A 113523-nucleotide genomic window follows, 5' to 3' on the forward strand; every position below is an offset into this window, starting at 1 on the left:
CGACCAGGCCGCACTCGTAGGCGAAGACCACGGCCTGGACCCGGTCGCGCAGGCCGAGCTTCAGCAGCACGCGGGAGACGTGGGTCTTCACCGTGGCCTCGCCGACGAACAGCTGGCCGGCGATCTCGGTGTTGGTCAAGCCGCGGGCAATCAGGCCGAGCACCTCCCGCTCGCGCTCGGTCAGGTCGGCGACCAGGTCCGGCCGGTACACCCGCTCGCCGCCACCGGCGAACCGCTTGATCACCCGCCGCGTCACCTCGGGAGCGAGCAGGGCGTGACCGGAGTGCACCACCTGGATCGCCTCGACCAGGTCCTCGGGCGCGGTGTTCTTCAGCAGGAAGCCGCTCGCACCGGCGCCGAGGGACTCGAACAGGTAGTCGTCGCGGTCGAAGGTGGTCAGGATGACGACCTTGCCGGCGTCGGCGGCGACGATCCGCTGGGTGGCGGCGATGCCGTCCAAACCGGGCATCTGGACGTCCATCAGGACGACGTCCGGGCGCAGCTCCAGGGCCAGCTCGACCGCCTTCTCCCCGTCGGCGGCCTCACCGACCACCGCGATGTCCGGCTCGACCGACAGGATCATCCGGAATCCCGCCCGGACCAGATCCTGGTCGTCGACCAGCAGCACGCGCATCGGCGACGACGGTTCCGGACTCTCACTCACTGACTGCTCCTTCGCGGTCCTGCACGGAACGGACAGTTTCCCCTGTCTCGGGTTCGGCCACCGGCGACGGCTCCAGCGGGATTCTCGCGCGGACCCGGAAGCCGCCGACCGGGCGGGGCCCGATCTCGGACTCGCCGCCGAGCAGCGCGACGCGTTCGCGGATGCCGACGTGGCCGAGCCGGCTGCCGACCGGGGCGTGCTTGGGCCTGCCGTCGTCGATCACCTCGACCTCGACCGCGTCGTCGAGGTAGCGCAGCGTCACGTGGGCCGTTCGGGCGGTCGAGTGCCTTCGGACGTTGGTCAGGGCCTCCTGCGCGATCCGGTAGACCGACACCGAGATCGTCTCCGGCAGCTTCACCGGCGGCCCGATCTGGTGGAACCCGACGTCCAGCCCGGTCCCGCTCGCCTCGACGACCAGCGCGGGCAGCCGGTCCGCGCCCGCCTGCGGGGCCTTGGCCGTGGCCGGCCCGGGCTCGTCGTCGAGCTCCGGATCGGCGGCCCGGAGCATGCCGAGCAGCTGGCGCATCTCGTTGACCGCCGTCCGGCTGGAGTTCTCGATCACGCTCAGCGCGTTCTTCGTGGCGTCCGGGTCCTGCTCCATCACCCGGCGTGCGCCGCCGGCCTGGATCCCGATGCTGCTGATGTGGTGCGCGACCACGTCGTGCAGCTCGCGGGAGATCCGCAGCCGCTCGTCGATCACCGCGCGCCGGGCGTTGGCCTGCTGCTGGGTGGCCAGCTCGGCGGCCTGCTGCTCCAGCTCGTGCCGCTGCCGGGCCACGCCCCACGCCGTACGGCCCCAGAAGTAGGCGCCGAAGAAGTAGAGCACGTTGATCGCCAGCGTGATGACCACGGCGGACACGTACGGCCCGAGCAGGGTGTCGTTGGCGCCCTTGAACTCGTCGTTGCGCAGCGCCCGGACGAACCCGATCGTGAGCCAGCCGAACATCGCCACGAACACGACCGCCACCGTCGCCTTCATCAGCCGCCGGTCCCGGGCCCACGCGACCGCCGCGTAGATCGCCATGAACTGGGTCGCCTGGGTGACGATGTTGCTGCTGAACGCGAACGTCGCCCGCTCGCCGGTGACGATGAACAGCACCGAGACGACCAGCAGGACGGCGATCGGCCGGCGGCGGCGGAAGCACAGCGCCAGGGCACCGGCCGCGCTCAGCACGTACGGCTCGACGCCGCCGAACCCCATCTGGGCCGGCATCGGCGTCGAACCGCGGGCCAGTTCGGTCCCGATCACGCCCGCGACGGCCATCCCGACGCCGAGCAGCACGTCGTAGCGCTGCTCCTGCGCGGTCGGTCCGGGCCGGATCCAGCCCCGGACGGTCGTGCCGGTCTTCGGCGGCGTCCCGGGCTCGGGCGGGGCCGGCTCGCGCACGGGCTGTGGACTTGACATGGCTCACCAGCCTACGGGTGGAAAGGCCCTGACCGGCCCGGCGTACTCTGGAGGGCGTGACGATCGCCCCAGAAGGACGAAAGATGCTCAGGCTCGAGGTGCGCAACGCGGAGACCCCGATCGAGCGCAAACCCGAGTGGATCAAGACGCGCGCGAAGATGGGCCCGGAGTACCAGAAGCTGCAGGCGCTGGTGAAGTCCGAAGAGCTCCACACGGTGTGCCAGGAAGCCGGCTGTCCCAACATCTTCGAGTGCTGGGAAGACCGCGAGGCCACCTTCCTGATCGGCGGGGACCAGTGCACCCGGCGCTGTGATTTCTGCCAGATCGACACCGGCAAGCCCCAGGCGCTGGACCGTGACGAGCCGCGCCGCGTGGCCGAGTCGGTCAGCAAGATGGGCCTGCGCTACGCGACCGTGACCGGTGTGGCCCGCGACGACCTGGACGACGGCGGCGCCTGGCTGTACGCCGAGACGATCCGCCAGATCCACGCGCTCAACCCGGGCACCGGCGTCGAGATGCTCGCGCCCGACTTCAACGCCGTACCGGAGCAGCTGGCCGAGGTGTTCTCGTCCCGGCCCGAGGTGTTCGCGCACAACGTCGAGACGGTGCCGCGGATCTTCCGCCGGATCCGGCCCGGCTTCCGCTACGAGCGGTCGCTGGACGTGATCACCCAGGCCCGCGACTACGGCCTGGTCACCAAGTCCAACCTGATCCTCGGCATGGGCGAGACCCGCGAGGAGGTCAGCCAGGCGCTGACCGACCTGCACGCCGCCGGCTGCGAGATCATCACGATCACCCAGTACCTGCGCCCGTCGGTGCGCCACCACCCGGTCGAGCGGTGGGTCCGGCCGGAGGAGTTCGTCGAGCTGCAGGCCGAGGCCGAGCAGATCGGGTTCGCCGGCGTGATGTCCGGCCCGCTCGTGCGTTCGTCGTACCGCGCCGGTCGGCTGTACCGTCAGGCGGTGGAGTCGCGGATGACCTCCGCTGTCCAGGATGCTTAGGACCCGATCCCGAGGATGACAAGGTAGAGATGGCCAAGAACGACGCCCCCGCCGAGAAGACCAGCCGGCTGAAGCAGATCAGGTCGGCGTACCAGCTGACCAAGAAGTCCGACCCCCGGATCGGGCTGCTGCTCGCCGCGATCTTCCTCGGCGTGGTCGCCGTGTTCGTCGCGCTGGGCATCCTGGTCGGCCCGCTGCTGATCTGGATCCCGCTCGGTGTCGCGCTCGGCTTCCTGGCCACCACGATCGTGTTCGGCCGCCGGGTCGAGAAGGCGGCCTACAGCCAGATCGAGGGCCAGGCCGGTGCGGCCGCTTCGGCGCTGCAGACGCTGCGCCGCGGCTGGAACGTGACGCCCGCCGTCGCGGTCACCAAGAACGCCGACATCGTGCACCGCGTGGTCGGCCGTCCGGGCATCGTCCTGGTCGGCGAGGGCCAGCCCAGCCGGGTGAAGAACCTGCTCGCCGCCGAGGGCAAGAAGCACACCCGGGTCGCGGGCGGCGCGCCGGTGATCCAGATCGTGGCCGGCAAGGGTGAGGGCGAGGTCGACATCCGCAAGCTCACCAAGCACGTGATGAAGCTGCCCCAGGCGCTGCAGCCGTCCGAGATCACCGACCTGCTGCAGCGGCTGAAGGCGCTGGACGCCGTCCGCCCGCAGGTGCCGATGCCGAAGGGGCCGGTTCCGACCAGCCTCAAGGGCGCCCGCCAGGCGATGAAGGGCCGCTGAGCCGGGCTCCGGCGGTCGATTCCAGGGCTTCCCGTTCGTCAGGTTGTCGTCCATCCTGCGGAACGAGGAGGTAACTCATGGCCGTCGACGACGTTTTCCCTATCGTGACGACTGCTGACCTGGACCGGCTGCTGCCGTTCTACACCGACGTGCTCGGTGGTGAGCAGGTGTACCAGTTCCCGCCCGAGGGAGCACCGGGGTACGTCAGTCTGCAGTTCGGCAAGGCTTCGCTGGGGCTCGGCCACGACCCGGACTTCCGGGTCACGCCGGGTGAGCCGCCGATCGCACTCTGGCTCTACACCGACGACCTCGACGGGATCGTGGACCGGATCCGGGCCGCCGGTGGGCGGATCACCCAGGAGCCGGCCGCGCAACCGTGGGGCGAGCGGCTGGCCCGTGCCGAGGACCCCGACGGCAACCACCTGTACCTGGGTCAGCGCACCGGCTGACACCACCGCGCCTTCCTGGTCCACCCGACGGCCGCCTTCCGGCCTTAGGGTGCGACCAGGACGGACGAAACCCGAGGTAGAACAGACATGACGGATCTCATCCCGGCGGTGCACCAGCCTTCGGCCACGACCTGGCCGAGCCTGGCCGCACCCCGCTCCAACCCGGTACGCCGGGCCGGCGCGCTGGCCGCGATCCGGATCATCGCCAAGGATTTGCCTGCCTCGATCGTGATCGACAACCGCCGCTACGGCCTCGGCGGTCCGGCAATGCGGGTGCACCGCACCGGACCGTTCCTGGACCGGCTCGGTCAGGACGCCGGCTCCGGGTTCGGCGAGGCCTACCTGGCCGGTGACTGGGATCCCGAGCCCGGCACCGACCTGGCCGATCTGCTGGTGCCGTTCGCCGAGCGGTTCAGCAACGAGGAGAACCGGCACCTGCTGCCGAAGTGGGCCCAGTCGCTGCGCTGGCTGGTCACCAAGTCCCAGCCGTCCGACCAGGAGAACGACCGGGCCGGCGCCCGGGAGAACATCAGCCGGCACTACGACCTGAGCAACGCGATGTTCTCGGAGTTCCTCGATCCGACCCTGACCTACTCGGCGGCGTACTTCGGCACCGCCGACCCGCTCGCCGATCTCGGCACCGCCTCGTACGACGAACTGACGCCGGCCCAGCTGCACAAACTGGACGCGATCCTCGACGCGGCCGGGGTCCGGTCGGGCTCCCGCGTGCTCGACATCGGCTGCGGCTGGGCCAGCCTGGCGATCCGCGCGGCCCAGCGCGGCGCCTGGGTGACCGCGATCACGATCGCCTCCCAGCAGGCCCTGCTCGCCCAGCGCAGGGTCGCCGACGCCGGCGTGAGCGACCGGGTCCAGATCGCGCTGCGTGACTACCGCGACCAGATCGGTGAGTTCGACGCGGTGCTGAGCGTCGAGATGATCGAGGCGGTCGGCGAGAAGTACTGGCCGGTCTACTTCGACGCGATCGAGCGGCGGCTGGCGCCGGACGGTGTGGCGGTGGTGCAGGCGATCGTGATGCCGCACGAGCGGATGCTGGCCACCCGCAACACCTTCACCTGGGTGCAGAAGTACATCTTCCCCGGCGGGCTGATCCCGTCGGTGAAGGTGATCAAGGACGTCACCAACCAGCACACCGGGCTGCACGCCCAGGTCCTGCGCAGCCTCGGCCCGGACTACGCCCGCACGCTGCGGATCTGGCGCAACCGCTTCATCCAGCAATGGCCGAACATCGCCGCCCTCGGCTTCGACGAGACGTTCTGCCGGATGTGGGAGTTCTACCTGGCCTACTCCGAGGCCGGCTTCCGCTCGGGCTACTTGGACGACGTCCAGCTGCTGCTCACCCGGCGTTAGGCGCGCCCGGTCACTCGACCAGGTGCACGTCGATGATCGCTCCCCCGTTCCCCACAGACGGCGCGCGCAAGGTGAGGCCGGGCGGGTCCTGCTCCCTGGGGACCGGCCCGGTGATCACGCTCAGGCTCGCGCCGAAGGTGACCGGTGACACTCCGAGCGTGCCGTTGCCGCTGCCGTAGGCACCGGTGAGCACGAAGTGGGCGAACTTGGCGTCCACCTTGGTGATCACGAGCTTGCCGCCACGGAACTTGATCGTCGTCCGGCCCGACGAGACCCGCACCTGGCAGTCACCGTCGCGGCAGGCGGCCAGGGTGGCCATGATCACCTTCATGGCGTTCAGCCTGCCGCGTCGCACAGCGCAGCGTGACGCAGTGGCAGCTTGCGGTCAGCGGCGGACGACGATCGTGCCCGCGGCGCGGTCGTGCAGGCCGCGGCGGTCGCGGTCGAAGACGACGGCGGGGAGCACCAGGCAGATCAGGAACGAGCGGATCACGCCGGCCAGCAGCCCGGGCTGAGCGGTGTAGCCGGGACCGGCGGAGGTGGCGCGGATCACCCGCAGGCCGCAGATCCGGTGCCCGAGGGTGAAGCCGGCCAGGCCGGACAGCACCGCCGACATGGCGAAGAACGTGACCAGCTGGGCGGTGTTGTAGTCGTTGCCTCCGGCCCATATCGGCGTTCCGGTGATCGCCGAGGCGATCAGGCCGGCGATCAGCCAGTCGATCAGCAGCGCGAGCAACCGGCGCCCCCAGCCGGTGACCGAGCCCGGGCCGTCCTCGGGCAGTCCGAGACGGTTGCCCGGATAACGGAACTCTTCGGCGGGTCCTGTCCCCGGCTGTGCGGATGATGCCATGATGGCTAGCCTACGGATGGGGTGCGCAGATCTCACCTGCCTCCCCCGCCTCGCCAGTGGGTCAGCGCGGACACGCTGGGCTTAACATCCGCGAAACATTGGGGTCACGACCGAGTAATCGGCAGGGCCTACGTTCAGAACAATCTCTGAGCCACCCCGAGGAGTACGTATGTTTTCCAGCGCTGAGGAGCTGCTCGCCTACGTCAAGGACGAGGGCGTCGCGTTCATCGACGTCCGGTTCTGTGACCTGCCGGGCATCATGCAGCACTTCACCGTCCCGGTGTCGTCGTTCGGTCCCGAGGTCTTCGAGGACGGCCTGCAGTTCGACGGTTCGTCGATCCGCGGCTTCCAGCAGATCCACGAGTCCGACATGTCGCTGCTGCCCGACCCGACGACCGCGTACCTGGACCCGTTCCGCAAGGACAAGACGCTGGTCATCAACTTCTTCGTGCACGACCCGCTGACCGGTGAGGCGTACTCGCGCGACCCGCGCAACATCGCCCGCAAGGCGCAGGAGTACCTGAAGTCGACCGGGATCGCCGACACCGCGTTCTTCGCGCCCGAGGCGGAGTTCTACGTCTTCGACGACGTCCGCTTCGAGACCAAGCAGAACGAGGGCTACTACCACATCGACTCCGTGGCCGGCGCCTGGAACACCGGCCGGGTCGAGGAGGGTGGCAACCGCGGCTACAAGGTCCGCTACAAGGGTGGCTACTTCCCCGCGCCCCCGGTCGACCACTTCGCCGACCTGCGCAACGACATCACCAAGCACCTGGAGAACTCCGGGCTGATCGTCGAGCGCGCCCACCACGAGGTCGGCACCGCGGGCCAGGCGGAGATCAACTACCGCTTCAGCGAGCTGCTCAGCGCCGCCGACGACGTGATGAAGTTCAAGTACATCGTCAAGAACACCGCTTGGGACGCCGGCAAGACCGCGACCTTCATGCCGAAGCCGATCTTCGGTGACAACGGCTCGGGCATGCACTGCCACCAGTCACTGTGGAGCAACGGCGACCCGCTGTTCTACGACGAGTCCGGGTACGGCGGCCTGTCCGACACCGCCCGCTGGTACATCGGCGGTCTGCTCAAGCACGCGCCGTCGCTGCTGGCCTTCACCAACCCGACGGTGAACTCCTACCACCGCCTGGTCCCCGGCTTCGAGGCCCCGGTCAACCTGGTCTACTCCCAGCGCAACCGCTCGGCCTGCATCCGGATCCCGATCACCGGCTCCAACCCGAAGGCCAAGCGGATCGAGTTCCGCTGCCCCGACCCGTCGGCCAACCCGTACCTGGCCTTCGCCGCCCAGCTGCTGGCCGGCATCGACGGCATCCGCAACAAGATCGAGCCGGCCGACCCGATCGACAAGGACCTGTACGAGCTCCCGCCGGAGGAGCACGCGTCGGTCAACCAGGTCCCGACCTCGCTGCCGGCCGTGATCGACGCCCTCGAGGCCGACCACGAGTTCCTGCTCGAGGGTGACGTGTTCACCTCCGACCTGATCGAGACCTGGATCGACTTCAAGCGCGAGAACGAGATCGCCCCGATCCAGCTGCGCCCGCACCCGCACGAGTTCGAGCTGTACTACGACGTCTGATCCGCAGCCGTCTACGCCCTCGGGCCCACCCGCACCGCGCGGGTGGGCCCGAGGGCTTTTCGCAGAGTTTTCTGTGGACCGCTCCCCGGTGCCGCGCGGTGAGCGACCGGTTCACAGAGTTCTCCCAGGAACTCTCAGCTGCCGGTCAGCCAGGCGGGTCAAGCTGCGGGCATGACGACGATCGAAGTACGTGAACTGACCAAGCGGTACGGGCCGGACGTCGTGGTGGACGGGCTGTCGTTCACCGTCGAACCCGGGCACGTGACCGGCTTCCTCGGGCCCAACGGCGCCGGGAAGTCCACGACGATGCGGATGATTCTGGGGCTGGCCCCGCCCACGGCGGGCTCGGTGCGGATCGGTGGGCGGGAGTACGCGCAGCTGCCGGTCCCGCTGACCGAGGTGGGCGCCTTGCTCGACGCCGGGGCGCTGCATCCCGCCCGGCGGGCCGACGACCATCTGCTGGCGATTGCCCAGAGCAACGGGATCGGGCGTCGGCGGGTGGCCGAGGTGCTGGCCATGGTCGGGCTGGAGAAGGTCGCTCACCGGCGGGCCGGAGGATTCTCGCTCGGCATGCGCCAGCGGCTCGGGATCGCGGCCGCGCTGCTCGGCGATCCGCAGATCCTGATCTTCGACGAGCCGGTCAACGGGCTGGACCCGGAGGGCATCCGGTGGATCCGTGACTTCATGCGTACGCTCGCCGCCGAGGGACGCTCGGTGCTGTGCTCGAGTCACCTGATGAGCGAGATGGCCGTCACCGCGGACCACCTGGTGGTGATCGGCCGCGGCCGGCTGATCGCGGACACCAGCATGAGCGAGTTCACCCGGTCGCACGGCGAGGGCACCGTCCTGGTCCGCGCCGAGTACGCCGACGAGCTCGCGCGGCACCTCACCGCCGCCGGCGGCGTCGTACGGCGTGGGCTGGAGCGTTCGCTGATCGTCACCGGGCTGGACTCCGCCGAGATCGGCCGGCTCGCCGCGTTCCACGGCGTCACGTTGTCCGAGCTGACTCCGCAGGCCCCCTCGCTCGAGGACGTGTTCATGGAACTGACTCAGGACAGCGTCGAGTACGCGGGAGCCACGGCATGAGCGCCGCGACGCGACCGGTCGAGACCGGACCAGCCGCCCGGACCCAGGTGCGGTTCGCCGACCTGCTGCGCTCGGAGTGGACGAAGTTCCGCAGTCTGCCCTCGGTCCGATGGACGCTCCTGGCGATGCTGGTGTTCACCACGGGCATCACCCTGCTCGTCTGCGGCGGTGACCAGGGCAGATACAGCGCGCTGAGTCCCGAGGACCAGCTGGCCTGGGACCCGACGGCTCTGTCGCTCAACAGCTTCTTCATGGCCCAGCTGTGCGTCAGCGTGCTCGGCATCCTGGTCGTCACCTCCGAGTACGCGACCGGAACCATCCGTACGTCGCTGTCGGCGATGCCGCGCCGGGGCCGGCTGCTGGCGGCAAAGACCTCGGTGTTCACGGTCGTCGCGTTGATCGCCGGACAGCTGACGTCGTTCGTCGCCTTCCTCGCCGGTCAGGCGATGATCGGCAGTCACGACGGATCGCCCACCGCGTCGCTGGGCGATCCAGGAGTGCTGACGGCCGTCTCCGGCACCGGTCTGTATCTGGCTGCGATCGGCCTGCTGGCGGTGGCCGTCGGCACGCTCACCCGGGCCACCGCGGGAGGTCTGGCCGTCCAGGTCGGGATCACGCTGCTGGTACCGGCCTTCGGCGGTGCGCTTCCGTCCGGGGTGCAGAAGGCGTTCGCGTACTGGCCGTCGCTCGGCGGGCCGGAGATCCGGAACCTGGTTCCGACGCCGGAGTACCCCGACGCGTGGACGAACTTGGCCGGGATGACCGCCGGGATCGCGGTCGTGCTGGTGGTGGCCTTCGCCGTCTTCCGGCGGCGCGAGGTCTGATGGGCGCCTGGGCCCACGGTGCGATGGACCGATTCCGTGGCGGCGGCTCCGTATTGTGGCTGCCATGGGCGACGGGGAAGCGACGGGCCCGGCCGTGACCCGACCGGCCGGCACCGAGCGTCTGCTGGTGGTGGACGACGAGGCGACGGTGCGCGAGCTGCTGTCGGCGACGCTGCGGTTCGCGGGGTTCTCGGTCGCCTCGGCGTCCACCGGCGCCGAGGCGATCGCCGCCGCCACCAAGGAACCGCCGGACCTGGTGCTGCTCGACGTGATGCTGCCCGACGTGGACGGCTTCGAGGTCGTCCGGGCGCTGCGGGAACGCAGCCCCGGGCGAGGCCGATCGGGCCCCGTGCCGGTGCTGTTCCTGACCGCCCGCGATCGGCAGGCCGACAAGGTGACGGGGTTGTCGCTGGGAGCCGACGACTACGTCACCAAGCCGTTCGACCTGGAGGAGCTGATCGCGCGGATCCGGGCGATCCTGCGGCGTACGTCCGGCGTACCCGCCGCCCTGCTCACCGTCGGCGACCTGGAGCTCGACGTGGAAGGGCACCAGGTCACTCGGCAAGGCCGGCCGGTTCGCCTGTCCGCGACGGAGTTCCGCCTGCTGCACTACCTGATGCAGAACGCCGGTCACGTCGTCTCCAAGGCGCAGATCCTGGACCGGGTGTGGGCCTACGACTTCGGCGGTGACGCGAGCATCGTCGACACCTACATCTCCTACCTGCGTCGCAAGGCCGACACCGGCGAGCCGAAACTCATCCAGACCGTGCACGGCATCGGCTACGTGATGCGCGAGCCGCGGCGGTGAGGCGGCTGTCGCTGCGGTCCCGGCTGGTGCTGATCACCCTTGTTCTGCTCGTGGTCGGCCTCGCCGCGGGCAGCACGATCGTCACCTCACGGCTACAGGACCACCTCGAGACCCGGCTGGATTCGGAACTCCGCTCGGTCGGGCGACTGCTGCAGTTGTCCGGCGCCCCGATCAACCCGGACCGCGCGGACGCCAACGCCCAGCAGCTGGCGCTGGGACTGGACCTGTTCGGCAGCCCGTACTTCGTGTTCCTCGACCCGGCCGGCACCGTCGTCAGCGAGGTCAGCTCTCCGCGGATCGGTCCTGACCAGCTGCCGCGGGTGGAGGACCTCCGCAAGGCGCCGCCGGGCGGTTCCGCCGTCGTCGTCACCTCGGCCGACGGCGCCAGCCGGTGGCGCGCGATCGCTTTGTCCCGGCAGTCCGGCTCGCTGATCGTGGCGGGTTCGTTCGCCGAGGCCGACTCCACGGTCGCCCGAGTACGGCGGAGCAGCCTGATCGCCGGTTCGCTGACCCTGGCCGCGCTCGCCGTCGCCGGCTGGTTCGCGGTGAACGGCGGTCTGCGGCCGCTGCGCCGGATCGAGCACACCGCGGCGGCCATCGCGGGCGGCGACCTGTCGCGCCGGGTGCCGGACCTCGCCGCGCCAGGCACCGAGATCGGCCGCCTGTCCGCCTCGCTGAACACGATGCTGGTCCAGCTGGAGCAGGCCTTCGCCGACCGGTCGGCCTCCGAAGCCCGGATGCGCGCTTTCGTCTCCGACGTCAGCCACGAGCTGCGCACCCCGCTGTTCGGGATCAAAGGCTTCACCGAGCTGTACCGGATGGGCGCCCTGTCCGAACCGGCGGACGTCGACGCGACCATGCGCCGGATCGAGCAGGAGGCCGGGAGGCTGGCCGGCCTGACCGAGGATCTGCTGCTGCTCGCGCAACTCGACGAGGCGCCGGAGTCCCTGCTCGAGCCGGCGCCGATGGACCTGCGGACACTGGCCAACGACGCCCGGCACGACCTGCGCGCGCTGGACCCGTCACGGCCGGTCGAGCTGACCGGCCCCGGCGGTGGCCCGCCCGGACCGGCGCCGGTGTTGGGTGACGAGGCGCGCCTCCGCCAGGTCGTCACCAACCTGGTCGGCAACGCCGTGGCCCACACCCCACCCGGTACGCCGGTACGGATCGGAGTCGGCACCACCGAGAACCGCGCGGTTCTGGAGATCTCCGACCAGGGTCCGGGACTGACCGCCGAGCAGGCCGGCCGCGTGTTCGACCGCTTCTACCGGGCCGACCGCTCGCGCAGCCGCTCCGGGGGTGCCAACGCGGGCCTGGGTCTGGCGATCGCTCGATCGCTGGCCCAGGCCCACGGTGGCGACGTGGAGCTGACGACCGCCGCGGGGAAAGGTGCCTGCTTCCGGATCACGCTTCCCCTGGCGGCTCGTCCCTGATCGACCGCTTACCCCGTGTAGGTCGCGCTCAGGTGGTAGAGCCGGCCACCCCAGCCCTCCTCGGGGAAGGAGTCCGAGACGCGCACGTACGCGACCTTGTCCGGACCGAGGTGCGGCGTCAGGTCGAACGTCCGGGCGGCCTTGTTCTCGCCGCTGTGGACGTGCTGGGTCTCCCGCGCCACGGTGGTCCACTGCCGGCCGTCCCCGCTCACCTCGACGACGTACTCGTTGTCGATCGTCAGCGTCGCGGACGCCGACGTGGTGCCGGACGGGAACGGGAAGCGGTAGACGAAGTACGCGTTGCCGTCGGCAAAGCGGTTCTGTACGCCGTTGCTCTGCGAGCCGCCCGCGTCCCACAGCCAGGGCAGCTCGGCCGCGGTGCCGGTGTCGAAGTCCACGCTGCGCGCCACCAGGATTTCGGCCTGCGTGGTGAACGCCAGGAGTGGGCCGGACGTCGCGGTCACGGTCACCGGGTAGCGGCCGTCCGCCGTACCGCCGGGGATCACCACGTCGAGCTGGACCTCAGCTTGCACCGGTACGGCGTTGCCCTTCGGGCGCAGGGTCACGGTCGCCTGGCGCGGCGTCACGGTCCAGCCCTCGGGAGCCGAGGCCCGTACGTCGGCGATGATCCGTTGTCCCGCTGGTGCCGTCGCCTGGACCCGAGCCACCAGCTTGACGTGGGTCGCACTCGCGCTCGCGGCCATCACCACGGGCTGCGCCGGAGTCATGGTCGCGGACAGGGACCGCACCGGCGGTCGCGCCGGTACGTCGGCGATCAGGGCGCTGAGCGCGCTGGCCTGGGTTCGCCAGTCGAAGACGTTCGGCGTACCGCCGGCCCAGTGCAGTCCGAGTCGTCCGGCCGCATCCCGGTCGTTGTCCCAGACACTGGCGGCCTGCCGGGCCTGGAAAGCGAGGTAGCGGTCGTGCGTGGTGTCGGTCAGGTCCATCCAGTAGCGCAGGAAGATGCCCTTGAACTGCTTCTGGTTGTCGTCGCACACCTTGCCCGGTACGTCGCAGGACTCGGTCAGGATTCCGTTGGAGACCAGGCCGCCAGCGCCGATCGCGGAGTCCGCCAGCCGTCGTACCGTCGTCAGCAGCTGGGGGTTCCGGGTCGCGCGCCACAGCTCGAGGCCGGCGCCGATCGCGAGGCCCTGGTTGTAGGTCCACACGGTCTCGTTGTTGCTCTTGCATGTGCTCGTGGTCAAGCCGTCGTTCACCAGGCCGTCGGCGTTGATCAGGCCGCTGCCGGTGAGCCAGTTCCAGCCCTGTTGCGCGCGGCCGAGCCAGTGCTTGTCACCGGGGATCCGGTTGTGCAGCTCGGCGGTGAGACGGATCCAGAGGCCGTTGGTGACGGCGTTCTTGTACGTGCGCTCGGCGTCCCACCAGACCCCGCCGCCGCAGGTGTCGTCCCAGTAGTCCTCGACGTACCGGGCGATCGTGACCGCCATGTCGAGGTACTTGGGGTTCTTGGTCAGGTCGTAGGTCTGGATCCAGGTCAGCGCCCACCATTCGGAGTCGTCGATGGCGCGGCTGGTGAAGTTGCCGAGCAGCGGATCGCCCGACAGGTAGCCGGCCGGGAAGACGCCCTTGGCCTTCTCGAACGTGTTGTCCAGCTGCGGGAGGTAGCGGCGGTCGCCGGTGCGTTCCGTGTAGTCGCCGATGGTCTGCAGGGCGACGGCGGAGTTCCACCAGCTGGAGGGGAACCAGGCCTTGACCGGCTCGTACGAACTCATCAGGACGTCGGCGGCGACCCGGGCGCGGGCCGTCGCGGTCGGGCCGTCGGCACCTCCGCCCGGATCGGCTCCGGCAGGCAGTGCCGATACCAGTCCGACGGCCAGCGACGCCACGCCGGCCGTCAGGGCACGCAGAACGCGTGAACGATTCAGGATCATGAGCGGATCTCCTCGAGGCTTCCGGGCGGGGCGACCGACCGAGGTTGGAAACGTTTCCTTCCGAGCTGACCGGAGTATCGTCGCCAGCCGGGACAACGATGTCAATGCCGAACGATGAGACGATCAAAGTGCAGTAGTTCAGGTGAATTACAGTCTTTTCCGTCCTGTCCTCCGCCGGAAAGGTCTCGCCGTGAGTCTCGAATTCCTCTGGTACATCCCCAATCAGGTGCAACCCGGACACCGGGGTGACGACGCCACCGCCGGGCACAACAGCCTCGACCGGTTGACCGAGCTCGCGCGGCTGACCGAGCAGCACGGCTGGGGCGGGGCGTTGATCGGGACGGGGTGGGGCCGGCCCGACACGCTCACCGTGGCGACGGCGCTCGCGGCGCGGACGACGACGTTCCAGCCGCTGGCGGCGATCCGGCCGGGCTACTGGCATCCCGCGCAGTTCGCCTCGGCGGCGAGCACGCTCGACGATCTGACCGGCGGGCGACTGCTGATCAACATCGTGTCGGGCCAGGACAGCCTCGCGGCGTACGGCGACAGCGAGGGCGACCAGGCCCAGCGGTACGCGCGGACCAAGGAGTTCCTGCAGCTCGTCCGCCGGTTGTGGACGGAGGAGGACGTCGCCTTCACCGGCGACTACTTCCAGGTCACCGGCTCGACCGTCGCCACCAAGCCGGTCGCGCGCGAGGGCCGTCCCCACCCCCGCCTGTACTTCGGTGGCGCCTCCCCCGCCGCCGAACGCGTCGCGGCGACCGACGCCGACGTCCAACTCTTCTGGGGCGAACCACTCGACGGCATCGCCGAACGCATCGCCCGGCTCGAGACCCTGCAGTCCGAACTCGGCCGCGAACACAAGCCCCTCGAATACGGCCTGCGCATCACCACGCTGATCCGCGACACCACCGATCAGGCCTGGTCCGACGCCGAGGCGAAGGTCGCGAAGATGGCCGAAGGCCGCGGCCTGCCCGACACCCACGGCACCGCCCACCCCGCGGGCAGGCGCTTCAAAGCCGTAGGCCAGCAACGCCTCCTGGAACTCGCCGACCGCGGCGAGGTCCTGGACGACAACCTCTACACGGCCCCCGGCAAGTACGGCGGCGGAGGTGCCGGCACCACCTGGCTCGTCGGCTCCCCCGAGGACGTCGCCAAGTCCCTGCGCAGGTACCAGGACCTCGGCATCACCCACTTCATCCTGTCGGACACCCCCTACCGCGAGGAGATCTCCCGCGTCGGCGACCAGCTCCTGCCTCTCCTCTCCGGCAGGTAGGTGCAGACCACACACAGCCACCTTCCACTTCACCGCTTACGGAACGCTTTCGGGCGTAGATCACCACCGGTACACTTTCGACCACGATCGGTGAACGCGTGAGGCGTAGTGAGGTGTTGTTTTGGCCAGACCGATGACGGCTGACCAGACGGTGGCGGCGTTGCGAAAGTGGGGGGTCAAGTTCCGGGAGTACCCGGGCTGGCGGACGCGGGGGCGACCTGGCGGGTTCGGTGACGTGCGCGGGGTGATGGTGCACCACACCGGCAGCAACTCGCAGAGCAACGACTACCTGAACTTCCTGTTCGTGCGCGGGCGGCCGGAGGACGGGATCCCGGGGCCGCTGTGCAACGTCGCGACCGACTCGGACGGCGATCTGCACCTGGGCGCGGTCGGCCGGGCGAACCACGCCGGCCGGGGATCGTCGACCACGCTCAACCGGGTGACCGCGCAGAACTACGCCGGCTACACCTCCGAACTGCGACCCGGCGTCGACAACGTCGACGGCAACGCGCACTACTACGGCAACGAGGTCCGGTACGACGGCGCTCGGCCGATGACCGCCGCGCAGTACCGGACCGCGCTGCTGCACGCCGCCGCGATCTGCGACTTCCACGGCTGGTCCGCGCTCTCGGTGATCGGGCACCGCGAGCACAGCCGCCGCAAGGTCGACCCAGGCCGCAACCCGATGAACAAATTCCGCACCGACCTGGCCGCCGTACTGCGGGCCGGACCCGATGGAGACGACATGGCAAACGCCGACGAGGTACTCGCCGAGCTGAGGAAGTTCCAGACCGCCGAAGCGCAGCGGTACGCCGACCTGGCGAACCGGGTGCAGAGCCTGATCGACCAGGAGGAAGGCCGGTACGCCGATCTGCAGCGCCGGGTCCAAGGTCTGGTCAACCAGGAGGCCGGCCGGTACGCCGACTACGTCCGCCGCTTCAACGCGATCCTGGCCGCGCTGCCCAACGGCGCTCAGCTCCCGCCGATGGATCCCCCGGCGGAACCGGAAGCGGTTCCGAAACCCGAGGAGACTTCTTCCACCTCTTGAATTAAGAAAGGAAGTTGGCTTTCCTGGTGAGTCACCCTCACCAAGGAGAGCCCCGCATGTCTGGAGTCGCCCCACTCCGTCCGCCCCCGCGTGCCCGCAACCGGCGGTTCGCCGCGATCGCCGCGGCGACCGTGGCCGCCGTCGCCGCCACCACCCTGACGGTGGTGAACTCGCCGGACGCCACCGCCGCCATCTCCCCCACCGGCTGGAACACCGTCGCCGCCAAGCACAGTGGCAAGTGCGTCGACGCCCGCGCGGCCGCGACCGCCAACGGCACCGCCGTACAGCAGTACACCTGCAACAGCAGCACCGCCCAGCAGTGGCAGTTCCAGCCCACCACTGACGGCTACGTGCGGATCAACGCGCGCAACGCCGCGAGCCAGGTACTGGACGTCACGAACGTCTCCACCGCTGACAGCGCCCTGATCCAGTTGTGGGCCTATGGCAACGGAAACAACCAGCAGTGGCGTCCGGTCGAGGAGGCCGACGGCGCCTACCACCTCGTCAACCGCCACAGCGGCAAGTGCCTCGACGTGCCGTCCGCCTCGAGCGCGGACAGCGTCCAGCTGCAGCAGTACACCTGCAACGGCAGCGCCGCCCAATCGTTCAGGATCAGCCCCGTGGACGGTACGCCCCCGACCAACCCACCCGGTACGCCGGACCTCGGCCCGAACGTCTCGGTCTTCGACCCGTCGATGCCGGCCAGCCAGATCCAGTCGCGGCTCGACCAGGTCTTCGCGCAGCAGGAGGAGAACCAGTACGGCGAACAGCGGTACGCGCTGCTGTTCAAGCCCGGCAGCTACAACGTCAGCGCCAACGTCGGCTTCTTCACCCAGGTGGCCGGCCTCGGCCTGACGCCGGGCAGCGTGAACATCAACGGCGCGGTGCACGTCGAGGCCGACTGGTTCCCGCCGCAGAACGCGACGCACAACTTTTGGCGCGGCGCCGAAGGACTCACCGTCACTCCGCCCGGCGGGCTCGACCGATGGGCGGTCAGCCAGGCGTCGGCGTACCGGCGGATGCATCTGAAGGGCAACCTCGCGCTCGACGACGGCGGCTGGGCCAGCGGCGGCTTCATGGCCGACACGCTCGTCGACGGCCAGGTCCGCTCCGGCAGCCAGCAGCAGTGGCTGTCCCGCAACACCAACTGGGGCAGCTGGACCGGGCAGAACTGGAACATGGTTTTTGTCGGCGCGCAGAACGCCCCGGCCGGCACGTTCCCCAACCCGCCGTACACGAAGGTCGCGCAGACCCCGATCATCCGCGAGAAGCCCTACCTGTACGTCGACAACGCCGGCGCGTACCAGGTGTTCGTCCCGGCGCTGAAGGCGAACACGGCGGGCCCCAGCTGGACCAGCGGAACCCCGGCCGGTCAGTCGCTGCCGATCAGCCAGTTCTACGTCGCCAAGCCGGGCGTGTCGGCCGCGACGCTGAACGCGGAACTTGCCTCAGGCAAGAATCTGCTGTTCACCCCGGGAATCTTCCGGCTGTCCGAGCCGCTGCGGATCACCCGGCCGGACACGGTCGTGCTCGGCCTCGGCCTGGCGACGCTGATGCCGACCAACGGCAACAGCGCGATCACCGTCGCGGACGTGGACGGCGTCAAGGTGGCCGGCGTACTGATCGACGCGGCGCCGACGAACTCGGCACTGCTGATGGAGGTCGGTCCGACCGGCTCGTCGGCGAGCCACAGCGCGAACCCGACGTCGCTGCACGACGTGTACTTCCGGATCGGCGGGTCGGCGGTCGGCAAGGCGACCGAGACGCTGCGGATCAACAGCGACAACGTGATCCTCGACCACGCGTGGCTGTGGCGCGGCGACCACTCCTTCGGCGTCGGCTGGAACACCAACACCGCCGACGTCGGTCTGGTGGTCAACGGCGACGATGTCACGGCGTACGGGCTGTTCGTCGAGCATTACCAGAAGTACCAGACGATCTGGAACGGCAACGGCGGGCGGACGTACTTCTACCAGAACGAGATGCCGTACGACCCGCCGAACCAGGCCGCCTGGATGAACGGCTCGACCCGTGGGTACGCCGCGTACAAGGTGGCCGACTCGGTCACCACGCACGAGGCCTGGGGGCTCGGCAGCTACTGCGTCTTCACCAGTGACGCGAGCATCGTCGCCGAGCGCGCCTTCGAGGTGCCGAACAAGGCGGGCGTGAAGTTCCACAACATGGTCACCGTCTCGCTCGGCGGCCGCGGCACGATCGCGCACGTCATCAACAACACCGGCGGGCCGTCCAACTCCAGCACCAACGTCGCCCAGTGGGTCAACTATCCCTAAGAGTTCACGCTGCGCTGTGGAATAGTTACAGTCATGGTCTCACCATAGGAACGAACTTTCCGCCCCGTTCCGAAGGTGAGACCATGACTCCGATCAGTCGTAGATCCTTTGTGCTCGGTGGGCTCGCAGCGGCCGGTGCCGCCGCTGTGCCCGCTTACTCCAGCGTCGTCAACGCCACCGCCGCCGTCCCGTACCCCTTCCAGCTCGGCGTCGCGTCCGGAGAACCCGACGCGAGCAGCGTCGTGCTCTGGACGCGCCTGGCCCCCTCCCCGCTGAACGCCGACGGCCAGGGCGGGATGGCCAACACCAACGTGGTGGTCGACTGGCAGGTCTCCACCGACGACCGCTTCACCACGCTGGTCGCCTCCGGATCCGTCACCGCGACGTACGCCGCGGCCCACTCCGTGCATGTCGTCGCCGGAGGGCTCAGCCCGGACGCCGACTACTACTACCGCTTCCGCGCCCAGGGTCACCTCTCCCCGGTCGGCCGGACCCGGACCGCGCCCGCGCCGGGCACCAACGGCCGCGACCTGGTGATGGCGTTCACCTCCTGCTCGCACTACGAGGAGGGCTACTTCACCGTCTACCGACGGATGGCCGAGGACAACCCGGGCGTCATCCTGCACCTGGGCGACTACATCTACGAGTACGGCGCGACGAGCGGCCGCCCGCGGCTGCACGCCGGGACGTCGGAGATCGTCTCGCTGGCTGACTACCGCCGCCGGTACGCGCAGTACAAGTCGGACCCCGATCTCCAGGCGGCGCACGCCGCGGCGCCGTGGATCGTCGTACCGGACGACCACGAGGTCGAGAACAATGTGGCCGGCAACGTCCGAGCCGACAGCACACCGGCCCTGACCGCGGCCCAGTGGACCGCGCGCCGGACCGCGGCGTACAAGGCGTACTACGAGAACATGCCGTTGCGGCCGGCGCAGGCTCCGGGCGGCGCGAGCATCCCGCTGTACCGCAGGCTGCCGTGGGGCAAGCTGGCCAGCTTCCACATGCTCGACACCCGGCAGTACCGCAACGACCAGGCGTGCGGCGACGGCTGGAAGGTCTGCTCGGACGCCGACCTGGCCAGCCGCAGTCTGCCGGGCAACGCCCAGGAGACCTGGTTGCTGAACAACCTCGCGCAGCGCACCGCGACCTGGGACGTGATCGGTCAGCAGGTGTTCTTCGCGCGACGGTTCAACTCGACCGGCGCGAGCATGGACTCGTGGGACGGCTACCGCGCCTCGCGGGCCCGGATCCAGCAGGGCTGGGTCGATCGCGGCGTGCGCAATCCGCTCGTGCTGACCGGTGACGTGCACCGCGCCTGGGCCAGCAACTTGGTTGCCGACTACAACAACCCGGCGTCCGCCGTGATCGGTCAGGAGCTCGTCACGAGCTCGGTCTCCTCCGGTGGCGACGGCGACGGCGCGACCACCATCCCGGATGTCGGCACGAACCCGTGGCTGAAGTTCTACAACAACCGGCGCGGGTACGTCCGGACCACGTTCAGCCCGACGCAGCTGCGCGCGGACTTCCGGGCAGTGGCCAAGGTCTCCGAACACGGCGCCGCGGCGACCACGGTGAAGTCGTTCGTTGTCGAAGAGGGCCGTCCCGGCCTGCAGACGGTCTGAGGGGGAACGGACATGCACAGGATTCTGGGGATCACCGTCGCGTCGGTGCTGCTCGGCGCGACCGGCGTACTGACTGCTCAGGCGGCACCGGCCGCCGTCGCGGCGCCCACGTGGGTGACCGCGAACAGCGACTCCACCGGCGACCAGGACGGCGCGGCGATCGCGACCAACCGGAACGGGTACGTCGCGGTGGTCTGGGAGGACGACCGCGACACCACGGCGCCGGAGGACAACGCGCACAGCGAGATCTATCTTCGGCTGTTCCGCAACGGGACGGCGGTCTACGAGAAGAAGCTGTCGGCCGCCGGCGGCAGTGGCGTCACCAACTGGCGGCACCTGACGCCGGACGTCGGTCTGGACGACAAGGGCAACGCGGTCGTGGTGTGGGCCGACGACCCGGACGGCAACGGCTACTACAACATCCCGTACCGGGTGGTGAACACCGCCGGGACCGTCACGGCGTCCGGCAGCGCGAACACCAGCTCGGACGGGCAGCAGATCAAGCCGCGCGTCGCGGTCGACCCGGACGGCGCTCCGTCGAGCGCGGCCGTCGCGTTCACCGTCGCCTGGGAAGACATTCAGACCGGTACGCCGGCCACGATCAAGGCGGCCGGGTTCACCGGCCCGACCACGCGCGCCTGGGAGGTGACCGCCTCGGCGACGACCGGGCAGCACCACAATCCCGATGTCGCGGTGTCGGCGTCCGGCGACGCGGTCGTGGTCTGGGACGACGACGGTGACGCCAACGCGTCGTACGACGTGGGCTTGGTCCGGCTGGCCCGGACGAACGGTGCGGTCAACCTCTCCCGCCGTACGGCGAACGCCACGCTCACCGGGGAGCAGACCCGCGCGAGCGTCGCGGCCAACTTCAACGGCGACTTCGCTGTCGCGTGGCAGTCGGGTACTTCGGGTGCGACGCGCTCCTTCACCTCCACCGGCGCGGCGCGCCACGCGGACGTGCAGGTGGCAACAGGCGTGAGGCTTCCGTCCATCGGCATCGACGACCAGGCCAACACCGTCGTCGGCTGGACTGCCCAGGCCACCGACCTCGACGTCTGGCTCCGAGGCTTCGGCCCGAACGGCACCGACACCGGCCGCCTCACCGCCCAACGCCTCAGCCAGGCCACCACCGGCCGCCAGGAACAACTGGCGGTTGCGGTGTCCCCGTGGTCGGAGGTCGCCATCGCCTACACCGACGACAACGACGGCAACACGTTCGACCAGGTCATCCTCGGCCACAGCTTCGCCAACAACGGCTGGTGATCCGCTGATCCGGGTGTCCTGGGGAGAGATCGACCCCAGGACATCCGGTTGCACCAGGCAACTAAACGCGGTCGACTCTGGAGCACACCGCCTCGACTCCACGGAAGACCGCCGCGATCTGCTCGCGGACCGAACGTTCAGACCCTCAACGCTGCTGACCCCTAGGATCTGGCTCGCACCGGGCGGCGCGCGTAGCGTCCTGACTCGTAATCGCTGTCAGGAGCCGGGCGGCCATCTCGCCCCGCGGATCACGCCACAGCTGGAGGGAGTCATCATGCACGGATCACCACTTGGCATGACAGGCGACTACGAGCAACGTACGGGCTGGCTCCTGGACGGCGCGGCCGTTGCCTTTCTGGTTGCGTACGCCGTGCCGATTCTGCACCCCGGTCTGTCGCCTGCCTGGGTTCGGGCTTGCGCGGTCGCCAGCTGGACTGTCTGGGGATTGTTTGCTGCCGACTACTTCATCAGACTGAGCCTGGCCGAGGATCGAAGGCGGTTCGTTCGAGGGAACCTGGTCGCTCTGGCGGTGATCGTGCTGCCGCTTCTGCGACCAATGCGTCTTGTCCGGCTGCTTCCGGTACTGGCGAGGATGCAGCATGCCGGGATGTCTCTGCGGGGTCGGGCGACGACGTACGTCGTCGCTGGCGCGGTTCTACTGGGGTTTGTGGCCTCACTGGCCGTGCTGGATGCGGAGCGCGGTAGCACCGAAGCCAACATCACCTCGTTCGGTGACGCGCTCTGGTGGGCCACCACGACGGTGACAACGGTCGGCTACGGCGACCACTTCCCCACTACCGGCGAAGGCCGGATCGTAGGCGTGGGTCTGATGCTCGGCGGCATCGCCCTCGTTGGCACGGTGACCGCCGCGCTCGCGAGCTGGTTTGTCGAGCAGCAAAGCAAAGAGGTCCCGAAGTAGACGGGCCCACGGCCGCTGTCACAGCCTTGGACGGCCAGTCAGGGACTGGGATTAGCCATCTCCGGGGGACGGTGGTCAGCGAACGAGAACCGTCGCGACCGATCGCGAGAATCGCCGGATCCCCTGTCCTGCAAGGGATACAGAAGAAACTGTCGGTGGCGTAGTACACAGTTATCGGTATGACGAACTGGGGCACGCGGCCGATCTGGTCGATGAGCGGCAGCGACATGCTCGCTGCCCTCGACGCGGTCCACGCTGACCTCGCGCGCCTGCAGACCTACCGACTCGAGCTCCTGGCCGCCCTCGACGCCAACGGCCACGCGGCCGAGCTCGGCGCCCGCGACACGGCCGAACTCATCGCGTTCCGCCACCGCCTGGACCCCCGTGAGGTCCGCCGGGATCTCCGCCTGGCAACGGCGCTCCCGAAATACCCCGATGTCCAGGCCGCACTGACCTCCCCCGACGGCAGTTCGGCCGATCAGCCGGACCTGCACCCCGCGCAAGCCGAAGCCATCGTCACGACCCTGGAGCGAATCCCGACCGCCGCAATGGTCCCCGTCGAGCACCTGCGAGTCGCCGAACAGCAGATGGTCAAGGCCGCCCAAGCCCTCAACCCTTCCGACCTCCGCACGTTGGGCAAGCGGATCCGCGACAGACTGGACACCGACGGCACAGAACCCGCCGAGGCCCGCGCCCTGGCCGCCGAAACACTGTGGCTCAAGCGCGGCGACCTCGGCGTCGAGTTCGGCGGCTACCTGGCCGGCGAAAATGCCGAGCTGTTCCAAACCCTGATCGTCGCCGGCGCCCGCCCCTACCTGACCGCCGACGGCGAACGCGACCCGCGAAGCCGAGGCAAGCGCCAGGCCGACGCACTCACCCAACTCCTCACCACCGCCGCCGCCACCGGCTCAGCAGCCCCCGCCCACGGCAGCATCAAGCCCCACCTGACCGTCACCATCGATCTAGAGAACCTCAAATCCGCAACCGGCACAGGCGTCCTCGGCTCCGGCACCACCCTGTCGGCCTCAGCAATACGCCGCATCGCCTGCGACGCCGGCATCATCCCGCTGGTCCTCGGCAGCACCTCCGAGCCCCTCGACGTCGGCACCGAACACCGCTTCGTCACCCAAGCCATCCGTCACGCCCTCAACACGAGAGACAGCGGCTGCGTCATCTGCAAGGCACCTCCGGCAATGTGCGACGCCCACCACATCGTCCACTGGGCAGACGGAGGCCGCACCGACATCACCAACCTCGCACTGCTGTGCAAGCCCCACCACATCGCAGTCCACCAAGGCCATTGGACCGTCCACTTCCAGAACGGCCGCCCCCACTACACCCGCCCCGCCTGGTCCACCACCCCCAACAAACCATCCAAGGACCCGCCGTCCACCGCCGCCTGATCCACGGGGCGGGCCGCGCTGCATTGGCAGTGCGCCGCGCCGCACCGTGGTGCGTTGCCAGTGCGCCGCGTTGCGTTGGCAATGCGCCGCGGCTGACCCGTGGTGCGCATCGCCGGTCCCCGCGACCGAGCCGCACTGCGTCGGCGGCGCGCCCGTCGCGCTGCGTCAGCGATGCACCCTGCCATGCTGCTTCGGCAGCGCGCCGCCGTGCTGCTTGGGCAGGGCGCCGCGCGCGTGCCGCGCTGCATCGGCGGTGCGCCGATCGTGCCGCGTCGGCAGTGCGCCGACCCGCTGCCTGCAGAGACGATGCTCGCCGTGAACGGCGGCCGGGCTGGCGTCGAGCTCGAGCGACAGCCGCGGGCCGCGCTGCATCGGCAGTGGCCGCGGCCGGGGCCGAGCCGTGCGGTACTGGGCAGTGCGCCGCGCGCACTACGTCGACAGTGCGCGGCGACCGAGGCGCGCTGCATTGGCGATGCCCCGCAGCCGAGCCCGTGATGTGTTAGCGGAGTGCGCCGCGGCCGAGTCGAGCTGCGTCGGCGGTACTCCCGACATGCTGCGTGCACTGCGCTGCGTGCCCGGCGACGATCTCGACCCCATGCGCGTGTGCTTCGGCAGTACGCCGCAAGTGTTGCTTAGGCAGGGTGCCGCGGCCGAACCGTGCCGCTGCGTCGGCGGTGCGGCGCGACGGAGCGCAGCCGCATCGCCAGTGCCCCGCAGCCGAGCCGTGCTGCCATTGCCGGTGCCCCGGCGGCCGAGCCCGGCCGCATCGCCGGTCCCCCGCGACCGAGCCCTGCCGCATCACCAGTCCCCTGCGGCAGTCTCACCGAGCAGCTGGCCGGGGAAATGCTTTGCGCGCTCGGCGCGGCTTGGGGTACGCCGGCGCGGCTCGGGGAACGTGGGTGCGGCTTGGGGTACGCGGGCGCGCCTTGAGGTACGTGAGCGCGCCTTGGGCTGCCTGGATGCGGCGTCGGGTGCGTGGATGCGACGTGGAGCGTGGGACATATGCGGCCCTCGCCGGCACAACGGTGAGACGCTGCCGGCTCCGGAGCACCTTCAGCAGCCCGAGCCCACAATCCTCAACCCGCCACCATGTCCACGCCATCTGATTGGCTGACCCCGTGGACATCACCGAGCTATCCGACCGCGCCGAACGCATCTCCGCCCGGTACGGCGACCATCTCGGCATCGAGCGGGACGGCGACTGGTTCTTGCTCAAGTTGCAGGAGGAGCTCGGTGAGCTCACCCAGTCTTACCTCCAGGTCACCGGCCGTGCCCGGACGAAGGGGCTGACCGCCGAGGAGATTCGCGAGGACTTCGAGGTGGAGTTTGCCGACGTGCTGTGTCAGTTGCTGCTGCTCGCCCGGCACCACAAGGTCGACGTACCGGCTGCGGTTGAGCGGAAGTGGCTCTTCCGCGAAGCCCAGTTGAGCGACCCGGGCGCGCGTTCCTGATCAGGAAGAACAGCATCACGAGCGGCGCCGCAGCCAGTGCGACCAGGACCGGCGCCAGGAACCACTCCGGATAGCTGTAGGCGCCGCAGCTCAGGATCACGCCCTCGCTGTCGGTTCGGCAGCCCGTGCCGGACAGGTTGCCCAGCATCGCCACCGGCAGGTACCCGAAGGGCAGCACGAGCGTGCCCAGGATCTTCTCCTCGCGGGTCCACCGGTCCGAGGTCCACAGCAACGCGACGCCGGCAAACCAACCGACCAGCGCCACGAACCCACCGAACGGCAGCAGCAACAGCGCCGCCACGTCCCGGCTCCGGTACCGCGGCTGGACCCGGTCGACCAGAACCAATCCCTCGGTCCTCGCCGCCACCAACGCGTCGGGATCGCCGATCCGGGCTAGCATCGCCTTGACCTGCTCCGAAGACTCGGCGCGCTCCGAGGCGATCCGCGACTCGACCTCGGCCAGCAGCGCGGCCCGTCGGTTCTCCGGCAGCCGCTCGGCGGCGCTGCGCAGGTACGTCAGATACGCGTCAACCAGCTCGTCGGCGCTGTGCTTCACAGGCATGCTGTTCCCCCGTCGCCGGTTGTGCTCCGGCCCACCCTAGCGACGGGGAGTTTCACCGAGATCTCACGCGGTCTTCGGCCGGACCGAGAACATGATCGCGAGCACAGCCCCTGGGATCGCATAGCGCCACAGCGGCCCCAGATCGAACAGGACCGGCAACAAACACAGCAACAGCAGATCGAACCCCCGAATCGGCTGCGAGAACAGCCCCGGCGGAATCGCCCCCATCGGCGACGCAACCAGCGGGCCCGCGTACGACGGTGGGCGGGCGGACGCCTGACGGACGACCCCGGACAAAATCCCGGCGGCCACCGCGAAGGCTGTCGGCGCATCACCCAGCGCCGGCGCGGCAGCCGTCGTCCACAGCAGCACGAACACCCCCGGCACGACGGCCATCGCGACCCGCAGATCACGCAGGTCCATGCCGAGCGCGCGCACCAACCCGGTCGACCGGCACACCGACCGAAGCCCGTCCATCAACGGCCGCGTCGCGACGAACCCGGCAAACGCCGCCGCCAGCGGCACCAGTACGTCGTACCCGGTGCCGGCCACGGCGTACGGAACAACCAGCAGCCCAGCGCCCACGATCAGCCGCCGCGGCCAGCGCAGCACCCGCCGGAACTCGCGATGAATGATCGCCTGCACGCGCTCCCCACGCCCGCGCCGCGACTTCAGCCGCCCGACCGTCCGCCAGTGCCGCCCGGCGACGACGTCGGCGAGCAGGCTGACGTCCATGGTGATCGCGGCTCCGGCCATTCCGGCCAGCAACTCACCACCGGCCACCACGGACGGCTTGGGCAGCCGTCGCAGCGAACGAGCCGTCATCAGCACCGCGGCCACAGCCACGGCCAAACCGAGCGTTCCGATGACGAGAGCACGCTGCTGATGGATCGGCAGGCCGGAGGACGAGCCCGGGATGCTGTAGGCCCTCCCGATCAACACCGCCTCCGGCTCCGGGGAGAACGCGTTCTCCCGCGATTCCACCGCCAGCGCAACCGCCGGAATCGCCGCGAGCACGAGGAGGCCGTCCGCGATCCGCAGCGCCCACCTGGTTGCCCTCGGCGACTGCTGGGCCCACACAGTCGCGCAGGCGACACAGACCAGCAGCGCGGTCGAGACAATCGTTGCCTCGATCACGAACCACAGCGATGCCCCGAACACCGCGAAGCCGACCACCGCGAACAACGCCCCGATCACCGCCGCGACAACGATCACCAGCCGGTACGCCGGCATCAGCACCGCGCCACGATCCAACGGCGTCGCCAGCAACCAGAAGCCGGTCGCGCGGGAGCCCGACACCGGGCCCACGCTGAGCAGAATCCGCAGCATGCCCGCCACCAGTAGCGGGAACAGGATCAGCGGCACGTAGTCGAGCACCAGCAGGCAGGACGTCGTCGTGCACGACGCCGAGTTCTCGTTCAGGTGCCGTACGACGTTCCCGCCTGTCGCGCCGACCATCGCCAGCGCGAAGACCACCAGGTACACGTCCTCGAACTGCTGCCAGAACGTGCGATCCGCCTTGCCCCGCCGGACCTTGCGCATCCACTTGCGCAGTTCCGCCGAGCGAGGGATCGGCCCGAAGTCGGCCGGGTCGAAGACCACCGGCCCGTCGGCGGCGCTCACGCGAGCGGGGTGAGTTCGACGGTGTCGTCCGCCACGGCCTCCACCAGGTCCGGATCGTGACTGGCGAAGATCACCGACGTGCCCGCCTTCTTCTCCTCCTGCAGACGTTCGGCCAGCCACGCGACACCAGCGGTGTCCAGCCGCTGCTCCGGCTCGTCGAGCACGAGCAGCTTGCGCGGGCGGACCAGCGTGGTTGCCAGCGCGAGCCGGCGGCGCTGGCCGGACGACAGCGAACCGGGGAGCTGATCGGCCGCCGCAAGCAGTCCGACGTCGTCCAGCAGCGTGTCGACGAGGTCCTCCGGCTCCGGGTTGCCGTGCGCGCGAGCGAGCAGGTCGAGGTGCTCGGCGGCGGTCAGGTCCGGGAAGAAGTCCAGGTCGTCGAGCAGCGCGGCGACGTCCCGGCGTACGGTCTCGGCGCGTTCGTCGATCGGTACGCCGTCCAGCAGGATCTCGCCGGCGGCGGGTTCGTGCGCGCCGACGATGCAGCGCAGCACGGTCGTTTTGCCCGCGCCGTTCGGGCCGACCAGCGCGACCGCGCGGCCGGCGGCGAGGCTGAACGTCAGGTCCTCGATCACCGGCCGGTCGGCGTACAGGTGCCGCAGGCCGGTCACCGCCAGCCGGGCAGCGGCCTTCTTCATCGCTTGCGGACCAGCGTGAGCCCGTCGCCGATGCCGAGCATGACCACGTCGACGCGCTCGTCGCGGGCGATGTGCGCGTTGAACTCCTTGCGATCGACCGGATCCTCGTCGTGCACCCCGACCACCCGGCCGCCGGCCAGCGTGTTGTCGAACAGCAGCAGCCCGTTGGCCCGGATCCGCGGCACCAGCTGCTCGAAGTACTCGATGTAGCCGGGCTTGTCCGCGTCGACGAAGGCCAGGTCGAACTCGCCGTCGAGCTCCGCGACGGACTGGTGCGCGTCGCCGATCCGCAGCTCGATCTTGTCCGCGACGCCGGCCCGCTCCCAGTACCGGCGGCCGATCGAGGTCCACTCGTCGCTGACGTCCAGGCAGATCAGCTGCCCGTCGTCGGGCAGGCCGCGGGCGATCGCCAGCGCGGAGAAGCCGGTGAACGTGCCGATCTCGACCGCGCGCCGGGCCGAGATCAGCCGGGTCAGCGTGGTCAGCAGCGCGGCCTGGTCGGCGGTGGTCAGCATCACCGCGGCCGAGCCCAGCTTCTGCGTCTCGGCGACCAGCTCGGTCGCGATCTCGTCCAGCGGCATCCCGTGCGCCACCATGTAGTCGTGCAGCTGGTCGGTCACCTGGACCTGGTTGCCCATTCGTTTCCCGCCGTTCTCCGTGGTCAGTGCGTCGCCTGTAGTCTCTACGGGTTGCCCGACCGCTCGACACCGACCCCTAGACACCGACCCCTCGTAGGAGACCCCAGCATGCAGATCGCCGTCGCCGGATCGATCGCGACCGACATCCTGATGACGTTCCCCGGCCGCTTCAAGGACCAGTTCCTCGAAGAGCAGATGCACAAGGTGTCGCTGTCGTTCCTGGTCGACGAGCTGGTCGTGCACCGCGGCGGCGTCGGCGCGAACATCTGCTACGGGATGGCCCAGCTCGGCCGCCCGTCGCTGCTGGTCGGCTCGGTCGGTGCCGACTTCGCCGAGTACGGCGCCGCGCTGGCCGAGGCCGGCGTCGACATCTCCCACGTCCGGGTCTGCGAGAACGTGCACACCGCCCGCTTCACCTGTACGACCGACCTGGACGCGAACCAGATCGCCTCGTTCTACACCGGCGCGATGGCCGAGTCCCGCGAGATCGACCTGGCCGACATCCACGCCAAGACCGGTGGCATCGACCTGGTGCTGATCGGCGCCGACGACCCGGACGGCATGCTCAAGCACACCCGGCTGGCCAAGGAGAACGGCATCGCCGTCGCGGCCGACCCGTCGCAGCAGCTGGCCCGGATGGACGGTGAGCAGATCCGCGAGCTGATCGACGGCGCGACGTACCTGTTCAGCAACGAGTACGAGTCCGGCCTGATGGTGCAGAAGACCGGCTGGAGCCACGACGAGATCCTCAGCCGGGTCGGTGTCCGGGTGACCACGCACGGCGGCGACGGCGTCGTGATCGAGAACGCCGACGGCGTGCTCGCCAAGATCCCCGCCGTACCGGCTCCTGGCCTGGTCGACCCGACCGGTGGCGGCGACGCCTTCCGCGCCGGATACCTGACCGGCCGCGCTGCCGGTCTCGAGCACGAGGCGGCCGCGCAGATCGGCTGCACGCTGGCCACCACGGTGCTGGAGACGGTCGGCACGCAGGAGTACACGCTGGACCGCCCGGCGTTCCTGAAGCGCCTCGCGTCGGCGTACGGCGAAGAGGCGGCGGCCACGGCTGCCGCCACGCTGAAGCTGGCCTGATCTTCCCCGGGCAGGCGGGCCGCCCCGCCTGCCCGCTGTGATCTGCCGGATCTGGAATGAAGTCGGCTGCTCACGGGTTGAGTTGAACTGTACGTTCAGTTCACTTGAGGAGATCTGTGATGACAGCACCAGTGGCGGCCGCGTCCGGCGAGTTCACGATTGGCGGCAACCTGACCGTCCGGCGGCTCGGTTACGGCACGATGCAGCTGACCGGCGAGGGCGTGTGGGGTGACCCGAAGGACCCCGACGAGGCGGTCCGCGTCCTGCGCCGCGCGATCGAGCTCGGGGTGAACTTCATCGACACCGCCGACGCGTACGGACCGTTCACCGCGGACCTGCTGCTGAACAAGGCCCTGCACCCGTACGCCGACGACCTGGTGATCGCGACCAAGGCCGGCTTCGCGCGCACCGGTCCGGGTCAGTGGGTGCCGATCGGCCGGCCGGAGTACCTGCGCCAGCAGGTCGAGCTCAGCCTGCGGCATCTCGGCCTGGAGCGGATCGACCTGCTCCAGCTGCACCGGATCGACGCCAAGGTCCCGGTCGCCGAGCAGCTCGGCGAACTCGCCGAGCTCCAGCAGGAGGGCAAGATCCGGCACATCGGTCTGTCCGAGGTCAGCGTCGAGCAGATCGAGGAGGCCGGCAAGACGGCCCGGATCGTCTCCGTGCAGAACCTCTACAACCTGGCCCAGCGCGACGCCGAGCCGGTGCTCGAGTACGCCGAGCAGAACGGCCTCGGCTTCATCCCGTGGTTCCCGCTCGCCACCGGCGGCCTGGCCAAGGCCGGCGGCCCGCTCGACCAGATCGCCAAGGAGCACGACGCGTCGCCGTCACAGCTGGCCCTGGCCTGGCTGCTCAAGCGCTCGCCGAACATGCTGCCGATCCCGGGCACGTCCTCGGTCGCCCACGTGGAGGACAACGTCGCCGCCGCGCAGGTCGAGCTGACCGACGAGGAGTTCGCGCGCCTCACCGAGGCCGTCGGCTGATGGGGCGCACCCAGGGGCTGATGCGCCGAGCCCTCGACCGGCCGGCGCGGCCCGGCCGTGGTCGGCCGGCGCCCCGCGCAGCCGGTGCCGCCGGATGAGCGTTTTCTTCGTCACCGGCGCGTCCCGCGGGTTCGGCGCCGAGATCGTCCGCGAAGCGCTGCGGCGCGGCCACCAGGTGGTCGCGACCGCGCGCCGGCCGGACGAGATCCCGTTCGGCGACGCGCTGAAGGTCGCGCTCGACGTGACCGACGAGGCCCAGGCCCGGACGGCGGTCGAGCAGGCGATCGCGGCGTACGGGCGGATCGACGTACTGGTCAACAACGCCGGGCGCGGCCTGCTCGGCACGGTCGAGGAAGCCAGTGACGAGGCGGCGCGGGCGGTCTTCGACACGAACGTGTTCGGCGTGCTCAACGTCCAGCGCGCGGTGCTGCCCGTACTGCGCGCGCAACGGTCCGGGCACGTGATCCAGCTCAGCTCGGTCGGCGGCTTCACCGGTACGCCGGGATGGGGCGTGTACGCCGCGACGAAGTTCGCCGTTGAGGGGTTCTCGGAGGCGCTCGCGGGCGAGCTGGCGCCGCTCGGCGTCAAGGTGACGATCGTCGAGCCGGGGTTCTTCCGGACCGACTTCCTGGACGGGTCGAGCCTGCACACCACCGAGACGACGATCGAGGACTACGCCCCGACCATCGGCCGGCTCCGGGAGCTCACGGCCGAGCGCAACCATGCCCAGCCGGGTGATCCGGTCAAGGCCGCGGCGGCAATCGTAGACCTGACCGAACTGCCCGAACCGCCGCTGCGGATCCAGCTCGGCAGCGACTCGGTCGAGCGGATCTCCGCCAAGCTGGACTTCATGCAGGCCGAGTTGGCGAAGTGGCGGACGGTGTCGACCTCGACGGATCACGACGATGCCTGACAAGGCCACGCATCCGCGCAGCCTGAAGGCACAGGACAAGGTGCTCTGCGCAACGAAGGAACTGCTCGCCGAAGGTGGGCTGTCGGCAACGACCGTCGACGCGATCGCCGCACGGTCCGGGGTGAGCAAGGCAACGATCTACAAGCACTGGCCGTCCCGGACCGCGATCGCGGCCGAGGCGTTCGGGCGCGAGATGGCGGCGGCGATTCCCTTGCCGGACACGGGTTCGGTCCGCGGCGACCTGACCGAGCAGGTCCGGCGGGTGAGCCGGTTCTACGCCGGCGAGCACGGCCGGGTGTTCGCGCAGTTGCTGGCGGCATCGGTCAGCGACCCGCAGGCGGCGCCGTACTTCCGGGAGTACTTCCTGGACGCTCGACGCGCGGCGCTGGCCGAGCTGTGGCAGCGCGGGGTCGACCGTGGCGAGGTGAGGCCTGGGATCAGCGCGGGCACGGCGACCGACATCCTGTTCGGCCCGCTGATCTTCCGGCTGCTCGCCGGCCACGCGCCACTGACCACCGAGGAGGCCGACGCGATCTCGACGGCCGCCCTCGACGGACTTCTGCGGTAGGCCCCTTGAACCGGCGGCAACCGGTTGGCCAACAGTGGGTTCGCCCCGTTGACAGCAGGTCGCGACGGCCGCAGGGTCGAGATTCGTGCTGACAAACTCCGCCCGCCCGTTGGATCCATCCGCTTCGACCTCCGCAGAGCCGGTCTCCGGCTCGCCCAGCCGGCGCCGCTTCCTCGGCCTGACCGGACTCGGCCTGACCGGACTGGGCCTGACCGGGGCGGGCCTGACCGGGCTCGGCCTCACCGGCGGCGCGCTGACCCCACCCGCCGCCGCCATGCCGACTCCGGAGGACGTGGATCGCTTCGACACCACGCCGCTGCGGTTCGCGGTCGTCACCGACACCCACGCGGACGTCGTACTGCCGGACCGGGCCAAGGAGCTGACCCGGCTGCTCGGCGTCGTCCAGGGGATGCGCCCGGACTTCGTCCTGCACTGCGGTGACATCACCGACTACGGAGCCGACGACGAGTTCGCGCTCTACCGCTCGGCGGTGCCAGCCGGCCTGTGGGACCGGATGCACCACGTCCCGGGCAACCACGAGTCCCGGTGGAACCCCGACGCGTTCGAGGCCTACCGGCGCTACTTCGGCCCCGAGTGGTCGTCGTTCGAGCTGCACGGCCTCCGGGTCGTCGGCCTGGCGCCGATGCAGCTCTTCCAGGAGCCTGGACTGTTCGGCGCGGAAGGGCTCGACCAGGTGAGCCAGGCGCTGCGCGGCGGCGGATCGCCGACCGCGATGTTCCTGCACTACCCGCTGGGTGCCGACAACTACTTCGTCAACGACACCGAGGACTTCCTGGACCGGATCGCCGGGCGCCGGGTCCGGGCCGTGTTCGCCGGCCACGTCCACCGTCAGCAGGTGACGGCGTTCAACGGGCTGACCCAGGTGGCGATGCGCAACACGTACGCCCTGCCCAGCTTCTACTGGGTCGAGCGGTCGGTGGACGGGAGCCGCCTCGACGTCAGCGAGATCGCCGTACCCGCCACCGGATCGCCCACGTCGACGGCCGTCACCACGATCCCGCTGGGCCGGACCGGTCCGGGTGCGGCGCTCGCGCCTCGCCACTCAGCCGTCCACGCGACCCGGGAGACGATCGCCGTGTCGGCCGCCTTCACGACGGCTCCCGCCCGCGTGCTCGCACAGGTGTACCCGCAGGGAGTGTTCAGCGGCACCAGCGCCGGCACCTGGGCACCGCTCGCCAAAGGCCCGCACGGAACGTGGCAAGGAGAGTTGAGCGCGGCAGGCCTGCCCGCGGGCGAACACCGGGTCCAACTGCGGGCCATAGGCAACGACGGCGCCGCGTTCGACCGAACCCTGCGCACCGAGCTCGTCACGAACGGCGCGGCGGTCACCTGGACAGCAGCGCTCCGCGGCGCAATCCAGGGCGCTCTGCTCCGGACGCCCGACGGGTTCGTCGCGGCGACCACCGCGGGACAGGTGCAGGCCTTTGCGGTGAGGACCCGTTCCTTCAGCCGTCGCTGGCAGCGCACCGTAGGCGCGGTTCACCGAGCGCCCGCGCTGATGGACCGCACGGTCCTGGTGCCCTCGGCGGATCACCGGCTCTACGCACTGGACGCGTCGAAGGGCTCGACCCGCTGGGCGACGGATCTGCACGCGCCGGTGGTCTCCAGCCCGCTGGTGACCACGGTCGACGGTGAGCGCCGGATCCTCGTATCGGCCGGGGGCCGCTTGTACTGCCTCGACGCCGACGGCCGGGTGCTCTGGTCCGCGGACCAGCACGGCCTGTTCGCGGGCCGGGTCGCCTGCGACGGTGACCGGGTCTTCGCCGGTGGCGGTGACGGCAACGCGCGCGCCTTCGACGCCCGCACCGGCGCCGAGGTCTGGACCGTCTCGACCACCACCAGGACCACGCCGTACCAGCGGATGATCTACGGCGCCTGGAACAACGAGCTACAGATCCTGCCGGACGGGTCCGTCCTGGTCTCCACGGTGTCCACCGCGCTGGCTCTCGACCCGGCGAGCGGTGCGGTCCGCTGGCAACGGCCTGGCAGCTACATCTACACGCCGGCCGTCGTGACGGCGTACGGGATTCTGCTGTTCGACGAGCGGGGCAACGCGGTGATGGCCGATCCCGCGACAGGCGGCACGCGGTGGTCCGTGCCGGTGGCTCCCCGTTCCTTCGAGGCGGGGCCGGTGCTCTCCGCCGACGGCGCGACCGCGTGGCACGTAGGCACCGCCGGGCTGCTCAGCCGGCTCGACCTCGCGTCGGGATCGGCGCAACCGCTGCTGCAGGTGAGCAAGGCCAACACGTTCTCCACTCCGCTACTCGTCGGCGCACGCTCGCGCCGGACCCTGGTGATCGGCTTCCAGGATGGCGTACTGCGTGGTGTGACCGGGTTGTGAGTCGCGGGAGGCCGGCGGGGTCTCGCCGGCCTCCCCTGCCGGCCTAGAGGCGCGGATCGACCGGCTCGGACTCCAGGGCGAGTACGGCGAAGACGCACTCGTGGATGCGCCAGAGCGGTTCGCCGCGGGCTGCGCGTTCGAGGGACTCGAGACCGAGGGCGTACTCGCGCAGCGCGAGCGAGCGTTTGTGGCCGAGGTTCCGGTTCCGCAGGCGCTCGAAGTTGGCCGGCTCGGTGTAGTCGGGGCCGTAGATGATGCGCAGGTACTCCTGCCCGCGCACCTTCAGCCCCGGCTGCGCCAGGCCTTTGCCGGTCCGGACCAGGTTCGCGGCCGGCTTCACCACCATGCCCTCACCACCGGCTCCGGTGAGTTCCTCCCACCACGCGATTCCTTCGGCCCACGACGTCTCGTCGACGAACAGCCGCCGCGTCGGCGTGAACAGCGAGGGGCCCTCGGCAACCAACCGGTCGGCGATCCCGAGGTGCCAGGCATGCGGCCGGTCGTGGTACGTCGCACCCTCCGACGCGAGCACCTGGAACGGCGCCACCCGTACGCCGTCCAGCCCGTCCGTCGGCCAGCAGTACCGGCGATAGGCGGCGCTGAACAGTTCCGCGTTCGCCGTACGGCGCTCGGTGCGCGCGAGCAGGTCGCCGACGTCGAGTCCGGCCGCCTGTGCCGACACCAGCGCGGAGGTTGCTGCAGGCAACGACGTACGGGCGGCGGCGCCGACCGCGGCGTACTGGTCGCGGAGCAGGTCGCCGGCCTTCGCGCTCCACGGCAGCAGCTCGGCGTCGAGCAGCAGCCAGGAGGTCTCCAGCTCGTCGAACAGTCCCGCGGCGTCGACGACCTCGCGCAGCCGGAGCAGGAGCTCGCCGGTCAGCTCCGGGCCGAAGAACGACCGTCCCGTCCGGGTGTGCACAGCGCCGCGACCGGCCAGACCGAACCGCTGCAGCGCGACGTCGTCGTCGCGCGTGACGAGCACGACCGCGCGCGACCCCATGTGCTTCTCCTCGCAGACGAGGTCGGTTACGCCCTGCGCCTGGTACGCCTCGAACGCCTGCCGCGGGTGCTCCAGCAGCCCGGGCTCCGGCGAGGTCCCGACCGGGCTCATCGTCGGCGGCAGGTACAGCAGGAACCGCGGATCGATCGCGAACCGGCTCATCACCTCCAGCGCCGCCCCGGCCTGCTCGGCCCGCACACTGAGCCGGCCGTGCGTCGCGGTCTCGATCACCCGCCGGCCGGTGACGTCGGTGATGTCGAGCCCGTCGGGCTCCCGCGCCGGAGCACTCGGGACGTGCAGGGGTTTGGCCGGCGCGTAGTACTCCTCAGCAGCCTGTACGGCGACCAGCTCGCGCTCGGGATAGCGCAGCGCCGTCAGCGCGCCGCCGAAGACGCAGCCGGTGTCGAGGCAGGTCGTGTTGTTGATCCACTCCGGCTCCGGCGTCGGGGTGTGTCCGTAGACCACCATCGCGCGTCCGCGGTAGTCCTGGGCCCACGGGTAGCGCACGGGCAGGCCGAACTCGTCGGTCTCGCCCGTCGTTTCGCCGTACAGGCAGAAGGCGCGCACCCGGCCGGAGGCGCGCCCGTGCATCCGCTCGACCAGTCCCGCGTGCGAGACCACCAGCTTGCCGCCGTCGAACACGTAATGCGAGACCAGCCCGTCGACGAACTGCTCCACCTGCCGCCGGAACTCCTCGGGCTCCTCCGCCAGCTGAGCCAACGACTCCTCGAGCCCGTGACTGACCTTGACGTTCTTGCCCCGCAGGGCCCGCAGCAGCTTGTCCTCGTGGTTGCCCGGCACGCAGTAGGCGTTGCCGGAAGCAACCATCCCCATCACCAGCCGGAGCACGCCGGGGGTGTCGGGCCCACGGTCCACGAGGTCGCCGACGAACACCACTCTTCTACCGTTGACCGACCTTGCATCCACAGCACGGCCTCGGTCGTCTCTGGAAATCGTGTAGTCCAACTCAGTGAGCAGCTGCTCCAACTCCGCCCGGCACCCGTGGATGTCCCCGATGATGTCGAACGGACCCGTCTGATCCGTCAGGTCGTTGAACAGCTTCGTCCGCTCGATCTCGACGGCGTCGATCTCCTCCACCGTCGTCAGCACGTGCACCCCACGGAAGCCCTCGCGCTTGAGACTCTTCAGCCCCCGCCGCAGCTGCGACCGCTGCCGCACCACCACCTTCGACCCGAACTGCCGATCCGGCCGCGCCGCGTTCCGCTCCACGCAGACCTTCTCCGGCGGATCGAGCACGATCGCCACCGGCAGTACGTCGTGCTCGCGCGCCAGCGCCACCAGCTCCCGCCGCGCCTCGGGCTGCACGTTGGTCGCGTCGATCACCGTCAGCCGCCCGGCCGCGAGCCGCTTGCCGGCGATGAAGTGCAGCACCTCGAACGCGTCCTTGGTCGCCGCCTGGTCGTTCTCGTCGTCGGACACCAGCCCACGGCACACGTCGCTGGAGATCACCTCGGTACCGAGAAAGTGCCGCCGCGCGAACGTCGACTTGCCGGACCCACTGGCGCCGACCAGTACGACGAGGCTCAGCGCGGGAATGCCGATCGTGCTCATGCCGCACCCTCCGTCCGCCGGAACACCGCGAGCTGCGTCGGCGGCCCGACCTCCGGGTCATCCGGTCCGACGGAGCGGTACTCCACGCCGTACCCGAACCTGGCCGCGACCCCGTCGGCCCACGCCCTGAACTCAGCCCGCGTCCACTCGAACCGGTGGTCCGGGTGCCGGAAGGCCCCGGCCGGGAGCTTCTCGAACCGCACGTTGTACTCCGAGTTCGGCGTCGTCACCACCACGGCGCCCGGCTGCGCAGCGCCGAACACCGCCTGAGCCAGCGCCGGCAGTCGCGGCTGATCCACGTGTTCGACCACCTCCATCAGCACGGCGACGTCGACCCCGGCCAGCCGCGCGTCGGCGTACGTCACCGACGACTGGAACACCCGGAGCCGCTCCCGCTGCCGATCCGACATCTCCCGCACGTGCAACCGCCGCTCCAGCCGATCCAGCGCCCGAGCCGAGACATCACACGCCAGTACCTGATCGATCTCCCCGACCTTCAGCAGCTCCCCCACCAACGCCCCTTCGCCACACCCGAGATCAGCCACCCGCCGCCCACGCAACTCCCGTACGACGCCGAGCACGGTTTGCCGCCGCTCAACCGCCAGCGCGACGCGCGCCTCGCCCGTCGCGGTGTCGTCTCCGGCCTCGACCTGGACCTCGTCGGGCAGCGTCTCGCCATCGGCCTCGGTCAGCCGTTCCAGCGCCGCATCCGACAGGTTCCGGCGGTGCGCCAGGTAGCGGCGGCTGATCAGGTCCTTCTCCGGGTGGGCGCCGAGCCAGCCCTCGCCAGCTCGGACGAGCTTGTCGACCTCGTCCGAGCCGACCCAGTAGTGCTTGGCGTCGTCCAGGACCGGCAGCAGCACGTACAGGTGGTTGAGCGCGTCAGCCAGCCGCAGAGTCCCGTGCAGCCGCAGGTCGACGTACCGGGAGTCGCCCCACTCGGGGATCTCCGGGTCGAGCGGCACCGGGCGCGCGTCGACGGACCAGCCGAGCGGACCGAAGAGCCGCTCGGCGAGCGCCGGTCCGCCGCTGCACGGCAGCGCCGGGACGTGCAGGTCGAGCTCGATCGCCCGCGCGGCCAGCTCGGGCCGCGCGTCGCACCGCCCGTTCATCGCCGTCCGGAACAGCTTGCCGAGCGCGACCGCGAGCAGGCTGGAGGCGGCGTACGGGCGATCGTTCACGTACTGCCCGAGCGTGAACCCCTCGGCAGCGCGCCCTTTTCCTGACCGGACCAGCGCGATCGGATCCACCTCAAGCAGCACCGCCGCCGTACAGGCCTGGTCTGTCGCCTCCGGGTAGATCACGTGCGCGACCCCGCCCGCGACCTCGAGGGACTGCGGTCGCGCGGGGTTCTTGTGCAGCAGGAAGCCGAGCTCGGCCGCCGGGGCGCCGAGACCGCTGGACGTGGTGGCGATGGTCAGGAACACCGGCTCATTCGACCACGCGAACCGTCCTCCGGGCCGCTGTATTTGTCCAGAGCAACTACCGCGCGGTTTGTCAGGAGCAGCCCGACTCTCCCGCCGGCGCCGCCCGAAACCCGCCGGCGGAGACTTTCCAGCTGCCGGGCAGGCCCGGATCGATTACTGAGACACGCGCGCGCACCTCTGGCGCGTTCGGCCGGTTTGGTTCTAGCTTGTTGAGCAGAAGATGCGTCGCTACAGACCGTCCTTCCCCGCTGACAGTCCGTACTTGTCCCCGGTTTGTGGCGAGTACCCACCCACGCCCGATCCGGGGAAAGGACCATGGTTACAGCTCCCTCAGGCCGCCCGGCCACCGCGACCGCAGAGGTCCGCCGGTGAAACCCCAGACCTTCGAACTCGTCCGTTTCACCGACGTCAGCGGCGTCTCCGGCACCGGAGTGGTGGCCGAAGGCTGCGTGTTCACCGACGGCTCGGTGGCGCTGCGCTGGCACGGCGCGAACCCGTCGACCGCGATCTGGCCGGACATCGACTCGATCCTCGCCGTGCACGGCCACTGCGGCGCCACCGTGGTCCGCTGGCTGGACGTCTCCGAGATGGAGACCGTGCCCGGCACCGACCTGCTGCCCGGCGAGGTCGCGCACATCCTGGCCACCGGCCGGCTCACCCACCACCCGCCGGCGGTCGCGACCGCCTGACGCACGGAGCTGCAGCCGCTCGACGAGAGGGTGCCGAGTAGCGTCGCCGCTCGGGCGCTACCGCTCGACGGGTCGACGCCCACCACCGACCAACCTCCCGGCGCTGCGCGGTCCCACGCTCAACTCGGGCCCGTACCGGCCGTCGGCAGGTGCTTGATCAGTGGTGGAGATCGGTGATCAAGCCGCGAGGCCGGTCAGCGCGAAGAACTCCTGGCGGGACGCCGGGTTGTCGCGCAGCGTGCCGTGCACGGCCGACGTCACCGTCGTCGAGCCGGTCGCGCGAACGCCGCGCAACGACATGCACTGGTGCTCGGCCTCGATCACCACGCCGACGCCCTTCGGCGCGAGATGGCCCTGCAGCCAGTCGGCGACCTGCTTGGTCAGCCGCTCCTGAACCTGCAGGTCGCGAGCGAACAGTTCCACCACGCGCGCCAGCTTGGACAAGCCGAGGATCCGGTCGCCCGGCAGGTAGCCGACGTGCGCGACGCCCTGGAACGGCAGCATGTGGTGCTCGCACAGCGACTGCACCGGGATGTCCCGGGCCAGCACCAGCTCGTCGTACCCCTCGTCGTTGGGGAACGTGGTCAGGTCGAACTCGCGCGGCGTCAGCATCTCGGCGTACGCGTGGGCGACCCGGCGGGGCGTGTCGGCCAGGTGGGCGCTGAGCGGGTCGCGACCCAGCGCGACCAGCAGGTCGGCCACCGCGCGTTCCGCGGCCGGCAGGTCGATCTCCGGGCGGCCGCCCACGACGTGCAGTTTGGCCGGTCCTGCCGTGGCCGGTTCGGCGAGCTCGGTCTGGATCGTCATGCGCCCCTCCTGGTGATCGAAGACGCTCAGCTTACTGTTTCGTCAACCAAAGTTGGAGATAGAATCATCCCGTGGACCGACAGGCCAACCTGCAAGCGGTCGCCGCGCTGGACGAACCGACCCGGCGGCGCCTGTACGAGTACGTCGTCGCAGCCGCCGAGCCGGTGAGCCGCGACGACGCGGCCGCGGCCCTGGCGATCCCGCGCAACACCGCCGCCTTCCACCTCGACAAGCTCGCGGCCGAGGGTCTGCTCGCCGTCGTCCATGCTCGCCGTACGGGCCGCACCGGTCCCGGCGCCGGCCGCCCCGCGAAGCTCTACCGCCGCTCCGACGCCGAGATCGAGATCTCCCTGCCCGAGCGCCAGTACGCCGTCGCGGGGCATCTCCTCGCCGGCGCCATCGAGGACGCCGATTCGTCCGGCGGGTCGGCCCGGCAGGCCCTCGCACGCCGGGCTCGCGCCTACGGCGAAGCCCTCCCCGGCCAGTCCGTCGATGAGGTGCTCGCGAGCCAGGGCTTCGAGCCTCACCCCGAAGGCGACACGATCGCCCTGTCCAACTGCCCGTTCCGCGCACTGGCCAAGGAATACCCCGCCCTGGTCTGCACGATGACGCTGCACCTGGTCGAGGGTGCGCTCGCCGCCCGCCCGGCCGCCGGCCTCCAGGCCGAACTCCACCCCACCCCGGACCACTGCTGCGTCCGCCTCCTCCCCCACCCGGCTGCCTGACACGCATCCACTCGCCCACCGGCGTCGCCTCACCGTCACGGCCAGCCGCTGACCCAGCAGCGCTGCCGCCGCACCCCCGGCCCCTTCCCCTCCGCTTTCCTTCCCTCACCTGCACCCCTCCACGCCCCGCGACAGCTAGGCTCGTCAGAGTGGCGAAGACCAAGCACACCGCAGCAGGCACCCCGGCGACCGTCGCGCTGACCAAAGCCGGGTTGCCGTTCACCACGCACGCCTACGAGCACGACCCGGCGGCGAAGTCCTACGGGCTGGAAGCCGCCGAAGCGCTCGGCCTCGACCCGGTCCAGGTGTTCAAGACGCTGCTCGTCGAAGTCGACGGCAAGCTCGCCGTCGGCGTCGTACCGGTGGATCGGCAGCTCGACCTCAAGGCCGTCGCCGCCGCCCTGAACGGCAAGAAGGCGGTGATGGCCGACCCGGCCGCCGCCGAGCGCACCACCGGGTACGTCGTGGGCGGGATCAGCCCGATCGGCCAGAAGCGCCGGCTGCCGACCGTCGTCGACACCTCCGCGACCGAACACGCCACCGTCTACGTCTCCGGCGGCCGCCGGGGTCTCGACCTCGGGCTGTCACCGGCGGACCTGATCACCGTCACCGCCGCCCGGACCGCGCCGATCGCCCGCTGACCTGACGAGGAGCCTGCCGGCATGGACGACCCCAACATCGAGACCACACCGTCGCTGCGCGGTTTCCTCGAGCTGTACGCCGCCGGCTTCGTCGACCGCGATGAGATGCTGTCGGCGGTCGCGTCCTGGCCGTTCGAGGACGAGAAGACCGATCCCGAACCGCGCGACCAGGACAACACCCTCGCGGTCGTCTCGGCGGCCCGGATCCTCGGTCAGCTCACCCGCGAGGACATCGAGGAGATCCAGCGCCGGCTCGAAGGCCCACCCAACTTCGCCTGAGATTGCCCGAACGCTTCGCCAGTCCGCTCCGGCGACACCCGGCACGGCGCCACTCCCGCGAGACCCGGCGCGGCTCCGTCACTCCGCCCCCGAGACATCCGGCGGCGCACCGTCCTCGCCGATCCGCAGCGCGCCGGTCATCAGCGACACCACCTGGCTCATCGACGCGTCGCCCGGCCGGACCACCGCGGCACGCCGGCCCAGCCGGTGGATGTGGATCCGGTCCGCCAGCTCGAACACCTGTGGCATGTCGTGGCTGATCAGCACCACCGGCAGCCCACGATCGCGGATCCGGCGGATCAGGTCGAGCACCAGCCGCGACTCCTTGACGCCGAGCGCGGCCGTCGGTTCGTCCATGATCACCATCCGGCTGCCGAACATCGCCGCCCGGGCCACCGCGACCGCCTGCCGCTGACCACCCGACAGGGTCTCCACGATCTGCCCGATGTGCTGCACGGTCTCGATGCCCAGGGCATCGAGCTGTTCCTGCGCCTGCCGCCGCATCGCCGGCTTGTCCAGCAGCCGCAGCACGCCGCCGAGCGGGCCCGGCCGGCGCAGCTCGCGCCCGAGGAACAGGTTCGCCGCGATGTCCATCGCCGGGGCGAGCGCCAGCGTCTGGTGCACGGTCTCGATCCCGGCCCGCCGCGCGTCCAGCGGCGAGTGGAACCGGGTCTCCGCACCGTCCAGGAGGATCGTGCCGTCGTCCGGGACCAGCGCCCCGGACAGCGCCTTGATCAGGCTCGACTTGCCGGCACCGTTGTCACCGACGACGGCCAGCACCTCCCCGGCGTACAGGTCGAAGTCGGCGCCGTCGAGCGCGGTCACGCGGCCGTAGCGTTTGACCAGGCCGCGGGCCTGGAGTGCGGGCGTGCTCATCGGGACCTCCGGCGGGCGAGCTGGTCGAAGGCGACGGCCGCGATCACCAGTACGCCGGTCGCGACGTCCTGGTAGAGGCTGTCGATCCCGGCCTGGGTGAGGCCGCTGCGCAACACCGCGACGATCAGCGCTCCGACCACCGTGCCGAGCACGCTGCCCCGGCCGCCGAACAGGCTGGTCCCGCCGATCACGACCGCGGTGATGCTGTCCAGGTTGCCGGTCTGGAAGGCGTTCGGGTCCGCGTTCGGGATCCGGCCGAGTGCCTGCCAGGCCGCGAACGCGTAGATCACGCCGGCGATCAGGTAGACGCTGAACCGGGTCCGCCCGACGTGGATCCCCGTCAGCCGGGCCGCCTCCGGGTCGTTGCCCAGGGCATACACGTGTTTGCCCCAGGAGGTCTGCGTCAGCGCGTACCAGACCAGCGCGAACATCACGACCGCCAGCGTCATCCCGTGCGTCACCCTGACCTGGCCGAACAGGTACCCGCCCTCGCCCAGCAGCCCGAGCACCGGATCGGTGACCGGCCACGAGTTGCCCTGCGAGTACAACCGCCCAGCCGCCAGTACGACGGTCAGCATGCCGAGCGTGACGATGAACGGCGGCAGGTTCAGCCAGGTCACCAGCCCGCCCGACACCCCGCCGAGCGCGGCGCAGACGACGAACCCGACCACCAGCGCGAGCACCGGGCTGCTCCCCTCGGTCACCAGCCGGGCGAACAACATCGTGCCGAGCACCATGATCGCGGCGTTCGCCAGATCGATCCCGCTGGTCAGCACGATCAGCGTCTGGCCGAGCGCCAGCGTGGCGACCACCAGCGACTGCTGGACGACCAGCGACAGGTTGTCGACGGTCAGGAACGTGCTGGTGGTCACCGAGAACACGACGATCGCGACCACCAATGCGCCCAGCGGACCGAGCGCGGGGTTGTGCAGGAACGCTTCAGCCGTGCGGTTACGCAGCGGACCGGCCGTCGCGGTGGAGTTGGCCATCTCCTAACCCCAGCAGTTCTGGGCACCCCACGCGGTGTCCTTGCTGTCGAGGCCGGGCAGCGGCTTGTCGGTGATCAGCTGCGCGCCGGTGTCCTGAAATCCGCTCGGCTTCGTCCCATCCTTGCTGAAGGCAACCACCGCGTCGACACCCTGCTCGGCCATCTTCTTCGGGAACTGCATCACCGTCGCCAGGTACTTGCCGGCCTTCACGTCGGCGACTCCCTGGCAACCACCGTCGATCGAGCCGACCGCGACCTTACCGGCCAGACCCTTCGCGGTGAGTGCCGCCACCGCTCCGCGTGCGGCCGGTTCGTTCAGCGTGTAGACGGCGTTCACGCTGGCGTCGCGCTGGAGCAGGTTCTCCATCGCGGCCTGCGCCTTGTTCTGGTCGCCGTTGGTCGGCGCCGCACCGAGGATCGCCGGGTCGCCGTCCTTGAGGCCCATGCCCTGGAGGAAACCGCGGTGACGTTGCTCGTCGACCGTGCCGCCCGGCGTACCGTCCATCAGCAGTAACCGCGGCGGGGTCTGGCCGAGCGTCGCCTTGATGTACTTGCCCTGCAGCTCGCCTGCCGTGACGTTGTTGGTCGCGTACGTCGCGTCGACGGCTTCCTTCGGGTCGGTCTCGGTGTCCAGGGCGATCACCAGTACGCCCTTGTCCTTGGCCTGCTTGAGCGCGCCGAGAATGCCGGTGGAGTTGCTCGGCGTGATCAGGATGCCCTTCACGCCCTGCTGGACCAGGTTCTCGATCGCGGCGACCTGGCCCTCGTTGTCGCCGTCGAACTTGCCGGCCACCGCGATCACCTCGGCGTCTTTCGTGGCCGCGTGCGCCTTGGCCGACTCGCGCAGTTTGACGAAGTACGGGTTGGTGTCGGTTTTGGTGACCAGGCCGATCTTGACCGGGCCGGAACTGTCGCCACCGGAGTCGCTGCCGGACTTGGTCGCCGTACAGCCGGCGGTGCCGAGCAGGGCGGTGGTGACCAGGCAGGCGGTCAGGGTGCTGGAGCGGGACATCGGCCCTCCAGGGGTTCGGAACGGGCGGGTTGAATCGCGAAGCTAGACCCCGCCCGAGGGCCGCCGCAGCCTTTGCGCAAAGCCTTGCGCAAAGCACACTCGGCGACGACGATTCGACGGATGGTCACGATGACCGAGGTCGCCCGCGCGGCCGGCGTATCGGTGAGCACGGTCTCGCACGTCGTCAACGGGACCCGGCTGGTCGCGCCGAAGACCCGGGAGCGCGTGCTGCACGCGATGCGCCTGCTCGGCTACCAGCACCACCCGATCGCACGCTCACTGGCGGCGGGCTCGAACCAGACGATCGGGCTGGCCCTGACCGCGGCATCCAATCCGTACTGGGTGGAACTCATCCAGGGCATCGACGGCGAGGCCACCCGGGCCGGCCTGAACCTGATCATCGTCGACACCCGCGACGACGCCCGGCACGAGTCGGCCGCGATCGCGAACCTGCTCGCGCACCACATCGAGGGCCTGGTCATCGCGCCCGCCGACGGTTGGCGCGACCTGACCCTGCCGCTGCTGCGCGACCGCCCGATCCCGTACGTCGTGGTCGACCGCATCGACCCCGACCTGCGCGCCGACCAGGTCGGCGTCGAGAACGAGGCGTCCACCGCGGCCGTCGTCGACCACCTGATCGCACTCGGCCACCGCCGCATCGGTCTCGTCGCCGGCATCCCCGGGCTGTCGACCAGCGCCGAACGCCTCCGCGGCTACCACCTCGCCCACCAGCGCGCCGAGCTCGCCGTCGACCCCACGCTGATCGTCGACGGCGCCTCCACCAGCGAAGGCGGCCGCAAAGCCACCCTCGCGCTGCTCGACCTGCCCGATCCACCGACCGCGGTCTTTGCCGCGAACAACAACATGACGATCGGCACCCTGGCCGCCTTGCGGGCCGCCGGCATCAAAGTCCCCCGCGACCTGGCCGTGGCCGCCTTCGACGACTTCGCCTGGGCCGACCTGTTCAGCCCCGGCCTCACCACCGTCGCCCAACCCTCCACCGCCATCGGAGCCCGCGCCGTGCAACTCCTGCTGCGCCGCATGCACGATCCCGACGCGCCCCCGCAGACCGTGCGCCTCCCCGCCGAAATCATGCACCGCGAGTCCTGCGGCTGCCCCGCGAAAACCTGACCTGGTCATCAACCACAGGCGGCGTACCCAGCCGCATTCTCGCCGCCTGTAGCTGATGCCAACTCTGTCTCTGGGGTCAGCCAGTCACACCGGGGCGGCCGGTCTCGACATGCCCAGTGAGCCGCCGCCGGTACGTCGAATCCTCCGCGGCAGTCACCTCGAGGTCGTACCACCCACGATCCGTTGACCAAGGCAACGACTTCGTCTGCTTGCCACGCAACTGCTGCGTAACCGTCCGCGAACCGTAGCCCGTCGCCTTGAGCTTGACGGTCAAAGGCTTCGTGCCATGGTTGACCAACTCCACATGCAACGTGCCACCGGCAACCTCCAGCCGAACGTCAAGCCCAGCGGCAAGCCCCTCGGTGGTGCCGGCCAGCTCGACCCAGAAGCGGTTCGGTCCCTGCACAGCGATCTCGAACGGCCCGGACACCTCGATCGGCAGCAGCTCGCTCGACCGCACGTCGAGGTGCTCCGGCGCGGCCAGCTCACCGGCGTAAGGATAGACAGCGAAATGCGCAGCCGCTTTGCCCTCGTTGCGCAGCCGAAGAGAGAGGATGCCGTCAGCAACCGCCCCGGAAACACCCGGCTGATACGGCAACGCCCGAGCGGGCCGGCGACCCGGCTCCTGGACCGGCACCGCCTGGTCGACCGGCGGCGTCGGCTTCCACCGCGCGATCGGCGCCGGCACCGCGCCCGGCTTGTCCACCGACGGCTGCCGGTACGCACGGTAGAAGTCGAACGCCGACGTCAAGTCGCCGCACGCCGTCCGCCGCCAGGCGCTGATGTTCGGCTCCCGCACCCCGGTCCACGTCTCCAGGAACCGGATCACCGACGTGTGGTCGAACACCTGCGAGTTCACGTGCCCGCCGATCGTCCACGGCGACACCACCGTCATCGACACCCGCGGGCCGAGCCCGATCGGCTTGCCGTTGAACCAGTCGTCGTCGTTGCCGGACGCCGGCCGCGGCGCGACCGGCGGCGGGACGTGGTCGAAGTACCCGTCGTTCTCGTCGAAGTTGATCAGCAGCACGGTCTTCGACCAGACCTCGGGGTCCTCGGCGATCGCGTCGAGGATGTCGTAGACCAGGTTCGCGCTGCCGACCGGCGTCGACGAGCCCGGGTGCTCGGAGTCGATCGCCGACGGCACCAGCCAGCTGACCTGCGGCAGCTTGCCGGACTTGATGTCGGCCCGCAGCCGCGGTACCAGCGACTCCGGCTCCGACCGGAACATCGCCTGCCGGAACAGCTTCTGGTCCTTCTTGGGCAGCTTCGCGACCGCCGCGTCCAGCTGCTGCAGCGCGAGCGCCCGGTCCTGCGGCGTCTTCGCGAACAGCTTGTCGTAGAACTCTTCGGTGGTCCGGTAGCCGCCCGGAACGGAGGCCAGGATCCGCCGCCCGATGTCCTTGAAGGTCTTGAAGTACTCGACCGCGTTGTCGGTGAAGTTGTCCCACTCCTGGTAGATCTGCCAGGACACGCCCGCCCGCTCCAGCCGCTCCGGGTACGACGTCCAGTCGTAGCCGGCGTGCGCGTAGTTGTACGCCGCGTTGGTGACCGCGCGGTTCGCCGTACCGGGCTCGTAGCCGGTCGTGCCGGACCACAGGTAGTTGCGGTTCGGGTTGGTCGAGCCGTTGACCGAGCAGTGGTAGGCGTCGCAGATCGTGAAGGTCTCGGCCAGCTCGTACTGCAGCGGGATGTCGCGGCGCTCGTAGTGGGTCATCGACGCGGCGGTCTTGGCCGCGACCCAGTCGTCGTTCCAGCCGTTGCCCCAGGCCTGGGTGGCGTCGGAGAACCCGTGCGGCAGGTCGCCGAGGTACTGGATGTCGCCGGCGTCGCGCCCCGCGGCCGCGGCGGCCTTCCGGATCGAGAACGGCAGCACCTCGCCCCCGGCCGCGGTCGGCTGGTGGAACACGGACTTGCCGTTGCGCAGCCGCAGCGGCCGGCGGTCACCGAAGCCGCGGACACCGCGCAGCGTGCCGAAGTAGTGGTCGAAGGAACGGTTCTCCTGCATCAGCACGATCACGTGCTCGACGGCCTGCAGACCACCCTTGCGGAGCGGTTGCGCCATGGCGGTGTGCAGCGACGGCGGCAACAGCGACAGCGCTGCGCCACCGGCCGCGGACCCCAGGACGAGACGGCGGGAAATCTCAGTCATGGCCGCAGATTAGAGCAGGGAAATCCGCCGGGGTGAACAGTTCGGCACCGCCCGGTGAAGAACGGCGGTACGCCGAAAGCCCCGGCCACCGCGCGCGGCCGGGGCTTTCAGCAGGTGCGAGTGATCAGCCGATGTTCGCGCAGACCACGGTCGGGCGCACGACCAGGTCGGTGGTCCCGTTGTTGAAGCCCTCGACCAGCCAGGCGTTCGGCTTGACCGAGCCGGCCTTGTCGCCGGCGATCGGCTTGTAGACCTCTTCGCCGTCCGCGATCTGCATGGCCGACGAGCTGACGATCTGGAGGTTCTTGATCGCTGCCACGCCCTCGTCGGCGCGCTGGTACCCGCCGCCGAGCGCCGTCTTGCCGGCCGCGCACTGGACCCAGGCGCGCTGCAGCGTGGCGCCGTTGTCGCCCTTGAACTTCACGGTCGAGTTCGCGCCCTGGCCGGCGTTGTCACCCAGTTGCGTGGCGCCGGGGTACGGGCTGTCCGACTCCAGGTCGGTGATGCCCGGCTTGCTGATCTTCGCCTTCAGGTCGGCGTCCAGGCCCTTCATGTGCACGCTGCCGTCGTACACGGTCGTGAACCACTGGACCATGCCCGGGCCGAGGTTGTCGCCGTACACGCTGCCCTTGCCGAGGTGCCAGTTGGTCACCGCGCCCTTGGTGTTCGGGATCGACGCCGCGGCGTCGCGCGCCGCCGGGGCCGGAGCCTCGGCCGCGTCGGCCGACGACATCATCAGAACACCGCCACCCCCGGCCAGCGCCAGCGCCGAAATGCCTGCTACTGCCTTCTTCGTGATACGCACAATATATCCCCTCGAAAGTCGCCCGGCACCGTCGCCGGGCAACCCCCGCAGTACAACACATATTCCTGGAGATAGTTAGTGCGAAAAAAGTTTTATATCACCGGAAATAACAGCTTCTGCATTCTGGCAATATTCACCATTTCTACGATGCACCGAACCGGGGGAAAGTTGTCCACAGGCCGCGTGCCGCCGTGGATCAGCTCGCGGTACGCCGGGTCAGCGCCGCATCGCGAAGGTCCTCGAGCACCCGCACGGTGGTGTCCCAGCCCAGGCACGCATCGGTGATCGACTGGCCGTAGGTGAGCTCGCCGCCCGGCGTCAGGTTCTGGCGGCCCTCGACCAGGAACGACTCCAGCATCACGCCGACCACGCCCCGGTTCCCGGCGGCGACCTGCGCGCCGATCTCTGCCGCGACCTGCGGCTGGCGGCGGTGGTCCTTGCGGGAGTTCCCGTGGCTCGCGTCGATGACGACCCGTTCGGGCAGACCGGCGTTGCGCAGCAGCTCCTGCGCTCCGGCGACGGACTCGGCGTCGTAGTTCGGTCCGGAGTCGGAGCCGCGCAGGACGAGGTGGCAGTCCGGGTTGCCGCGGGTGTGCAGGATCGCCGGCGTACCGTCGTGCGCGATACCGGTGAACACGTGCGGGACGGCGGCCGCCTTGATCGCGTCGACCGCGGTGGAGATGCTGCCGTCGGGGCGGTTCTTCATCCCGATCGGCATCGACAGGCCGGACGACAACTGCCGGTGCACCTGCGACTCGACGGTCCGGGCGCCGATCGCGCCCCAGCCGACGGTGTCGGAGATGTACTGCGGGGTGATCGGGTCGAGGAACTCACAGCCGACCGGCAGGCCCTGCGCGAGCACCTCCAGCAGCAGCTTGCGGGCGATCCGCAGGCCGGAGTTCACGTCACCCGATCCGTCCAGGCCGGGGTCGTTGATCAGGCCCTTCCAGCCCAGGGTGGAGCGCGGCTTCTCGAAGTACACGCGCATCACCACGAGCAGGCCGTCGGAGAGCCGCTCCGCGACCGGGCGCAGGCGCTCGGCGTACTCGAGCGCCGCGTCGGCGTCATGCACCGAGCACGGGCCGACGACGACCAGCAGGCGGTCGTCCACACCGTTCAGCACGTCGGCCACGGCGTCACGGCCGGAGACGACGACCTTGGCCAGGTCGTCGGTCAGCGGCAGCTCGTCGTGCAGCGCCTGCGGCGTGATCAGCGGGACCGTCTTCTCGATCCGGCGATCGACGACCGGGGACGGGCCTGCCTGGGTCTGGGTGTTCGTCACGGGGAACCTTTCCGCCGGCGACCGAACCCGAGGCCAGCGCCGGCTGACATGAGAAAAGGCAAGGACGAATGTCCTTGCCTCGAGCCGGCTCTGGGTGTCTGCGTTGGGGCGTCAGCGATCGGCTGAGTCACCCGGCACCAGGGCCGGCCACTCAAAAAACCGCCAATAGCAACGCTTCACGGGATCAGCGTAGCACCCGCTGTTCGGGGGGCCGGGGATGTCCAGGTCCTTGGGACGCCGCCGGGACGGCGGGGCGCAGTGTGCGGAGGCGCGCGTGGGGCGCCTGCAGCGGGGAATCCCGTGGCGGACCGTTCGGGTTCGTGGTTGTCTCCTCGGGTGCCCATCAGACTCGCTGTTCCCGGTGACCTTCCGGTCCTGCGTGCCATCGAGAAGGCCGCCGGAGACCTGTTTCGGCAGATCGGCATGGTCGACATCGCCGAGCACGATCCGCCCGCGCTGCATGTGCTCCGGTCCTATCAGCGCGCCGGGCGCGCGTGGGTTGCCGCCGACACCGACGATCAGCCCGTCGGGTTTGTGCTCGTCAAGGTGGTCGACGGTGCGGCGCACATCGAGCAGATCAGCGTGCACCCCGATCACCAGCGGCAGGGCCTCGGCCGGGCCCTGATCGACGCGGTGGACGCCTGGGCGGTCGATCAGGGCCTGCCGGCGCTGACCCTCAGTACCTTTCGGGACGTCGCCTGGAACGCGCCGTACTACGCGGGGCTGGGCTTCCGGCCGCTGGACGACGAAGACCTCACCCCCGGCCTCCTGGAGATCCGCGCGGAGGAGACCGCGATCGGTCTCGCGCCCGCCGACCGTCTCTTCATGCGCCGTCCCACCCGCTGAGGCCGAACGGTGCCGTCGGCAACCTGAGACGGAAGCGATCACGAGGTGAGATGCCGACGTTCCCACCAGTAACCGGGACCGGCGATGCGTCGTTGAGGGTCGCAACAAGACGTCGAGGCGCGTAAGGGGTCGAAGTACGGTGGCGAGTCCGCTCGGGGGTCTGGTTCGGCACGCCGGCGACGGTGCGCGGTGGTGAGTCCTCGCACGTTCGAGCTGGTTCGGCACCGCGACCTCAGCGGCGTGTCCGGGACCGGCGTGGTCGCCGAGGGTTGCGTGTTCACCGACGGGTCGGTCGCGTTGCGGTGGCGAGGCAACAATCCCGCGACGGCGGTCTGGCCCGATCTCGACTCGGTGCTCGCCGTGCACGGTCACCACGGCGCCACCGAGGTCCACTGGCTGGAGGACTGGACGGAGTCCCACCCACCGTTGGACCCGCCCGAATTGCACCCCCGGCGCCCACTCGGCCAACGCGGCGCGAGACCGCTCGAGGAGTTCCACAGCGCGTCATCACTCGGCGGGACGGCGCCGAGCGAGGCCGGCAGTGCGTCACCGGCCAGCCAAACGGACAGCTGGTCACCACCCGGCGCGGGCGACAGGTGGTCGCCGACCAGCCCAGGCGACAGCTGGACACCACCCAGCAAGACCGGCAGCTGGTCACCGCCGGTCGAGGACGAATCGGGCACGGAGGACGAGGACCGCGCGGCGCTTGATCAGCTGTTCGGCGTCCAGCACGCGATCCGGCCGCCGACGCCCGGGGCGGACCCCGGTGGGCACGCCCGCGGCTGGGCCGGCGCCCGGCACCTGCGATGACGGCGACACCACGGACCGGACGACGCGAAGCTGCCGAGTCAGGTAGAACAAGCTCGTGATCCAGATCTACCTGGTGCGGCACGGGGCACCCGACTACGCACCGGTGGAGGGCCGCGGCTGGCCGGGCATGGCCGCCGACTCGGCTCCGCTCAGCCCCGACGGCATCAAGCAGGCCGAGGCGGTCGCCGACCTGCTCAGCGGGATCGGCGCGACGTACCTGGTCAGCTCGCCGTTCACCCGGGCCCTGCAGAGCGCCGCGATCATCGGGCACCGGCTCGCGCTCGGCGTCAAGGTCGACTACGACCTGCGCGACTGGCTCCCGGACAGCACCGGCTCGTGGCGCGGCGTCGCCGACGTACGGGCGGCTCAGGCCGAGCTCGACGAGTACGGCGGCGAGTGGCCGGACGGCATTCCGCGCCGGTGGGAGCCGCTGTCCGGAGTCCGCGAACGCGCCCGCGCCGCCTTCGCCCGGCACACCGCGAGCACCGACGGGCCGGTGCTCGCGATCACCCACTCGATGGTGATCCGGGCCCTCACGGGCACCCCCGACGTGGCCCACGGCGCCCACGAGTACTACCGCTACGATCCCGCTGACGACGAGTGATTCCCGCCGTCCGGCGGCCGGAAGGAGTTCCGCGGTGAGCGGCGAGGCAGGGCTCGGCCGGCTGTTGCCGGCGATCGCGGCCGGAGGGGTCGTCGGCGCCCTGGCCCGGTACGGGCTCGCCGAGGCCTGGCCTCACCAGGCCGGCGGATTCCCGTGGGCGACGTTCGTGACCAACGTCGCCGGGTGTTTCCTGATCGGTGTGCTGCTCGCCCGGATCACGCCGCGGTCGCACCAGCTGCTGCGGCCGTTCCTCGGGACCGGCGTGCTCGGTGGGTTCACGACGTTCTCGACGTTTGCCGTCGACACCGACCGGTTGTTGCCCGGCCACGCGGTCGTTGCCCTGGTCTACTTCTTCGGAACGCTCGCCGCGGCGCTGGTCGCGGTCTGGGCCGGCGACCGGGTGGCCCGGTGAACATCCTGCTGGTCGCAGCCGGCGCGGCCGTCGGGGCGCCACTGCGGTTCCTCACCGACCGGTACGTCGTGGGCCGGATCCTGCGCGGCGCGACACCGTTCCCGTGGGGCACGTTGACGGTCAACGTGCTCGGCAGCTTCGTGCTCGGCGTGCTGACCGGGGTCGCCGACCACACGACCGCGCTCCTGGTCGGCGTCGGCTTCTGCGGCGCGTTCACGACATACAGCACCTTCGCGGCCGAGACGCTGCAGCTTGCCCGCGCCGGAAACCGGACCCTTGCCGGGCTCAACGTCGTACTCAACCTCGGCGTCGGTCTCGCCGCCGCGATCCTCGGCGCCACGATCAGCTAGCCGAGAGCAACCCGGCTCAGCCGGGCCGGACCGCCGCCACCAGGGCATCGACCGCTTCGCCGAGCGAGTTCACCCAGCCCGTGGGCGCGCCGAGCGTCTGCCAGCCGGGTCCCCCGATCACCAGCGAGTACGACGGCCGAGTGCGCACCAGCGTCTTCAGCGCGGTCAGATCCGCGGTCTCCGGCGCGCTCGACCACACGAACACCGCGGCCGGGCGCACCCGCCGTACGGCCATCGACAGCGAGCTGGCGGGGGTCGCCGCACCCAGCGTCCGGACCTTCACCGCACGCTCGGCGAGCGCGGCCGCCAGGGCCAGCAGCGGCAGCGCGTGGTCCTCCCGCTCCAGACAGGCCAGGACGACCGGCCGCTCGTCCTCGACCGGACGGAACCGCTCGACCGCCCGCCGCGTGTGGTAGCGCAGGCCGCCCGCGACCGCGTCGGACGCGAGGTGCTCGACCTCGACGCACGCGCCGGTGCGTTGCCACTGGTCGCCGACCTCGACCAGCAGGGGCATCAGGTGGTCGGTCCAGGCCTCGACGGCACCCGAGCGGTCGAGGCTGCGGGCAACTTCGTGGGTGAGCCGCTCGGAGTCCATCGCGTTCGCCAGCGAGAACAGGTCGATCGGCGGCCGTGACTTCTCGCGGCGGGCCCGCGCCGACGGGCGAAAAGCTGCCGTGGCAGCGTTCTCCGGGCCGGCGGCAACGGACGTGGCGGAAGTCACACCTGGTGCCGAGAGTGGGTAGTCCCGGTCGCGGACCTCGGCCGCCGCCTCGGCGGTGGGGACCCCTTGCTCGACCAGCCGCAGCATCGCGCGCAGCCGGGCCAGGTCGTGGGCGTCGTAGCGCCGGTGGCCGCCTGCACTGCGGGCGCTCGGCCTCAGTCCGTAGCGGCGTTCCCAGCTGCGCAGCGTCGGGGCGGCGATGCCCAGACGGCGTGCCGCGGCCCCGACGGTGAGGGTCTCCGAGGTCTCCTGCACGGCCTTCATCATGCCTGTTTCCGGCCCAGATCCGGGCCGAATCGCCACGGGCCGATAACGAATGGACCGAACTTCGAGACGACAAGGGTTGAACTACGCATGAGTTGAGCATAGTTTTCACCGAGCGCCCGTCCGCGCTCACGGTGAGTCAAGGAGGTTGCCATGTCGAGAGGGATGCCTCGCCTACCCCGCCCGCTCATGGATCTGTGGGACTGGCAGTCGCAAGCCGCTTGCCGCGACGTCAACCCGGAGTTGTTCTTCTCCCCCGAATCGGAGCGTGGCGTCCGCAAACGCGCGCGCGAGATGGTGGCGAAGTCACTCTGCGGTACCTGCCCGGTCCAGCCCGAGTGCCGTCAGCACGCACTCTCCGTCGGAGAGCCGTACGGCGTCTGGGGCGGCACCACGGAATCCGAGCGGGACAACAACGTCGTACTCGCCGAGCACAGGAAGTCCGCCTGACGGCCGCCGGGTGACGCACCACCCCGACCCTTCCGGGTCCGGCCGACCGCCGGCCCCGGACCCAACCCCGGTTGTTTCGTCCGGAGGTTGATCACACCACCAGCACCGGCCTCAGGCCTCGGCACCGCCGTGCCCTGAACCGGGAGCCGACGTGCACCACCGACCAACGTCGCCCCAACGCCACGCGCGAGCGGGATCAAGCGTGGGCCGACCTCGGAGCGGCAGCTTGATCGGTGGTGGGCGGCGAAGGCTGAGGACGTCCAGCACTCATCAACCCCGCCGCGAGGTCACCGCGCACGCGAGTTCGAGCGTGGACCGATCCCGCGGCGAGACGTTGGTGAGTGGTGGGCGTTCGCCGAACCAAGGCCCTGCTCCCGCAGGCGGATCGGCTTACGGCTTGCCGTCGTCGGACTCGGTGGGCGCTTCCTTGCCGGTGTCCTTCGGCTTGTCCGCCTCGGGCTTCTTCTTGGCCGGCTTGTCCTTGCCGGCCTTGTCCTTGCCCGACGTGCCCGACTTGTCCTCGGCCGCCGGGTCGGCCGGAGGCGGCGGCGCGGAGCCACCCATCCTCGGATCGCGGAAGCGGTCGAGCGTGGCGAGGAAGTCCGGATCGTCGTCGGGCGCGACCGGACGGCCCGCGGCGGGCGTCCGGCGGACCGGGCGTTCCGGGCGGCGGGCGTTGCGCGACATCAGCAGCCAGACGATCGGCCCGGCGAAGGGCACGAAAACGATCAGGACGAGCCACACCAGCTTCGGCAGGTAGGGCACGTCCTCGCTCCGCGTCTGGATGCAGGAGAACAACGCATACACGGTCAAGGCCAGGCTGATCAGGAACGGCAGATATCGCACGCTTCCACAGTACGGCGCCCGCCACAACGCGCGACCCCGGCGGCGCGGCCCGCTGCCTTTCGGCTCGGAAACGGTTGGGCCGATCACCCGCACAACGACAGCTCGCGCCGGCTCCCCACCCGGAAGCCGGCGCGATCAGCCCGTCAGCAGGCTCAGCCCGCGATCGTCTCCAGCTCCTTCTCCTCCGCCCGCTGGGCCGCGAACCGGCGGGCCCCGTAGGCGACGACTCCGGCCCACAGCGCCACGACCACGGCGTACACGACGAAGCGCGCGCCGGTGCCGACCTCGAGACCCTTCAACAGCGTGCGCGCGTTGGTGAGGATCAGCACCAGCCCGACACCGACGCCGAGCCAGCGGGTCGCCAGCCGGGACACCAGCCAGGCCGCGAGCGGGGCCGCCAGCACCCCACCGACGAGCAGCGCCGCGACGAGGCCGTACGGGATGTTCGCCTGGCCGAGGCCGAACAGGAAGCCGAGGCTGGCCGCGACCGACACGATGAACTCCGCGGCGTTGACCGAACCCACCGTCTTGCGCGGCGCGAGCTTGCCGCTGCCGAGCAGCGCCGAGGTCGCGACCGGACCCCAACCGCCACCGCCGGTGGCGTCGACGAAACCGGCGATCAGCCCGAGCGGACCGAGGAACCGGCCTCCGACCCGACCCTCGATCACCGCGCGCACCTTGCCGGTCGCGAACCGGCCGAGGATGTAGACCCCGAGCAGGATCAGCAGCGCGGCGATCCACAGCGACGCCGACTCGGTCGACAGACTGGACAGGAACGTCGCGCCGGCGAACGCGCCGACGCCACCGGGCACCCCGATCAGCGCGACCACCCGCCAGTCGATGTTGCCGAACCGCCAGTGCGACAGGCCGGACGCGAGCGTGGTGCCCACCTCACTGAGGTGTACGGCGGCCGAGGCGACGGCCGGGGTGATCCCGGTGATCAGCAGCGCCGTGGTGGCGGTGACTCCGTAGGCCATACCGAGGGTGCCGTCGACGAGCTGGGCGATGGATCCGAGCAGGGCGATCAGGAAAAGACGACGCACGGAACTGCTCCTTCGGGCGATGAAGGACGACGAGGACGGGTCGAGGTGGTGCGCCCGAGGTCAACAGCCGGCGGAGTTCACGCGGAGCAGGTCGACGTGCCGGCGACGCGTGAGAGCGTCTCCGGGCGCGTTCGAGATGACCTGCATGAACTCAGGAAAGCAGACAAAGTCAGCCAAAATGCCTGGGTTTCAGGATTCGAGACACCTTTCTCACTTCGTGACGGGCCTCATCGCACTCCCTGAGTCAGCCCGCGAGCGCGCAGCACCGAGTTCTCCAGCGGCCGGAAGACCAACAGTTCGATGCCGACCCCGACCACGAAGATCAGCAGGATCCCGGCGAAGACCATCGAGATGTCCGACAGCGACATCCCGTTGTGCAGGTACTGGCCGAGCCCTTCGCCGAGGTCGGGCGAGGTCGCGATCAGCTCGGCCGCCATCAGCGACCGCCACGAGAAAGCCCAGCCCTGCTTGAGTCCGCCGAGGAATCCGGGCAGCGCGGCCGGCAGCAGGATGTACCGGATCCCGCTCCACCGCCCGGCGCCGAGCGCCTGGCCGACCCGCGGCAGGATCGGCGGCACCTGGTCGAGCCCGGACACCAGCCCGTTCGCGATCGACGGGACCGCGCCGAGCAGCACCACCCAGTAGATCGCCCGGTCGTTGAGGCCGAACCACAGGATCGCCGCCGGCACCCAGGCCACCGAGGGAAGGCTCTGCAGCCCGGACACCAGCGGCCCGACCCCGCGCCGGACCACGGTGATGTTCGCGATCGCCAGTCCGAGCGGTACGGCGATCAGCAGCGAGATCGCGAACCCGATCACGGCCCGGTGCACCGAGGTCCAGAACAGTTCGAGGATCTCGCCGGAGACCACCAGCTGCCAGATCTGGTCCCACACGGCGACCGGCGCGGGCAGTTTGAACTCCGGCCAGAACGCCGCCGCCCAGAGCACCTGCCAGATCAGCACGAAGACGGCGATCGCACCGATCGGCGGCAAGGCGCGCGCGGCGATCCGGCGTACCGGGCTCTCCCGGTACGCCGTGACCGGGGTGTCGAGCGCGTCGAGGCCCGCCTCGACGGAGCCGGCGTCGCGGTCGTCGACCGGGTGGACCCGGGTGGCTTCAGGCGGCATGGCTGCTGATCACCGTGCGCAGAGCGGCGTTGACCTCGTCCACCGCGGCGGCTTCCGCACCGTCGGTGAGCCCGTCGACGTTCCACTCCCGGACCACGCGGCCCGGACGCGAGGACAGCAGGACGACCCGCTGACCGAGCCGGACCGCCTCGCGGACGTCATGGGTGACGAACAGGATCGCCGTACCGGTGGCTCGCCAGATCCGCAGCAGCTCGCCCTGCAGGACGTCGCGAGTGATCGCGTCGAGCGCCGAGAACGGCTCGTCCATCAGCAGCAACGACGGCTTGCCCGCTCCCGCGCCCGTGTGATCGGTCGTCGAGGCCAGCGCCCGGGCGAGCGCGACGCGTTGCCGCATACCGCCGGACAGTTCATGCGGGCGCTTGTCGCCGAGCCCGGCGAGGCGGACCAGCTCGAGCAGTTCGGCGGCGGTAGCCCGACGGGCCGCTTTGCCGACGCCGGCCATGCGCAGCGGCAGCTCGACGTTGCCCGCCGCCGTGAGCCATGGCATCAGTGCGGCTTCCTGGAAGACGACTGCCGGCCGGGACGAGTTCAGCTCGATCCGGCCGCTCGTCGGCTGGTCCAGCCCGGCCACCAGGTTGAGCAGCGTCGTCTTGCCGCAGCCCGACGCGCCCACCAGGCAGACGAACTCACCCGGCCCGACCGCGAGGTCGACCTGGTCGAGCGCGACCACTGCCTTGGTGGACTGGCCGAAGGTCTTGCCGACCTGATGGAAGCGAACGGTGGTCACCGGCGGTGCAACTGTCCTGGTCTCGATCGTCGCGGTCATCGTGCCAACCCCTTACTTGGTGTCCAGGCCGGCGGCGTCGACGGTCGGCCGTCCGGCCTTGGTCAGCACCTCGTTGAGCGGCGCCAGGTCGGCGAATCCGGCCACGCTCGGCGCCTGCTTGGCGATCGCGGCGGTGACCTGGTCCTTGGCCAGCTGCGGGAACTGGGCCGCGACCGGGTCGGCGGTGATCGTGATGTTGGCGAACGCCCGGTCGATCACGGCCGGCTTCAGCGCCTTGCCGGTCAGCTCGAGCAGTTGCTTGTTGACCACCGTCTTGGCGGCGGCCTCGTCCTTGGTGCTGAAGTCGATCGCCGCGACCAGACCGGTCAGCAACGCCTTCACGGTCTGCGGGTGCTCCTGCAGGAACTGGGTCCGGACGATCAGCACGGTGGTCGGGAACTTGCCGTCGGGCCACAAGGAAGCCTCGTCCAGCAGCACCTTCGCGCCGGCGTCGAGCACCAGCCGCGACGACCAGGGCTCGGGCAGCCAGGCCGCGTCGACGTCACCCTTCTTGAACGCGTCGAGCGTCTGGGCGTTCTCCAGGTTGGTGACCTTGACCTTGCCGGCCAGGTTCTTCTCGGCCAGCCACTTCTTCAGCGACACGTCCTGGGTGTTGCCCAGCTGCGGCGTGACGACGGTCTTGCCGGCCAGATCCTCGGGCTTGGTGATCGCCGGCTTCACCACCAGCTGCGCGCCGCCCGAGGTGGCGCCGGCGATCAGCCGGACCGCGGACCCGTTCGACTTGGCGTAGGCGTTGATCGCCGGGCCGGAGCCGATGAAGGACGCGTCGAGTGACCCGCCGAGCAGCGCGCCGACGGCCTCCGGGCCGGCGTTGAACTTGGTCGGCACCAGCTTGGTGTCGCCGAGCTCCTTGCCGAACAGGTTCTGGTCGAGCCCGACCAGCGCCGCGGCGTGGGTGACGTTCGGGAAGTAGCCGAGCCGCAGCTGCGCGGCCGGGCCCTTGTCGGTCGCGGCGACCGGCTGCTCGTCGCTGTCGGCGCGGCTGCAACCGGCGACGACCGCCAGCAGCGAGACGGCAGCGGCCAGCAGGCGGATACGGCGGAAGTTGTGGCTCACAGTGGTGACCTTCAGGTGCGGGCGATCGGGCGGATCGCGTGCTGTTGTTCGGACCTAACGCGGGGGGCACCGGGAGGCCTGTCTGCCGACCATGAAAGCAAAGAAAACCTATCAATTGGGTTTTCTTTCACTATGCGAGACGGCGAGTCCACTCCGTGAGCCAGCCAATCCGCGGGGTGAACGGATCCGGATCCTGTTCCACCGCTGCCAATGTTGTTCAAAACTTATGCATTTGAAAGACTCTTCCAGGAGCGGTCATCGCCTCGGCGATGACCGTGGTCGGGTCCGGCGTCGCCGGAATGACCGCGGCGTTCCTGCCGAGCCGAACGTGTCGGGTCACGCCCTCGCGGCGGACGTTCGGCCGGCAGGCACACGCGGCCTGACCGCAAGACCCGCGGTCAGAGCTGTCCGAATGCGGTCACCCCGCTTGCCGCGACCGGTCCGCGCTACGTACGGTCCTCCGGGATCTGCCGCCTTCCGTGAGGAGCTCTGCCCGTGGCCGCACCTGTTGTACCGGACGGCTGGACCCCCGGCGGACCCCTCGACGTGGCGAGGCTCATGGTCGAGTACGCCGAGCAGCCGCTCGGCCTCGACGAGCCGCGCCCTCGCCTCGCCTGGATCGCCACCGCCCCCGGCTTCGGCGCCACCCAGTCGGCCTACCAGGTCCTGGTCGCCACCTCCCCGGAGCTGCTCACCCCGGACCGCGCCGACGTCTGGGACACCGGCAAGACCACCGGCGACACCATCCAACTCGAGTACGACGGCCTCGCCCTCGCCCCGCGCACCCGGTACCACTGGACCGTCCGCCTCTGGGACGGCCTCGACCGGGACGGCAACTGGAGCCGGCCGAGCTGGTTCGAGACCGCCCTGCTCGACGAAGGCTGGCAAGACGCCCGCTGGATCGGAGCCTCCACCGAAGCCGCTCCCCTGCTCCGCCGCAGCTTCGAGCTGACCAGCCCGATCGTCAGGGCTCGCCTCTACGCCGCCGGTCTCTCGTACGCCGACCTGCGCGTCAACGGCCAACCCGTCAGCGACGCCGTACTCGACCCCGGCTTCACCGACTACGACCACACCGTCCTCTACGTCACCCACGACGTCACCGAGCTGCTCCACCCCGGCGAGAATGTCCTCGGCGCCGAGCTCGGCCGCGGCTTCTTCGGCCTGACCACCCCGAATGTCTGGCGCTGGCACCAGGCTCCGTGGACCGGGGACCCGCGTCTGCTTGCTCGCCTCGTCGTCGACCACGAGGACGGCACCACCACCGAGATCCACTCGGACACCACCTGGCAGGTCACCAGCGGCCCGACCCTCAGCGACTCGCTCTACTCCGGCGAGACCTACGACGCCCGCCAGGAACAGCCCGGCTGGGACTCCCCCGGCTTCGACGCGTCGGCCTGGACTCCCGCGCTCGAGCTGCCGCAACCCAAGGGCGAGCTGCGAGCCCAGCAGCACGAGCCGATCCGCGTCGTCGAGGAAGTCGCCCCGACCGGGATCACCCGCCCGCACGCCGGCACCCAGGTGGTCGACTTCGGCCGCACCACCGCCGGCTGGGTCCGCCTGAAGGTCGAGGCCCCGGCCGGCCAGAAGATCACCCTTCTGTACGGCGAAACGCTGGCCCCCGACGGCACGGTCGTCGCCGTCAACCGGCACGTCGAGGTCGACCGCTTCCAGCGCGACGAATACATTGCCTCAGGCAACGGAATCGAGACCTGGTCGCCACGCTTCTCGTACAAGGGTTTCCGCTACGTCCAGGTCACCGGCGCCGACCACGCCGAGCTCACCCTCCAAGTGGTGCACTCCGACGTCCGCCCGGCCTCGCGGTTCAGCTCCGACGTCGAGGTCTACGAGTGGCTCGAGGGCGCTATGCGCCGCACGGTGCTGAACAACCTGCACGGCATCCCCACCGACACCCCGATCTTCGAGAAGAACGGCTGGACCGGCGACGCCCAGGTCGGCGCGCCGTCGATGGCCTCGCTCGTCGACCTGTCCCGCTTCTTCACCAAGTGGCTCGGCGACCTCCGCGACAGCCAGACCGCCGGCGGCCAGTTGCCCGTCATCGTGCCGTCCGGCGGCTGGGGGTACGCCGAACTCGCGCCCGCCACCGAGTGGTCGACGGTCTACCCGTTCGTCCTGCGCGAGATGCACCGCTGGTACGGCGACACCCGCGTGTTGCGCGACCACTGGGAGGCGGTCAACCGCTACCTCGACTGGGAACTGGCCCGCGTCGAGAACGGCCTGTCGACAAGTGTCCTCGGCGACTGGCTTCCCCCGGGCTACCCCGACGGCCCGCCGCCCGAGGACTCCCGGCTGACCGCCACGGCGTACCTGCACCGGGCGATCACCGCGGTGATCGAGATCGGCGAGCTGATCGGCGCGCACGGCCTGGAACGGTTGCACAAGGCAACGGCTGAGCTGGCCGAGGGCCTCAACCGCGAGTTCCTCGACCGCGAGGCCGGGCTCTACCGGACCGCGAAGGACCCCGACTACCGCCAGACCTCCAACGCGGTTCCGCTCGCCTTCGGCCTGGTGCCCGAGGACCTGGTCGACCGAGTGGTGGCCAACCTGGTCGCCGACGTCGAGGCGCGGGACTTCCACCTGAACACCGGGTGCCTCGGCGTCGGTGTGCTGCTCCCCGTCCTGACGCGGTACGGGCACGCCGACGTCGCCGCGAAGGTGGCCCAGCAGCGGACGTACCCGAGCTGGGGCTACTGGCTCGAGCAGGGCGCCGACACGCTGTGGGAGATGTGGGAGGCGGACACCCGGTCGCGCAACCACTACTTCCACGGCACGGCGGTGCAGTGGCTGCTGGAGAACGTGACCGGCCTCCGCAACGCCGGCAACGGCTGGCAGCGAATCGTCGTCCGTCCGGACGCCCGCTCCGGCACGGCGCAGGCGTCGGTGCGCACCGACACCGTCCGCGGCCGGGTGTCCGCGAGCTGGCGACTGGTCGGCCGGGTGCTGCACCTGGAGGTGCAGGTCCCGGTCGGCAGCACTGCCGAGGTGCACGTGCCCGCCGAGGAGCAGACCGACGTCACCGTCGTACCAGCCCCGTACGCCGCGGAGCCGGTGCAGGAGGACGGCTACCTGATCTACACGGTGCCGTCAGGGCACTGGTCGTTCACCAGCCGGACGGCATGACCTTCGTGAACAGCAGGTCGCGGCAGATCCGGCCCTCGACCTGCGCCCTGGACTCGAACTTGGTCAGCGGACGCCACGTCGGACGCGGGGCCCAGCCCTCCGCCCGGTCGCCGTACTGGTTGACCAGCAACGGTTCGTCCGAGCAGATCGCGAGCATCTCGTCGGCGTAGTCGGCCCAGTCGGTCGCCAGGTGCAGCGTGCCGCCCGGCCGCAGCCGCGACGCGACGAGCGCCACGAACGGCGCCTTCACCAGGCGCCGCTTGTTGTGCCGCTTCTTCTGCCACGGGTCGGGGAAGTAGATCCGTACGCCGTCCAGCGTGTCCGGCGCGACGTGATCGCGCAGGAAGTCGAGCGCGTCGCCGTGCAGCAGCCGGACGTTGGTCAGCTCGTTCTTCTCGACCGCGAGCATCAGCTGCCCGAGCCCGGCCGGGTACACCTCGGCCGCGAGGTGGTTGACGTCGGGCGCCGCCGCCGCGAGCTGCGCGGTCGCCTCGCCCATGCCCGACCCGATCTCCAGCACCACCGGCGCGGACCGGCCGAACCAGGCGTCCAGATCCAGCGTCCCGGCCGGCAGATCCGCCAGCTTGCGGCCGAGCTCGGTCCAGTGCGTCTCCCACACCCGCTGCTGTCCGACTGTCATCCGCACGCTGCGCCGGACGTGACTGAACACGCCCGGCTGCCGCACCTGGTCCACCGTTTCCACCGGTACAAAGTACAGGGCCTCAAGCACTGTGCCGGTAGTCGAGCAGGACGGGATCACCGCGCAGCCGGGCCAGCGCGCGGCTGGTCTGGCTCTTGATCGTCCCGACCGCGCAGCCGACCTCCTCCGCGGTCTCGGCCTCGCTCAGATCGACCAGGTACCGCAGCACGACCACCACCCGCATCCGTCCGGGCAGCCGCTCCAGGGCGGCGACCAGGACCGAGTCGCGCTCGATCCGGTCGTAGTAGTCGATCACCACCGGAAGCACCGGCAGCTCCTCGGTCGGGAACTCCAGCTTGCCCTTTTTCACCCGCCAGTAGGCCCGGCAGGTGTTGACCAGCACCTGCCGCACATAGGCGTACGGGTCGTCGGCCCGGATGCTGTCCCAGGTCCGCCAGCACTTGGCCAGCGTCGTCTGGACCACGTCCTCGGCCAGCCCGTGATCCTTGGTCAGCGAGTACGCGGTACCCAGCAAGGCGCCGTACCGTCTCGCCACGAACTCGGTGAAGCTCGCGGCGCTGTCCCCCGACAGTTCCGTCATGTTCGATCACCCCCGGCGTCGCTCTGCGAGAACACAGAGTCGCGTAAGTGACTTTCACGACACTTTCATCAGCTCACACCGGCAATCTACTCTCCCCAGAACAGCTGATCGACCACGTTGCGTGCCCGCCGGGTCACCCGGAGGTAGTCGTCGGAGAACTTGCTGGTCTGGCCCGGCGGATAACCGCAGATCTGCGCCACCGCGGCGAGGTCGCGCGGATCCCGCGGCAGGGAGTCGCCCGGGCGGGCCCGGACCAGCATGATCGCGTTCCGGATCCGCGTCGCCCGCTCCCACGCGGCCCGCAGGACCTCGGCCTGCTGGTGCTCGAACAGGCCCTGCTCGACCGCCACCCGCAACGCCCCGAGGGTCCGCGTCGTCCGCAGACCCTCGATCCGATGCGCCTCGCGCAGCTGCAGCAGCTGAACCGTCCACTCGATATCGGCCAGACCACCCCGGCCGAGTTTGGTGTGCGTGGCCGGATCGGCACCCCGCGGCAACCGCTCGGCGTCCACCCGCGCCTTGATCCGCCGGATCTCGACCACGTCCCGCTCCGGTACGCCGTCCGCCGGATAGCGCAGCGGATCGATCAACTCGCGGAACGCCCGGCACAGCTCGGGATCGCCGCAGAGCGGATCGGCGCGCAGCAACGCCTGCGCCTCCCAGACCGCCGACCAACGCGCGTAATACGACGCGTACGACGCCAGGGTGCGGACGAGTGGTCCCTGCCGGCCCTCCGGGCGCAGGTCGGCGTCGATCGCGACAGCCGGGTCCGATCCCGGCAGCGCGAGCAGCCGGCGCAGCTCGGTCGCGGCCTGGGTGGCGAAGTCGGTCGCGGCCTTCTCCGACGCCCCCGGCAACGGGTCGTGCACGAACATCACGTCGGCGTCGCTGCCGTAGCCGAGCTCGTGCCCGCCGAACCGGCCCATCGCGACGATCGCCATCCGGGTCGGCTCCTCGCCACCCTTGGCGACCACCCGCCGCGCGACCTCCAGCGCACTGGTCAGCGTCGCGGCGGAGATCGTCGTCAGCGCCTCGCCGACCGCCTCGACGTCGAGCAGGTTCGACAGGTCTGCGGCCGCGACCCGGAACAGCTCGCGCCGCCGGACCGCGCGGATCGCGGCGACCGCGGCCTCGGGCTTGTCCTGCCGACGGGCAGCGGCCGACATCTCGGTCAGCAGGGCCTCGGCCCCGCGCGGGACCAGTTCGCGTTCGTCCGCGAGCATCGCCGTCGCCTCGGGAGCGCGTTGCAGCAGGTCGACGGCGTACCGGCCGCTGGCGAGCAGGTGGGCGAGGCGTTCGGCGGAGGCACCCTCGTCGCGGAGCTGCCGCAGGTACCAGGGCGTCGAGCCGAGGGCGTCGGAGATCGTCCGGAAGGCGAGCAGACCGGCGTCCGGGTCGGGCGACTCGGCGAACCAGCCGAGCATCGCCGGCAGCAGGGCCCGCTGGATCGACGACCGCCGGGACACGCCCTCGGACAGGGCCTCGATGTGGCGCAGCGCGGACGCCGGATCGGCGTACCCGAGGGCGGTGAGGCGTTGCTTGGCCGCCTCGGGGGTGAGGCGGACCTCCTCGCCGGGGATCCTCGCGACGGCGGCGAGCAGCGGGCGGTAGAACAGCTTCTCGTGCAGGCGACGGACCTCGAGCGCGTGCTTCTTCCAGACCTTGGTGAGGTCGTTGATCGGGTCCTTGGTGAACCCGAGCGAACGGCCGAGCCTGCGCAGGTCGTCCTCCTGCTCGGGGACCGAGTGGGTTCGCCGAAGCCGGTACAGCTGGATCCGGTGCTCCATGGAACGCAGGAACCGGTACGCGTCGGCGAGCACGGCGCCGTCCGTACGGCCGACGTACCCGGAGCTGGTGAGCTGTTCCAGGGCGATCAGCGTCGTCCCGCTGCGGACGGACTCGTCACTGCGGCCGTGCACGAGTTGCAGCAACTGAACGGCGAACTCGACGTCCCGCAGGCCGCCCGGCCCGAGCTTCAGCTGGCGATCGACGTCGGCGGCCGGGATGTGGTCGACGACCCGGCGGCGCATCGCCTGGACGTCGTCGACGAACCCGTCGCGGTCGGCGGCCGACCAGACCAGGTGCGCGGTCCGTTCGGCGTACGCCTGACCGAGCTCGACGTCGCCGGCGATCGGGCGGGCCTTCAGCAGGGCCTGGAACTCCCATGTCTTGGCCCAACGCTGGTAGTAGGCGAGATGGCTGTCGAGCGTGCGGACGAGCGGGCCGGACTTGCCTTCCGGGCGCAGCGCGGCGTCGACCGGCCAGAGCGTGCCCTCGGCGGTGTGCGCGGAACAGATCCGCATCGCTGCGGCGGCCAGTTGGGTGGCGGTCTTCAGCGCCGGCGCTTCGTCCTGCCCTTCGAGCGGCTCGGCGACGAACAGGACGTCGACGTCACTCACGTAGTTCAGCTCGCGGCCGCCACACTTGCCCATGGCAATGATCGCGAGCCGGCAGTCGGCGGCCTCAGGATGCTGGCGGAAGTAGTCGTTGCGGGCGATCCGGAGCGCGGTCTCCAAGGCGCCGCCGGCCAGGTCGGCGAGCACGGCGGCGGTCTCGTCGACCAGCAGACCTTCGGCCAGGTCGCGGGCGGCGAGGCGGAGCAGGAGCCTGCGGTATTCGATGCGGAGGGCATCGATCGGGTTGTCCGCGTCGACAGCGGTCGCCAGCCGGACGGCGACGTCGTCCGGGGTCGGGTTGCTCCCGGCGAGCGCCGGATCGGCCAGGTCGTACCAGTGCCGGGGGTGGACCGTCAGATGGCGGCCGAGGGCCTCGCTCGCCCCGAGCACACCGCACAGGCGGCGGCGGAAGTCGCCGTCCATGTCGAGCGTGCGGGCGAAGGCGGCGAGGTCGTAGTCGTGCTGGGCCAGCGCTTCGGCGAGGCCGAGCAGGTGGAGCAGCGCGAGGTCGGGATCGGCTGCCTCGGACAGCGAGGTGATCAGCTGGTCGGTCGCCATCGGGGTGTGCGGTTCCAGCAGGTCGAGCTGGTCGAGCTGTTTCGCGGCCCGCTGAGGGTCCGCGAACCCCCGGCGTACCAGCTGGCCCTCACTGGAAACCTTCCGCGACTCCGCCACCCCCGCAGGTTACCGGCGCAGATCGCGGTTCGGTTGCGGGGTGATCACACTCAACACACGGAGTGGTCTGGCAAAAGCGGTCCGTGACCGGCATGATGACTGGTCATGGTCATGATGACGGGGTCGCTCGCTGTTCGGGGCACGGTGGTCTGGTTGACGCCCCAGCAGGGTGGGCGAGTGTCCGGGCCGCCCGAGCCGGACTACGACTACGACTACACAGCCACCGCTTACCTGCCACCACGCACGCCCGAGGACGGCCAGGTCGGCATCGCCCTGCGCCGCTTCGCGCCCGGCGCCTGGCGCTCCTCGGCCGAAGGCATCCTGGTGCCGGCCCAGGACCACCGCGCCCAGCAGGTCGTCCCCGGCAGCATGCTCGTGGTCACGGAGGGGACGCGGCCGGTCGGGTTGCTCACCGTCGAGGAGGTCAGCATCCTCGCCCCCGACGGCACGACGGTCCCGGAGGTCCGCGCCACCACTCCGGCACCACCGGCCCTCACCGCGCCGTACCGCCACTCCACCGCGGCGGCCCGCTGGACCACCCCGGAAACCGCAAGCGCCGGCTGAAGGCGGAGAGAGTGGGGCACGCAGCCCCCGGCACTCCGCCTTCCCTTACGCCGACGGCCCGGCGACCGCAGGTCGCCGGGCCGTCGGTTCCTTACCTCAGTAAGCGAACTGGTCCAGCACCCCGAACTTGTCCGCGGCTCCCCCGTTGGACACCGCCACGATCCGCCGGCTGATGGTGTGCGCACCACCCACCGGCAGCTCCAGCTTGAACTTGCTCATCGTGAAGTTGCTCTGCGAGTACCCGGTGAAGGCACCGGAAGCCGCCGAGTACACCAACCCGTAGGTCTGGTTGTCCGGAGTCGTGCCCGACTGCCCGATCCAGCGCTTGGCGGTCGGGACCTGACTGAACGGTCCACCACTGGTGACCGGCGGGAAGCCGGCGACCGCCGAGCGGGACCCCGCGCCGTCGTGGTCCATCGCGTCACCCGCCCACACCGACAACGCGGCGCCCGACTCGTTGGTGAAGGTCGTCTCCGCCGTCACGAACGACTCGTCGGCCGTCGCCGTGTACGTCGTGACGATCTTCAGCCCCGGGTGCTCGGCCGACGTCCCGGTCACCCGGACGACGGCCTTCTCCCCCGAGTTCTCCACGATCCGTACGTCGGTCGACCGCGTCTGCAGTTGCGCCCACGCGTTGCCGCCGGTCGGCTCGGTCGTGCTCACGTACGGCAGGTTGATCCAGTCCAGCTGGTCCGGCTGCCCGGTGATCGCCAGGTCCAGCACCTTGCCCGTCGTCGACTGGTTCAGCTGCGGGTCGTTGTAGACCTTCGCCACCGCCAGCGCGAGCAACTTGTTCTCGATCACCACGTCGCCCGGTCCACCCTCGACCAGCCCGCTCGGCAGCCGCTTCCCGATGCTCGCGTCCACGTTCACCGGGCTGACCTGCAGGTCGATCCCGCTCGCCCCGCCGGTACCGACCGTCACCTCCCGCGCGGCCGTCGCGTAGCCGAGCTGCGCCACCTGGATGGTGTACGTCCCCGCGCCGCCCGGCAGCCCGACCCGATAGTTGCCAGCGGCATCTGTCGTCGTCCGGCCGACCGCCGTGCCGTCCTTGACCACGCTGACCGCCGTGTTGGCGACCGGCTTGCCGTCGGCCTTCAGCGTCACCGTGCCGGAGACGACCGGCCACGGCTGCGCCGACGTACCGCCCGGTGTGAAGGCGTACAGGTTGCCGTCGAAGGCTCCCGCGACCACCGTGTTACCGCTGACCGCCGGTCCCGCCGAGACCCAGGTGCCGATGTTCTGCGACCACAACGGCTGTCCCGTCCGCGCGTCCAGGGCGTAGAACCCGCCGCTGTTCGCCCCCACGAAGAGCGTGTTGCCGGCCAGCGCCGGTGAGGTGAACGACCCACCCCGGTACTGCGAACCCGGCAGCAACTGGTCCCAGATCACCGCGCCGGTGGTGGCGTTGAGCGCCGTCACCGCACCGCTCGGAAAGGACATGTAGACGGTGTTGCCGCTCAGCGCGGCCGCCGACGGCGTCGCGCCGCCGTTGACCAACGACGGGTGCGTGCTGGTGTAGCTCCAGAGCACGGCGCCGGTCGCACCGTCACGGGCCACGATCCCGTTGTTCGACCCGATGAACACCTTGCCGCCACCCGCGGTCGGTACGCCGTCCTGCCAGCCGCCGAGCGTGTCGGTCCCGGTCCACAGCTTCTGGCCGGTCTTCAGGTCGTAGGCGATCACGATGCTGCCGTCCTGATTGCCGACGTACACGCGACCATCGGCGACCGCCGGGGTCCCGTCGCTCATCGTGTTGCCCGCCATCGGCGAGCCCCAGATCCGCTGCCCGGTCTTGGCGTCCAGGGCCAGCAGGATGCCCGCCGCCGCCTCGCCGAAGCGGGTCTGGAACGGGAACAGCACCTTGCCGTCGGCAACCGTCACGCCGTAGTACCCGTAGGTGCGCTGGTTGTTGCCCTCCGGCGCGGGCTGCGGGTCGTTGCGCCACTTCAGCTGTCCGGTTTTCGCGTCGACCGCGAACAACGTGCCGCGCAGGGTCGGGACGTAGACCAGCCCGTCCGCGACCGCGATGCTGCCGTGCACCGACGACGGCACGTCGTAGCTCCACAGCTTCTTGCCGGTGGCAAGGTTCACCGCGTGGACCGCGCTGTTGCCCTCGCCGTTCTCGTCCCGGGTGCCGGCGTACACGACACCGTCGACGATCGCCGGTGAACCGGTCAGGAAGGTGCCCTTGGTCCGGTACGACCAGGCCAGCCGCTGCCCGGCCGCGATCGAGTCCTGGGCCACACCGCTGTGCGACGAGTCGCCGTGGTGCTGGTTCCAGTTCGCGCCGGCGACCGGCGTGACGGCCTTGTCGTTGGTCAGCGTGAACTTCGAGGTGCCCTTCCAGGTCGCGCCGGTCTTGTCGGCCGCCTCCACCTCCAGGGTGTGCTTGCCGATCTTCGCATTGCCCGGCAGGCCGGCGTACCAGGTGAACTCGCCGGTGGACCGCAGCTGCCGCCAGTTGCCGTTGTCGAGCCGGTACCGGACCTTCACCGGGGCGTCGGTGGTGTCGTAGGCGTTCACCTGGATGCCCGGGAACTTGTCCAGCGGCACCGAGGTCCCCGGCGCCGGGGACACGATCGTCAGGTCCTTCTCGGCGCCGTAGATCCGGAACGGGTTGTCGAAGGACTTGTTGTCCATGTTCACGAACCGGAACCCGCGCGGCGAGTTGTCGATCGTGTACGACGAGGAGACGGTCTGGATGTGCTTGGCGGTGCCCGCGAAGTCGCTGTTCGGCTCGACGTCGTTGGAGTGCTCGTGGCCGACCAGGATCAGCTCGGCGCCGTACTGCTCGAGCAGCTTGCCGTACGCGTCGTAGACCGACGGCGAGCCGAACGGCACGTTCATCGGCTGGTGCGCCAGCACGACCAGGCGCTTGCCCTCGGTCATGTGCAACGCGAGATCGGCCTTGGCCCACTCCAGCTGCTCGGCGAACGGCGCGGCGCCGTTGTTCTCCAGCACCAGGAAGTGCCGGTCGCTGTAGTCGAAGGAGTACCACTCCGGCCCGACGTGCTTGCGGTAGTTGTTGATCCGCGCCGCGTACGTCGAACCGGCGGCGTACTCGTGGTTGCCGACGGCCGGCCAGACCGGCACCTTCGAGTTCGCGGTCGAGGACTTGTAGAACTCGAACTCGGCGTCGGTCGCGTTGTTGGTCAGGTCGCCGCTGACCTGAATGAACGCGAGGTTCTGCCGGGTCGTGTTGATCTCGGTGATCTGCTCGGGCAGCTGCGCGTTCACGTGCGGGTCGGCGACGTTGCCGAAGGTGAAGCCGCCGCTCGCGGACCTCTTGTCCTTGCGCAGCCCGAAGTTCACCTCCCGGCTGTCCCCGGCCGCGAGCTGGCCGAGGTTGCGGTAGAACTTCGGCGTCATGTTGTCGTCGGTGCCGACCGAGTAGCCGGCCGGCTGGCTGACGAAGACCAGGTCGACGTCGCGACGCTCGACGTCGGTGCTGAAGCTGTAGCGCCCGGCGTTGTCGGTCACCACGAGCTGCTGGCCGTCGGACACGGTGACACCGGCCAGCGGGGTCTCGTTGGTGTCGAGCCGGTTGTCGTTGTCACGGTCCTCGAAGACCGTGCCGGTGATGGTGGCGGCGGGCGCGTCGGCCGCGTCGGCGATCACGCCGGTCAGCGGGACGCCGATCACCAAAGCGGCCAGGCCGCCGGTGACGCCGTACAGGATCTTGTGCCAGCGGGTGGCCGGTGGCCGATCGCTCGGGCGGGAGGAGCCGATCATGCGAGGAAGAACCTTTCTACGAACCAGTAGAGGCCGAAGGCGGCGACGACCCCTGTCGCCGAGCGGACCGCGGGAACCGAGATCCGGCTCCGGCGGACGAGCAGGAGCAGCGGGAAGACGGCCAGCAGCAGCAAGGCCTGGCCGGCCTCGATCCCGATGTTGAAGCTGAGCAGCGAGACCAGCAGTTCGGGGCTGATCTCATCGGTGATCCGCAGCGAACCGGCGAAGCCGAGTCCGTGCAGAAGGCCGAATCCGAAGACCACCGGCAGCCGGTGGCGGGTGGAACCGAGCAGGTTCTCGACCGCGACGAACGCGATCGAGAGCGCGATCAGCGGCTCCACGACGATCGCCGGCACGGTGAGCCCGCCGAGCAGCGTGGAGACCAGCGTGACGCTGTGCGCGACGGTGAACATCGACGTCACCTGGAGCAGGCTCTTCAGGCTGTGCGCGCCGAGCATGAGCGCGACCACGAACAGCACATGGTCGAGTCCGAGCAGGATGTGTTCGACGCCCATCGTGCCGAACTGCAGGCTGGACGCGGCGATCGAGCTGTCGCCGACGGTGAAGTCGTGGTGGCTCCGGTCGAAGACGGTCCGCCCGGAGTCGTCGCCGAAGTGGTACTCGACCAGGTTGGTGTGGTCGTCGGCAACGGCCTCGGCGTCGCCGAAGACGCTGTAGTGCAGCCGGAACACGCCTCGGTCGCCCGCGCAGGCGTAGGCCAGGCCGAGTTCGGCGTACGGCGTACCGGCGCGGGAGCCGACCGAGGTGCTGGCCAGCCGCGGCTCACAGGCGGCACCGTCGAGCGAGACGACGACCCGGTCGTGCAGGTAGGTCTCGAGCGCCGGCTTGGCGCGGTCGAGCGCCTGCGACCGCTGCCCGTCGTCCGTGGCCGGCGCGCCGAGATCGACCGCGCGCGCCAGTACGGCGTACTCGAGGCTGAGCTGGACGTTCACCTGACGGCCGTCCTGGGTGACGGTCGCGTAGCCGGTCGAGGCGATCACATGGGCGGAGGCGGCAGTGGTCCCCGCCAGCGCGAGGATCACGAGCAGGCCGAGAAGCGTGAACAGACGGCGCATGGAGTCCATCCCACGCGGCGCCGATGGCCGGTTGATGTCCGGTCAGGAAACTATCTACCGCCATCACAGGGATACCCGTAACCATCTGCGACCCTGTCGCGCGGGCAACACTCAGTGTTACCGTCGTGACTATGCGTCGCTGGCAGCGGGTTCTCGCAGTGGTCGTTGTCGCTACCGTCGTGTTCGTCCTGGAGGGCTGGCTGGCCAGCGCCCAGGCTGTGTCGCCGCCGTTGTTCAAGCAGTGCACGTACACCCGGACGGGGACGCCCGCGGCGGTCCGGCCGCCGTACTCGCTGACGCCGACGATCGGCGTGGTGAAGGTGACGGTGAAGACGACCCGCGGACCGGTCGAGCTACGGCTGGACCGGGCTAACGCGCCGTGCGCGGTGCACAGCCTGGGGCATCTGGCGCTCGGCGGCTTCTACCGGGACGCGTCGTGCGGGCGGCTCACGCCGGTGCTGCTGGAATGCGGACCGGCCGAGGCCGGGTTCCGCTTCCGCGCCGAGCTGTCCGGACGGGAGAAGTATCCGCGCGGCACCGTCGCGATGGTGCCGGCCGCCGGGCAGAACGCGGCGCGGTTCTTCGTCGTGTACCGGGACGCCGCGCTGCCGCCGCAGTACACGGTGATCGGGCGGGTGGTCGCCGGGCTCGGCGTGGTCGACAAGGTCGCGGCCGGCGGCACCGGCGACGGCGGCACACCGCGGACCCCGGTCACGATCACCGGGGTCCAGGTCGGCTGACGCGCTCCGGCTCAGAGAACCGGCAGCAGCTTGTTCAGCTCGAACGGCGTGACCTGCTTGCGGTAGTCCTGCCACTCGACCCGCTTGTTGCGCAGGAAGAAGTCGAAGACGTGCTCGCCGAGCGTCTCGGCGACCAGCTCGCTGTCCTCCATCGCGTGGATCGCCTCGGCCAGGCTGCTCGGCAACGGCTTGATGCCCAGCGCGCGGCGCTCGCGGTCGGTCAGCGACCAGATGTCGTCCTCGACCTCGCGCGGCAGCTCGTAGCCCTCCTCGATGCCCTTCAGCCCGGCGGCCAGCATCAGCGCGAACGCCAGGTACGGGTTCGCCGCGGAGTCCAGCGAGCGGAACTCGACCCGGCTGGACTGCCCCTTGTGCGGCTTGTACATCGGCACCCGGACCAGGGCCGAGCGGTTGTTGTGCCCCCAGGAGATGAACGACGGGGCCTCGTCGCCGACGGCGAGCCGCTTGTACGAGTTCACCCATTGGTTGGTCACCGCGGTGATCTCGGCCGCGTGCTGCAGCAGGCCGGCGATGAACGCGCGCCCGGTCTTGGACAGCTGGTACTGCGCGCCGCCCTCGAAGAACGCGTTCCGGTCGCCCTCGAACAGCGACATGTGGGTGTGCATGCCCGAGCCCGGCTGGTCGCTCAGCGGCTTGGGCATGAACGAGGCGTAGATGCCCTGGCTGAGCGCGACCTCCTTGACCACCACCCGGAACGTCATGATGTTGTCCGCGGTCGACAGCGCGTCGGCGTAGCGCAGGTCGATCTCCTGCTGACCCGGGCCGCCCTCGTGGTGGCTGAACTCGACCGAGATGCCCATCGACTCCAGCATGGTGATCGCCTCGCGGCGGAAGTCGTTGCCGATGCCCTGCGGGGTGTGGTCGAAGTAGCCCGAGGAGTCGACCGGCTCGGGATAGGTGCCCGGGGCGCCGGTCAGCGACTTGAAAAGGTAGAACTCGATCTCGGGGTGGGTGTAGAAGGTGAAGCCCAGATCGGCCGCCTTCGACAGCGTCCGCTTCAGCACGTGCCGCGGGTCGGCGAACGAGGCCGAGCCGTCCGGCATGTTGATGTCGCAGAACATCCGCGCGGTGCCCATCGTCTCGCCCCGCCAGGGCAGGATCTGGAACGTCGACGGGTCGGGCTTGGCCAGCATGTCCGCCTCGGTCACCCGGGCGAACCCCTCGATCGCGGAGCCGTCGAACCCGATGCCCTCGGCGAACGCACCCTCCAGCTCGGCCGGCGCCACCGCCACCGACTTGAGGAACCCGAGCACGTCGGTGAACCACAGCCGCACGAACCGTACGTCGCGCTCCTCGAGCGCGCGCAGCACGAACTCCTGCTGCTTGTCCATCGGCGGTTCCACCTCTCGACGCGACGTCATAGCACCGGACCTCACACAGTGTGCCCCGGCTCTGTTAAGCAGACGTTACGTGCCGAGTGGGACATCGCACGCTTCAGGGCCTAATGTGCTGCCGGTGCAGACTGTTTTCCACGCCGCCCTGATCGTGGCCTCGATCCTCTGCATCAGCGACCTGCTGCTCAGCACCGGCCGGTTCGTCCGGTCGATCCAGCGCAAGCGGCCGGCCGAGCTCGACGTACTGGGCCGCCGCTGGCTGCCGATCCCGGAGCTCGGCTTCGGCATGTTCGCGTTCTGCTGCCCCGGCCTGGTCACGCTCGGCCTGACCCACGAGGACGCCACCCTGCCGACCAAGCAGATCCTGCTCGCCGCGCTGGTCTTCGGGTACGCCGGTGCGGTGCTGTCCCGCGTCGTCCGGACCCCGGGCCCGGGCGGTCGCCGCTTCCGGCTACGCGCCGGCCTGCTGCTGGGTCTGCCGGCGGCTTTCGGTCTGGTCTTCGGTCTGTCCGGCGTCGCCGGCTGAGCTTCGCCGACGCCGGAACCAGGGAACGATCCGCTCCAGCGGCGCGAACGCCAGCCAGCAGACCACCGTCGGCAGGAAGTGGATCAGCAGGATCGCGGTGTTCGCGACGTGGAAGCCGATGAAGAACAGCGCGCCGAGCAGTTGCCAGCGGCCCTTCAGCCAGAGCACCACCGGCGACAGCACCTCGCCGATGAACCCGACCCACTGCATCACGTGCAGCATCCACGGGTGGTGCAGCAGCCACTCGCCGACCGGGTGCGGCCGCCGTACGATCGCCCAGGTCAGGATCGCGCTGCCCGGCCAGGTCAGCGCCCAGCCCGCGCTGCGCAGCTTGGCGACCGCGGACAGGAAGTACGTCGAGATCACGCTGATCTGCACGCAGCGGATCGCCCAGCCGGCCGCCTCCGAGGTGGTCTGGTCGGCGTAGACCGAGCCGGTGCGGGCCTTGTTCGGCGCGACCGTCGGCAGCACCCACAACGCCACCACCAGCGCGAGGTGGTCGTGGTCGACCTTGCCGTCGCTCATCCCGATCAGCACCCACCAGGTGAACGCCGGCGCGACGATCCAGCCGGCCAGCCGCGGCAGCCGGTTGGACGCACCGATCAGGCAGAACACGATCAGTACGACGTACAGGGTGGTCGTGTTCGCGACCGACGGCTTCGGCAGGTCGAAGAGCCGGGCCAGGAACAGCGGCTGGTAGAGGCCGGGGTGCTCGCCCTTGAGCCGGGTGTCGCGGACGAAGGCGTGCATGTCGAGGATGACGAACAGGTACAGCACGGTCCGCAGCCAGGCGATCCGCGCCAGCGCGATCTTCGGCGTGAACCAGTTCGCGATCGCGGTGCCCCGGCCGGTCCTCTGCTCGACGGTGGCGCTCATCGCCGTACCTGCCAGGTCGCCAGGACCTCGGCCTTCGGCGGCCCCTCCACGCGCCCCTCGACCAGTTGCGTGGTGTCGCGGATCAGCTCGAGCTTCACGTACTTCGGCTGGTCCGGATGCTTGCGCGCCCACCCGTCCGCCACCTGCTGCAGCAACGAGGGATCCTTCACGATCTCCCCCGTCCGCGCCTCGATCTCGGCCCGCGCCACGCCCGCGCCCTCGATGTTCAGCGGCACGTCCACCGACGTCCCGGCGTCGGTCTGCGCCTGGATCCGGGTGTAGGTGATCGACGCGTCGTCCGGCACGGTCATCGCGTACTGCGACATCGGCCCGAACGGCCAGACGTCGTCGGTCATCCGCACCGACCCGTTCACCAGCAACACGACCCCGACCACGGCGACCACGACCCGAAGCGCCTTCCCCACCCGCCCCAGCCGCAGCTCGCCACCCACGTCACCCGTCGTCACGCCCGCCATTACACACCAACTCCAGTTCGCCTCGGTCGCGAACGCCCCGACCGTCGCTGGCCCTTCGCTCGGTCAGAGTTGTCCCATGCGTTTCCCCGCCCTGCTCGTCGTCGCGGTTCTCCTCGTGACCGGCTGCGGCACCGAAGCCGCCGGCACGATGCCTGCGACGGAGCCCACCACCCCCGCCGCTCCGCCGTCTCCTCCGCCCACGCCCGCCGCTCCGCCATCTCCTCCGCCCACCCCCGAGCTGACCCGGCCGGTCTTTCCCACCAAGCTGCCGTCCCGCCGGCCGAACCCTGCCAGCGCCTACCAGCAGCTGACTGTGCACCGGCTGACGGAGCCGGACACGTCCCTGCGAGCGCCTGCGGCTGGGTTCGCACAGGTCGTGCTCGCCTGCGACTACGAGGAGTGGAGCCTGCAGGACGAACAGAACACCAGGGAGCGGATGCCTCCGAACAACCGCAGCGGCGACTATCTGTCGGCGCGGACCAGGACACGGACCCGCGAGGCCCTGGGCAGTCACGGCGATCCGATGGCCGCCGACTACTTCGCACGGTCCTTCACCAAGGACTCCTGGCCGACCCGCAAGCTGGTCACGACGTACGACGTCGCCCGCGCCAACCTGACCCGGGCGAACGTCGTCGCCGCACGGAACGCCTACGCCGAGGGCTGCTCGGCGCGCTACGTACCGCCCTTGCTCGACGCCGTTCGGGTCAGCGTCTACGCCCCCTGGGCCTGGAAGCTCTGAGAGGATTCTGCGATGGCGACGATTCAGGAAGTGGCGGAGGCGTTCTCCCAGCACCGCTTCTCGGTGGTCTACCCGTTCCTGCACCCCGACGTGACCTGGACGCTGGTCGGTGCGGCCAAGCTGGAAGGTCACCAGCAGGTGGTGCAGGCCTGCGAGAACGCCCTGGCCGAGTTGTCGCGGACCACGAAGCAGGTCCTGCGGTTCAAGACCATCGCGAACGCCGACGCGGTCGCGGTGCACGCGGTGACCCGGTACGTCGATACCCGGTGGAACTCCTCGATCGTCTCCTCCTGCGACCTGTACGACTTCACCCAGGGCCACCTGACATCGATCACGTCGTACACCGCGGAGGTCGGACCGGACTCGATCACCTGACGCTGCCGAAGGTGGAGGTGGCGGCTCCTGCCGAGCGGAGTCAGGCGTCCAGGCGCGTGAGGTGCAGCGCGACGGGACTCGTCGTACCGATCCAGACGAGCTGCGCGTGGGTGTCGGAGGTGACGACCGCACGCAACCCCGGGACTCCTTCGAGGGTGCCCTCGATCGACCGCGGTACGAGGTGCTCGAGCACCTCGGCGATCTCCGGACCGTCCTGCCATTCGACGCGGGCGGTCGACGGGTTCGTCTGCCACAGGTCCACCCACGTCGCCCCGTCCTCCTCGAACAGCCGCGTCCGCAGTACGCCGGCCACCAGGCCGAGCAGGGTCGCCGCCGGAGTGGCGACCAGGTTGAGCAGGTGCCGTTCGTCGTCGGACAGGTCCGGCAGAGTCGGCTGGTCGGCAAGGCTGAGGGTCACGTCGTACTCCGTGCGGGTGATCGCGGGTGGTCTGCGGATCGTCGGTCACTGTCGCACCGCGGGTCGACGCGACACGCCGGTGCGGTAGGTGAAGCGGCCGATCAGGATCTCGAACGGACCGCGGTGGTCGGCCCGCCGCATCCGGTCCGCGAGCAGCACCGTCACCGTCCAGGTCACCGTCGCCAGCACCGCCGTTGTTGCCACTGTCAACGTGTCCGAGAGGTCGAGCAGGTACGGCGTGAAGGCAACGGTCCAGACCACCGACTGCATCAGGTAGCAGCTAACCGAGCCAGCATCAGCGCCACCGGCTGTGCACCCAGTACGCCGATCGTGACGCCGGCGACGGCGGTGATCCGCAGCAGCCGCAGGTGTTCGGCCGGACGTTCGAGAATCTGCCGGCGTCCGGCCCACAGCCCGATCAGGAACGGCGTGGCGAACCCGATCGGCCCGAGCAACGCGATGAACGGGTGCACCAGGAGCCGGCGCGCGACCTGCGTACCGAGGTCCGGCGGCAGCATCGCGAGATCGGGCGGGTCGGCGCTGATCGACAGCGACGTGTCGCTCGGCACCGCGGTCAGCACCAGGAACAGCGTGGCGACGAACAGCCAGCGGTCCTTCCACCGGATCGCCCAGACGCCGAGGAACAGCAGTACGCCGTACGCGCCGAGGATGTCGCCGACGTACAGCAGCGTCGCGTGCAGCACCCCGAGCACGACGAGAACAAGGCTGCGCCGCCACAGCAGGAAACGGATCGCCCAGGGACTTGCGGTCTGCCGGCGGACGATCTGCGCGACGCCGTACCCGAAGAGCAGGCCGAACATCGGGAACGCGCGCCCGTCGACGAAAGTCGCGATCAGCCAGGTGACGGCGCGGTCGACCGCCGATCCGTCCTGCGGGAAGCCGCCGAGCACCGACGGTCCCCGCGGGAAATAGTGCGAGTTGGCCAGCGCGATGAACAGCAACATGAAGCCGCGGGCCAGATCCGGCCCCAGCGCGCGGTCGTGGATTCCGGTCGGTCCGAGCTCGGTGGTCGTCACGTATCTCAGTGAATCCGGCGGTGTGACGGCCTACGTCGGCGGAAAGTATCGCGACCCCGAACCTTGGTCTTCGGCAGCCTCGCACACCGGTGATCGTAAAGATCGGCCGAGTCGCTACGAGCCGCACCGGACAACCAGTAGGGTGCTCCCCGTGCCTCAGCTTCGGCTTGCTCTCGCCCAGCTCGACGTGACGGTCGGCGACCTCGACGGGAACGCGGACAAGGTCGTGTCCTGGACCCGTGACGCGGTCGAGCGCGGCGCCCACGTGGTCGCCTTTCCCGAGCTCGTGCTGACCGGCTATCCGGTCGAGGACCTGGCCCTGCGCGGCTCGTTCGTCGACGCGTCGCAGTCCAAGGTCGAGACGCTCGCGAAGCGCCTGGCCGACGAGGGTCTGGGCGACGCCGTCGTGGTCGTCGGCTACCTCGATCGCGCCGCCGGTACGGCGATGGGCGTCGACCGGCTCGGCCGCCCGAAGGGTTCGCCGACGAACTCGGCCGCGGTGATCCACCAGGGCCGCGTCGTCACCAGCGCGGTCAAGCACCACCTGCCGAACTACGGCGTCTTCGACGAGTTCCGGCACTTCGTTCCCGGCAACACGTTGCAGGTCGTGCGGATCCACGGCATCGACGTCGCACTGGTGATCTGCGAGGACCTGTGGCAGGACGGCGGCCCGGTCGCCGTCACCCGCGCGGCCGGCGCGAACCTGCTGCTGGTCGTCAACTCCTCGCCGTACGAGGCGAACAAGGACGACGTCCGCGGCGAGCTGGTCACCCGCCGGGCCCGCGAGGCCGGCTGCGCGCTCGCCTACGTGAACCTGGTCGGCGGTCAGGACGAGCTGGTCTTCGACGGCGACTCGCTGGTCGCCGACGCCGAGGGCACCGTGATCGCCCGCGCGCCGCAGTTCGAGCAGGGCTGCATGCTGGTCGACCTGGATCTGCCCGCCGCGACGGCGATCCCGGTCGCCGAGCACGAGGGCATCGAGATCGTGCACACCGTGCTGCACGAGGAGCCGCTGCCGGCGTACGAGCCGATCCCGGCCGCGCAGGCGCCGCGGCTGGCCGACGAGGCCGAGATGTACGGCGCGATCGTGACCGGGCTGCGCGACTACGTGCGCAAGAACGGCTTCAAGACCGTGCTGCTCGGACTGTCCGGCGGAATCGACTCCTCACTGGTCGCCGCGATCGCCTGCGACGCGATCGGTCCGGAGAACGTCTTCGGCGTCTCCAACCCGAGCATCTACTCCAGCGACCACTCCCGCGACGACGCGGCCGAACTGGCGGCGCGCACCGGGCTGAACTACCGCGTGATCCCGATCCAGCCGATGGTGCAGCCGTTCCTGGAGACGCTCGGGCTGACCGGACTGGCCGAGGAGAACCTGCAGGCGCGGGTGCGGGCCGTGATCTGGATGGGCCTGTCGAACGCCGACGGCCACCTGGTCCTTGCCTGCGGCAACAAATCCGAGCTGTCCGTCGGGTACTCCACCATCTACGGCGACGCGGTCGGCGGGTTCGCGCCGCTCAAGGACCTGCCGAAGACCGCGGTCTGGCGGCTGGCGAAGTGGCGCAACGCCGACGCGGTCGCGCGCGGTCAGCAGCCGCCGATCCCCGAGAACGCGATCGCGAAGCCGCCGTCGGCCGAGCTGCGGCCCGGCCAGGTCGACACCGACTCGCTGCCGCCGTACGAGCTGCTCGACGACATGCTGGACGACTACGTCGAGCAGGACCGCGGCAGCGCCGAGCTGGTGGCGGCCGGGTTCGACCCGGAGCTGGTCAGCAAGGTGGTCCAGCTGGTCGACAAGGCCGAGTACAAGCGCCGGCAGTATCCGCCGGGTCCCAAGCTCACCCACAAGGCGTTCGGCCGCGACCGGCGGCTGCCGATCACGAACGCGTGGCGTGAGAATGCCAGAAAGGCAGCCGACCACTGAGTGGATCCTGGCGGAACCGCCCTTCCTCCGAGACCCCCTGGGACAGCCCGTTCGACGAGCATCCCGGCCGGTCCGGCCTGCCCGGAGATGCTGTGAGCGATGCCTCACCCACAGCCGGTGGCGCTCACCCTCCGCAACGGTGGGACGATGGGGGGATGGTTGACAACTTCGTGTCGGCCGGTACCAACGGCGACGCCGACGACGAGCTGCCGGCGCCGTACGGGACCGGACCGAAGAACCGGACAACCGAGGAGCACCACCGCTCGGACTACGGCTACACCGACGACTCAGGCGACAGCTGGCGCGACCGCTCGACGCTGGAGGGCCTCGACCCGGCACCGTCGCTGCCGAACGCACCGCGGACCTACGAACGCGGGCCGGTACCGCAGCAGCCGTACGTTCCGAAGCCGCCGTTCCTGACCGAGGAACGCGGGTATCCCGAGCAGCCGCGCGCGTACGACGAGCCGCGGCCTGGGTACTACGACTCTTCCCGCGAGGGTGGTCGCAACTTCCCGCCGGAGCCGGGCCGGGATCCGGCCCGCGACGCGGGCCGGGATCTTGGGCGCGAGCCGGCGCGGGAGCTTGGGCGTGAGCCTGGGCGGGAGCTCGGACGCGAGCCTGGGCGGGAGCTTGGACGTGAGGCGGCGCGCGAGGCCGCCCGGTACGAGGACTCTCCGTTCGCGCCGTCGGCGTACCAGGAGCGGCCTCCGGCCCCGCCGCAGCCGGGCCGGCAGCAGAGCCCGTTCGCACCGCAGCAGGGTGAGCCGCCGCGGCGCGTTCCCGAGCCTCCGGCGAACCGCCAGGCGCCGCCGCCTCCCCCGCAGCGCCCGGCCGGGCCTCCTTCGGGCAACGGCTCGAACGGCTTGACCCAGCACAGCAACGGAATTCCGGGCAACGGCTGGAGCGGCAGTGCACCGACGCCGCCTCCGCCGCCCCCGTCGAACGGCCTGACCAACCGGCCGTCGACTCCGCCGCCCGCGCCCGGCAACGGCCAGCCCGCAAGCCCGCTCGGCGCCGGCAACGGCACCGCCCTCGGGACCAGCAATGGTCTGGGCTCCGGCACTGGTGGCAACGGTGCGCCGAGTAGCGGTCTCGGCGCCGGCTCGGCAGGCAACGGCCTCGGTTCGAGCTCGGCCGGCAGCAACGGCCTCGGCTCAGGCACCGGCGGCAACGGGCTCAGCGGCAACGGTCTGGGCAGTGGCGGTAACGGCCTGGGCAACGGACCTGGCAACGGCTACGCCAACCAGCAGTCGACCGGCCTCCAGCCGGCCCTCCCGCCCGCCGGCTCCACGCCTCCTCCCCCGCCGGGCGCCCAGCAGCGCCCGCCCGCCAATCGCCCGCCGGCTCCGCAGCCTCCGGCGAACCAGCACAACACGGCCGTCAACGGCTACCCCAGCGACCCGAGCGCGGAGTACGAGAGCAATACTCCGGAGAGCCGCACCGAAGCCGGCCCGGAGAACCGCCCCGGCAACCGCCCGGTCGGCGCCCGCCGCCGGGCCGACGTCCAGCAGGACGCCCCCAGCCAAGTGAAGGCCGAGGCCGTCGTCGCTCACCGAGCCCGCCGGGCCCAACCCGGCACGACACCTCCGGCACCCCCGAGCGCCGCGAACCAGCCAGGCACACCACCCGCACGCCCGGCCATCACGAACACGACGGCCTCGGATCCCGGCAATGCAGGCGTTCACGGCTCACCTGGCTCCACCGGGAGCACTCCCTCCGACGGCAGCAAGCGCCCGCGCAAGTACCGCATCCACCACCTGCGCGACATGAAGAGCCGCGGCGAGAAGTGGGCCATGCTCACGGCGTACGACCAGTACACCGCGGAGATCTTCGACGAGGCCGGCATCCCCGTGCTGCTGGTCGGTGACTCGGCCGCGAACAACGTGTTCGGCTACGAGTCCACCCTGCGCGTCACTGTCGACGAGCTGATCCCGCTCGCCCGCGCCGTCGCTTCGGCGGCCCAGCGCGCGCTGGTCGTCGCCGATCTCCCCTTCGGCTCGTACCAGGCCTCACCCGAGCAGGCGTTCCACACGGCCGTCCGCTTCATGAAGGAGGCCGGCGTCGCCGCGGTGAAGCTCGAAGGCGGCCGCACCGTCGTACCGGCGGTCGAGAAGCTCACCCAGTCCGGCATCCCCGTGATGGCACACATCGGCTTCACCCCGCAGAGCGAACACGCGATCGGTGGCTACCGCGTCCAGGGCCGCGGCGACCAGGCCGCGGGCCTGATCGACGACGCCGTGGCCCTCGCCGAAGCCGGCGCGTTCTCGATCGTGCTGGAGATGGTGCCCGGCGACGTCGCGGCCGAGATCACCAAGCGCGTCCCCGTCCCGACGATCGGCATCGGCGCCGGCCGCGACACCGACGCCCAGGTCCTCGTCTGGCAGGACATGGCCGGCCTGCGCTCCGGCCCGATGCCCCGCTTCGTCAAGCAGTACGCCGACCTGCGCGGCATCCTCACCACCGCCGCCATCACCTACGCCTCCGAGGTGGCCAACGGCATCTTCCCCGCCGACCAGCACACGTTCTAGATCCAGGGCAGCGCTGAGCGTTCCGTCCAGTACTCGGCGGGTGTCTGGGCGAACTCGGCGAGCGGTTCGACGGTGGTGGCGGCCAGGTTGCTCGTGAGTTGGCCGGTGGTGCTGGCGCCGCTGAGGACGACGTCGGCCCACGGGTTCGCGGCGGCGGCGCCGAGGGCGAGTGCGTCGGGGGCCACGTGGTGCTTCGCGGCGAACTCGGTGAACGGCGTGGAGCCGGCCTTCGCGGTGAGGCGGCCGTTGGCGACGGCTTCCTTGACGACCACGAACCAGCCCGCGTCGTGCGCCTCGGCGAGCGCCGGGCCAACGGAAGGCTCGAGCACGTTCCACGTCGACTGGACGGCGGTGAACGGGCCATCGAGTTCGAGGGCCGCACGCAACGTTTCGGCCTGGTGCGGCCCGCTGGTCGACAGCCCCACCCGTACGCCGGTGTCGGCGAGCTCGCCGAGACGGTCGAGCAGCTTGGCATCGCCGAGCGCGGGGCTGTCGTGCGTCAGGCTATGCACGAGGTAGAAGTCCGGCGCACCACCCAGCGCTTGCAGCGTCTCCGGCCACTGGCGTTCGAACGTCGCGAGCGAGTGATCCTTGATCTCGTGCTGGTCGGCGTCGAAGCGCCAGTCCGCGACGTACGTGTAGCCCCACTTCGAACCGATCGTCAGCTCGGCCCGGCGACTCGGCTGGGCCGCCAGCCACTCGCCGAGGAACACCTCCGCCAGCCCGTACGACCGCGCCGCGTCGAAGTACCGGACACCGGACCGCCACGCCTGGTCCAGCAGTTCGTGCGTACGGCGCCGCAGGTCCTCCACCGCGCGCCCCGGCGGCAGGTCCTCGTCGTGACCGAGATTGATGTAACCGGGCCGTCCGAGGGCCGCGAGCCCCAGACCGAAACGCGCTGTCATACGGCGATCGTCTCACCGCACTCCAACCACCGACGGCACGGTCCCCTGCGTGGTTCGCGTGCGCCGCGGCCGGACCAGGCCGGAATGGTTGCTGACGGCGACGCGCCGTGAAAGTGGTCGAAGGACGGGACAGGTCGTCTAGCGTTTTGAGATGTGACAGATTCCCGGCTGCCGCCCCCAGGCACCGTCGTCCGCCGGACGACGGCCCGCGTCCTGCCCGTCCGTCCGGACGGGAGGGTGCTGCTCCTGCACGGCTGGGACCCGCTGAAGCCCGGTACGCCGTACTGGTTCACGATCGGCGGCGGCGTCGAGGCGGGCGAAACCGTGGTCCAGGCCGGACTGCGGGAACTGCGCGAGGAGGTCGGCATTCTGCTGCCGTCAGACGCGCTCGGCGAGCCGGTGGCGACCAACACGATCGAGTTCGAGTGGGGCGGCTGCCCGATCATCCAGCACCAGACGTTTTTCGCGGTCGGCGTCGACACCGTCGAGGTGACGTTCGCCAACCAGGAAGAGCTGGAACTGCAGACGATCAGCGCGCACGGCTGGTGGCATCCCGACGAGCTCGAGGCGACCGGTCAGGCCGCGCACGTCACGATTCCCGGGCTGCTGCGGCTGGCGGTCGAGGCGATCAACCTGCGGCAGGCGTCCTGAACCTCAGCGCTCGCGCGCCTTCTTCAGCACCTTCTTCTTGAGCTTCTTCTTGTCCACCTCGTAGTGCCGCAGATCGATGCGCTCCGCGCAGCCGGCATCGGCCAGCCGCTTCAGGACCACCGGGCACTTCTTGCACCTCGGCTTGTCCTTGCAGCACTTCTTCTTCGCAGTCATCGACGGCACGCTTGGAGGATAGGTGAGCCTGACCTAAGCGTCTACCTGAGGGGGCAGTCACGTGGCACAGCTCACCCGGTCCGTCCGCTGAGCTGATCGGCCAGCACGGCCCGCGCCTGGACCAGCGACGGCCCGTACCAGGTCAGGTGCCGCCCGGAAACGCAGATCGCCGGCTGCGAGAAAGCCTCCGGCCCGTCGCCGGGGGAAAACGCGTACGGCTCGTCGGGAAGCACCACGACGTCGTACGCCGGTAACGCGTCCAGGTCGATCCTCGGATAACGCTGCGCCGATTGTGCGAACACGTTGTCGATACCGAGCCGGCGTAAGACGTCACCGGCGAACGTGTCCCGGCCGAGTGCCATCCACGGCCTTCGCCAGATCGGAATCACCGCCCGCCGGCGCGGACCGTCGTACGGCGTACTCCAGACTTCGCGGGCTTGTCCGAGCCATTGTGGAGTGCTGCCGGTGATCGCCGAGAGCATTCGTTCGAGTGATCCCAGTGACTCCTCGACAGTTGCCGGTGTGGTCACCCAGACCGCGATTCCGTGTGCGCGCAACGCGTCGAGATCGGCGGCGCGATTCTCTTCGGCGTTCGCGACGACGACATCGGGACGCAGCCGCACGATCTGTTCGACGTCGGGATTCTTGGTGCCCCGAACACGCGTCACGTCGAGGTCCCACGGATGCGTGCACCAGTCCGTCGCGCCCACCAGCAACGACCGATGGGTGAAGGCGATCGACTCCGTCAACGACGGCACGATGCTGACCACCCGGGTGATTTCAGCGGGCATCCGGACGGGGTTTCGCTGGTCGTCGTACAGGGTTCGCACGGCAGTTGATCCGATCGTTCGCAGAGACGTTGCCGAGGACAACACTGTCCGAAAGTGCGCCGAAGTGGCAGATCGGTGCGCGTGTCGCCAACATTTCTTCACCACCCTCGGGCATGCTCGGGGCACACCGAAAACCCTTCTGCACAAGGATTTTCGGCATTACCGTGCGAATTGCCGGCGCGGACGCCTTGACCTGTGGGCCATTCAGGTGCTTTACGTGGGCACCAAGTGTTGTCATCATCAGGACGACGAGGAATCCACCGTGGTTTTCCTCAGCCGCACCAAGGAGGCAGAGTGCCAGCCAAGAAGGCAGCCGCAGGGAAGGCGACAGCCAAAAAGGCTTCTCCCGCCAAGAAGACTGTCGCCAAGAAGGCCCCAGCCGCGAAGACGACCACCGCGCGCAAGGTCACCGCAGCGAAGAAGACAGTGACGAAGAAGGTGAGTGCGGCCAAGAAGGCGGTCTCCAAGGCACCCGCCAAGAAGACCGCAGCAAAGACCACCGCGGTGAAGAAGACGACGGCCACGAAGAAGGCGACGGCCAAGAAGGCGCCCGCCACGAAGACCGCCGCCAAGAAGACGACGGCCACCAAGACCGCCGCCAAAAAGGTGACCACGGCCAAGAAGGCACCGGCCAAGAAGACGACGGCGACCAAGACCGTGGCGAAGAAGTCGCCGGCCAAGAAGGCCACCGCGACGAAGACCGCCGCCAAGAAGGCGCCGGCCCGCAAGGTCGCCGCGAAGAAGGCGCCGGCGAAGAAGGTCGCGGCCAAGAAGGCCCCGGCGAAGAAGGTCGCCGCGAAGAAGGCTCCGGCCCGGGTCGCCGCGAAGAAGGCACCGACCCGCAAGGTCGCCGCCAAGAAGTCACCGGCTCGCAAGGCCCCGGCCCGCAAGGCTGCGGCCCGCTAGGCCTGATCGGCCAACGAGCGAGGGGCACCACCGGGATCCGGTGGTGCCCCTCGGCACGTTCAGTCCGTGGTGATCAGTCGTCGTTCCACTTCGGGTCGTTGTCCCAGGACTCGTTGCGTTCCTCGACCTTCTCCAACGCGCGCGCCGCTTCCTCCGGCGAGCTGTACGGCCCGAGCCGGTCGGCGGACTTCGCACCCTGGTACGGCTCGACCTGACCGGTTCTGGTGTTGTAGTACCACTCGTTGCTGTGATCGTCGTCGGCCATCGCAGCAGACCACCTTCCGGGTGAAGTTGTCGCAACTAACTAGAATGATCCCACCATGTCGATTCTCACTCCCGGCATCATCTCGCCGCGCCGCCCTGTTCCCGCCTCCATTCCGCGCCCGGAGTACGTCGACAAGCCCGCGCCGACGCCGTTCGACGGCTCCTACGTCACGTCCCCCGAACTGGTCGAGAAGATGCGCGTGGCGAGCAGACTCGCCGCTCAGGCGTTGCAGGCCGTCGGCGAGGCGGCCAAGCCCGGAGTGACCACCGACGAGCTGGACGCGATCGGTCACGAGTACCTGGTCGAGCGCAACGCGTACCCGTCGACGCTCGGCTACCGCGGCTACCCGAAGTCGTTGTGCACCTCGGTCAACGAGGTGATCTGCCACGGCATCCCCGACGACCGTCCACTCGAGGACGGCGACATCGTCAACGTCGACATCACCGCGTTCATCGACGGTGTGCACGGCGACACCAACGCGACGTTCCTGGTCGGTGACGTCGACGAGGAGAGCCGGCTGCTGGTCGAGCGCACCCGCGAGGCGCTGAACCGGGCGATCAAGGCGGTCAAGCCCGGCCGGCAGGTCAGCATCATCGGCCGCGTGATCGAGTCGTACGCCAAGCGTTTCGGCTACGGCGTCGTCCGCGACTTCACCGGGCACGGCATCTCGACGTCGTTCCACTCCGGGCTGATCATTCCGCACTACGACGACGAGCGCTTCGACGACGTGATCGAGCCCGGCATGACGTTCACGATCGAGCCGATGCTGACCCTCGGCAGCTACGACTACGACCTATGGGACGACGGCTGGACCGCCACCACCAAGGACAAGTCGCGCACCGCCCAGTTCGAGCACACGCTCGTCGTCACCGACACCGGCGCCGAAGTCCTCACGCTGCCGTGAGCGAACCCGACCGGCCGCAACCAGCCGCTCCTGCGCCTGCACGCGATCGGTCGCGTTCTTCCGGGGTGAACGTGCTGCGCTACGACCGGTCGCATCTGGACGGTGTCCTGGCGATCTGCGCGGCCGAGGACTGGCCGAGCTTTCCGTCCGATCCCGACCGCGCCCACGTCGTACTCACCGCGCCCGGCGTGACGAGTGTGGTCGCCGTCGAGCACGGTCAGGTGCTCGGCTTCGCGTACTTGCAGAGCGACGGCCACATCCAGGCGCACCTGTCGTTGATGGCCGTGCACACCGCCCATCGCCGCCGCGGCATCGGCCGTGCCCTGCTCGAGTACGCCGCTCCGCTGACCGGTGCCTTGCGCATCGATCTGGTCACCGACACCGCGAAAGACTTCTACGCCTCGTTCACGCACCGCACGTTCAACGGCTTCCGGATTTATCCCTGACCGCCACGACCACGTAGAGCGTCACCGTGGCGAGAAACGGCCCGGTGGACAGGTGATCGAGCCAGGCTTCGGCCGACTTCGCTGACAAATAGCCGGCTTCCACCGCGCGCTCGGTGTTGCGGTGCAGCCCGAGAATTTCGTCGGCGGACCGGACGTCGCGAAAGGCCGAAACGATCGGAAGCACGGTCGGTACGCCGAATCCCGCGTCGATCGCGAGCCGGGCCAATTGGCGGCCGATCACTGCGTTGCGCACGATCCGATCGGCGATGTGCCGGGTATAGGCGCGGGACGACTCCAGATCGGGATGATCGATCGCCAGCAGGTCCCAGTCGGGTTCGCCCATCACGAGCGTGCCGCCCGGACGCAGCACGCGATGAGCCTCCGCGAGCGCCTTCGCCGGATCGTCGACATGCTGCAGCACGCGATCCGTGCGGGCGCGATCGATGCTGCCGTCGTCGAACGGCAAGGCGTGCAGGTCGCCCAGCCGTACGTCGATCGTCGGAGAGTCCGCAGTGCGTTCGCGGGCTCGATCGACCATCTCCCGACTGACGTCGACGCCGATCACCGTCCCCGACGGCCCGACTGCGTCGGCGAGCGTGCCGAGGTCGGTACCAGGCCCGCAGCCGAGGTCGACAACGGTCTCTCCAGGCCGGGCGTCGAGCGCTTCGAGCATCGTCTGCTTGTACGCACGCCCCGACTCGGTCGCCGCCACCCGGTCGAGATAGCTGACCTGCCCAGGCACAGCGGTCTCGAACACCCGAGCCATCGAACGGGCCTCCCGCTCCAGCTGCTCACGCCCCGCCGCCGTCAACCGCACCGGCCGCTGCCGCCCGACACCCTCCAGTGGCTCGACCCACCCCTTCGCCTCCAGCCGAGCCAACGCGCCGTACAAGCTGCCCGCGCCGAGCCGCTGCCCGGTGAGCTTCTCGATCGCCGCGTTGACGGCGTACCCGTGCAGCGGCCCGTCGACGAGCACGGTGAGCACCTGCAGTTGAGCGTCGTTGGTCCGCATGCCGTTGATAGTACACAGTGCGTACTACGCGGCGCGTACTACGCCTGCCTGAAGTCGAGTTGCCGATAGCGCGCGAGGACGGCGAGATTGCCGTCCTGCACCCGCAGCGCGATGTCGGTCGACTCGACCGCCAGGCAGGTCGTCACCATCGAGCGAGCAGCCCCCGTCGGCGCCAGGCCGGCAGGGTGCTGTAGGGCGTGGCCCCCGGCGGCAGATTTCGACACGATCTCGCCGGTGCTCAGCAGCGCGTGCAGGCGCGGGATCCGAGCACGAACCACGGGACGATCCAGTCGGGTGTCACTCGTCGGCCAACGTCAGAAAGCGGGACGACGCCTCGGCCACCAGCTCAGGCAGCTCCGCGGCCGTCGGCGCCGGATCCGTCGCCCGCCGGGTCATCGGTTCGAAGCTCCCCGGACGAAAGCCGCGAGATCCTTGGACTGCCGCACCCGGGACTCCTCGTGCACGTACATCATGTGACCCGCCGGGTAGTAGTGGAGCTCGATGTTGTCGTGCAGTTCCGGCGGGATCTGCAGCCGGGCGACCGTGTGCTCGGTCGCGAAGTACGGCGTGGCGCAGTCGTAGTGGCCGGAGCGATGTGCACCTTCAGGTGCGGGTTGGCGCGCATCGCCTCGGCGAGTTTGTCGGCGACCGTGACGTGGTTGTTCTCGAACTCCTTGAACGACCAGTCCTTCGACGCGTCGCCGCTGATGATCTCGTACGGCAGGTCGTTGAGGTACTCCAGTTCGGCCCGCACGTAGTGGTTCAGCGCGGCCGTGTACGGCCCCATGATCGCGCGCATCGACGGGTCGTCGACCGAGACCTCGTGGGCCGCGTCGGACTCCCAGCCGGTGAAGCGGCTGTCCAGTCGCCCGATCACCTGACGGCGCGAGCGCAGCAGTTCGGCGAAGAACCGGGTGTGCTCGATCCGCAGGTCCACCCGGTCGATGTAGTCGGGCGACAGCCCGGTCAGGCCGGCCAGCCGCTCGACGATCTGCGCGCGCTCCTCGGCGGGCAGTCTGTTGCCCTGGGCAAGGGCATACGGGTACCGTCCGGCAGCGAAGTGCTCCGCGTCGGCGAGCACCGCGGACAGCTCCCGGTCCGGGATCAACCCGTGGTAGTGCGCGGCCGCGGCGTACGAGGGCAGGAACAGCGCGAACGGCAGGTCGTTGCCCGGGCTGAAGTCCAGCGTGCCGAACTCGAGCACCGCCGAGATCAGCATCACCCCGTTGAAGTACATCCCGTGCCGGTTCTGCAGGTGCGCGGCCAGCGCGGCCGCGCGGGTCGTCCCGTACGACTCGCCGGCCAGGAACTTCGGCGACATCCAGCGCCCGTTGCGTGACGCCCACAACCGGATCACCTCGCCGACCGACTCCAGGTCGGGCGTGAACCCGTGGTACTCCCCCGGCTTCTCGCCCTCGACGGCCCGCGAGTACCCGGTGGAGACCGGGTCGATGAACACCAGATCGCTGTGCTGCAGCAGGGTCTCCGCGTTGTCCACCAGCCCGTACGGCGGGGGCGCGAGCTCGCCCGCGTCGCCCGACACCACCCGCCGAGGCCCGAGCAGCCCCAGGTGCAGCCAGATGCTCGACGACCCCGGTCCCCCGTTGAACGCGAACGTCACCGGCCGCGACCCGACGTCGGCACCGTCCAGCGTGTACGCGGTCAGGAACACCTCCGCCTTCGGCCGGTGCCCGTCGAACTTGCCGTCGGTGACGACCTCGTGCCGCAGCACGATCCGGCCGGCGGTCGCCGTGTACTTCAGCTTCCGCCGGCCCACGGTCAGCACGTGCTGCGTCGTCGTCAGGTCGTCCACCGGGCCGTTCGCGCCGGGTGCCGCCGTCACCTTGTCCGCCGCCACGTCCTCGGGTCCCCGCTCAGCTGTCGCCATGCCCGGAACCCTAACAAAACAAGGCGGTCGGCCGTCGTCAGATTTCCACAGCCCCCGGCCGGCCGTCCTCCACCACGAACGACGCGTGGGTGTACTGCGGCGCGTCGGACCGACTCACCGTCGTCACCATCCGCAGATCCGTGCGGAACTGCTCCCGCGAGACCGTGCACCGCACGTACCCGCGCCGGTCCCCGTCGAAGAACTTGATGTGCGGGTTGTACTTGATCATCGGCCCGTAGTACGGCCCGTACACCTGGCCGTCGCCGTTGCTGGTCAGCGACGTCCCCACGAACTCGGTCGCCACCACCGGCGTTCCGGGGCGGTCGAAGTTCTCGTGGATGTCGTTCACGAACGTCGAGTGCCAGTCACCGGTGACCACCACCGGGTTCCGGGTCTTCGCCTGCTTCCACGCCTCGACGAGTCGTTGCCGCGCGCCCGGAAAGCCGTCCCACGCGTCATGCCAGAGCAGATCGCCCGCCGCGCCGTCGTGGTCGAGCCGGCCGACCATCACGTTGCTGGCCAGCACGTCCCACTGCGCCCGCGAGCGCTTCAGACCGTCGTACAGCCACTTCTCCTGGGTCTTGCCGAGCATGGTGATCGACGGGTCGTACCCGCCTTCGCAGGCGTCGGCCTCACCCCAGCCGCACGGCGGCACACTGCGGTACTGCCGGCCGTCGACCACGTCGAACTGCGCGAGGTCGCCCCACTGGAGCCGCCGGTAGATGCGCGGGCCCTCGCCGACGGGCCGCGCCGGACGGCGTACCGGCTGGTGCTCGTACCAGGCCTGGTACGCCGCTGTGCGCAGCGCGGTGATGTCGCCCTCGTACTGTGACTGGGTGTTGGCGTAGTCGTTCTGCACCTCGTGGTCGTCCCACGTCACCATCCACGGGAACCGCGCGTGCGCGCGCTGGAGGTCCGGGTCGCTCTTGTAGAGCGCGTACTGCATCCGCCAGCGCTCGACGTCGCGCGGAGCCTGCTGCAGTACGGCGGGCACCGGCGTCTTGCGGTAGCCGCCGTTGGCCGGAATGCCACCTTCGTAGACGTAGTCGCCCAGGTGCAGGACGAGGTCCAGGTCTTCCTCGGCCAGGTGCCGCAGCGCCGAGTAGTAGCCGCTCGACCATTCCTGGCAGGACGCGAACGCGAAGTTCATCGACGCGTGCTTGCCGGTGCGCACCGGCGCCGTCCGGGTACGCCCCACCGGCGACACGTCCGTGCGGTACTTGAACCGGTAGAACCATTCGCGATCAGGAGCCAGCCCCTCGACCTCCACGTGCACCGAGTGCGCCAACTCGGGCAGAGCCCACGTCAGCCCCTCCCGTACGACGCGGCGGAACCCTTCGTCGAGTGCGATCTGCCACTGCACCGGCACCTTGCGGTCGGGCATGCCACCGCCCGGCACGAAGCGGTCCGGAACCAGCCGGGTCCACAGCACGACACCACTGACCGTCGGGTCGCCACTGGCCACGCCGAGCGTGAACGGGTAGTCACCTCCCCCGGGCCTCGGGGTCGCCTCGGCGGGGCCGACCGGCAACTGCGCGAGGGCGGCGAGACCGGCGACACCTCCCACGGCTCCCAGGAAACGACGGCGGTCGACAGCGTGATCTGCAGGCGGAGTCATCTCACGGACGCTAGTGCGATCAGGTGACCGACGGCCGACCAGCGAGTGTCGCGAAGGCATCTGCTATGTTTGACAACACTGTCAAACATGCGAAGGACACCCCCTGATGCGATCGAGCGAACTCGTCCTGGCGTTCTGGGACCAGGTCTGGAACGCGCACGACGCCGAGGCCGTGGACCGGTTCGTGCCCGCGGACTTCGTGATCACCAACTCCGGCCGCGACATCGTCGGGCGGACGGCGTTCAAGGTCTGGATCAGGGCGTTCCTGGCCGAGCTGCCCGACCTGCGTCTGCTGCCGGTCGACACGTTCGAGAGCGCGGACGGCAGCCGGGTCACCTCGCGCTTCCTGATCACCGGCACGAACCAGGGCTACCTGCACACCGCCGCCATCGGCGCGCCGATCCAGTTCACCGGCACGGCGGTCTGGGAAGTGCGCGACGGCAAGCTGCTGCACAACTGGGTCGAGCGATCGGCCGCGGTGGAGGTCCCGGCCTGATGGCCGGCGTCCGGCAGTTCGACGAGCAGGCAACTTTCGAGCGGGCGCTGGACGTCTTCTGGACCAAAGGCTTCCGGGCGACCTCGATGCCCGACCTCGCCGCCGGGACGGGAGTCCAGCGCGGTTCGCTCTACCACGCCTATGGCGGCAAGGAGCAGTTGTTCCTCAAGGTGTTCGAGCAGTTCACCGCGGATTTCCTGGCCGGCGCGGCCGAAGCGCTCGCCGACGACAATCCGAAGCGGGCACTGACGGCGTTTTTCGACTTCGTCATCGCCTCGATCACCACCGGTACGCCGTCGCGCGGCTGCCTGTCGACCCGGACGGCGGTCGAGGCGGACGGCGTGGTCGAGGACGCCGTCCGGAAGCTGCTCGACGACCTGGAGGAGCTGCTGCTGGCCAGGCTGGAACAGGCCGACCTTGCGGTGGAGCCCCGAGAAGCAGCGCGGTTGGTCGTCGCGATGACCCGTGGTCTCGCCGTCCTCGAGCGCGTGTACGACGACCCGGCCAGGCTGCGCGAGACCGCCGCCACGCTCGTCACCTCGCTGCTGAGGTGATGAGCGCGGCATCCTTGTGCGCTCGTCGCCGGGTCCGGAACTCCCGACACCACGAAGCGCTGCGCGGCGTACGGCGGTCCGGTCGCTAATCTGCGGGCATGGCGAAGATCCTGCACCTGGCGTTCGAGCATGAGTGGGCGGCGGCGAAGGCGGCCGGTGCGTACCGGATGTCGACCCGGGGCGTCTCGCTGGACGACGGCGCGACCTTCATCCACGCGTCGCGGCCCGAGCAGGTCGGCGGGACCGCGAACCGCTTCTACGCCGACGTCGAGGAGCCGTTGCTGCTGCTGGTGATCGACACCGAGCGCCTGGTCTCGGCCCTGTGCGACGAAGACGTGGACGGCCGCGGGACGACGTTCCCGCACATCTACGGCCCGCTGAACCTGGACGCCGTGGTCGACGTACTGGCCTACGAGCGCGGTCCCGACGGCCGCTGGCCCGAACTCGCCGCCCAGGCCGTATCCTGAACGACGGAACGGGTCGGTCGGGCGATCGCGTCGCGCACTCCGGTGCGCGCCGAGGAAAGTCCGGACTCCACAGGGCAGCGTGGTGGGTAACGCCCACCCGGGGAAACCCGCGGGACAGTGCCACAGAGAACAGACCGCCAGCGGCCTGAACGGACCCCGTGGTTCGTTCAGGTGCGGGTGAGGGTGAAACGGTGGTGTAAGAGACCACCAGCTCGGCAGGTGACTGCGGAGGCTAGGTAAACCCCACGTGGAGCAAGGCCAAGAAGGACGCCGGGCAACCGGCGTTCGCGCGAGCGTTCGAGGGCTGCCCGCCCGAGCTCGCGGGTAGGCCGCTGGAGACTGCCGGCAACGGCAGCCGTAGATGGATGATCGCCGACTACAGAATCCGGCTTACAGACCGGCCCGTTCCCTTTCTCCGTCGGCGGTCGGCCGTCGGCGGTTGGGTGATGCTGCGTCGGTCAGAACGTCGCGATCGGGTTGACCGGGCTGCCCGACGTACCGGCGAAGCGGACCGGCGCGACGGCGAGCTGGAAGTCCCACTGGCCGAGCTCGGCAGCCGTCGTCGCGCACGCTTCCAGGTCGCAGTTGTCGAGCAGCCACAGACCCATCGCGACCAGGCTCACAGCGTGGACCGGCATCAGCACGTCGTCGTACCCCGACGGCTGAACGTCCTGCGGGGTGTCCGCGCCGATCAGCGCGACACCGCGTTCGTGCAGCCACGGCAGGCAGGACGCGTGCCAGCCGGCCTGCGTGATACCGCCGGCGTCACCGGCCTCGTGCCGGAAGCGGCCGTAGCCGGTCCGCAGGAGGACCGCATCGCCGGGTTGCACCCGCACGCCCTGTCGACGCTCGGCCTCCTCGAGATCGTCGGGAAACACGCCCTGGCCCGGTTCCAGCCACGGCACGTCGCGGACCTTCGCGACGTCCAGCAGGACGCCCCGTGTGACGATCCCGTTCGCCGCCGCCGTGACGGCCGCCCACGCCGATCCCGCTTCGGCGTCGACGAGCGAGTGGGACCGGCCGTTGTACATCTTGCCGTCCCAGAAGAGATGGCACGGCGAGTCGACGTGGGTGATCGTGTTGCCGTGGAACATGATGCCGAGCCGCTCGTTCGAGAAGCCCCAGCGCCGGTCGTTGCGGAACAGCTGCGGCATGTGCTCGGCACCCGGCATGTCGGCGGCGCACGGGCACGTCGTCGTCGACCGCTCCATTTCCGCCGGTACGGCGACCTCCCACGCGCACGACACACTTCTGCCGTGGCGCACGGCCCGGGCCGCCGCGAGCCGGACGTCGTCGGTGATGTGGTTCAGCGTGCCGAGCTGGTCGTCGTCGCCCCAGCGTCCCCAGTTCGACAGCGTGTCGAAGTAGCCGAGGACCTCGTCCTGTGTCGGTAGCGATCGGCCTGCCGTCATCGTGGCTTCAACTCCTCCGGTCACGCGGTTCGAGGCACTTCGTCTGGCATGAGACCAGATCAGCGGGTCAGCAGTCTTTTGAGACGACTGCCTGGACCTCAACCACTGGAGGTGAAGGTACGCCGCTCCCGCGTGCTGGGCTGCGCGCCGGGTGGATCGGCAAGCCGGCCGGCCAGCAGGCAGGCGACCGCCGGGAGCAGGATCAAGGTGGCGAGAACGACCTGCAGGGACGTTTCCTTGCCCAGGGCACCAAGTGCCGGTGCGACGAGACCGCCGGCGCTGACCGCGAGCCCGAGCGTCACGCCGCTCGCCGTACCGACGCGATTGGGCAGGTAGTCCTGGCCGAGCGTGATGTGCAGCGAGAACGGGACCGACAACGCGATCGCGGTCAGTACGACGAAGGCGAGCATCGCCGGACCGGGGACGAAGGTCAGCCCGGCCAGACCGAGCGCGGCCGCGGCGTACGCGACGCGCATTACCGGGAGTCGCCCCCACCTGTTGGCCAGCCGGCCGCCGAGCAGCGTGCCGACGACGCCGCCGCCGAAGAGAACGACCAGGACAGCCGAGCTCCCGGTGGCGGACAGGTCGAGCCGCTGCCCGATGAACAGGCCGACGAAGGTCGTCAGTCCGACGTACACGATCGAACGCAGGACGACGATCGCGGTCAGCCGGGTGAATGATCGCCAATCGTCGGATCCGGTACGGCGTACAGCGGTTGCTCGGGCTGCGCCGCCTGATCGGAGCAGCGGGATGGTGATGAGAGCGCCGATCACGGCGGGGATTACCAGGAGCGGAGTCGCGCGCAGACCGCCGACCGACAGCAGCGGCGCCACGAGCACCGGTGCGAGCGCAAAGCCGACGATCCCGCCGAGGGAGAACCAGCTCATCCCGACGTGTCCGCCGCCGGTGACGGCTCGCGCCGTACGGGCCGCTTGGGGGTGGTACGCCGCGACGCCGACGCCGGTGAGGGCGATCACGAGCAGGGTGAGCGGGTAGGAGTCGACCAGGCCGATCAGCGCCGTACCGGCTCCGGTGCCGAGCATGCTGATCGGGAGCAGCCAGGGCATGGACCACTTGTCGGTCAGCAGCCCGAAGATCGGCTGGACCACCGAGGACAACAGGGTCGCTGCCAGCACGAAGCCGGACACGGCGACGTAGTCGTAGCCGCGTTCGGCGACCAGGAACGGGACAAGCACCGGCACGATCCCCTGGTACAGGTCGACACTGCCGTGCCCGGTCGAGAGCAGCACCGTCGGAAGCCTCTTCATGGCTCCCACCCTCGGCCACCGCAGCGCTGTCCGGCTTCCGATAATCTGACAGAACATGTCGACAAGCCGCCACCAGCCGATCGCGCCCACCGTCCTGCGCCGCCTCGACGCCGGCGCCGGCATCGACGCGCACCGGCACGACGACCACCAGATCGCGTACGCCGCCCGCGGGGTGCTCGCCGTCGCCACCGATCAGGGCCACTGGATCGCGCCGGCGAACCGCGCGATCTGGATCCCGGCCGGCGCCGTACACCAGCACCGCGCGTACGGCCGGACCGACCTGCACCTGATCGGCCTGACCGAGAACCCGCTCGGCCTGACCACTCCCGCGGTCCTTGCCGTCGGCCCCCTTCTGCGCGAGCTGATCATTGCCCACACCAACGATGCGGTGTCGACGCCGGACGAACGGGCCCGGCTCCGCGGCGTACTGCTGGATCAGCTGCAGCGAACCGCGCAGCAGCCCTTGCGCCTTCCGCTGGCGCGGGATCCCCGCCTGGCCGCGGCCTGCGCCGTCCTCACCGCGAACCCGGCCGACAACAGCACCCTCGCCACGCTCGGCCTCAAGGCCGGCGCCGGCGAACGCACCCTCTCCCGCCTGTTCCGCACCGAGTTCGCCATGACGTTCCCCCAGTGGCGCACCCAGCTCCGGCTGCACCACGCCCTCATCCTGCTGGCCGAAGGACACCCGGTCACCACCGTCGCCATCCGCTGCGGCTGGTCCACCCCGAGCGCCTTCATCGACACCTTCCGCCAGACCTTCGGCCACACCCCGGGCCGGCGCCGTTCGTAACCCATGATGGTCGGATGATCTACGAGCTGAACCACGTCGGCGGCCAGGTCCGCGACCTCGACGCGACCCTAGCCTTCTACACAGCCTTGGGAGCGCAGGTCGTCGACCGCCTCTTCATGCCCGGCCCCCGCGTCCACCGAGTCCACATCCAGCTGGGCACCGGCCTCGTCGAACTCCTGCACCCCGAGCAGCCCGCCGACGACACGACGTACGGCTTCAACCACATCGGCTTCCTGACCGACGACCTGGACGCCGACCACACCCGCCTCCTCACCGCCGGCTACGCCGAACTCACCCCACCCCGCGTCGCATCCAGCGGCCAGGGCCGCCTCTCCTTCCTCGCCGACCCCAACGGCGTCCGGGTGGAACTCCTCCAACGCACCGAGGACTTCCGCATCCCACCCATCACCACAGGCTCGGTACGCCGCCTGGCCCACATCGCACTCCCCGCCCCGGACCTCGACGCCGCGATCACCTTCTACACCACCCACCTCGGCATGCACCCCGACTCCGAGCACGCCCCGACCACACTCCGCCTAGGCCTCGACGCCCTCAAACCCCACCACTCCTGGCCACCGGCCCGCACCCTCATCAACCACCTCACCCTCGAGACCACCACCCAGCACCCCGACACCCACGACCCCGACGGCAACCGCCTGACGTTCCTGCCGGTTTCCTGAACCTCTCGGCTCGCTGCCCAACGCCACCCAGAACGGCGGTCAGACGGCCGGCCTCGCTCGTGGGCACTTCCCAACCTTCATGTTCTTGGTCTTTCCTTGTGAACTTGGGCTTTTCGAACCTCGGCCGTCAGGTGAGCTTGAGTTCGTAGTACTGGCTGATCAGGTTGCTGCCGAACAGGTTGTGCGGCTCTTCGCTCGTCAGGGTGAAGCCGCGGGCGAGGTAGATCTGGCGGGCGGCGACCAAGGGGTCGTTGGTCCACAAAACCACGCGTTCGTACCCGAACCCGCGCGCGAACTCGAGGCACGTGTCGACCAGTCGGCCGCCGAGACCGTGGCCTCGGGCTTCGGGGGTGAGCAGGAGCAGGCGGAGTTTGGCGGTGGATTCGTCCGGGCCGCGGACGCAGAAGACGCAGCCCACGCGGCGGCCGTCGACTTCGGCGATCCAGGCGGCCTCGCCGGTCACGCCGGCGACCTGGGCCTCGGCGTAGTCGGCGACGATGCGGGCGACCAGGGCTTCGAAGGGCCGGCCCCAGTCGTACTCGGCGGCGTACAGCTCGCCGTGGATCTGCACGACCCAGCCGAGATCACCCGGCCGGTCGGCGGGACGGATCACTACGTCGGACATCTGCACCACCCGATCTACTGACACGACTGTTTCAGTAGGAGATACTAGTCGGGTGCCGACGACGAAGCCAGCCCCTTCCGCGCGTGAGCAGGAACTGCTGGAGCGCGCCTACGAGTACTCGCTCACCCACGGCCTCGCCGAACTCTCGCTGCGCCCGCTCGCAGCCGCGATCGGATCGAGCCCACGGGTGCTGCTGTTCCTGTTCGGCAGCAAGGACGGTCTGATCCGCGCATTGCTCGCCCGGGCGCGCTCCGACGAGCTGTCCCTGCTCCAGCAACTCCGGTACGACGAACAGCCCGGCCTGGAGGTGGTCGGGATGGAACTCTGGCGCTGGCTGTCCGCGCCCGAGCGCCGCCCGTTGATGAACCTCTGGGTCGAGGCCTACGGGCGGTCGCTGGTCTCCCCCGACGGGCCGTGGGGCGACTATGCCCGCTCGACCGTCGAGGACTGGCTCGAGTTGCTCAAGGCATCGCAACCCGATGCCGAGAGCAAGCATGCGCGCGCCCGGCGGACCGCGCTGCTGGCGTTGCTCCGGGGCGCGCTGCTGGATCTGCTCGCCACCGGCGATCTCGACCGCACCACCAAGGCGGTCGAGTCATACCTGTCCCGCTGAAACCGGCGACTACTCCGTCAGCTCGAAAGCGACGGTCCGCTTGGCGATATCCGCCTCGACGAGTTTCACCCGGACCAACTGCCCCAGCGGCAGCGCGCTGGAGCTGTGGACCTTGCCCTCGATCGCCAGCGTGGAGAGCGTGACGACACCCCGTGTCGGGTCGCGGTCGTCGACGTCGACCACAACCCCGTCGAACACGGCGCCGACCTGCTCGGCGACCAGCCCGGCCTCGACCATCGAGACGATGGCCCGCTCGTAGGCGTTGGCCTTGCGGGCGCTTTCCTCCATGATCTTCGGGATCTCGTCCATCGACTCGCGGACCCAGTCCGGCACGGGCCGGTCCGCGCACAGCGCCACGCAGATCTCCCCCGTCCAGCGATCCACCAGCCGGCGCAACGGCGCCGTGACGTGCGCGTACTCGGACTTCATCGCGGCGTGCTCAGGCCGCTCCGGCACACCACCCGAGAACGCCGTGTACCCGGCGCCACGGAACAGCACCGTGCAGGCCGCCAGCATCGCCGCATGCGTCGGCTGTTTCGGGTCGAGCCCGTGGATGAATTCCGCGTACGACGTACCGACCGGCCAGGTGATGCCGAGCGCCTTCGCCGTGTTCTCCAGCTTGCGGCGCAGGTCGTCGTGCGACTCCGGCAGCGTGCGCAGGATGCCGATCTCGCCGTACATCATCAGATGCGCGGCGGCCATCCCGGTCAGCAGCGAGATCTGCGCGTTCCAGCCCTCGACCGGCAGCGGGGCGCGGAACTCCAGCGTCCACTCGCCGCCGGCGGTGACGACCTCCTGGTCGGGGATCGGCAGGTTGACGCCGCCGCGTTCGAGCTCGCGCTGTTCGCGGAGCTTGCCGACCTCGCGGAGCAGTTGCAACGACTCCGGTGCCGTACCGGCGTCCAGGTCCTTCTGCACGCCGGCGTAGTTGAGCTTGGCGCGCGACTTCACCAACGCGCGTTCGCACACCACCTCGGTGCCTTCGCCGGAAGCGTCGACGGTGATCGTCCACAGCAGCGCAGGCCGTACGGCGTCCGGCAGCAGCGACGCGGCGCCCTCGGACAGCTCCGGCGGGTGCAACGGCGTGCGCTTGTCCGGCGCGTACAACGTCTCGCCGCGCCGGCGTGCCTCGAGGTCGATCGGGTCACCGGGCTGCACGAACGCCGCGACGTCCGCGATCGCGTAGTGCACGGTGTAGCCGTTGCCGGCGCGTTCGATGTGCAGGGCCTGGTCGAGGTCCATCGAGTCCGGCGGATCGATCGTGACGAACTCGATGTCGGTCCGGTCCAGCTCCGGCAGCCGCGGGTTCTTCACTGCCGCCAGCGCGGCCGCGGTGACCTCGGGCGGGAACTCGGCCGGGATCTCCAGCTCGCGCCGGATCGTCTGCAGTGAAGCCCGGAGCACCTCGGGCACGTCTTCGGCGAAATGCACCTTCTGCAACGGCACTCGACCACTCCGTCCTGGCTCGACCCGGCCGCCACGATGCGGCCGGGGAGACTCAGACTAGTGCCCGGCCCCGCTCGGCGAACGCAGGCCGCACGCCGGACGGGCTCAGCCGGCCGTCGGGACGGGCTGCACGTTGAAGCTGCGCAGCGACGCCAGGCCGTCGGCGTACCAGTGGATCTCGGTCACCGTGGCCGGCTTCAGCTCCATCCGGAACAGCGAGGCCATCGGCGCCTGCAGCACGCCGCGGACCATCAGCTTGATCGGCGTCACGTGGGTCACCACGACCACCGTCTTGCCCGGGTACGACGCCAGGACGGCGTCGCGCGCCGATCGAGCCCGCCGGGCACACGCGTCGAACGACTCGCCCCCGGGCGGCGCGACCGTGGTCGAACCGAGCCAGGCGTTCAGCTGGTCCGGCCACTTGGCCTGGACCTCGGCGAAGGTGTGTCCGTCCCAGTCGCCGAACGAACACTCGACCCACGCGTCGCGCACCTCGACCTCGAGCCCGAGCCGCTCGGCGACAGCGGCCGCCGTCTGTCGCGTCCGCAGCATGGGGGAGGAAATGATCGCGTCGACCGGGCCGAGCTCCGCCGTCCCGGCGACCGGCAGGTTGCCGGCCGCGTCGGCCGAGGTGGAGGCCGGCTGCGATTCCCCGACGAGCCCGGCGATGTACTGCGCCGCCACCTCGGCCTGCCGCCGCCCGATCTCGCTCAGCCCCGGGTCGTCCCCGCCCGATCCGGAGAACCGCTTCTCGACCGTGTGCGCGGTCTCGCCGTGCCGCAGGAAGATCAGCCGGGTCGGCGGCTCGGTCGACGCACCGCCCCAGCCCGCCAGCGCCTTGCCGAGCTCGGAGGCCTCCGTGACCACCGGCGCGGCCGAGCTCTCGGCCGGCTTCAGCGGCACCGGCTTGCCGTCCAGCGCCATGTTCGCCAGCGCGTCCGCGGCCGCGTTCTGGGCCCGCGGAACCCAGGTCCACTCGGTCCCGAACGGCGCCAGCGACTGCGCCTTCATCGCCAGCGGCTTCATGTCCGGGTGCTTGACCTTCCAGCGCCCGGCCATCTGCTCGACCACCAGCTTGGAGTCCATCCGGACCTCGATCGACGCGTTCGGCGCGTACTCCGCGGCCAGCTCCAGCCCGGCGATCAGCCCGCTGTACTCCGCGACGTTGTTGGTCGCGACCCCGATCGTCACCCCGGCCTGCGCGATCACCTGACCGGTGACCGGGTCCCGCACCAGCGCGCCGTACGCCGCGGGGCCCGGGTTGCCCCGGGAACCACCGTCGGCCTCGACGATGACGTGCGTGTAGGTCATACCGCGCTCTCCGGCGTCCGGACCAGGATCCGTCCGCACTCCTCACAGCGCAGTACGACGTCCGGCGCGGTCGCCTTGATCTTGTTCAGGTCCGACGGCGCGAGTTCCATCCGGCAGCCCATGCAGCGCTTGCCGACCAGCGGCGCCGCGCCGATGCCGCCGTTGCGCTCGCGCAGCCGCTGGTACTGCGTGATCAGGTCGTCGGGCAGATCGGCGGCCAGGGTCGCCCGCTGGTCGCCCAGCGTCGCGCGCTGCTCGTCGAGCTCCTTGAGCGAGGCGTCACGCGCGCTCTCCAGCTCGGCCTGCCGGCCGGCGAACGCGGCCGCGCGGCCCTGCAGGTCGGCCTGGGTCGCCTCGGCCGCCTCCAGCCGCTCCATCACCTCGAGCTCGGCGTCCTCCAGGTCGGAGATCCGGCGGTCCAGCGAACCGATCTCGTGCTGCAGGTTTTCCAGGTCCTTCGGCGAGGTGACCTGGCCGGAGTCCAGCCGCTGCTGGTTGCGCGCCTTGCGCTGCCGGACCTGCTCGACGTCGCTGTCGGCCTTCTTCTGCTCGCGGCGCAGGTCCGACACCTCGGTGTCGGCGGCGACCAGCTCACGGTCGACCACGGCCTTCTCGGCGCCCAGCTCGGCGAGCGCCTGGTGCTCCGGGAGCGACTTGCGCTTGTGCGCGACCACATCCAGCTGCAGATCGAGATCCTGCAGCTCCAGCAACCGGCGTTGGACAGCGGGCTCGGCGTTCAGGGTCGGCTCCTTAGATCGCGCGTTCAGTTGTCAGCTACCGCGGACTAGAGACGAAGGTCCCAGGCGTCGGTGCGGAGCGTCGAGATGTGAGTGTCCACGGTACTGCCCCGCTCTGCCAAGCCCGCGATCAGGAGGCGTTCGGCGTCGGCCAGCCACGGCCACTCGCTGGCCCAGTGCGCGACGTCGATCAGCGCCGGGCCGTCGGCGTACGCACGGGCCTCGGTCGCCGGGTGATGCCGCAGGTCGGCGGTGACGTACGCGTCGACGCCCGCCGCCCGGACCCGGTCCAGCTCGGAGTCACCCGCTCCCCCGCACACCGCGACCGTCTCGATCGGCCGCTCCGGATCCCCCGACACCCGGACGCCGTGCTCGGTCCGTGGCAGACCTCGGTCCACGACCGCGGCGAAGTCGCGCAGGGACAGCGCCCCGGGCAACGTCCCGATCCGGCCGCCCCCGAGCTGACCGGGCAACGACGCGAGCTCCAGTACGTCGTACGCCGGCTCCTCGTAGGAGTGCGCGGCCCGCATCGCCTCGACCACCGCGCGCCGGCGATGCCGCGGCAGGATCATCTCGACCCGGGACTCGGTGACCACCTCGATCGCGCCGACCTGCCCGATCGTCGGGTTGGCCCCGGCCAGCGGACGGAACGTGCCTTCGCCGGTGGCCGACCACGCGGCCCGGTCGTAGTCGCCGATCCGGCCCGCGCCGGCCGCGGCGAGCGCGTCGATCATCGCCTGGGTCTCGTCGACCGGCACGTAGACGACGATCTTGTCCATCGGATCGGCCGGCATCGCCTTCAACGGCCGGGTCTCCCGCAGCCCGAGCACGGCCGCGAGCGCGTCGCTGACGCCGGGGTTCGCGTTGTCCGCGTTGGTGTGGCAGACGATCAGCGCGGTGCCGCTGCGGATCAGGTCGTGCACGACCCGGCCCTTCGGCGTCGTCGCGGCCACGCTGTTCACGCCCCGCAGCAGCAACGGGTGGTGCGAGACGATCAGGTCGAACCCGCCGTCGATCGCCTCGTCGACCACCGCGCGCATCGGGTCGACCGCGAACAGCACCTTGCCGACCGGCTGCTCGGGATCTCCCGTCACCAGTCCGACGGCGTCCCAACTCTCTGCCCAGGCAGGGTCGTAGAGCCGGTCGAGAACAGCTTTCACGTCAGCAAGACTCGTTGTCACGAGGACATCCTGCCGCAGACCGGCCGTGCCGCACTCAACGCACCAACCCCACCCGGAGACCCGAACCGGGTGGGGTTGATGATCTTGGTGGCCGCGTCAGATCAGCCAGGCGGTGGTGTCGGTCGGCAGCTTGTCGCCTTCCATCGGGCCGCTGGACAGCACCACGGCGCCGTCGGGCAGCTCGATCGGCGCGGCGCCGAAGTTGGTGACCGACTGCCAGCCGCCGGGCCGCCGGAAGTGCAGGACCTCTTCGCTGCCGTTCACCCACTCCAGCCCCTCACTGGTCTGCAGCCCCCGGCGTACGGCGAGCGCCTTGCGGTACAGGCTGAGAGTCGAGTCGGGATCGCCCTCCTGCGCCTCCACCGAGTACGCGCCGAACCACTTCGGCTGCAGCAGGTGCGACCCGCCGGAGCCGAAGCCGAACGACAGGCCGTCAATCGTCCACGGCAGCGGGACCCGGCACCCGTCGCGGCCCTTCTCGGCACCCTTCGAACGGAAGTACGCCGGGTCCTGCAGGTTCGCCGCGGGCAGCTCGCCGACCTCCTGCAACCCGAGCTCCTCCCCTTGATACAGGTACGCCGAACCGGGCAGCGCGAGCATCAGCAGCACGGCGGCCCGCGCCCGGCGCAGACCCTGCGCGACGTCGACGGTCGGCTCGGTGCCGTTGCTCAGCAGCCACGCCTTGCCGTCCTGCCAGGCGCCCTCAGGGTCCTTCGGCAGCCCGTAGCGCGTCGCGTGCCGGACGACGTCGTGGTTGGAGAAGACCCAGGTCGAGGACGAACCGTTCTGCTCGGCCAGCGCGAGATTTTCGGTGATCACCTGGCGGAACCTGTCGTGGTCCCAGTCGGCCTGCAGCAGGTCGAAGTTGAACGCCTGGCCGAGACCCGCGGCACTGGCGTAGCGCGCCCGGCGAGCGGCCGGAACGAACGCCTCGGCGACCGCCGAGCGAGGCGGGTCGTACTCGTTCAGCACCTGGCGCCACTCGACGTAGATGTCGTGCACGTCGTCGCGGTCCCACAGCGGATGCACGCCGTTGGACTCCGACTGCCGCGGCAGCGTGCTCTTCGACGGCAGCGGCTCGGTCAGGTCCTTCTTCAGCGCGTGCGCGACGTCGACGCGGAAGCCGTCCACACCCCGGTCGGACCAGAACCGCAGCGTCTTCAGGAAGTCCTCGCGGACTTCCTCGTTGTCCCAGTTCAGGTCGGGCTGCTCGGCGGCGAACAGGTGCAGGTACCACTGGCCGTCGTGGATCTGGGCCCAGGCCGAACCGCCGAAGACCGAGTCCCAGTCCGACGGCGGCTGGTCGCCGACGCCGTCGCGGAAGATGTACCGGTCGCGGGCGGGCGAGTTCTTCGGCGCGGCCAGCGCCTCGCGGAACCATTCGTGCCGGTCGGAGCTGTGGTTCGGCACGATGTCGACGATCAGCTTGATGCCGGCCTCGTGCAGCGTGCCGACCAGTTCGTCGAAGTCGGCGAGCGTGCCGAGCCGGGGGTCGACGTCGCGGTAGTCGTCCACGTCGTACCCGCCGTCGGCCAGCGCGGACGGGTAGAACGGGCTCAGCCAGACCGCGTCGATGCCCAGCGAGCTCAGGTACGGGACGCGGCTGATGATGCCCTGCAGGTCACCGATGCCGTCGCCGTCGGAGTCCGCGAAGCTGCGCGGGTAGACCTGGTAGACGACCGCCTGCCGCCACCAGTCGGCATCGGTTGAAGTACTAGTCACAAGAGCCTCACTCTGTGCTCACTCGGATACTCGCCGGATTGATTAATATAGAGTTTAAATTTAGAATCTGTAGTATTGTGCGGGCGGTCGGGCAAGGAGGTCAAGAGGGATATGCCGAAGACGTCGGTGGCGACGCCGCCGCTGCTGCGCCGGGTGAACGCCAGCAAGTTGCTCGGCGTGCTCTCCTCCCAGGGGGTGATGACCGGCACCGGTCTGATCGAGGCGACCGGCCTGACCCGGGCCACCGTGCACGCGGTCTGCAACGACCTGATCGGCATGGGCTGGGTGGTCGAGCTGGACCCGGTCCGCGACGACACCACCGTCGGCCGCCCGTCGCGGCGGTTCGAGTTCAACAGCGACGCCGGCTATGTGCTCGGGATCGATGTCGGCGCGGGCAAGACCACCGTCGTGGTCGCCAACCTGCGCGGCGAGACGGTGGCCAAGGCCGGCCGATCGTTCGCGGCCGTGAAGGAGCCCGCCGACCGGACCGAACTGGTCGAGGAAGCGGTGGCCGACGCGATGAAGGCAGCCGACGTGACCGACGACCAGGTGATCGCGGCGGGCGTCGGAGTGGCGGCGCCGGTCGACCGCGGCGGCAACATCCTGGCCGACGACGAGTTCTGGCGGCGGTTCGACGCCGGCCTGACCGCGCGGCTGTCGAAGGCGCACGGCTGGCCCGCCCTGCTGGAGAACGACGCCAACCTGGCGGTGCTCGGCGAGCACTGGCGAGGCCAAGGTCAGGGCGTCGACGACCTGATCGTCCTGCTCGCGGGTGAGCGCTTCGGGTCCGGGTTGATGGACTCGGGGCGGTTGCTGCACGGCAGCCGTGGTGGCGCCGGCGAGATGGTCTACCTGAAGCTGGTCGAAGGCGTCGGCGACACGCACGGAATCGCCCGGATGGCGCGCGAGCGCGCAGCCGCGGCGATCGCGGATCCGTCGGTCGAGACCGTCCTGCGCGAGCTCGCCGGTTCCGAACCGGTGACGGCGGAGCTGGTGTTCGCCGCCGCGGCCCAGGGCGACCGCGCGGCGGCCGACGTCCTGGAGATCGTGGGTCAGCGCACGGCGCGCGTGATCGCGACGCTGGGAATCTTGTTCAATCCCGAACTGGTGGTGATCGGCGGCGCGGTCGCGGAGGCGGCGACGGCGTTGCTGCCGAAGATCGAGGACTTGCTGACCACCTTCACCAGTACGCCGCCGCGAGTCGCGGTGTCATCGCTCGGCGACACGATCGTGTCGGTCGGCGCGGTCCGGCACGCCCTCAACTACGTCGAGCAGAACGCCCTCGACCTGACGCTGACCGCCCGGCGCTTCTGACTCAGTCGCGGGTGTGGTGCTCGGCCAGGTCCAGCTCGCCGTCCAGCTCGAGCTCGACAACCGTGCAGTCGCGATCCAGTGCCGTGTCGGAGTCGACGTACAGGTAGGTCCAGCCGGCTGCGCCTTCGATTCCGCCGCCCTGGCGGTCGATCCGCAGCTCGACGCCGGAGCCGACGATCGTTGCCTTGAGCACCTTGTTGCGGACGCCGCGAACCACGAAGTACTCGTTCGGCCGGTCGAAGCCGAACAGGTAGACCCTGCGCCGGTCGGCAGACACCGTCGACGCGCCGTAGAAGGCGCCGTTCGGCAGACCGCGCGTCGTGCCGAAGACGGCCCGCTCGTGCCGGCGGATCCAGTCCCCCAGCTCCCGCAGCCGCTCGACCTGCTCCTCGGGAATGCTGCCGTCCTCGCGCGGCCCGACGTCGAGCAGCAAGTTGCCGCCGCCACCGATCGTCTCCGCGAACAACCGGATCAGCTGCCGCACCGACTTGTAGTGGTGGTCGTCGTGCTGGAAGCCCCAGGAGTCGTTGATCGTGACGCACAGCTCCCACGGCCCGGCCGGCGGCACGATCGGCACGCCCTGCTCCGGCGTCGCGTAGTCGCCGAATCCCCCACGCATCCGCCCGTTGACCACCGTCTTCGGCAGCTTCGCCGCGATCAGGTCACGCACCTCGTCCATCCGCCACTGCTCCGGATCCCGCTCCCAGTCCCCGTCGAACCACAGCAGGTCCGGCGCGAACCGGTCGATGATCTCGGTCAGCTGCGTGCGGTGGAAGGCGAGGAACCGCTCCCACCGCTCCGGGTCCTCCGCACCGGCCGCCGGTACGGCGAACGGATTGCCCCGCTCGTCGGCCGGCATCCCGGCCGGCCGCACCGACGCGTAGTCCGGGTGCGTCCAGTCGAGGTGGCTGAAGTACAGCCCGACCTTCAGCCCGTGCCGCCGCAGCGCCTCGACGTACTCGCTGACGATGTCCCGCCGGGCCGGAGTGGCCTTGACCGTGGACAGGTCGTTGGCCGCCGTGTCGTAGAGCGCGACCCCGTCGTGGTGCTTCGAGGTCAGTACGGCGTACCGGGCGCCCGCCGCCTCGAACAGCTCGGCCCAGGCGTCGGCGTCGAACTTGGCCGCGGTGAACCCGTCGAGCTGCTCGAGGTAGTCCTCGTGGCTGATCTCGCCGTTGAAGAACGACCAGGACTCGGCGATCCCGTTCACGGCGTAGATGCCGTAGTGCAGGAAGATGCCGAGCTTGGCCTGCTCGAACCAGGGCTGGATCGCCATCGCGCACTCCTCGGGTCGGGGCAGCGATAGGATATAGGATCCTAGGGCTGCCGGGTCAGGACCTGCGTGACCGCCTCGAGCACGACCAGGTTGCGCCCGTAGGTGACGGCCGTCGGCACGCTCGCCGGGACCAGCGCCCGGTCCTCCGGGATCCCGGTGCAGAGCACGAACACGTCGCCCTCGTGGCTCTCGATCAGCAGTTGCAGGGCCGCCCGCATCCACGGCGTACGGACCGCGTCCTGGACGGCGACCACGAGCGGCCGGCCGATCGCCGCCGCCTGCGCCTCGCCGAGTGCCTCGGCGTCCGCCGCCCGCAGCACGATCCCGGCCGAGCCGGGCGCGATCCGGGCGAACACCTCCGGCAGCCCGCTGAAGTACGGGTTCCAGGCCGGGTGCAACCCCTGCGTCAGGTCCACCACGTACGGCGCACCGCCGAGCGCCGGGAACTCCTGGCCGGTCACCGTCCGGGCCGCGACCTCGCGAGTCGGAGCACCGTCGAGTCCGGGCAGCCGGGTGCGGCTCGCGAGGTCGGCGGCGAGATCCCGAACCCGGCCGGCGGCCTGCGCGACGCGCGACGCGTCGAGCGTTCCGTTGCTGATTGCATCGACGATCTCGGCGGTCAGCGCCCGTGGGTCGGCCTCGCCGATCGCGATCATCGCCAGGTCGGCACCGGCCCGGATCGACTCGACCGCGGCCTGCTCGATCGACCGGGTCGCGGTGATCGCCTGCATCTCCAGCGCGTCGGTGGTGATCACGCCGGTGAACCCGAGCTCGTCGCGCAGCAGGCCCTGCAGGATCCGCCGCGACAGCGTGGCGGGCTGATCGTCGTACGCCGAGAAGACGATGTGGGCGCTCATCACCAGATCGGCGCCGGCCTCGATGGTCGCCTTGAACGGCGCGAGCTCGACGGCGCCGACCTGCTCGATCGACCGGTCCACCCGCGGCAGCGCGAGGTGCGAGTCGACGGCCACGTCGCCGTGTCCGGGGAAGTGCTTCGGACAGGCCGCGATGCCCGCGTCCCGCACGCCCTGGACGAAGGCGACGCCGTGCCGGGACACCACGCCGGCGCTGGTGCCGAACGAGCGGGTCGAGATGATCGGGTTGGCCGGGTTGCTGTTCACGTCGACCGACGGCGCGAGCATCACGTCGATGCCGAGCCCGGCCAGCATCGCGGCGGCGTCGCGGGCGGCCGCGCGGGTCAGGTCGGTGTCGTCCAGCTCGCCGAGCGCGCGCGGCGAGGACAGCGGCCAGGGGTTGGCGGGGGCGAGGTGGCTGAACTCGCCGCCCTCGTGGTCGATCGCGATCAGCAGGTCCGGCCGCTCGGCGCGCAGGGCGGTGGTCAGCGCGGACACCTGGTCGGCGTCGACGACGTTGCGGGTGAACAGGATCACCGCGCCCAGTCCGTTCGCGACCGCGCGGCGCAGGTCGTCGGGGGCGGTGGTACCGGTGAAGCCGACGATCAAAGCGCCGGCAGCATCGCGTTCCAGTTGATCACTCATTGCGCCACCCTCTCCTGTCCGCCCGGTACGACGCCAGTGGACCCGGCGTCGTCGCAGTTCACCGAACCCACGTCTGGGCGTCACCTCGGGTTCCACCGGCCCCAGCAGGGTTGGCGGGAATCCATTTCCCGATCCGTTACGGAGCTCCGCCATGCCCGTCACACCGATCACTCGTCGCACGTTGCTGGTGGCCGCAACAACCGTTGCCGGCGCCACCGCGGTCGCCGCGACCGGCACGCTGCCCGCCGCCGGGTCGCCGCTGACCGACGCGACCGCCGCCGGACCGTCGCAGCCGCTCGCGAATCCGTTCACCCTCGGCATCGCCTCCGGCGACCCGGACTACCAGAGCGTCGTGCTGTGGACCCGGCTCGCGCTCGACCCGCTCGCCGCCGACGGCATGGGCGGCATGCCGAGCCGCCGGTACCAGGTGCAGTGGCAGGTCGCGCTCGACCCCGGCATGCGCCGCGTCGTCCGGGCCGGTGTCGTGTCCGCCGGACCGGAGTCGGCGCACGCCGTTCACGTCGAGGTCCGCGGCTTGCTGCCCGGGCGTGAGTACTACTACCGGTTCCGTTGCGAGCGGCACCTGTCGGAGATCGGCCGGACGCTGACGACTCCCCTGCCGGGCACGTACGGAAGCCCGCTGCACATGGCCTTCGTGTCCTGCTCGAACTACGCGGGCGGCTACTTCACGGCGTACCGGCGGATGGCGGAGGAGCACCCCTCGCTGGTGCTGCACCTGGGCGACTACATCTACGAAGGGGCCGGCGGCACCGGACCGCGCACGCACTCGCCGGCCAAGGAGATCTGGACGCTGGCCGACTACCGGGTCCGGCACGCGCAGTACCGGACCGACCCGGACCTGCAGGCCGCGCACGCCGTCGCGCCGTGGGTCGTGGTCTGGGACGACCACGAGCTGGAGAACAACTACGCCGACGAGATCCCGTCGCCGGCCGGGCAGGCCGGGTTCCTGGAGCGGCGCGCGGCGGCGTACCGGGCGTACTACGAGATGATGCCGCTGCGGCGCAGCTCGATCCCGAGCGGGATCGACATGCAGATCTACCGGCGGATCCAGTGGGGACGGCTGGCGTCGTTCCACATGCTCGACACCCGGCAGTACCGCAGCGACCAGGCCTGCAACGACACGACGTCGGACTGCCCGGCGGCGCTCGACCCGGCGCGCTCGATCACCGGTCCGGAGCAGGAGAAGTGGCTGCTGGACGGCCTCGGCCGCTCGTCGGCGACCTGGGACGTGCTCGGGCAGCAGGTGTTCTTCGGCGCTCGCGACTTCACCTCCGGCCCGGCCGTCAGCTACAGCATGGACGCCTGGGACGGGTACGCCGCCTCGCGGCAGCGCATCCTCGACGGCTTCCAGCAGCGCAACGTCACCAACCCGGTCGTGCTCACCGGCGACGTCCACAAGCACTACGCCAACAACCTGCTCGCCGACTTCCGCGACCCCGACTCGCGCCCGGTCGGCGTCGAGCTGGTCACCACGTCGATCACCTCCGGCGGCGACGGCCAGGACTTCCCGTCCGGCGGGCAGGTCCAGCTCGACGAGAACCCGCACATCAAGCTGCTGAACAACCAGCGCGGCTACGTCAGCACCCACCTCACCCGCGACTCGCTGCGTGCGGACTTCAAGGTGATCCCGTACGTCAGCACCCCCGGAGCCCCGGTCTCGACCCGGGCCTCGTTCACCGTCGAAGCCGGTCACCCGGGCCTCAACCCCGCCTGACCGACCGGCCGTCCCCGCTCCCCGTCGCACCCACAAGGTGCGGCGGGGAGCTGCTTTTTGTCCTTTCAAAGGCCATCGTTGTCAATGACCGTCCGTGCCTCCACAGCCTGTTTCTGTGCACTGTGTAGCGCGGTCATGCCTGATTAGCAGCGGCAACCCCTCGCTGTATCGACCGGTTCCGGATAACGTTGTCTCTCGACCTGACCGCCACCGACCGGAGCCCGATCACCGTGACAGTGCAGATCACCCGCGTCAGTTCGCCCGAGCTGTTCGTCGGCAGCGAGGACGACCCGCGCCAGATCCTGCGCGTGGAGCTGGTCCGTTCCAGCGCCGACGGCGCACTCGCCGTCCACGTCGAAGGCGACGGCGTGCGCGGTACGGCGGACCTGCCACCGGGCGAGGGACCAACCCGGATCGAGATCCCGCTGGAGATCGCGGCCGACCTGCGGACGGCCTACGGGACCGAGCTGGCCGCGACCGTGACGATCACGGCCGGCGGGGCGGAAGTCGCTCGTGACGCCGGTGCGGTCGTGGTCGCCGAGCCGGGCTGGACGATGGTGATGGTGTCGCACTTCCACTACGACCCGGTCTGGTGGAACACGCAGGCGGCCTACACGACCAGCTGGGACCTGCAAGGCCCCGACGGCACGACCCGGCCGGTCTACACGCACAACGCGTTCAGCCTGGTCGACGCTCACCTCAAGCTCGCGCTGCGCGACCCGGCGTACTGCTTCGTGCTGGCCGAGCTCGACTACCTGAAGCCCTACTTCGACACCTTCCCCGAGAACCGCGCCGTCCTGCGCCGGCTGATCGCGGAGGGCCGGGTCGAAATCATCGGCGGCACCTACAACGAGCCGAACACGAACCTGACCGGCGCCGAGACGACCATCCGCAACATCGTGTACGGCGTCGGCTACCAGCGCGACATCCTCGGCGGCGATCCGCGCAACGCCTGGCAGCTGGACGTCTTCGGGCACGACCCGCAGTTCCCCGGCTACCTGGCCAAGGCCGGGCTGACCGGATCGGCCTGGGCCCGCGGGCCGTTCCACCAGTGGGGACCGCTGCGCCTGGCCTGGGGCGACCCGAAGGCCACCACGGCGGCGGTGATGCAGTTCCCCAGCGAGTTCGAGTGGATCAGTCCCAGCGGCGACGGCGTGCTCACCCACTACATGCCCGACCACTACGGCCCGGGCTGGGACCTGCAGCACGCGCCGAGCGTCGAGGCCGCGGGCGACACGGCGTACCAGCTGTTCGCGACGCTGAAGACGGTGGCCGCGACGAAGAACACGCTGCTTCCGGTCGGCGGCGACTACACCCCGCCGAACAACTGGATCACCGCGCTGCACCACGACTGGGCCGAGCGCTACGTGTGGCCGAAGTTCGTCTGCGGGACCACGAAGCACTTCATGGACCGGGTCCGCGCCGAGCTGGACGCCGAGGGCCGCCGGCCGTCGCCGCAGTCGCGCGACATGAACCCGATCTACACCGGCAAGGACGTCTCCTACATC

At 70.1% G+C, this 113523-nt stretch carries 109 protein-coding genes and 1 other RNA gene (3 of these 110 running past the window's edge); 56 read left to right on the top strand and 54 right to left on the bottom strand.

All coding sequences use genetic code 11. The features are described from left to right. Positions 1 to 20, top strand: partial view of a low temperature requirement protein A gene (locus tag BWI15_RS25845; protein WP_077017014.1) — the final stretch only. 1156 nt of this gene lie to the left of the window's left edge; the window shows 20 of its 1176 coding nt (coding positions 1157-1176); its start codon lies off the left edge, out of view; the stop codon is at positions 18 to 20. Here the strand turns inward: BWI15_RS25845 and BWI15_RS25850 are convergent. Beyond that, a protein-coding gene (locus BWI15_RS25850) for a response regulator (protein ID WP_077017290.1) crosses the window boundary here: on the bottom strand, positions 1 to 634 show its 5' portion. 26 nt of this gene lie to the left of the window's left edge; only the first 634 of its 660 coding nucleotides appear in the window; it begins with the start codon at positions 632 to 634; the stop codon falls past the left edge of the window. The genes BWI15_RS25845 and BWI15_RS25850 overlap by 46 nt on opposite strands. Positions 635 to 656: 22 nt before the next feature. Beyond that, positions 657 to 2069 carry a sensor histidine kinase gene (locus BWI15_RS25855; protein ID WP_077017015.1) on the bottom strand — a complete coding sequence of 471 codons (1413 nt, stop codon included), beginning with the start codon at positions 2067 to 2069 and terminating at the stop codon, positions 657 to 659. 83 nt (positions 2070 to 2152) lie between these two features. Between BWI15_RS25855 and lipA the strand changes: the two genes are divergently transcribed. From lipA to BWI15_RS25875, 4 genes are all read left to right on the top strand, one after another. Next, positions 2153 to 3070, top strand: a complete 918-nt coding sequence (gene lipA, locus BWI15_RS25860; protein WP_077017016.1) for a lipoyl synthase — start codon at positions 2153 to 2155, stop codon at positions 3068 to 3070. A gap of 29 nt (positions 3071 to 3099) precedes the next feature. Further along, positions 3100 to 3795, top strand: a complete 696-nt coding sequence (locus BWI15_RS25865) for a DUF4191 domain-containing protein (protein ID WP_077017017.1) — start codon at positions 3100 to 3102, stop codon at positions 3793 to 3795. Positions 3796 to 3872: 77 nt separating this feature from the next. Beyond that, positions 3873 to 4244 (top strand): VOC family protein, encoded by a 372-nt coding sequence (locus tag BWI15_RS25870; protein WP_077017018.1) that lies wholly within the window; start codon positions 3873 to 3875, stop codon positions 4242 to 4244. Between the two features lie 87 nt (positions 4245 to 4331). Continuing rightward, entirely contained in the window at positions 4332 to 5612 is a 1281-nt protein-coding gene (locus tag BWI15_RS25875; RefSeq protein WP_077017019.1) for an SAM-dependent methyltransferase, read from the top strand. Positions 5613 to 5622: 10 nt separating this feature from the next. Here BWI15_RS25875 and BWI15_RS25880 read toward each other — a convergent pair whose 3' ends face one another. Then, entirely contained in the window at positions 5623 to 5943 is a 321-nt protein-coding gene (locus BWI15_RS25880) for a hypothetical protein (RefSeq protein WP_077017020.1), read from the bottom strand. A gap of 54 nt (positions 5944 to 5997) precedes the next feature. After that, positions 5998 to 6462 (bottom strand): RDD family protein, encoded by a 465-nt coding sequence (locus BWI15_RS25885; RefSeq protein ID WP_077017021.1) that lies wholly within the window; start codon positions 6460 to 6462, stop codon positions 5998 to 6000. A gap of 169 nt (positions 6463 to 6631) precedes the next feature. On the opposite strand from BWI15_RS25885, the gene glnA (BWI15_RS25890) reads away from it, so the two are divergent. From glnA (BWI15_RS25890) to BWI15_RS25910, 5 genes are all read left to right on the top strand, one after another. Further along, positions 6632 to 8056 carry a type I glutamate--ammonia ligase gene (gene glnA, locus BWI15_RS25890; protein WP_077017022.1) on the top strand — a complete coding sequence of 475 codons (1425 nt, stop codon included), beginning with the start codon at positions 6632 to 6634 and terminating at the stop codon, positions 8054 to 8056. Positions 8057 to 8227: 171 nt separating this feature from the next. Next, positions 8228 to 9142, top strand: coding sequence for an ABC transporter ATP-binding protein (locus BWI15_RS25895; RefSeq protein ID WP_077017023.1), 915 nt, complete (start codon positions 8228 to 8230; stop codon positions 9140 to 9142). Further along, positions 9139 to 9966, top strand: a complete 828-nt coding sequence (locus BWI15_RS25900) for an ABC transporter permease (protein ID WP_083751005.1) — start codon at positions 9139 to 9141, stop codon at positions 9964 to 9966. The genes BWI15_RS25895 and BWI15_RS25900 overlap by 4 nt, the downstream gene beginning before the upstream one ends. Before the next feature lie 64 nt (positions 9967 to 10030). Beyond that, positions 10031 to 10774 carry a response regulator transcription factor gene (locus tag BWI15_RS25905; RefSeq protein WP_077017024.1) on the top strand — a complete coding sequence of 248 codons (744 nt, stop codon included), beginning with the start codon at positions 10031 to 10033 and terminating at the stop codon, positions 10772 to 10774. Further along, a complete protein-coding gene (locus BWI15_RS25910) occupies positions 10771 to 12207 on the top strand; it encodes a sensor histidine kinase (protein WP_077017025.1) in 1437 nt (478 codons plus the stop codon). The genes BWI15_RS25905 and BWI15_RS25910 overlap by 4 nt, the downstream gene beginning before the upstream one ends. A gap of 8 nt (positions 12208 to 12215) precedes the next feature. Here the strand turns inward: BWI15_RS25910 and BWI15_RS25915 are convergent, their stop codons facing one another. Then, on the bottom strand, positions 12216 to 14099 hold the full coding sequence (locus BWI15_RS25915) for a glycoside hydrolase family 76 protein (RefSeq protein WP_077017026.1): 1884 nt from the start codon (positions 14097 to 14099) through the stop codon (positions 12216 to 12218). A gap of 190 nt (positions 14100 to 14289) precedes the next feature. Between BWI15_RS25915 and BWI15_RS25920 the strand changes: the two genes are divergently transcribed. The 8 genes from BWI15_RS25920 to BWI15_RS38925 all read left to right on the top strand — a co-directional run bounded on the left by BWI15_RS25920 (position 14290) and on the right by BWI15_RS38925 (position 24416). Continuing rightward, the gene (locus tag BWI15_RS25920; RefSeq protein WP_077017027.1) at positions 14290 to 15375 is read left to right on the top strand and encodes an LLM class flavin-dependent oxidoreductase; all 1086 of its coding nucleotides are present in this window, start codon (positions 14290 to 14292) and stop codon (positions 15373 to 15375) included. Positions 15376 to 15508: 133 nt separating this feature from the next. Next, positions 15509 to 16423, top strand: coding sequence for a peptidoglycan recognition protein family protein (locus BWI15_RS25925; protein ID WP_077017028.1), 915 nt, complete (start codon positions 15509 to 15511; stop codon positions 16421 to 16423). 56 nt (positions 16424 to 16479) lie between these two features. Next, positions 16480 to 18714 (top strand): RICIN domain-containing protein, encoded by a 2235-nt coding sequence (locus BWI15_RS25930; protein ID WP_077017029.1) that lies wholly within the window; start codon positions 16480 to 16482, stop codon positions 18712 to 18714. Positions 18715 to 18797: 83 nt separating this feature from the next. Continuing rightward, complete coding sequence (locus tag BWI15_RS25935) at positions 18798 to 20336, top strand: alkaline phosphatase D family protein (protein WP_077017030.1); 1539 nt, start codon at positions 18798 to 18800, stop codon at positions 20334 to 20336. Positions 20337 to 20348: 12 nt separating this feature from the next. Further along, a complete protein-coding gene (locus tag BWI15_RS25940) occupies positions 20349 to 21599 on the top strand; it encodes a hypothetical protein (protein ID WP_077017031.1) in 1251 nt (416 codons plus the stop codon). Positions 21600 to 21894: 295 nt separating this feature from the next. After that, a complete protein-coding gene (locus tag BWI15_RS25945; protein WP_077017032.1) occupies positions 21895 to 22518 on the top strand; it encodes a potassium channel family protein in 624 nt (207 codons plus the stop codon). 179 nt (positions 22519 to 22697) lie between these two features. After that, entirely contained in the window at positions 22698 to 23921 is a 1224-nt protein-coding gene (locus BWI15_RS25950) for an HNH endonuclease signature motif containing protein (protein WP_077017033.1), read from the top strand. A 183-nt stretch (positions 23922 to 24104) separates the two neighbouring features. Beyond that, a complete protein-coding gene (locus BWI15_RS38925) occupies positions 24105 to 24416 on the top strand; it encodes a hypothetical protein (protein WP_143465816.1) in 312 nt (103 codons plus the stop codon). A 765-nt stretch (positions 24417 to 25181) separates the two neighbouring features. Here the strand turns inward: BWI15_RS38925 and BWI15_RS39520 are convergent. The 4 genes from BWI15_RS39520 to BWI15_RS25980 all read right to left on the bottom strand — a co-directional run bounded on the left by BWI15_RS39520 (position 25182) and on the right by BWI15_RS25980 (position 28833). Next, positions 25182 to 25934, bottom strand: coding sequence for an HAAS signaling domain-containing protein (locus BWI15_RS39520; protein WP_168197370.1), 753 nt, complete (start codon positions 25932 to 25934; stop codon positions 25182 to 25184). Between the two features lie 63 nt (positions 25935 to 25997). Continuing rightward, positions 25998 to 27557, bottom strand: coding sequence for a DUF6297 family protein (locus BWI15_RS25970; RefSeq protein WP_237771465.1), 1560 nt, complete (start codon positions 27555 to 27557; stop codon positions 25998 to 26000). Next, positions 27554 to 28195 (bottom strand): heme ABC exporter ATP-binding protein CcmA, encoded by a 642-nt coding sequence (gene ccmA, locus BWI15_RS25975; protein WP_077017037.1) that lies wholly within the window; start codon positions 28193 to 28195, stop codon positions 27554 to 27556. Before ccmA ends, BWI15_RS25970 begins: the two co-directional genes overlap by 4 nt. Beyond that, positions 28192 to 28833, bottom strand: coding sequence for an O-methyltransferase (locus BWI15_RS25980; RefSeq protein ID WP_077017038.1), 642 nt, complete (start codon positions 28831 to 28833; stop codon positions 28192 to 28194). The genes ccmA and BWI15_RS25980 overlap by 4 nt, the downstream gene beginning before the upstream one ends. Positions 28834 to 28941: 108 nt before the next feature. Here BWI15_RS25980 and BWI15_RS25985 point away from each other — a divergent pair, with 108 nt between their 5' ends. The 5 genes from BWI15_RS25985 to BWI15_RS26005 all read left to right on the top strand — a co-directional run bounded on the left by BWI15_RS25985 (position 28942) and on the right by BWI15_RS26005 (position 34748). Further along, on the top strand, positions 28942 to 29922 hold the full coding sequence (locus tag BWI15_RS25985; RefSeq protein WP_077017039.1) for a carbohydrate kinase family protein: 981 nt from the start codon (positions 28942 to 28944) through the stop codon (positions 29920 to 29922). 119 nt (positions 29923 to 30041) lie between these two features. After that, a complete protein-coding gene (locus BWI15_RS25990; protein WP_083751007.1) occupies positions 30042 to 30905 on the top strand; it encodes an aldo/keto reductase in 864 nt (287 codons plus the stop codon). 94 nt (positions 30906 to 30999) lie between these two features. Next, entirely contained in the window at positions 31000 to 31818 is an 819-nt protein-coding gene (locus BWI15_RS25995; protein WP_077017041.1) for an oxidoreductase, read from the top strand. Then, positions 31811 to 32386, top strand: a complete 576-nt coding sequence (locus tag BWI15_RS26000; protein ID WP_077017042.1) for a TetR/AcrR family transcriptional regulator — start codon at positions 31811 to 31813, stop codon at positions 32384 to 32386. Before BWI15_RS25995 ends, BWI15_RS26000 begins: the two co-directional genes overlap by 8 nt. Positions 32387 to 32471: 85 nt before the next feature. Beyond that, on the top strand, positions 32472 to 34748 hold the full coding sequence (locus BWI15_RS26005) for an outer membrane protein assembly factor BamB family protein (RefSeq protein WP_143465818.1): 2277 nt from the start codon (positions 32472 to 32474) through the stop codon (positions 34746 to 34748). A gap of 43 nt (positions 34749 to 34791) precedes the next feature. Here BWI15_RS26005 and BWI15_RS26010 read toward each other — a convergent pair whose 3' ends face one another. Continuing rightward, entirely contained in the window at positions 34792 to 37320 is a 2529-nt protein-coding gene (locus BWI15_RS26010) for a polynucleotide kinase-phosphatase (protein WP_077017044.1), read from the bottom strand. Next, a complete protein-coding gene (locus tag BWI15_RS26015) occupies positions 37317 to 38747 on the bottom strand; it encodes a 3' terminal RNA ribose 2'-O-methyltransferase Hen1 (RefSeq protein ID WP_077017045.1) in 1431 nt (476 codons plus the stop codon). Before BWI15_RS26015 ends, BWI15_RS26010 begins: the two co-directional genes overlap by 4 nt. A 368-nt stretch (positions 38748 to 39115) precedes the next feature. Between BWI15_RS26015 and BWI15_RS26020 the strand changes: the two genes are divergently transcribed. Further along, the gene (locus BWI15_RS26020; RefSeq protein WP_077017046.1) at positions 39116 to 39436 is read left to right on the top strand and encodes a hypothetical protein; all 321 of its coding nucleotides are present in this window, start codon (positions 39116 to 39118) and stop codon (positions 39434 to 39436) included. Positions 39437 to 39613: 177 nt separating this feature from the next. Here the strand turns inward: BWI15_RS26020 and folE are convergent, their stop codons facing one another. Beyond that, a complete protein-coding gene (gene folE, locus BWI15_RS26025; protein ID WP_077017047.1) occupies positions 39614 to 40243 on the bottom strand; it encodes a GTP cyclohydrolase I FolE in 630 nt (209 codons plus the stop codon). 71 nt (positions 40244 to 40314) lie between these two features. On the opposite strand from folE, the gene BWI15_RS26030 reads away from it, so the two are divergent. From BWI15_RS26030 to BWI15_RS26040, 3 genes are all read left to right on the top strand, one after another. Beyond that, a complete protein-coding gene (locus tag BWI15_RS26030) occupies positions 40315 to 40968 on the top strand; it encodes a helix-turn-helix transcriptional regulator (protein ID WP_077017048.1) in 654 nt (217 codons plus the stop codon). 149 nt (positions 40969 to 41117) lie between these two features. Beyond that, positions 41118 to 41609: a Cys-tRNA(Pro) deacylase gene (gene ybaK, locus BWI15_RS26035; protein ID WP_077017049.1), complete on the top strand. Its 492-nt coding sequence runs from the start codon at positions 41118 to 41120 to the stop codon at positions 41607 to 41609. 21 nt (positions 41610 to 41630) lie between these two features. Next, the gene (locus tag BWI15_RS26040; protein WP_077017050.1) at positions 41631 to 41888 is read left to right on the top strand and encodes a hypothetical protein; all 258 of its coding nucleotides are present in this window, start codon (positions 41631 to 41633) and stop codon (positions 41886 to 41888) included. 78 nt (positions 41889 to 41966) lie between these two features. Here the strand turns inward: BWI15_RS26040 and BWI15_RS26045 are convergent, their stop codons facing one another. From BWI15_RS26045 to BWI15_RS26055, 3 genes are read right to left on the bottom strand one after another with little or no spacing between them, the layout of a single operon-like run. After that, positions 41967 to 42764, bottom strand: coding sequence for an ATP-binding cassette domain-containing protein (locus tag BWI15_RS26045; protein WP_077017051.1), 798 nt, complete (start codon positions 42762 to 42764; stop codon positions 41967 to 41969). Further along, the gene (locus BWI15_RS26050) at positions 42761 to 43753 is read right to left on the bottom strand and encodes an ABC transporter permease (RefSeq protein ID WP_077017052.1); all 993 of its coding nucleotides are present in this window, start codon (positions 43751 to 43753) and stop codon (positions 42761 to 42763) included. The genes BWI15_RS26045 and BWI15_RS26050 overlap by 4 nt, the downstream gene beginning before the upstream one ends. Before the next feature lie 3 nt (positions 43754 to 43756). Further along, on the bottom strand, positions 43757 to 44764 hold the full coding sequence (locus BWI15_RS26055; protein WP_077017053.1) for a substrate-binding domain-containing protein: 1008 nt from the start codon (positions 44762 to 44764) through the stop codon (positions 43757 to 43759). A gap of 120 nt (positions 44765 to 44884) precedes the next feature. On the opposite strand from BWI15_RS26055, the gene BWI15_RS26060 reads away from it, so the two are divergent. Next, positions 44885 to 45895 (top strand): LacI family DNA-binding transcriptional regulator, encoded by a 1011-nt coding sequence (locus BWI15_RS26060; protein WP_077017054.1) that lies wholly within the window; start codon positions 44885 to 44887, stop codon positions 45893 to 45895. 76 nt (positions 45896 to 45971) lie between these two features. Here the strand turns inward: BWI15_RS26060 and BWI15_RS26065 are convergent, their stop codons facing one another. The 3 genes from BWI15_RS26065 to BWI15_RS26075 all read right to left on the bottom strand — a co-directional run bounded on the left by BWI15_RS26065 (position 45972) and on the right by BWI15_RS26075 (position 50134). Next, a complete protein-coding gene (locus tag BWI15_RS26065; protein WP_077017055.1) occupies positions 45972 to 48047 on the bottom strand; it encodes a phosphocholine-specific phospholipase C in 2076 nt (691 codons plus the stop codon). A 124-nt stretch (positions 48048 to 48171) separates the two neighbouring features. Then, entirely contained in the window at positions 48172 to 48852 is a 681-nt protein-coding gene (locus tag BWI15_RS26070) for a hypothetical protein (RefSeq protein WP_143465820.1), read from the bottom strand. A gap of 196 nt (positions 48853 to 49048) precedes the next feature. Then, positions 49049 to 50134 carry a 3-deoxy-7-phosphoheptulonate synthase gene (locus BWI15_RS26075; RefSeq protein WP_077017057.1) on the bottom strand — a complete coding sequence of 362 codons (1086 nt, stop codon included), beginning with the start codon at positions 50132 to 50134 and terminating at the stop codon, positions 49049 to 49051. A 336-nt stretch (positions 50135 to 50470) separates the two neighbouring features. On the opposite strand from BWI15_RS26075, the gene BWI15_RS26080 reads away from it, so the two are divergent. The 5 genes from BWI15_RS26080 to crcB all read left to right on the top strand — a co-directional run bounded on the left by BWI15_RS26080 (position 50471) and on the right by crcB (position 53156). Next, a complete protein-coding gene (locus BWI15_RS26080; RefSeq protein WP_077017058.1) occupies positions 50471 to 50980 on the top strand; it encodes a GNAT family N-acetyltransferase in 510 nt (169 codons plus the stop codon). A gap of 192 nt (positions 50981 to 51172) precedes the next feature. Further along, positions 51173 to 51790, top strand: coding sequence for a hypothetical protein (locus tag BWI15_RS40210; protein ID WP_237771466.1), 618 nt, complete (start codon positions 51173 to 51175; stop codon positions 51788 to 51790). Between the two features lie 55 nt (positions 51791 to 51845). Beyond that, a complete protein-coding gene (locus tag BWI15_RS26090; RefSeq protein ID WP_077017059.1) occupies positions 51846 to 52394 on the top strand; it encodes a histidine phosphatase family protein in 549 nt (182 codons plus the stop codon). Positions 52395 to 52428: 34 nt separating this feature from the next. After that, positions 52429 to 52806 (top strand): FluC/FEX family fluoride channel, encoded by a 378-nt coding sequence (locus BWI15_RS26095; protein ID WP_077017060.1) that lies wholly within the window; start codon positions 52429 to 52431, stop codon positions 52804 to 52806. Continuing rightward, positions 52803 to 53156, top strand: coding sequence for a fluoride efflux transporter CrcB (gene crcB, locus BWI15_RS26100; protein ID WP_077017061.1), 354 nt, complete (start codon positions 52803 to 52805; stop codon positions 53154 to 53156). Before BWI15_RS26095 ends, crcB begins: the two co-directional genes overlap by 4 nt. Positions 53157 to 53172: 16 nt before the next feature. Here the strand turns inward: crcB and BWI15_RS26105 are convergent, their stop codons facing one another. After that, complete coding sequence (locus tag BWI15_RS26105; RefSeq protein WP_083751009.1) at positions 53173 to 54144, bottom strand: MerR family transcriptional regulator; 972 nt, start codon at positions 54142 to 54144, stop codon at positions 53173 to 53175. A gap of 150 nt (positions 54145 to 54294) precedes the next feature. Between BWI15_RS26105 and BWI15_RS26110 the strand changes: the two genes are divergently transcribed. Then, on the top strand, positions 54295 to 54591 hold the full coding sequence (locus BWI15_RS26110) for a WhiB family transcriptional regulator (protein ID WP_077017062.1): 297 nt from the start codon (positions 54295 to 54297) through the stop codon (positions 54589 to 54591). A 390-nt stretch (positions 54592 to 54981) separates the two neighbouring features. Here the strand turns inward: BWI15_RS26110 and BWI15_RS26115 are convergent, their stop codons facing one another. The 6 genes from BWI15_RS26115 to BWI15_RS26135 all read right to left on the bottom strand — a co-directional run bounded on the left by BWI15_RS26115 (position 54982) and on the right by BWI15_RS26135 (position 59471). Next, on the bottom strand, positions 54982 to 55437 hold the full coding sequence (locus tag BWI15_RS26115) for a PLD nuclease N-terminal domain-containing protein (RefSeq protein WP_077017063.1): 456 nt from the start codon (positions 55435 to 55437) through the stop codon (positions 54982 to 54984). Between the two features lie 152 nt (positions 55438 to 55589). Beyond that, positions 55590 to 56480: a sulfite exporter TauE/SafE family protein gene (locus tag BWI15_RS26120; protein WP_077017064.1), complete on the bottom strand. Its 891-nt coding sequence runs from the start codon at positions 56478 to 56480 to the stop codon at positions 55590 to 55592. 60 nt (positions 56481 to 56540) lie between these two features. Continuing rightward, positions 56541 to 56627 carry a putative leader peptide gene (locus BWI15_RS40765; RefSeq protein WP_432951024.1) on the bottom strand — a complete coding sequence of 29 codons (87 nt, stop codon included), beginning with the start codon at positions 56625 to 56627 and terminating at the stop codon, positions 56541 to 56543. A gap of 80 nt (positions 56628 to 56707) precedes the next feature. After that, complete coding sequence (locus BWI15_RS26125) at positions 56708 to 57607, bottom strand: ABC transporter permease (RefSeq protein ID WP_077017065.1); 900 nt, start codon at positions 57605 to 57607, stop codon at positions 56708 to 56710. Beyond that, positions 57597 to 58394: an ABC transporter ATP-binding protein gene (locus BWI15_RS26130; RefSeq protein WP_077017066.1), complete on the bottom strand. Its 798-nt coding sequence runs from the start codon at positions 58392 to 58394 to the stop codon at positions 57597 to 57599. The genes BWI15_RS26125 and BWI15_RS26130 overlap by 11 nt, the downstream gene beginning before the upstream one ends. Positions 58395 to 58406: 12 nt before the next feature. After that, positions 58407 to 59471: an ABC transporter substrate-binding protein gene (locus tag BWI15_RS26135; protein ID WP_077017067.1), complete on the bottom strand. Its 1065-nt coding sequence runs from the start codon at positions 59469 to 59471 to the stop codon at positions 58407 to 58409. Positions 59472 to 59966: 495 nt separating this feature from the next. Between BWI15_RS26135 and BWI15_RS26140 the strand changes: the two genes are divergently transcribed. Continuing rightward, positions 59967 to 62609: a family 78 glycoside hydrolase catalytic domain gene (locus tag BWI15_RS26140; protein WP_077017068.1), complete on the top strand. Its 2643-nt coding sequence runs from the start codon at positions 59967 to 59969 to the stop codon at positions 62607 to 62609. Here BWI15_RS26140 and trmB read toward each other — a convergent pair. The 3 genes from trmB to BWI15_RS26155 form a co-directional block, all read right to left on the bottom strand. Beyond that, on the bottom strand, positions 62590 to 63312 hold the full coding sequence (trmB, locus tag BWI15_RS26145) for a tRNA (guanosine(46)-N7)-methyltransferase TrmB (protein WP_077017069.1): 723 nt from the start codon (positions 63310 to 63312) through the stop codon (positions 62590 to 62592). The genes BWI15_RS26140 and trmB overlap by 20 nt on opposite strands. A gap of 19 nt (positions 63313 to 63331) precedes the next feature. Beyond that, positions 63332 to 63850, bottom strand: coding sequence for a SigE family RNA polymerase sigma factor (locus BWI15_RS26150; protein ID WP_077017070.1), 519 nt, complete (start codon positions 63848 to 63850; stop codon positions 63332 to 63334). Positions 63851 to 63936: 86 nt separating this feature from the next. Beyond that, the gene (locus BWI15_RS26155; protein ID WP_077017071.1) at positions 63937 to 66921 is read right to left on the bottom strand and encodes a bifunctional [glutamine synthetase] adenylyltransferase/[glutamine synthetase]-adenylyl-L-tyrosine phosphorylase; all 2985 of its coding nucleotides are present in this window, start codon (positions 66919 to 66921) and stop codon (positions 63937 to 63939) included. Between the two features lie 105 nt (positions 66922 to 67026). Here BWI15_RS26155 and BWI15_RS26160 point away from each other — a divergent pair, with 105 nt between their 5' ends. Further along, positions 67027 to 67485, top strand: a complete 459-nt coding sequence (locus tag BWI15_RS26160; RefSeq protein ID WP_077017072.1) for a hypothetical protein — start codon at positions 67027 to 67029, stop codon at positions 67483 to 67485. A gap of 96 nt (positions 67486 to 67581) precedes the next feature. Here the strand turns inward: BWI15_RS26160 and BWI15_RS26165 are convergent, their stop codons facing one another. Next, on the bottom strand, positions 67582 to 71220 hold the full coding sequence (locus BWI15_RS26165) for an outer membrane protein assembly factor BamB family protein (protein ID WP_077017073.1): 3639 nt from the start codon (positions 71218 to 71220) through the stop codon (positions 67582 to 67584). After that, positions 71217 to 72296, bottom strand: coding sequence for a HupE/UreJ family protein (locus tag BWI15_RS26170; protein ID WP_077017074.1), 1080 nt, complete (start codon positions 72294 to 72296; stop codon positions 71217 to 71219). Before BWI15_RS26170 ends, BWI15_RS26165 begins: the two co-directional genes overlap by 4 nt. A 131-nt stretch (positions 72297 to 72427) precedes the next feature. Between BWI15_RS26170 and BWI15_RS26175 the strand changes: the two genes are divergently transcribed. Next, a complete protein-coding gene (locus tag BWI15_RS26175; RefSeq protein WP_202817726.1) occupies positions 72428 to 73036 on the top strand; it encodes a peptidylprolyl isomerase in 609 nt (202 codons plus the stop codon). Positions 73037 to 73047: 11 nt separating this feature from the next. Here the strand turns inward: BWI15_RS26175 and glnA (BWI15_RS26180) are convergent, their stop codons facing one another. After that, positions 73048 to 74388 carry a type I glutamate--ammonia ligase gene (gene glnA, locus BWI15_RS26180; protein WP_077017075.1) on the bottom strand — a complete coding sequence of 447 codons (1341 nt, stop codon included), beginning with the start codon at positions 74386 to 74388 and terminating at the stop codon, positions 73048 to 73050. A gap of 124 nt (positions 74389 to 74512) precedes the next feature. On the opposite strand from glnA (BWI15_RS26180), the gene BWI15_RS26185 reads away from it, so the two are divergent. Next, positions 74513 to 74917 (top strand): hypothetical protein, encoded by a 405-nt coding sequence (locus BWI15_RS26185; RefSeq protein WP_077017076.1) that lies wholly within the window; start codon positions 74513 to 74515, stop codon positions 74915 to 74917. Here the strand turns inward: BWI15_RS26185 and BWI15_RS26190 are convergent. Together BWI15_RS26190 and BWI15_RS26195 are read right to left on the bottom strand one after the other, a co-directional pair. Then, positions 74843 to 75793, bottom strand: a complete 951-nt coding sequence (locus tag BWI15_RS26190) for an HTTM domain-containing protein (RefSeq protein ID WP_077017077.1) — start codon at positions 75791 to 75793, stop codon at positions 74843 to 74845. The genes BWI15_RS26185 and BWI15_RS26190 overlap by 75 nt on opposite strands. Further along, on the bottom strand, positions 75790 to 76269 hold the full coding sequence (locus BWI15_RS26195; RefSeq protein ID WP_077017078.1) for a hypothetical protein: 480 nt from the start codon (positions 76267 to 76269) through the stop codon (positions 75790 to 75792). Before BWI15_RS26195 ends, BWI15_RS26190 begins: the two co-directional genes overlap by 4 nt. 76 nt (positions 76270 to 76345) lie before the next feature. Here BWI15_RS26195 and BWI15_RS26200 point away from each other — a divergent pair, with 76 nt between their 5' ends. Both BWI15_RS26200 and BWI15_RS26205 read left to right on the top strand, forming a co-directional pair. Then, positions 76346 to 77008, top strand: a complete 663-nt coding sequence (locus BWI15_RS26200; protein ID WP_077017079.1) for a hypothetical protein — start codon at positions 76346 to 76348, stop codon at positions 77006 to 77008. A 12-nt stretch (positions 77009 to 77020) separates the two neighbouring features. After that, positions 77021 to 77383 carry a nuclear transport factor 2 family protein gene (locus BWI15_RS26205; protein WP_077017080.1) on the top strand — a complete coding sequence of 121 codons (363 nt, stop codon included), beginning with the start codon at positions 77021 to 77023 and terminating at the stop codon, positions 77381 to 77383. Positions 77384 to 77423: 40 nt separating this feature from the next. On the opposite strand, the gene BWI15_RS26210 is transcribed toward BWI15_RS26205, so the two are convergent. From BWI15_RS26210 to BWI15_RS26215, 3 genes are read right to left on the bottom strand one after another with little or no spacing between them, the layout of a single operon-like run. Beyond that, positions 77424 to 77801, bottom strand: a complete 378-nt coding sequence (locus BWI15_RS26210) for a hypothetical protein (protein WP_077017081.1) — start codon at positions 77799 to 77801, stop codon at positions 77424 to 77426. Positions 77802 to 77846: 45 nt separating this feature from the next. Then, positions 77847 to 78071, bottom strand: coding sequence for a DUF418 domain-containing protein (locus tag BWI15_RS40215; RefSeq protein WP_237771467.1), 225 nt, complete (start codon positions 78069 to 78071; stop codon positions 77847 to 77849). Further along, positions 78071 to 78838 carry a DUF418 domain-containing protein gene (locus BWI15_RS26215; protein WP_237771468.1) on the bottom strand — a complete coding sequence of 256 codons (768 nt, stop codon included), beginning with the start codon at positions 78836 to 78838 and terminating at the stop codon, positions 78071 to 78073. Before BWI15_RS26215 ends, BWI15_RS40215 begins: the two co-directional genes overlap by 1 nt. Before the next feature lie 151 nt (positions 78839 to 78989). Between BWI15_RS26215 and BWI15_RS26220 the strand changes: the two genes are divergently transcribed. Beyond that, positions 78990 to 80762: an NAD+ synthase gene (locus BWI15_RS26220; RefSeq protein ID WP_077017082.1), complete on the top strand. Its 1773-nt coding sequence runs from the start codon at positions 78990 to 78992 to the stop codon at positions 80760 to 80762. Between the two features lie 155 nt (positions 80763 to 80917). Further along, entirely contained in the window at positions 80918 to 83290 is a 2373-nt protein-coding gene (gene panB / locus BWI15_RS40220) for a 3-methyl-2-oxobutanoate hydroxymethyltransferase (RefSeq protein WP_237771469.1), read from the top strand. On the opposite strand, the gene BWI15_RS26230 is transcribed toward panB, so the two are convergent. After that, positions 83287 to 84195 (bottom strand): aldo/keto reductase, encoded by a 909-nt coding sequence (locus BWI15_RS26230; protein WP_077017083.1) that lies wholly within the window; start codon positions 84193 to 84195, stop codon positions 83287 to 83289. The two genes, panB and BWI15_RS26230, sit on opposite strands and share 4 nt — an antisense overlap. Before the next feature lie 153 nt (positions 84196 to 84348). On the opposite strand from BWI15_RS26230, the gene BWI15_RS26235 reads away from it, so the two are divergent. Beyond that, positions 84349 to 84846 (top strand): NUDIX hydrolase, encoded by a 498-nt coding sequence (locus BWI15_RS26235; RefSeq protein ID WP_077017084.1) that lies wholly within the window; start codon positions 84349 to 84351, stop codon positions 84844 to 84846. Between the two features lie 3 nt (positions 84847 to 84849). Here the strand turns inward: BWI15_RS26235 and BWI15_RS39525 are convergent, their stop codons facing one another. Together BWI15_RS39525 and BWI15_RS26245 are read right to left on the bottom strand one after the other, a co-directional pair. After that, entirely contained in the window at positions 84850 to 85020 is a 171-nt protein-coding gene (locus BWI15_RS39525) for a hypothetical protein (RefSeq protein WP_168197371.1), read from the bottom strand. A 71-nt stretch (positions 85021 to 85091) separates the two neighbouring features. Then, positions 85092 to 85811 carry a helical backbone metal receptor gene (locus BWI15_RS26245; protein WP_168197372.1) on the bottom strand — a complete coding sequence of 240 codons (720 nt, stop codon included), beginning with the start codon at positions 85809 to 85811 and terminating at the stop codon, positions 85092 to 85094. Between the two features lie 333 nt (positions 85812 to 86144). Between BWI15_RS26245 and BWI15_RS26250 the strand changes: the two genes are divergently transcribed. Further along, positions 86145 to 86756 carry a histone H1-like repetitive region-containing protein gene (locus tag BWI15_RS26250; protein ID WP_077017086.1) on the top strand — a complete coding sequence of 204 codons (612 nt, stop codon included), beginning with the start codon at positions 86145 to 86147 and terminating at the stop codon, positions 86754 to 86756. Positions 86757 to 86829: 73 nt separating this feature from the next. On the opposite strand, the gene BWI15_RS26255 is transcribed toward BWI15_RS26250, so the two are convergent. Then, positions 86830 to 87021 carry a hypothetical protein gene (locus tag BWI15_RS26255; RefSeq protein ID WP_077017087.1) on the bottom strand — a complete coding sequence of 64 codons (192 nt, stop codon included), beginning with the start codon at positions 87019 to 87021 and terminating at the stop codon, positions 86830 to 86832. 55 nt (positions 87022 to 87076) lie between these two features. Here BWI15_RS26255 and map point away from each other — a divergent pair, with 55 nt between their 5' ends. Continuing rightward, the gene (map, locus tag BWI15_RS26260) at positions 87077 to 87925 is read left to right on the top strand and encodes a type I methionyl aminopeptidase (RefSeq protein ID WP_077017088.1); all 849 of its coding nucleotides are present in this window, start codon (positions 87077 to 87079) and stop codon (positions 87923 to 87925) included. 65 nt (positions 87926 to 87990) lie between these two features. Next, positions 87991 to 88371 carry a GNAT family N-acetyltransferase gene (locus BWI15_RS26265; protein WP_077017089.1) on the top strand — a complete coding sequence of 127 codons (381 nt, stop codon included), beginning with the start codon at positions 87991 to 87993 and terminating at the stop codon, positions 88369 to 88371. On the opposite strand, the gene BWI15_RS26270 is transcribed toward BWI15_RS26265, so the two are convergent. From BWI15_RS26270 to BWI15_RS26285, 4 genes are all read right to left on the bottom strand, one after another. After that, positions 88346 to 89383: a methyltransferase domain-containing protein gene (locus tag BWI15_RS26270; RefSeq protein WP_077017090.1), complete on the bottom strand. Its 1038-nt coding sequence runs from the start codon at positions 89381 to 89383 to the stop codon at positions 88346 to 88348. The two genes, BWI15_RS26265 and BWI15_RS26270, sit on opposite strands and share 26 nt — an antisense overlap. Positions 89384 to 89421: 38 nt before the next feature. Beyond that, the gene (locus BWI15_RS26275; protein ID WP_077017091.1) at positions 89422 to 89661 is read right to left on the bottom strand and encodes a hypothetical protein; all 240 of its coding nucleotides are present in this window, start codon (positions 89659 to 89661) and stop codon (positions 89422 to 89424) included. 191 nt (positions 89662 to 89852) lie between these two features. Then, positions 89853 to 91271: a S10 family peptidase gene (locus BWI15_RS26280; RefSeq protein WP_237771470.1), complete on the bottom strand. Its 1419-nt coding sequence runs from the start codon at positions 91269 to 91271 to the stop codon at positions 89853 to 89855. Between the two features lie 37 nt (positions 91272 to 91308). Continuing rightward, a complete protein-coding gene (locus BWI15_RS26285; RefSeq protein WP_077017092.1) occupies positions 91309 to 92889 on the bottom strand; it encodes an alkaline phosphatase D family protein in 1581 nt (526 codons plus the stop codon). Positions 92890 to 92995: 106 nt separating this feature from the next. Between BWI15_RS26285 and BWI15_RS26290 the strand changes: the two genes are divergently transcribed. The 4 genes from BWI15_RS26290 (at position 92996) to rnpB (ending at position 94815) form a co-directional block, all read left to right on the top strand. Next, on the top strand, positions 92996 to 93385 hold the full coding sequence (locus BWI15_RS26290) for an ester cyclase (protein WP_077017093.1): 390 nt from the start codon (positions 92996 to 92998) through the stop codon (positions 93383 to 93385). Then, complete coding sequence (locus tag BWI15_RS26295; RefSeq protein WP_077017094.1) at positions 93385 to 93939, top strand: TetR/AcrR family transcriptional regulator; 555 nt, start codon at positions 93385 to 93387, stop codon at positions 93937 to 93939. Before BWI15_RS26290 ends, BWI15_RS26295 begins: the two co-directional genes overlap by 1 nt. 98 nt (positions 93940 to 94037) lie before the next feature. After that, positions 94038 to 94406 carry a DUF952 domain-containing protein gene (locus BWI15_RS26300; protein WP_077017095.1) on the top strand — a complete coding sequence of 123 codons (369 nt, stop codon included), beginning with the start codon at positions 94038 to 94040 and terminating at the stop codon, positions 94404 to 94406. 9 nt (positions 94407 to 94415) lie between these two features. Continuing rightward, positions 94416 to 94815, top strand: an RNA gene (gene rnpB / locus BWI15_RS26305) — RNase P RNA component class A. 49 nt (positions 94816 to 94864) lie between these two features. Here the strand turns inward: rnpB and BWI15_RS26310 are convergent. Both BWI15_RS26310 and BWI15_RS26315 read right to left on the bottom strand, forming a co-directional pair. Further along, positions 94865 to 95818, bottom strand: a complete 954-nt coding sequence (locus BWI15_RS26310; RefSeq protein ID WP_077017096.1) for a cyclase family protein — start codon at positions 95816 to 95818, stop codon at positions 94865 to 94867. A 98-nt stretch (positions 95819 to 95916) separates the two neighbouring features. After that, positions 95917 to 97086, bottom strand: coding sequence for an MFS transporter (locus tag BWI15_RS26315; RefSeq protein ID WP_077017097.1), 1170 nt, complete (start codon positions 97084 to 97086; stop codon positions 95917 to 95919). A gap of 55 nt (positions 97087 to 97141) precedes the next feature. On the opposite strand from BWI15_RS26315, the gene BWI15_RS26320 reads away from it, so the two are divergent. Then, a complete protein-coding gene (locus BWI15_RS26320) occupies positions 97142 to 97876 on the top strand; it encodes an AraC family transcriptional regulator (protein ID WP_077017098.1) in 735 nt (244 codons plus the stop codon). Between the two features lie 14 nt (positions 97877 to 97890). Continuing rightward, entirely contained in the window at positions 97891 to 98556 is a 666-nt protein-coding gene (locus BWI15_RS26325) for a VOC family protein (RefSeq protein ID WP_077017099.1), read from the top strand. A gap of 127 nt (positions 98557 to 98683) precedes the next feature. On the opposite strand, the gene BWI15_RS26330 is transcribed toward BWI15_RS26325, so the two are convergent. Beyond that, on the bottom strand, positions 98684 to 99181 hold the full coding sequence (locus BWI15_RS26330; protein ID WP_143465822.1) for a GNAT family N-acetyltransferase: 498 nt from the start codon (positions 99179 to 99181) through the stop codon (positions 98684 to 98686). Between the two features lie 52 nt (positions 99182 to 99233). Here BWI15_RS26330 and BWI15_RS26335 point away from each other — a divergent pair, with 52 nt between their 5' ends. Next, positions 99234 to 99794, top strand: a complete 561-nt coding sequence (locus BWI15_RS26335) for a TetR/AcrR family transcriptional regulator (RefSeq protein WP_077017100.1) — start codon at positions 99234 to 99236, stop codon at positions 99792 to 99794. A gap of 9 nt (positions 99795 to 99803) precedes the next feature. Here the strand turns inward: BWI15_RS26335 and BWI15_RS26340 are convergent, their stop codons facing one another. The 5 genes from BWI15_RS26340 to BWI15_RS26360 form a co-directional block, all read right to left on the bottom strand. Then, positions 99804 to 101240, bottom strand: coding sequence for an RNB domain-containing ribonuclease (locus BWI15_RS26340; RefSeq protein WP_077017101.1), 1437 nt, complete (start codon positions 101238 to 101240; stop codon positions 99804 to 99806). 105 nt (positions 101241 to 101345) lie between these two features. Continuing rightward, positions 101346 to 102551 carry a bifunctional RNase H/acid phosphatase gene (locus BWI15_RS26345; RefSeq protein WP_077017102.1) on the bottom strand — a complete coding sequence of 402 codons (1206 nt, stop codon included), beginning with the start codon at positions 102549 to 102551 and terminating at the stop codon, positions 101346 to 101348. Continuing rightward, positions 102548 to 103261 (bottom strand): zinc ribbon domain-containing protein, encoded by a 714-nt coding sequence (locus BWI15_RS26350; RefSeq protein WP_202817727.1) that lies wholly within the window; start codon positions 103259 to 103261, stop codon positions 102548 to 102550. The genes BWI15_RS26345 and BWI15_RS26350 overlap by 4 nt, the downstream gene beginning before the upstream one ends. Positions 103262 to 103335: 74 nt before the next feature. Next, a complete protein-coding gene (locus tag BWI15_RS26355; RefSeq protein WP_077017104.1) occupies positions 103336 to 104469 on the bottom strand; it encodes a Nif3-like dinuclear metal center hexameric protein in 1134 nt (377 codons plus the stop codon). Between the two features lie 96 nt (positions 104470 to 104565). Then, complete coding sequence (locus tag BWI15_RS26360) at positions 104566 to 106191, bottom strand: glycoside hydrolase family 13 protein (protein ID WP_077017105.1); 1626 nt, start codon at positions 106189 to 106191, stop codon at positions 104566 to 104568. Positions 106192 to 106302: 111 nt separating this feature from the next. On the opposite strand from BWI15_RS26360, the gene BWI15_RS26365 reads away from it, so the two are divergent. Then, a complete protein-coding gene (locus tag BWI15_RS26365) occupies positions 106303 to 107505 on the top strand; it encodes an ROK family protein (RefSeq protein ID WP_077017106.1) in 1203 nt (400 codons plus the stop codon). A 1-nt stretch (position 107506) separates the two neighbouring features. Here the strand turns inward: BWI15_RS26365 and BWI15_RS26370 are convergent, their stop codons facing one another. Together BWI15_RS26370 and nagZ are read right to left on the bottom strand one after the other, a co-directional pair. Beyond that, positions 107507 to 108781, bottom strand: a complete 1275-nt coding sequence (locus tag BWI15_RS26370; RefSeq protein WP_077017107.1) for an alpha-L-fucosidase — start codon at positions 108779 to 108781, stop codon at positions 107507 to 107509. Positions 108782 to 108822: 41 nt separating this feature from the next. Further along, the gene (gene nagZ, locus BWI15_RS26375; RefSeq protein ID WP_077017108.1) at positions 108823 to 110280 is read right to left on the bottom strand and encodes a beta-N-acetylhexosaminidase; all 1458 of its coding nucleotides are present in this window, start codon (positions 110278 to 110280) and stop codon (positions 108823 to 108825) included. A 151-nt stretch (positions 110281 to 110431) separates the two neighbouring features. Here nagZ and BWI15_RS26380 point away from each other — a divergent pair, with 151 nt between their 5' ends. After that, positions 110432 to 112015 carry an alkaline phosphatase D family protein gene (locus BWI15_RS26380; protein ID WP_077017109.1) on the top strand — a complete coding sequence of 528 codons (1584 nt, stop codon included), beginning with the start codon at positions 110432 to 110434 and terminating at the stop codon, positions 112013 to 112015. A 230-nt stretch (positions 112016 to 112245) separates the two neighbouring features. Beyond that, positions 112246 to 113523 carry the 5' portion of an NEW3 domain-containing protein gene (locus BWI15_RS26385; RefSeq protein ID WP_077017298.1) on the top strand. Its footprint extends 2982 nt past the window's final position, so only the first 1278 of its 4260 coding nucleotides appear in the window; it begins with the start codon at positions 112246 to 112248; its stop codon lies beyond the right edge, outside the window.

The organism is Kribbella sp. ALI-6-A, from assembly GCF_001984195.1.
Classification (GTDB): Bacteria; Actinomycetota; Actinomycetes; order Propionibacteriales; family Kribbellaceae; genus Kribbella.

Excerpts from the sequence above, each read along its gene's own strand:
- BWI15_RS26160 (WP_077017072.1), top strand. The coding sequence starts at position 67,027 with ATGGTCATGATGACGGGGTCGCTCGCTGTTCGGGGCACGGTGGTCTGG.
- BWI15_RS26175 (WP_202817726.1), top strand. The coding sequence starts at position 72,428 with ATGCGTCGCTGGCAGCGGGTTCTCGCAGTGGTCGTTGTCGCTACCGTC.
- BWI15_RS25945 (WP_077017032.1), top strand. The coding sequence starts at position 21,895 with ATGACAGGCGACTACGAGCAACGTACGGGCTGGCTCCTGGACGGCGCG.
- BWI15_RS26060 (WP_077017054.1), top strand. The coding sequence starts at position 44,885 with ATGGTCACGATGACCGAGGTCGCCCGCGCGGCCGGCGTATCGGTGAGC.
- BWI15_RS25990 (WP_083751007.1), top strand. The coding sequence starts at position 30,042 with ATGACAGCACCAGTGGCGGCCGCGTCCGGCGAGTTCACGATTGGCGGC.
- BWI15_RS26190 (WP_077017077.1), bottom strand. The coding sequence starts at position 75,793 with ATGAGCGCCACCGTCGAGCAGAGGACCGGCCGGGGCACCGCGATCGCG.
- BWI15_RS26245 (WP_168197372.1), bottom strand. The coding sequence starts at position 85,811 with ATGCCCGCTGAAATCACCCGGGTGGTCAGCATCGTGCCGTCGTTGACG.
- BWI15_RS26380 (WP_077017109.1), top strand. The coding sequence starts at position 110,432 with ATGCCCGTCACACCGATCACTCGTCGCACGTTGCTGGTGGCCGCAACA.
- BWI15_RS26230 (WP_077017083.1), bottom strand. The coding sequence starts at position 84,195 with ATGACAGCGCGTTTCGGTCTGGGGCTCGCGGCCCTCGGACGGCCCGGT.
- BWI15_RS25950 (WP_077017033.1), top strand. The coding sequence starts at position 22,698 with ATGACGAACTGGGGCACGCGGCCGATCTGGTCGATGAGCGGCAGCGAC.
- BWI15_RS26065 (WP_077017055.1), bottom strand. The coding sequence starts at position 48,047 with ATGACTGAGATTTCCCGCCGTCTCGTCCTGGGGTCCGCGGCCGGTGGC.
- BWI15_RS25905 (WP_077017024.1), top strand. The coding sequence starts at position 10,031 with ATGGGCGACGGGGAAGCGACGGGCCCGGCCGTGACCCGACCGGCCGGC.
- BWI15_RS26055 (WP_077017053.1), bottom strand. The coding sequence starts at position 44,764 with ATGTCCCGCTCCAGCACCCTGACCGCCTGCCTGGTCACCACCGCCCTG.
- BWI15_RS25895 (WP_077017023.1), top strand. The coding sequence starts at position 8,228 with ATGACGACGATCGAAGTACGTGAACTGACCAAGCGGTACGGGCCGGAC.
- BWI15_RS25865 (WP_077017017.1), top strand. The coding sequence starts at position 3,100 with ATGGCCAAGAACGACGCCCCCGCCGAGAAGACCAGCCGGCTGAAGCAG.
- BWI15_RS25925 (WP_077017028.1), top strand. The coding sequence starts at position 15,509 with ATGACGGCTGACCAGACGGTGGCGGCGTTGCGAAAGTGGGGGGTCAAG.
- BWI15_RS26300 (WP_077017095.1), top strand. The coding sequence starts at position 94,038 with ATGGCGAAGATCCTGCACCTGGCGTTCGAGCATGAGTGGGCGGCGGCG.
- BWI15_RS26365 (WP_077017106.1), top strand. The coding sequence starts at position 106,303 with ATGCCGAAGACGTCGGTGGCGACGCCGCCGCTGCTGCGCCGGGTGAAC.
- BWI15_RS25880 (WP_077017020.1), bottom strand. The coding sequence starts at position 5,943 with ATGAAGGTGATCATGGCCACCCTGGCCGCCTGCCGCGACGGTGACTGC.
- BWI15_RS26270 (WP_077017090.1), bottom strand. The coding sequence starts at position 89,383 with ATGCGGACCAACGACGCTCAACTGCAGGTGCTCACCGTGCTCGTCGAC.
- glnA (WP_077017022.1), top strand. The coding sequence starts at position 6,632 with ATGTTTTCCAGCGCTGAGGAGCTGCTCGCCTACGTCAAGGACGAGGGC.
- BWI15_RS26150 (WP_077017070.1), bottom strand. The coding sequence starts at position 63,850 with ATGACGGAACTGTCGGGGGACAGCGCCGCGAGCTTCACCGAGTTCGTG.
- BWI15_RS26130 (WP_077017066.1), bottom strand. The coding sequence starts at position 58,394 with ATGACCGCGACGATCGAGACCAGGACAGTTGCACCGCCGGTGACCACC.
- BWI15_RS26315 (WP_077017097.1), bottom strand. The coding sequence starts at position 97,086 with ATGAAGAGGCTTCCGACGGTGCTGCTCTCGACCGGGCACGGCAGTGTC.
- BWI15_RS38925 (WP_143465816.1), top strand. The coding sequence starts at position 24,105 with ATGCTGCTTCGGCAGCGCGCCGCCGTGCTGCTTGGGCAGGGCGCCGCG.
- BWI15_RS25995 (WP_077017041.1), top strand. The coding sequence starts at position 31,000 with ATGAGCGTTTTCTTCGTCACCGGCGCGTCCCGCGGGTTCGGCGCCGAG.
- BWI15_RS26050 (WP_077017052.1), bottom strand. The coding sequence starts at position 43,753 with ATGGCCAACTCCACCGCGACGGCCGGTCCGCTGCGTAACCGCACGGCT.
- BWI15_RS26200 (WP_077017079.1), top strand. The coding sequence starts at position 76,346 with ATGCGTTTCCCCGCCCTGCTCGTCGTCGCGGTTCTCCTCGTGACCGGC.
- BWI15_RS26105 (WP_083751009.1), bottom strand. The coding sequence starts at position 54,144 with ATGATGAAGGCCGTGCAGGAGACCTCGGAGACCCTCACCGTCGGGGCC.
- BWI15_RS26195 (WP_077017078.1), bottom strand. The coding sequence starts at position 76,269 with ATGGCGGGCGTGACGACGGGTGACGTGGGTGGCGAGCTGCGGCTGGGG.
- BWI15_RS26045 (WP_077017051.1), bottom strand. The coding sequence starts at position 42,764 with ATGAGCACGCCCGCACTCCAGGCCCGCGGCCTGGTCAAACGCTACGGC.
- BWI15_RS26285 (WP_077017092.1), bottom strand. The coding sequence starts at position 92,889 with ATGACTCCGCCTGCAGATCACGCTGTCGACCGCCGTCGTTTCCTGGGA.
- BWI15_RS26330 (WP_143465822.1), bottom strand. The coding sequence starts at position 99,181 with ATGTCCGACGTAGTGATCCGTCCCGCCGACCGGCCGGGTGATCTCGGC.
- BWI15_RS39520 (WP_168197370.1), bottom strand. The coding sequence starts at position 25,934 with ATGCCTGTGAAGCACAGCGCCGACGAGCTGGTTGACGCGTATCTGACG.
- BWI15_RS25885 (WP_077017021.1), bottom strand. The coding sequence starts at position 6,462 with ATGGCATCATCCGCACAGCCGGGGACAGGACCCGCCGAAGAGTTCCGT.
- BWI15_RS26280 (WP_237771470.1), bottom strand. The coding sequence starts at position 91,271 with ATGGCGACAGCTGAGCGGGGACCCGAGGACGTGGCGGCGGACAAGGTG.
- BWI15_RS40215 (WP_237771467.1), bottom strand. The coding sequence starts at position 78,071 with ATGCAGTCGGTGGTCTGGACCGTTGCCTTCACGCCGTACCTGCTCGAC.
- BWI15_RS26310 (WP_077017096.1), bottom strand. The coding sequence starts at position 95,818 with ATGACGGCAGGCCGATCGCTACCGACACAGGACGAGGTCCTCGGCTAC.
- BWI15_RS26110 (WP_077017062.1), top strand. The coding sequence starts at position 54,295 with ATGTCGAGAGGGATGCCTCGCCTACCCCGCCCGCTCATGGATCTGTGG.
- BWI15_RS25930 (WP_077017029.1), top strand. The coding sequence starts at position 16,480 with ATGTCTGGAGTCGCCCCACTCCGTCCGCCCCCGCGTGCCCGCAACCGG.
- nagZ (WP_077017108.1), bottom strand. The coding sequence starts at position 110,280 with ATGAGTGATCAACTGGAACGCGATGCTGCCGGCGCTTTGATCGTCGGC.
- BWI15_RS25915 (WP_077017026.1), bottom strand. The coding sequence starts at position 14,099 with ATGATCCTGAATCGTTCACGCGTTCTGCGTGCCCTGACGGCCGGCGTG.
- panB (WP_237771469.1), top strand. The coding sequence starts at position 80,918 with ATGGTTGACAACTTCGTGTCGGCCGGTACCAACGGCGACGCCGACGAC.
- BWI15_RS26000 (WP_077017042.1), top strand. The coding sequence starts at position 31,811 with ATGCCTGACAAGGCCACGCATCCGCGCAGCCTGAAGGCACAGGACAAG.
- BWI15_RS25985 (WP_077017039.1), top strand. The coding sequence starts at position 28,942 with ATGCAGATCGCCGTCGCCGGATCGATCGCGACCGACATCCTGATGACG.
- BWI15_RS26295 (WP_077017094.1), top strand. The coding sequence starts at position 93,385 with ATGGCCGGCGTCCGGCAGTTCGACGAGCAGGCAACTTTCGAGCGGGCG.
- BWI15_RS26205 (WP_077017080.1), top strand. The coding sequence starts at position 77,021 with ATGGCGACGATTCAGGAAGTGGCGGAGGCGTTCTCCCAGCACCGCTTC.
- BWI15_RS25870 (WP_077017018.1), top strand. The coding sequence starts at position 3,873 with ATGGCCGTCGACGACGTTTTCCCTATCGTGACGACTGCTGACCTGGAC.
- BWI15_RS26345 (WP_077017102.1), bottom strand. The coding sequence starts at position 102,551 with ATGACCTACACGCACGTCATCGTCGAGGCCGACGGTGGTTCCCGGGGC.
- BWI15_RS26165 (WP_077017073.1), bottom strand. The coding sequence starts at position 71,220 with ATGATCGGCTCCTCCCGCCCGAGCGATCGGCCACCGGCCACCCGCTGG.
- BWI15_RS26010 (WP_077017044.1), bottom strand. The coding sequence starts at position 37,320 with ATGAGCACGATCGGCATTCCCGCGCTGAGCCTCGTCGTACTGGTCGGC.
- lipA (WP_077017016.1), top strand. The coding sequence starts at position 2,153 with ATGCTCAGGCTCGAGGTGCGCAACGCGGAGACCCCGATCGAGCGCAAA.
- BWI15_RS25935 (WP_077017030.1), top strand. The coding sequence starts at position 18,798 with ATGACTCCGATCAGTCGTAGATCCTTTGTGCTCGGTGGGCTCGCAGCG.
- BWI15_RS26325 (WP_077017099.1), top strand. The coding sequence starts at position 97,891 with ATGATCTACGAGCTGAACCACGTCGGCGGCCAGGTCCGCGACCTCGAC.
- BWI15_RS26370 (WP_077017107.1), bottom strand. The coding sequence starts at position 108,781 with ATGGCGATCCAGCCCTGGTTCGAGCAGGCCAAGCTCGGCATCTTCCTG.
- BWI15_RS25900 (WP_083751005.1), top strand. The coding sequence starts at position 9,139 with ATGAGCGCCGCGACGCGACCGGTCGAGACCGGACCAGCCGCCCGGACC.
- BWI15_RS25875 (WP_077017019.1), top strand. The coding sequence starts at position 4,332 with ATGACGGATCTCATCCCGGCGGTGCACCAGCCTTCGGCCACGACCTGG.
- glnA (WP_077017075.1), bottom strand. The coding sequence starts at position 74,388 with ATGGACAAGCAGCAGGAGTTCGTGCTGCGCGCGCTCGAGGAGCGCGAC.
- BWI15_RS26320 (WP_077017098.1), top strand. The coding sequence starts at position 97,142 with ATGTCGACAAGCCGCCACCAGCCGATCGCGCCCACCGTCCTGCGCCGC.
- BWI15_RS25980 (WP_077017038.1), bottom strand. The coding sequence starts at position 28,833 with ATGGGCAACCAGGTCCAGGTGACCGACCAGCTGCACGACTACATGGTG.
- BWI15_RS25940 (WP_077017031.1), top strand. The coding sequence starts at position 20,349 with ATGCACAGGATTCTGGGGATCACCGTCGCGTCGGTGCTGCTCGGCGCG.
- ccmA (WP_077017037.1), bottom strand. The coding sequence starts at position 28,195 with ATGAAGAAGGCCGCTGCCCGGCTGGCGGTGACCGGCCTGCGGCACCTG.
- BWI15_RS26125 (WP_077017065.1), bottom strand. The coding sequence starts at position 57,607 with ATGCCGCCTGAAGCCACCCGGGTCCACCCGGTCGACGACCGCGACGCC.
- BWI15_RS26290 (WP_077017093.1), top strand. The coding sequence starts at position 92,996 with ATGCGATCGAGCGAACTCGTCCTGGCGTTCTGGGACCAGGTCTGGAAC.
- BWI15_RS26255 (WP_077017087.1), bottom strand. The coding sequence starts at position 87,021 with ATGGCCGACGACGATCACAGCAACGAGTGGTACTACAACACCAGAACC.
- folE (WP_077017047.1), bottom strand. The coding sequence starts at position 40,243 with ATGACGATCCAGACCGAGCTCGCCGAACCGGCCACGGCAGGACCGGCC.
- BWI15_RS26170 (WP_077017074.1), bottom strand. The coding sequence starts at position 72,296 with ATGCGCCGTCTGTTCACGCTTCTCGGCCTGCTCGTGATCCTCGCGCTG.
- BWI15_RS26040 (WP_077017050.1), top strand. The coding sequence starts at position 41,631 with ATGGACGACCCCAACATCGAGACCACACCGTCGCTGCGCGGTTTCCTC.
- BWI15_RS40765 (WP_432951024.1), bottom strand. The coding sequence starts at position 56,627 with ATGCAGGTCATCTCGAACGCGCCCGGAGACGCTCTCACGCGTCGCCGG.
- map (WP_077017088.1), top strand. The coding sequence starts at position 87,077 with ATGTCGATTCTCACTCCCGGCATCATCTCGCCGCGCCGCCCTGTTCCC.
- BWI15_RS25855 (WP_077017015.1), bottom strand. The coding sequence starts at position 2,069 with ATGTCAAGTCCACAGCCCGTGCGCGAGCCGGCCCCGCCCGAGCCCGGG.
- BWI15_RS39525 (WP_168197371.1), bottom strand. The coding sequence starts at position 85,020 with ATGACTGCGAAGAAGAAGTGCTGCAAGGACAAGCCGAGGTGCAAGAAG.